At 59.5% G+C, this 115,343-nt stretch carries 85 protein-coding genes, 2 tRNA genes and 1 pseudogene; 57 read left to right on the top strand and 31 right to left on the bottom strand.

What is annotated here, in order from left to right:
• Window positions 1-372 precede the first annotated feature (372 nt).
• The 11 genes from IG168_RS02270 (at window position 373) to IG168_RS02220 (ending at window position 29,771) form a co-directional block, all read left to right on the top strand.
• Window positions 373-891 (top strand): hypothetical protein, encoded by a 519-nt coding sequence (locus IG168_RS02270; RefSeq protein WP_193161525.1) that lies wholly within the window; start codon window positions 373-375, stop codon window positions 889-891.
• A gap of 2 nt (window positions 892-893) precedes the next feature.
• Window positions 894-2,927 (top strand): tetratricopeptide repeat protein, encoded by a 2,034-nt coding sequence (locus IG168_RS02265; protein ID WP_193161524.1) that lies wholly within the window; start codon window positions 894-896, stop codon window positions 2,925-2,927.
• Window positions 2,924-6,070, top strand: coding sequence for a tetratricopeptide repeat protein (locus IG168_RS02260; RefSeq protein WP_404931982.1), 3,147 nt, complete (start codon window positions 2,924-2,926; stop codon window positions 6,068-6,070). Before IG168_RS02265 ends, IG168_RS02260 begins: the two co-directional genes overlap by 4 nt.
• 31 nt (window positions 6,071-6,101) lie before the next feature.
• Window positions 6,102-6,698: a tetratricopeptide repeat protein gene (locus tag IG168_RS02255; protein ID WP_193161523.1), complete on the top strand. Its 597-nt coding sequence runs from the start codon at window positions 6,102-6,104 to the stop codon at window positions 6,696-6,698.
• The gene (locus IG168_RS02250; RefSeq protein WP_193161522.1) at window positions 6,695-7,036 is read left to right on the top strand and encodes a hypothetical protein; all 342 of its coding nucleotides are present in this window, start codon (window positions 6,695-6,697) and stop codon (window positions 7,034-7,036) included. The genes IG168_RS02255 and IG168_RS02250 overlap by 4 nt, the downstream gene beginning before the upstream one ends.
• Before the next feature lie 82 nt (window positions 7,037-7,118).
• The gene (locus IG168_RS02245) at window positions 7,119-7,919 is read left to right on the top strand and encodes a MotA/TolQ/ExbB proton channel family protein (protein WP_193161521.1); all 801 of its coding nucleotides are present in this window, start codon (window positions 7,119-7,121) and stop codon (window positions 7,917-7,919) included.
• On the top strand, window positions 7,919-8,521 hold the full coding sequence (locus IG168_RS02240; RefSeq protein ID WP_193161520.1) for an ExbD/TolR family protein: 603 nt from the start codon (window positions 7,919-7,921) through the stop codon (window positions 8,519-8,521). Before IG168_RS02245 ends, IG168_RS02240 begins: the two co-directional genes overlap by 1 nt.
• Window positions 8,518-9,057, top strand: a complete 540-nt coding sequence (locus IG168_RS02235; protein WP_319024642.1) for an ExbD/TolR family protein — start codon at window positions 8,518-8,520, stop codon at window positions 9,055-9,057. Before IG168_RS02240 ends, IG168_RS02235 begins: the two co-directional genes overlap by 4 nt.
• Before the next feature lie 9 nt (window positions 9,058-9,066).
• Window positions 9,067-10,443: an AgmX/PglI C-terminal domain-containing protein gene (locus tag IG168_RS02230; protein ID WP_193161519.1), complete on the top strand. Its 1,377-nt coding sequence runs from the start codon at window positions 9,067-9,069 to the stop codon at window positions 10,441-10,443.
• A gap of 573 nt (window positions 10,444-11,016) precedes the next feature.
• Complete coding sequence (locus tag IG168_RS02225; RefSeq protein WP_193161518.1) at window positions 11,017-24,576, top strand: isopeptide-forming domain-containing fimbrial protein; 13,560 nt, start codon at window positions 11,017-11,019, stop codon at window positions 24,574-24,576.
• The gene (locus IG168_RS02220; RefSeq protein ID WP_193161517.1) at window positions 24,576-29,771 is read left to right on the top strand and encodes an OmpA family protein; all 5,196 of its coding nucleotides are present in this window, start codon (window positions 24,576-24,578) and stop codon (window positions 29,769-29,771) included. Before IG168_RS02225 ends, IG168_RS02220 begins: the two co-directional genes overlap by 1 nt.
• 130 nt (window positions 29,772-29,901) lie before the next feature.
• Here IG168_RS02220 and IG168_RS20795 read toward each other — a convergent pair whose 3' ends face one another.
• From IG168_RS20795 to IG168_RS02205, 4 genes and pseudogenes are all read right to left on the bottom strand, one after another.
• The gene (locus IG168_RS20795) at window positions 29,902-30,453 is read right to left on the bottom strand and encodes a universal stress protein (RefSeq protein ID WP_319024641.1); all 552 of its coding nucleotides are present in this window, start codon (window positions 30,451-30,453) and stop codon (window positions 29,902-29,904) included.
• A 37-nt stretch (window positions 30,454-30,490) separates the two neighbouring features.
• Window positions 30,491-30,760 (bottom strand): annotated as a pseudogene (locus IG168_RS20950) (universal stress protein); the annotation flags it as partial.
• A gap of 255 nt (window positions 30,761-31,015) precedes the next feature.
• Window positions 31,016-32,173, bottom strand: coding sequence for a PepSY-associated TM helix domain-containing protein (locus IG168_RS02210; protein ID WP_193161515.1), 1,158 nt, complete (start codon window positions 32,171-32,173; stop codon window positions 31,016-31,018).
• A gap of 3 nt (window positions 32,174-32,176) precedes the next feature.
• Window positions 32,177-34,273: a TonB-dependent receptor gene (locus IG168_RS02205; protein WP_193161514.1), complete on the bottom strand. Its 2,097-nt coding sequence runs from the start codon at window positions 34,271-34,273 to the stop codon at window positions 32,177-32,179.
• Between the two features lie 395 nt (window positions 34,274-34,668).
• Here IG168_RS02205 and IG168_RS02200 point away from each other — a divergent pair.
• Window positions 34,669-34,745 (top strand) — tRNA-Met (locus tag IG168_RS02200).
• Window positions 34,746-34,991: 246 nt separating this feature from the next.
• On the opposite strand, the gene IG168_RS02195 is transcribed toward IG168_RS02200, so the two are convergent.
• Both IG168_RS02195 and IG168_RS02190 read right to left on the bottom strand, forming a co-directional pair.
• Window positions 34,992-35,837 (bottom strand): zinc-binding alcohol dehydrogenase family protein, encoded by an 846-nt coding sequence (locus tag IG168_RS02195; RefSeq protein ID WP_319024640.1) that lies wholly within the window; start codon window positions 35,835-35,837, stop codon window positions 34,992-34,994.
• A gap of 196 nt (window positions 35,838-36,033) precedes the next feature.
• Window positions 36,034-36,393 carry a VOC family protein gene (locus IG168_RS02190; protein ID WP_193161513.1) on the bottom strand — a complete coding sequence of 120 codons (360 nt, stop codon included), beginning with the start codon at window positions 36,391-36,393 and terminating at the stop codon, window positions 36,034-36,036.
• Window positions 36,394-37,025: 632 nt separating this feature from the next.
• On the opposite strand from IG168_RS02190, the gene IG168_RS02185 reads away from it, so the two are divergent.
• The 14 genes from IG168_RS02185 (at window position 37,026) to IG168_RS02120 (ending at window position 53,691) form a co-directional block, all read left to right on the top strand.
• A tRNA-Met gene (locus tag IG168_RS02185) sits at window positions 37,026-37,102 on the top strand.
• A 207-nt stretch (window positions 37,103-37,309) separates the two neighbouring features.
• Window positions 37,310-37,774, top strand: coding sequence for a ribosome maturation factor RimP (gene rimP, locus IG168_RS02180; protein ID WP_193161512.1), 465 nt, complete (start codon window positions 37,310-37,312; stop codon window positions 37,772-37,774).
• Window positions 37,775-37,817: 43 nt separating this feature from the next.
• Complete coding sequence (gene nusA / locus IG168_RS02175) at window positions 37,818-39,323, top strand: transcription termination factor NusA (RefSeq protein WP_193161511.1); 1,506 nt, start codon at window positions 37,818-37,820, stop codon at window positions 39,321-39,323.
• Window positions 39,324-39,490: 167 nt separating this feature from the next.
• On the top strand, window positions 39,491-42,235 hold the full coding sequence (gene infB / locus IG168_RS02170) for a translation initiation factor IF-2 (protein ID WP_193161510.1): 2,745 nt from the start codon (window positions 39,491-39,493) through the stop codon (window positions 42,233-42,235).
• A 77-nt stretch (window positions 42,236-42,312) separates the two neighbouring features.
• Window positions 42,313-42,714, top strand: coding sequence for a 30S ribosome-binding factor RbfA (rbfA, locus tag IG168_RS02165; protein WP_193161509.1), 402 nt, complete (start codon window positions 42,313-42,315; stop codon window positions 42,712-42,714).
• Between the two features lie 2 nt (window positions 42,715-42,716).
• The gene (gene truB / locus IG168_RS02160; protein ID WP_193161508.1) at window positions 42,717-43,658 is read left to right on the top strand and encodes a tRNA pseudouridine(55) synthase TruB; all 942 of its coding nucleotides are present in this window, start codon (window positions 42,717-42,719) and stop codon (window positions 43,656-43,658) included.
• 95 nt (window positions 43,659-43,753) lie between these two features.
• Window positions 43,754-44,023 (top strand): 30S ribosomal protein S15, encoded by a 270-nt coding sequence (rpsO, locus tag IG168_RS02155; RefSeq protein WP_193161507.1) that lies wholly within the window; start codon window positions 43,754-43,756, stop codon window positions 44,021-44,023.
• Window positions 44,024-44,290: 267 nt separating this feature from the next.
• The gene (gene pnp / locus IG168_RS02150; RefSeq protein WP_193161506.1) at window positions 44,291-46,408 is read left to right on the top strand and encodes a polyribonucleotide nucleotidyltransferase; all 2,118 of its coding nucleotides are present in this window, start codon (window positions 44,291-44,293) and stop codon (window positions 46,406-46,408) included.
• Window positions 46,409-46,979: 571 nt separating this feature from the next.
• A complete protein-coding gene (locus IG168_RS02145) occupies window positions 46,980-49,946 on the top strand; it encodes a carboxypeptidase regulatory-like domain-containing protein (protein ID WP_193161505.1) in 2,967 nt (988 codons plus the stop codon).
• A 161-nt stretch (window positions 49,947-50,107) separates the two neighbouring features.
• The gene (locus IG168_RS02140; protein ID WP_193161504.1) at window positions 50,108-50,752 is read left to right on the top strand and encodes a hypothetical protein; all 645 of its coding nucleotides are present in this window, start codon (window positions 50,108-50,110) and stop codon (window positions 50,750-50,752) included.
• Window positions 50,745-51,161, top strand: coding sequence for a GFA family protein (locus IG168_RS02135; protein ID WP_193161503.1), 417 nt, complete (start codon window positions 50,745-50,747; stop codon window positions 51,159-51,161). The genes IG168_RS02140 and IG168_RS02135 overlap by 8 nt, the downstream gene beginning before the upstream one ends.
• Complete coding sequence (locus tag IG168_RS02130; RefSeq protein WP_193161502.1) at window positions 51,162-52,034, top strand: D-hexose-6-phosphate mutarotase; 873 nt, start codon at window positions 51,162-51,164, stop codon at window positions 52,032-52,034.
• Window positions 52,035-52,066: 32 nt separating this feature from the next.
• On the top strand, window positions 52,067-53,035 hold the full coding sequence (gene zntB / locus IG168_RS02125; RefSeq protein WP_193161501.1) for a zinc transporter ZntB: 969 nt from the start codon (window positions 52,067-52,069) through the stop codon (window positions 53,033-53,035).
• 191 nt (window positions 53,036-53,226) lie between these two features.
• Window positions 53,227-53,691: a DUF3291 domain-containing protein gene (locus IG168_RS02120; protein ID WP_193161500.1), complete on the top strand. Its 465-nt coding sequence runs from the start codon at window positions 53,227-53,229 to the stop codon at window positions 53,689-53,691.
• A 9-nt stretch (window positions 53,692-53,700) separates the two neighbouring features.
• Here the strand turns inward: IG168_RS02120 and IG168_RS02115 are convergent, their stop codons facing one another.
• The 10 genes from IG168_RS02115 to dksA form a co-directional block, all read right to left on the bottom strand.
• Entirely contained in the window at window positions 53,701-54,498 is a 798-nt protein-coding gene (locus IG168_RS02115) for an acyl-CoA thioesterase (RefSeq protein WP_193161499.1), read from the bottom strand.
• A gap of 48 nt (window positions 54,499-54,546) precedes the next feature.
• The gene (gene panB / locus IG168_RS02110; RefSeq protein WP_193161498.1) at window positions 54,547-55,359 is read right to left on the bottom strand and encodes a 3-methyl-2-oxobutanoate hydroxymethyltransferase; all 813 of its coding nucleotides are present in this window, start codon (window positions 55,357-55,359) and stop codon (window positions 54,547-54,549) included.
• A gap of 4 nt (window positions 55,360-55,363) precedes the next feature.
• Window positions 55,364-56,050, bottom strand: a complete 687-nt coding sequence (locus IG168_RS02105; protein WP_193161497.1) for a deoxynucleoside kinase — start codon at window positions 56,048-56,050, stop codon at window positions 55,364-55,366.
• A 61-nt stretch (window positions 56,051-56,111) separates the two neighbouring features.
• The gene (gene folK, locus IG168_RS02100) at window positions 56,112-56,588 is read right to left on the bottom strand and encodes a 2-amino-4-hydroxy-6-hydroxymethyldihydropteridine diphosphokinase (protein WP_193161496.1); all 477 of its coding nucleotides are present in this window, start codon (window positions 56,586-56,588) and stop codon (window positions 56,112-56,114) included.
• A complete protein-coding gene (pcnB, locus tag IG168_RS02095; protein ID WP_193161495.1) occupies window positions 56,589-57,938 on the bottom strand; it encodes a polynucleotide adenylyltransferase PcnB in 1,350 nt (449 codons plus the stop codon).
• Window positions 57,939-58,833: 895 nt separating this feature from the next.
• Window positions 58,834-60,222: a sigma-54-dependent transcriptional regulator gene (locus tag IG168_RS02090; protein ID WP_193161494.1), complete on the bottom strand. Its 1,389-nt coding sequence runs from the start codon at window positions 60,220-60,222 to the stop codon at window positions 58,834-58,836.
• Between the two features lie 130 nt (window positions 60,223-60,352).
• On the bottom strand, window positions 60,353-63,313 hold the full coding sequence (locus IG168_RS02085) for an ATP-binding protein (protein WP_193161493.1): 2,961 nt from the start codon (window positions 63,311-63,313) through the stop codon (window positions 60,353-60,355).
• Window positions 63,303-63,479, bottom strand: a complete 177-nt coding sequence (locus tag IG168_RS02080; RefSeq protein WP_193161492.1) for a hypothetical protein — start codon at window positions 63,477-63,479, stop codon at window positions 63,303-63,305. Before IG168_RS02080 ends, IG168_RS02085 begins: the two co-directional genes overlap by 11 nt.
• Window positions 63,480-63,641: 162 nt before the next feature.
• Window positions 63,642-64,526 carry a tRNA glutamyl-Q(34) synthetase GluQRS gene (gene gluQRS, locus IG168_RS02075; protein ID WP_193161491.1) on the bottom strand — a complete coding sequence of 295 codons (885 nt, stop codon included), beginning with the start codon at window positions 64,524-64,526 and terminating at the stop codon, window positions 63,642-63,644.
• An 83-nt stretch (window positions 64,527-64,609) separates the two neighbouring features.
• Window positions 64,610-65,047 (bottom strand): RNA polymerase-binding protein DksA, encoded by a 438-nt coding sequence (gene dksA / locus IG168_RS02070; protein ID WP_193161490.1) that lies wholly within the window; start codon window positions 65,045-65,047, stop codon window positions 64,610-64,612.
• Between the two features lie 274 nt (window positions 65,048-65,321).
• Here dksA and sfsA point away from each other — a divergent pair, with 274 nt between their 5' ends.
• Window positions 65,322-66,023: a DNA/RNA nuclease SfsA gene (sfsA, locus tag IG168_RS02065; RefSeq protein WP_193161489.1), complete on the top strand. Its 702-nt coding sequence runs from the start codon at window positions 65,322-65,324 to the stop codon at window positions 66,021-66,023.
• A 25-nt stretch (window positions 66,024-66,048) separates the two neighbouring features.
• On the opposite strand, the gene IG168_RS02060 is transcribed toward sfsA, so the two are convergent.
• The 4 genes from IG168_RS02060 to IG168_RS02045 all read right to left on the bottom strand — a co-directional run bounded on the left by IG168_RS02060 (window position 66,049) and on the right by IG168_RS02045 (window position 69,031).
• Window positions 66,049-66,393 (bottom strand): Rieske (2Fe-2S) protein, encoded by a 345-nt coding sequence (locus IG168_RS02060; protein WP_193161488.1) that lies wholly within the window; start codon window positions 66,391-66,393, stop codon window positions 66,049-66,051.
• 17 nt (window positions 66,394-66,410) lie between these two features.
• A complete protein-coding gene (locus IG168_RS02055) occupies window positions 66,411-67,469 on the bottom strand; it encodes a S1C family serine protease (RefSeq protein WP_193161487.1) in 1,059 nt (352 codons plus the stop codon).
• Window positions 67,470-67,747: 278 nt separating this feature from the next.
• Complete coding sequence (gene htpX / locus IG168_RS02050) at window positions 67,748-68,629, bottom strand: protease HtpX (protein WP_193161486.1); 882 nt, start codon at window positions 68,627-68,629, stop codon at window positions 67,748-67,750.
• Window positions 68,630-68,746: 117 nt separating this feature from the next.
• Window positions 68,747-69,031, bottom strand: a complete 285-nt coding sequence (locus IG168_RS02045) for a TfoX/Sxy family protein (RefSeq protein ID WP_193161485.1) — start codon at window positions 69,029-69,031, stop codon at window positions 68,747-68,749.
• A gap of 280 nt (window positions 69,032-69,311) precedes the next feature.
• Between IG168_RS02045 and IG168_RS02040 the strand changes: the two genes are divergently transcribed.
• The 3 genes from IG168_RS02040 to IG168_RS02030 are packed head-to-tail and all read left to right on the top strand — an operon-like array spanning window position 69,312 to window position 71,376.
• Window positions 69,312-70,022, top strand: coding sequence for a M15 family metallopeptidase (locus IG168_RS02040; RefSeq protein WP_226876442.1), 711 nt, complete (start codon window positions 69,312-69,314; stop codon window positions 70,020-70,022).
• On the top strand, window positions 70,023-70,835 hold the full coding sequence (gene cysE, locus IG168_RS02035; RefSeq protein WP_226876441.1) for a serine O-acetyltransferase: 813 nt from the start codon (window positions 70,023-70,025) through the stop codon (window positions 70,833-70,835).
• A 31-nt stretch (window positions 70,836-70,866) separates the two neighbouring features.
• A complete protein-coding gene (locus IG168_RS02030) occupies window positions 70,867-71,376 on the top strand; it encodes a hypothetical protein (RefSeq protein WP_193161484.1) in 510 nt (169 codons plus the stop codon).
• A gap of 90 nt (window positions 71,377-71,466) precedes the next feature.
• On the opposite strand, the gene IG168_RS02025 is transcribed toward IG168_RS02030, so the two are convergent.
• Complete coding sequence (locus tag IG168_RS02025) at window positions 71,467-74,313, bottom strand: TonB-dependent receptor (RefSeq protein ID WP_193161483.1); 2,847 nt, start codon at window positions 74,311-74,313, stop codon at window positions 71,467-71,469.
• 346 nt (window positions 74,314-74,659) lie between these two features.
• Here IG168_RS02025 and IG168_RS02020 point away from each other — a divergent pair, with 346 nt between their 5' ends.
• The gene (locus IG168_RS02020) at window positions 74,660-75,226 is read left to right on the top strand and encodes an RNA polymerase sigma factor (RefSeq protein ID WP_193161482.1); all 567 of its coding nucleotides are present in this window, start codon (window positions 74,660-74,662) and stop codon (window positions 75,224-75,226) included.
• A complete protein-coding gene (locus IG168_RS02015; RefSeq protein WP_193161481.1) occupies window positions 75,223-76,200 on the top strand; it encodes a FecR family protein in 978 nt (325 codons plus the stop codon). The genes IG168_RS02020 and IG168_RS02015 overlap by 4 nt, the downstream gene beginning before the upstream one ends.
• A gap of 275 nt (window positions 76,201-76,475) precedes the next feature.
• On the opposite strand, the gene IG168_RS02010 is transcribed toward IG168_RS02015, so the two are convergent.
• Window positions 76,476-79,085, bottom strand: coding sequence for a TonB-dependent receptor (locus IG168_RS02010; RefSeq protein ID WP_193161480.1), 2,610 nt, complete (start codon window positions 79,083-79,085; stop codon window positions 76,476-76,478).
• A 423-nt stretch (window positions 79,086-79,508) separates the two neighbouring features.
• Entirely contained in the window at window positions 79,509-80,045 is a 537-nt protein-coding gene (gene ppa / locus IG168_RS02005) for an inorganic diphosphatase (RefSeq protein WP_193161479.1), read from the bottom strand.
• 202 nt (window positions 80,046-80,247) lie between these two features.
• On the opposite strand from ppa, the gene IG168_RS02000 reads away from it, so the two are divergent.
• From IG168_RS02000 to msrA, 4 genes are read left to right on the top strand one after another with little or no spacing between them, the layout of a single operon-like run.
• Window positions 80,248-81,621, top strand: coding sequence for a glutamine synthetase family protein (locus IG168_RS02000; RefSeq protein WP_193161478.1), 1,374 nt, complete (start codon window positions 80,248-80,250; stop codon window positions 81,619-81,621).
• Between the two features lie 13 nt (window positions 81,622-81,634).
• A complete protein-coding gene (locus IG168_RS01995; protein WP_193161477.1) occupies window positions 81,635-83,023 on the top strand; it encodes an aldehyde dehydrogenase family protein in 1,389 nt (462 codons plus the stop codon).
• On the top strand, window positions 83,020-84,189 hold the full coding sequence (locus IG168_RS01990; protein WP_193161476.1) for an iron-containing alcohol dehydrogenase: 1,170 nt from the start codon (window positions 83,020-83,022) through the stop codon (window positions 84,187-84,189). The genes IG168_RS01995 and IG168_RS01990 overlap by 4 nt, the downstream gene beginning before the upstream one ends.
• A gap of 38 nt (window positions 84,190-84,227) precedes the next feature.
• Complete coding sequence (gene msrA, locus IG168_RS01985) at window positions 84,228-84,824, top strand: peptide-methionine (S)-S-oxide reductase MsrA (protein ID WP_193161475.1); 597 nt, start codon at window positions 84,228-84,230, stop codon at window positions 84,822-84,824.
• Between the two features lie 100 nt (window positions 84,825-84,924).
• Here the strand turns inward: msrA and IG168_RS01980 are convergent, their stop codons facing one another.
• Window positions 84,925-85,434, bottom strand: coding sequence for a nuclear transport factor 2 family protein (locus IG168_RS01980; protein ID WP_193161474.1), 510 nt, complete (start codon window positions 85,432-85,434; stop codon window positions 84,925-84,927).
• A gap of 373 nt (window positions 85,435-85,807) precedes the next feature.
• On the opposite strand from IG168_RS01980, the gene IG168_RS01975 reads away from it, so the two are divergent.
• A complete protein-coding gene (locus tag IG168_RS01975) occupies window positions 85,808-86,464 on the top strand; it encodes a peroxiredoxin (RefSeq protein ID WP_193161473.1) in 657 nt (218 codons plus the stop codon).
• A 208-nt stretch (window positions 86,465-86,672) separates the two neighbouring features.
• On the opposite strand, the gene IG168_RS01970 is transcribed toward IG168_RS01975, so the two are convergent.
• Entirely contained in the window at window positions 86,673-88,148 is a 1,476-nt protein-coding gene (locus tag IG168_RS01970; protein ID WP_193161472.1) for a M20 family peptidase, read from the bottom strand.
• A 461-nt stretch (window positions 88,149-88,609) separates the two neighbouring features.
• Here IG168_RS01970 and IG168_RS01965 point away from each other — a divergent pair, with 461 nt between their 5' ends.
• Entirely contained in the window at window positions 88,610-89,623 is a 1,014-nt protein-coding gene (locus IG168_RS01965; protein WP_193161471.1) for an LLM class flavin-dependent oxidoreductase, read from the top strand.
• Here IG168_RS01965 and IG168_RS01960 read toward each other — a convergent pair.
• On the bottom strand, window positions 89,609-90,793 hold the full coding sequence (locus IG168_RS01960) for a helix-turn-helix domain-containing protein (protein WP_193161470.1): 1,185 nt from the start codon (window positions 90,791-90,793) through the stop codon (window positions 89,609-89,611). The genes IG168_RS01965 and IG168_RS01960 overlap by 15 nt on opposite strands.
• A 396-nt stretch (window positions 90,794-91,189) precedes the next feature.
• Here IG168_RS01960 and IG168_RS01955 point away from each other — a divergent pair, with 396 nt between their 5' ends.
• On the top strand, window positions 91,190-91,828 hold the full coding sequence (locus IG168_RS01955) for an RpiB/LacA/LacB family sugar-phosphate isomerase (RefSeq protein WP_193161469.1): 639 nt from the start codon (window positions 91,190-91,192) through the stop codon (window positions 91,826-91,828).
• Window positions 91,829-91,982: 154 nt separating this feature from the next.
• On the opposite strand, the gene IG168_RS01950 is transcribed toward IG168_RS01955, so the two are convergent.
• Window positions 91,983-93,245: a 6-phosphofructokinase gene (locus IG168_RS01950; protein WP_193161468.1), complete on the bottom strand. Its 1,263-nt coding sequence runs from the start codon at window positions 93,243-93,245 to the stop codon at window positions 91,983-91,985.
• A gap of 294 nt (window positions 93,246-93,539) precedes the next feature.
• Here IG168_RS01950 and mpl point away from each other — a divergent pair, with 294 nt between their 5' ends.
• The 4 genes from mpl (at window position 93,540) to IG168_RS01930 (ending at window position 98,568) form a co-directional block, all read left to right on the top strand.
• Window positions 93,540-94,928, top strand: a complete 1,389-nt coding sequence (mpl, locus tag IG168_RS01945) for a UDP-N-acetylmuramate:L-alanyl-gamma-D-glutamyl-meso-diaminopimelate ligase (RefSeq protein ID WP_193161467.1) — start codon at window positions 93,540-93,542, stop codon at window positions 94,926-94,928.
• A 20-nt stretch (window positions 94,929-94,948) separates the two neighbouring features.
• The gene (locus IG168_RS01940) at window positions 94,949-95,569 is read left to right on the top strand and encodes a flavin prenyltransferase UbiX (RefSeq protein WP_193161466.1); all 621 of its coding nucleotides are present in this window, start codon (window positions 94,949-94,951) and stop codon (window positions 95,567-95,569) included.
• Window positions 95,570-95,581: 12 nt separating this feature from the next.
• Window positions 95,582-95,857, top strand: coding sequence for a SelT/SelW/SelH family protein (locus IG168_RS01935; RefSeq protein WP_193161465.1), 276 nt, complete (start codon window positions 95,582-95,584; stop codon window positions 95,855-95,857).
• Between the two features lie 104 nt (window positions 95,858-95,961).
• The gene (locus IG168_RS01930) at window positions 95,962-98,568 is read left to right on the top strand and encodes an efflux RND transporter permease subunit (protein WP_193161464.1); all 2,607 of its coding nucleotides are present in this window, start codon (window positions 95,962-95,964) and stop codon (window positions 98,566-98,568) included.
• A 102-nt stretch (window positions 98,569-98,670) separates the two neighbouring features.
• Here the strand turns inward: IG168_RS01930 and IG168_RS01925 are convergent, their stop codons facing one another.
• From IG168_RS01925 to ypfJ, 4 genes are all read right to left on the bottom strand, one after another.
• Window positions 98,671-99,432, bottom strand: a complete 762-nt coding sequence (locus IG168_RS01925) for a molybdopterin-binding protein (protein ID WP_193161463.1) — start codon at window positions 99,430-99,432, stop codon at window positions 98,671-98,673.
• A complete protein-coding gene (locus IG168_RS01920; protein ID WP_193161462.1) occupies window positions 99,419-100,267 on the bottom strand; it encodes a cytochrome b/b6 domain-containing protein in 849 nt (282 codons plus the stop codon). Before IG168_RS01920 ends, IG168_RS01925 begins: the two co-directional genes overlap by 14 nt.
• Before the next feature lie 63 nt (window positions 100,268-100,330).
• Window positions 100,331-100,612 (bottom strand): peptidylprolyl isomerase, encoded by a 282-nt coding sequence (locus IG168_RS01915; RefSeq protein ID WP_193161461.1) that lies wholly within the window; start codon window positions 100,610-100,612, stop codon window positions 100,331-100,333.
• A gap of 70 nt (window positions 100,613-100,682) precedes the next feature.
• Window positions 100,683-101,591, bottom strand: coding sequence for a KPN_02809 family neutral zinc metallopeptidase (gene ypfJ, locus IG168_RS01910; RefSeq protein ID WP_193161460.1), 909 nt, complete (start codon window positions 101,589-101,591; stop codon window positions 100,683-100,685).
• 123 nt (window positions 101,592-101,714) lie between these two features.
• Here ypfJ and IG168_RS01905 point away from each other — a divergent pair, with 123 nt between their 5' ends.
• The 14 genes from IG168_RS01905 to IG168_RS01840 all read left to right on the top strand — a co-directional run bounded on the left by IG168_RS01905 (window position 101,715) and on the right by IG168_RS01840 (window position 115,339).
• Window positions 101,715-102,290: an LON peptidase substrate-binding domain-containing protein gene (locus IG168_RS01905; RefSeq protein WP_193161459.1), complete on the top strand. Its 576-nt coding sequence runs from the start codon at window positions 101,715-101,717 to the stop codon at window positions 102,288-102,290.
• A 79-nt stretch (window positions 102,291-102,369) separates the two neighbouring features.
• Window positions 102,370-103,668: a glutamate-5-semialdehyde dehydrogenase gene (locus tag IG168_RS01900; protein ID WP_193161458.1), complete on the top strand. Its 1,299-nt coding sequence runs from the start codon at window positions 102,370-102,372 to the stop codon at window positions 103,666-103,668.
• Between the two features lie 29 nt (window positions 103,669-103,697).
• The gene (gene nadD, locus IG168_RS01895) at window positions 103,698-104,381 is read left to right on the top strand and encodes a nicotinate-nucleotide adenylyltransferase (protein WP_193161457.1); all 684 of its coding nucleotides are present in this window, start codon (window positions 103,698-103,700) and stop codon (window positions 104,379-104,381) included.
• A 13-nt stretch (window positions 104,382-104,394) separates the two neighbouring features.
• Window positions 104,395-104,757 carry a ribosome silencing factor gene (gene rsfS, locus IG168_RS01890; protein WP_193161456.1) on the top strand — a complete coding sequence of 121 codons (363 nt, stop codon included), beginning with the start codon at window positions 104,395-104,397 and terminating at the stop codon, window positions 104,755-104,757.
• A gap of 20 nt (window positions 104,758-104,777) precedes the next feature.
• Entirely contained in the window at window positions 104,778-105,254 is a 477-nt protein-coding gene (gene rlmH, locus IG168_RS01885; RefSeq protein WP_193161455.1) for a 23S rRNA (pseudouridine(1915)-N(3))-methyltransferase RlmH, read from the top strand.
• Window positions 105,255-105,414: 160 nt separating this feature from the next.
• Window positions 105,415-107,295, top strand: coding sequence for a penicillin-binding protein 2 (gene mrdA / locus IG168_RS01880; RefSeq protein WP_193161454.1), 1,881 nt, complete (start codon window positions 105,415-105,417; stop codon window positions 107,293-107,295).
• Window positions 107,288-108,433, top strand: coding sequence for a rod shape-determining protein RodA (rodA, locus tag IG168_RS01875; protein WP_319024638.1), 1,146 nt, complete (start codon window positions 107,288-107,290; stop codon window positions 108,431-108,433). Before mrdA ends, rodA begins: the two co-directional genes overlap by 8 nt.
• 92 nt (window positions 108,434-108,525) lie before the next feature.
• On the top strand, window positions 108,526-109,485 hold the full coding sequence (gene mltB, locus IG168_RS01870) for a lytic murein transglycosylase B (protein ID WP_226876440.1): 960 nt from the start codon (window positions 108,526-108,528) through the stop codon (window positions 109,483-109,485).
• A gap of 158 nt (window positions 109,486-109,643) precedes the next feature.
• Window positions 109,644-110,501, top strand: coding sequence for a septal ring lytic transglycosylase RlpA family protein (locus tag IG168_RS01865; RefSeq protein WP_193161452.1), 858 nt, complete (start codon window positions 109,644-109,646; stop codon window positions 110,499-110,501).
• Between the two features lie 54 nt (window positions 110,502-110,555).
• A complete protein-coding gene (locus tag IG168_RS01860) occupies window positions 110,556-111,704 on the top strand; it encodes a D-alanyl-D-alanine carboxypeptidase family protein (protein WP_193161451.1) in 1,149 nt (382 codons plus the stop codon).
• 190 nt (window positions 111,705-111,894) lie between these two features.
• A complete protein-coding gene (locus IG168_RS01855) occupies window positions 111,895-112,176 on the top strand; it encodes an HP0495 family protein (protein WP_193161450.1) in 282 nt (93 codons plus the stop codon).
• Window positions 112,176-112,892 (top strand): lipoyl(octanoyl) transferase LipB, encoded by a 717-nt coding sequence (lipB, locus tag IG168_RS01850; protein ID WP_193161449.1) that lies wholly within the window; start codon window positions 112,176-112,178, stop codon window positions 112,890-112,892. The genes IG168_RS01855 and lipB overlap by 1 nt, the downstream gene beginning before the upstream one ends.
• On the top strand, window positions 112,885-113,883 hold the full coding sequence (lipA, locus tag IG168_RS01845) for a lipoyl synthase (protein ID WP_193161448.1): 999 nt from the start codon (window positions 112,885-112,887) through the stop codon (window positions 113,881-113,883). The genes lipB and lipA overlap by 8 nt, the downstream gene beginning before the upstream one ends.
• A gap of 193 nt (window positions 113,884-114,076) precedes the next feature.
• On the top strand, window positions 114,077-115,339 hold the full coding sequence (locus IG168_RS01840) for a sugar MFS transporter (protein ID WP_193161447.1): 1,263 nt from the start codon (window positions 114,077-114,079) through the stop codon (window positions 115,337-115,339).
• Window positions 115,340-115,343 lie beyond the last annotated feature (4 nt).

The raw sequence follows: 115,343 nt of genomic DNA, 5'->3' as shown, positions 1-115,343 counted from the left end.
TTTAAGCCGGAAAAGCATTACACCGTTCTCAAGATAGAGGCTTATGCGCGAACCGTGCACCGCGCACAATTTTCCTGGGCTTCTTCTGTGAATTGCGTACGCGTTCACTTTTTCCTGTGGTCGTGTATGCCATCTCGCGACAGTTTGCTTCCTGGTTCATGCTCAGATTCGGAAATAACACTGCTATTTGAGAATAAATCGATCGTACCGGATTGCGTCAGATTTGATCTGCCTCACATTTGAGTGTGCCCGGATTGCAATACAATCCCGCTGACCAAATGCCCCCTGTTTGCATTCATTTTTCAGGCGACCGACCTGTGGTTGCAGTTTTCACGGCGCTCATTGTTAGAGGTAGGGTCAGAGGTAGTTAACATGTTCAGAATTCTACAAATAACAATATTCATGCTGCTGTCGTCAGTCGTTTTTGCGCAATCCGCGCAGAATGTCAGTCGCGACCAGATCCGTGGACTTGACGAGCAGATTCAGGATGTCAAAAAAGATGTGATCGGGCTGACCTCCGAACTGGATCAGTTGGAGGAAAAATTACTCTTTCCTTCGAATACGCAGGTTTCTTTTTTTGTTTCCCTTGCGGACGCGAGTGCGTTCAATCTGGAATCCGTTGAGGTGAAGCTGGACAACAAGGTGGTTGCGCACCACTTGTATACTTTTCGGGAAATTGAGGCCCTGCAGAAAGGCGGTGTACAGAAAATCTTTACCGGCAACCTGCAAGCCGGCAGTCACCCGCTACAGGTGAGTTTTATCGGTAAGTCAGAGTCAGGGAGCGAGCGCCGAGCCAATGCCAGCTATCAGGTAGACAAGGCGGTGGGCCCCAAGTTTGTCGAGATAAAGATTGCCGGTGCTGAGTCCGCGATTAATTTCAAGGACTGGTAACTATGCGTTTCAGACAGGTTTCTGCTCTGTTCGGCGCTGCCCCATCATCGCTGCGGGTGCTGGCTGCGGTATTGGGCCTGCTTCCCGGTGCACTGATGGCGACAGCGCCCGCGGAGCATACCCTTCCCTCGGAGCACAACCTGAAGGACCTGTTTTATGGCGAAGCCATGTTTCAGGCCTACCAGCACAATTATTTCGATGCGATTGTCGAGCTGGATACCGAGCTGGAGCAGTATCACCATCTGGATGAGCCAGAGCGGGATCCGTTTACAGCCCACCTGGGACAGGCTGAATTTGGTGTAGGCGATCTCGAACTTTCCTATCGCATGCACCGCGAGGCGGGCCGCGCGATTGAAGCCGTACTCAAGGGCGATGTCCCCCAGCCCGTGCGCAATGAAGCCGCCTATCGACTGGCCAAGATTCAGTACCACAAGCAGCAGCCTCGCAATGCCCTGCACGCGCTGGAAATGATCCACGGCCGCGTGCCAGAACGGGTCAGGCCGCAGGAGCAGTTTCTGCGGGCTCAGGTGTACATGGAGCTGGGTCGCTTTGCCGAGGCTGTGGCGATTCTCGATGACCTGAAGGGCGACAAGTCCCTCGACGGCTTTGTCGAGTACAACCTCGGTATAGCACTGTTGAAGTCCGGTGAAGAAGAGCGCGGTGTTGTGGAGTTGACGGCGTTGGGCAAGCGCAGCAGTTCCGATGCAGCGCAGCAGGCGCTGTACGACAAGACCAACCTGCTGCTGGGCTATTACCTGATGGATGCGGGTCAGCTGGAGCTCGCGCGCCCTTACTTCGACCGGGTGCACCTGGAAGGCCCTTTTTCCAATCGTGCCCTGCTGGGTGCCGGTTGGGTGGAGGCCCGCGCGGGCCGCTACGATCGCGCACTGGTGCCCTGGAAAATGTTGCAGGCGCGGCAGGGCACCAACGAGGCCGTTCAGGAGGCGATGCTGGCAGTGCCCTATGCCTACGGCAAACTGGATGTCCACAGTACTGCGGCGATTAACTACGGTCGTGCACTGGATGCCTTCGGTCGTGAAATCGACACACTGAATAGCTCGATCAAGAGTATCCGCGAAGGTAAATTCCTCGAGGCTCTGCGCCGCAAAGAAGCCGATCAGGTACAAAACTGGGTGGTGGCGCTGCGCCAGCTGCCGGGCGCCCCGGAAACCCATTACCTGCTGGATCTGATGGCTTCGAATGATTACCAGGAATTCCTGCGCAACTATCACGATCTGAATGATCTCTACGAGCGCAATGAAAGTTGGCTGGATAGTCTCAAGTCCTATGAAAACCTGATCGATCTGCGCCGGGCCTATTACGAACCGCTGTTGCCGGATCTCGATCACAAATTCCGTCAGCTGGATGCACGTATAAAAGTGCGTATCGAACAGCGCGACAAATTTGCTGCGCGTATCGACCAGATGCTGGTCAGCAGGCGGCCGGAGTATCTCGCCAAGGCGGAAGAGCAGCGGGCGCTGTTGAGTCTGAAGCAGATGCATGCCCAGTTGACGCCAGCGAGTAGCGATTCAACCCGTCAGCGCATTGCACGGCTGGCAGGCGTGCTGAATTGGCGGCTGGCGACCGAATACGACCAGCGCCTGACCGATGCCTACAAACACCTGCAGGAACTGAACAAGGAAATCGAAGCACTGCAAGCGGTGTATCAATCCTATGTGCGCAGCCGTCAGGCGGCTACCCAGAGTTACGTGGGTTACAACGAAACGATCCACCGCCTGCGGGCACAGTTGCAGAATACTCAGGGTCGACTGAAGACCCTGATGGCGCGCCAGGGCAATATGCTGGAAACCCTGGCGGTCAATGAACTGGATCGACGCCGCGCGCAGCTGGAGAGTTACCAGATCAAGGCCCGTTTTGCGCTGGCTGATAGCTATGACCGTGCCAATGAGCTGCAGGAACAGCGCGAAGACCAGCGCAAGATTGAAAAACATAAGGCGTCTGAAGGCGAGCCGTTGCCACAGGATAATCCGCCGGAACTGGAAGCACCGGATAGCCAAGAGGGGGGCGAGCAGTGAAGCCCTTGACGAGAAACGTACTGGCCAATGCGATTCGGGTACGTCGTTGCACGACCGCAGTATCCGTAATGCTGCTTCTCAACGGTTGCGCAGGCATGAGCGAGCGCGGCACCATCGGCAGCCTGAAGCACGTCGATATCGATATCAAAGAGCAGCATATTGACGGTAGCCTCGAGAAAGCGCTGGCCAGTTATCAGAAATACCTGCAGGAAACACCGGAAACCGCGCTGACGCCGGAGGCGATCCGCCGTATTGCCGATTTGAAGATCAAGCAGGCACACAGGGCGGAAGACGCGGCGATTGATGGTGCGGTTGCCGCGACACACAGCGATGCCGTGGTTTCCATCGATGCGGACAGTACGCAGCAGCAGGCCAGTAATAGACGACTTGATGCACCGGCGGAAATCAATGCGCCGGTTGCTGCTGCGCCTACAGCGGCGGGCCCTGCTTCAAGTGACACCCGGCGGGCTGAATCCGATCAGGCATTTGAAGCCCGCGCCAGCGCGGGCATTGATGTTCCGACCAGCGATGCGCCGGTTGCGGTTCCGGGCGACAACCCGGATGCGATGCTGGCCGCGAACGCAGGCGAGGCTATCAAGCTATACCGCAAACTGCTGGTGAAATACCCGCTGTACGATCGCAATGACCAGGTCATGTACCAGCTCTCCCGTGCATACGAGGAAATCGGGGAAATTGACAAGGCGGTAGACGTATTGCGCCAGCTGGTCGCCAAATACCCGAATTCCCGCCATATCGATGAGTCCTACTTCCGCCTGGGCGAATACTATTTCACCCGCAAGAAGTATCTGGACGCAGAGGAAGCGTACGGCAAGGTTATTGAAATCGGTGTCGCTTCCAGCTTCTACGAGCTGGCCCTGTACAAGCGCGGTTGGTCCCTGTTCAAACAGGATATGTACGAGATGGCGCTGGACGACTTTATCGCCATGCTCGATTACAAGGTTTCCCAAGGCTACGATTTTGAGCAGCACGCCAACGAAGTCGAGCGCAAGCACATCGAAGATACCTTCCGGGTTGTCAGCCTGAGCTTCTCCTATCTCGGTGGGGCGGACTCTATTGTCGATTATTTCTCTCGCAAGGGCGCTCGGGAATTTGAATCCCTGGTCTACAGCCACCTTGGTGAATACTATCTCGACAAGCGTCGCTATCAGGACGCGGCGAATTCCTACAACACTTTTGTAGAGCGCAATCCTCTACACAAAGTATCGGCGAAGTTTTCCATCCGCGTCATTGATATCTACCAGAAGGGCGGCTTCCCGAAACTCGTATTGGAATCCAAGAAAACGTTTGCGACTACCTATGCACTAGATGCGCAGTACTGGAACGTTTTCGACATCAATGAATACGGCGATGTCGTCGAGTTTCTGCAGAGCAACCTGATCGATCTGGCCAGTCACTACCATGCGGCCTACCAGAACAAGAAGCTCAAAGACAAGAAAGCGGAGCATTATCGCGAAGCCATTCACTGGTATCGCAAGTATCTGAAGTCGTTCAGTGATAAGCCGCGCGCGCCGGAAATCAACTACCAGCTTGCTGGCCTGATGCTGGAAAATCGCAGTTTCCACGATGCTGCCGTGGAATACGAGCGCACGGCCTACAAGTACCCAGCACACGAGAATTCCAGCGCGGCAGGTTATGCCGCTGTTTACGCCTATCGCGAACATCTGGATACCGTGCTTAAAGACGCATTGGCAGATAAGCGCACACCGGCCATGCGGGAAGTCATTCGTTCGTCCCTGCAATTTGCGGATACTTTCCCGGCACATGAAAAGGCGGCCCAGGTGATGGTTGGTGCGGTAGATGACTTGTACAAGTTGCGCGATTACCCACAGACGATCCACAACGGCAGGCTGCTGCTGGAGAAATTCCCGAAAGCCGATAGCGATATCCGGCGATCGGCATGGCTGCTGGTGGCCCACGCGTCATTTGATACGGAAGCCTTTGTTGATGCCGAGGACGGTTATGGCAAGGCATTGGCATTGACAGCGCCCGACGCCAAGGATCGTGCCGGACTTGTGGACAACCTTGCTGCGGCGATCTACCAGCAGGGCGACCTTGCGCGCAAACAGGGCGATCAGGCTACTGCTGCCAAGCATTTCCTGCGCATTCGCCAAGCGGCCCCGGGCGCTTCAATTCTGGCGACGGCAGAATACGACGCGGCAGCATCACTGATTGCCTTAAAAGACTGGGGGCAGGCAGCGTCAGTGCTTAAGTCTTTCCGCCAACACTTCCCCAAACACAAGCTGATAAAGGACGTCACCAAGAAACTGGCAGTGGTTTACCAGGAGAGCGGCGAGCTGTTGTTGGCTGCGGCCGAATTTGAGCGCATTGAGCGGGAATCGGAAGATGACGACGTTCGGCGAGAGGCCCTTACCCAGGCTGCGGATCTCTACAGTGCGGCGAAAAGTAGCGATAAGGCCCTGGTGGTGTTACGCCGCTACGTCAAGCTGTTCCCGACACCGATGGAGCCGGCACTGGAAACGCGTCAGAAAATCGCCGATCTCTATAAAGCGACCGGCCAGCACAAGCAATATATGGATGAATTGCGGCAAATGGTGCGAACCGAATCCCGTGGTGGTAGTGAGCGCAATGACCGCACCCGCTACCTGGCGGGCAATGCGGCGTTGGCGTTGGCGAAGCCTGGCTTTGACGCCTTTACCGAGGTGCAGCTGGTCGCACCGATCAAGCAGAATCTGGATAAGAAGCGTGTGCGCATGAAGGCGGCGATTAAGGCCTACAGTGACCTGATTGATTACCAGGTGGCAGATGTGACTGCCGCGGCGACCTACTACCTGGCGGAAATCTACCTGCACTTCAGTCGTTCCCTGAAAACGTCGGAGAGGCCCACTAACCTGACGCCGCTTGAATTGGAAGAATACGAGCTGGCGCTCGAAGATCAGATCTACCCGTTCGAGGAAAAGGCGATATCTGTGCACGAGAAGAATATGGAATTGCTCGGTATGGGCATCTACAACGCCTGGGTGGCCAAGAGTATCGACCAGCTGGCGGGCCTGGTTCCGGCCAGATACGCACGGGCTGAAGATGCCGGCAATTACGTAGAGACCATTGTGCCCCGGGCACCGGAAATGGCCGATGCCGAGGTCCCTGACCCCAGCGGAACCTGAGGCAATAGCGGATTTAACGAGCGGATTTGCAATGCGAAAACCAATAAACCGGGTGCTGCTGGGCGTACTTGCTGCGGTCGCGGTCACATTGTTGGCATCCTGTGCCTCTACACCTTCTCGGGGAGGGAAGGTCACCGATTTTTCTTCGGTGCGGGTATCCGGCAGCGTCAATCGTGACTTTGAACAATCATTGGAATATCTGCGCGGAGAAAAATACCCCGAAGCGATTGAATTGTTGCAGTCCGTGATTGACCGGGAGCATCGCCTTCCTGCTCCGTACATCAATCTGGGCATCGCTTACTACAAAACCGGGGATGAAAAGAATGCGGAAGAAACTTTTCTGCAGGCGCTCAAAGTGGATGCAGAAAATCCGGTAGCCACCAATGAGCTGGCGGTCCTGTATCGCAAGCAGGGGCGTTTCGCGGAAGCGCGCAAGTTGTATACCTCATCCCTAGCAGAACACCCGGATTATCTGCCGATGATCAAAAATCTTGGCATATTGTGTGATCTCTATCTGCAAGATGTATCGTGTGCTCTGGCACAATTTCAGCAGTACCTGAAACTCGAACCCGAAGATAAGGATGTCGCCATCTGGGTGGCAGACCTGAAAAGGAGAGCCGGCAAATGAATCGAAGCCAAAATCTGCTTTCGGTCGTGATCGTCCTGGCAGTATCTAGCCTGAGCAATGTATCCGTGGCTCAGAGTGAATCGGCGGAAGAGTCCGCGAAGCCGGCCAAGGCAGCTGAAAAGAAGGTAGACAACAAGGTCAAAGAGCTGTCGGGAATCTCGATTATCGGTAACAAAGAGGCACCGAAGTCTCTGTACATTGTTCCCTGGAAAAGTTCCGAAGTCGGTGTCGAGAGTGACCTGGTGTCCAGCCTGATGGACGACAAGCTGAAACCGCTTGATAAAGAGGTTTTCATGCGGGAGCTGGAATTTTACCAATTGAGTCTTACCGACGAGTAATGCATTTTGCCGCCCAAGATCCGTGGCCGGAAATTTTTAACAAACAGCGAACTACACGCAGTATTTTTAAAGAGGGTTTGTGATGGACTTTTTCAATAGCGTAATCGCGTTCTTCCAGACAGGTGGTACATTCATGTACCCCATTCTGCTGGTTGCCGCGCTGGGGATTGCGATAGCCGTCGAACGCTATATTCGCCTGATTTATGAGCGTCACACCAATCGCGCCATGTGGGACAAGTTGCAACCGGTTCTGAATTCCGGCGACTTCGATCGCGCGCGTAACCTTGTCAAGCAGGATAACTCCGGCGTGAGCAAAGTCCTGGCGATGGGGCTTGCCCGTCAGGGCGCTGTACGCCGCCGCGAGGACATCGAAATCGCGATGGAAGAGAGCATGATGGAGATCATTCCGCAGCTCGAAAAGCGCACTCCCTATATTGCGCTGCTATCCAACATTGCCACCCTGCTCGGCCTGCTGGGTACCATTATGGGCCTGATCGAGGCTTTCACCGCGGTTGCCAACGCCAACCCGGCAGAAAAGGCCGACTTGCTCTCCGCCAGTATCTCAGTGGCGATGAACACCACAGCCTTCGGCCTGATGACCGGTATCCCACTGCTGCTGGTGCATGCATGGCTGAACTCCCTGACTGGTGAAATCGTGGATAGCCTGGAAATGGTTTCAGTCAAGGCTCTGAACCTGATTTCCATGTCCACGCGCCGCCGTCGTGACGTCAATGCAGAAGATGGTGTGTCCGAGTCCCGCGTGGCGGAGCCGGCCGTGGAAAGCAGTTCGAATGCCGCGACGGCAACCGAGGAAACTGAAGAGTCGACGCCCGAAGTTGCAGAAGAATCTGCCGACGAAGAACCGCAACTGGAAAAAGTGTAATGAGAAGTCGGCGTCACGCTAGAAGCAAAGAAGCTCCGGAGCTGGACATTACCGCCTTCCTGAACTTGATGGTGGTGCTGGTGCCTTTCCTGCTGGTGTCCGCCGTGTTTTCACGGGTCACTATCCTGGAGCTCAACATGCCCAGCGGGGCAGGGGGAGGCGCGCCCGATGATCCAGCGGTCACCGTAGAAGTGGTGGTACGTAAGGATGCCCTGGAGGTTAGTGACGGAGAGAAGGTGATTGCGCGCTTCCCCAACCTGAATGGCGGGGAAGAGGGTAGTGATGGTTCGCCGCAGGCTGACGCTGCAGGAGAGCTTGGCGCGGCGGGCACGGAACAAGCCTCCACTGAAATGTTGCCGACCAATGAAGTATATGACCTCAAAAAGCTCAGTAACTTCCTGTTGAAGATTAAGGGCGGTTATCCGGATAAAACGGACACCATCCTGCTAATGGAGCCAAATATCGCCTACGAACACCTGGTCGGCGTAATGGATGCAGTGCGTTCCGTCGATGTTCGCGAGGAGGGTAGTGATCCCGAAGATCCGGATGCCGTGGAGCATGTAGTGCTGTTCCCGGATATTTCCATAGGAGATGCGCCGTGAAGAGAGAAAGCCGACGCATGAAGCGCATGGCGCGTCGCCATGGCAAGAAAACGCCGGGTATGAACCTGACATCGCTCATGGACGTATTCACCATCCTGGTTTTCTTCCTGTTGACCAATACCTCCAGCAATGAAGCGCTGGAGCCGCCGAAAGTGATCACGCTGCCGGATTCCGTGGTGGAAACGAAGCCCCGGGAAACCGTAACGCTGATGGTGACAGACAAGGAGATCCTGGTGGAGTCCAAATCTGTCGTTGCTACTGCCGATGTTATTGACAGTGAAGAAATAGTAATCGAAGCCATCAAGGAAGCGATGATCGCTCAGATGGACAAGGCCATCAGTGTGGCTCGGGCCGATCACGATGCCACTGCGGAGGGGGAGACCGAGGAGGATCCCCAGGAAGAGCCGCCGGAAGTCAATATTCTGGCTGACAGAACCATACCGTTCAGTCTGCTCAAGAAGGTGATGTCCAGCTGTACCGATGCCGGTTATACGAAAGTATCCCTGGCGGTCATTCAGAAAGCAGCGCAAGGTTAGTAGAAGTTAGTGAGTAATTTACTTCAACAAAGGCAGGCGGTGAGTGGCGAGCTGGATCAGGTTCGCCACCGCATCCGTGTGCTGGAGAGTGAGCACCAGCTGATTGACGAGAAGTTGGCTGCGTTGCGAGAGGATGAATCCAAGCACCGACTCCTGGACGAGATCTCCGAGCGTCTCAACAAACTGGAAGAAGTCGGTGCCGGTGAACTCTTCTGGGCAGACGAATACCGGGAAGATGCCGCGCAGGTGGTCATCCGCCGTATCCAGCGGACGGTCAGCGTCTACAACGCCAATCTCGACCTTTTGCAGGAGCGCCGTCGGCGTGTGCTCGAAAAAATCGAGGACTGCAGGGATGAGATCCTTGACCTGGATGAGCGAGCCGAGCAGATCCGCCGGGAGGCGGAAGAATCGCAGTTTGAATTCGAAGTCACCCGTGATATCGAACCGCAGGATTATCGCCGCTCTGTTATGCCTTGGCATAAGCAGGGCGACGACGAACGACGGTTCCGGCGCTGTATTCTTGCTTCGCTACTGATTGCGTTCCTGCTCGGCTATCTCGTGCCGCTTTGGACCCTGCCGCAGAAGGATGAAGACAAGGTTGTGGAAATCCCCGAGCGCCTGGCCAAGCTGGTCATCGAGAAGAAGACCAAACCCAAGCCGCCACCGGAGCCGGAAAAGGTCCAGCCAAAGAAAGACGAGAAGAAGCCAGAACCTAAGCAGAAAGTGGCCAAGGAAGAACCGAAGCCATCCAAGTCTGAAAAGAAAGAGGCGCGCAAGAAAGCTGAGCGGGCCGGGGTTCTCGCCTTCAAGGATAACTTCCAGGACCTGATCGAGGATGACCTCGATAATCGCCTCGGAGAGCGCTCGCAACTGAGTACCGCGGGTAAGAAAGAAAACCGCAGCCAGCGTTCGCTGATTACCGCGGCGGCAAAAGCCGGCAGTGGCGGCATCAATACCGCAGAGCTCAGCCGCAATGTCGGTGGTGCAGGTTCGTCCCTGGCCGGTGTCGCTTTCTCGCGAGTCGAGAGCTCGATTGGCACCGAGGGCGATTTCGCCGGTGAGGATCGGCCGCTCAGCGATGGCGCAGGCCCTTCTCGTACGGACGAAGAGATCCAGATCGTCTTCGACCGATACAAGGCGACGCTTTACCGCATCTACAACCGCGAGCTGCGTGAGAACCCGGCCTTGCAGGGCAAGATGGTGCTGAAGATCACTATCGAGCCGGACGGTTCGGTTTCCATGGCGAAAGTAGAGTCGAGCGATATGGATTCGCCGACATTGAATGCCAAGATTGTCGCGAGGGTGAAGCGGTTTAACTTTGGTCCGAAGGCCGGTGTGCCGACGATCACGATCCTCTACCCGATCGACTTCCTGCCCGCAGGTTAAGGAATGTCCGGCATGCCTTCGCCGCTTTGGTGGAGGCAGCCGGTTGGTCCGGACAGGATGTTGCGAATGCCGAAAGTCCGCATTCATTGCCGGGAAATTGCTGTCTTGCGCAGTCTTTTTTTTGCAGTGGTGGATTCAGGCTTCGCAGCAGCTGTCAAGTCAGCTTGAGAAATTTTTTCTGCAGCTGGTGATTACTTAGACAAAGCCAGTTCGTTACTTAAGATTTCACCTCAACTTCCCCTGAGAACCACTTGGCAAACTTGAAAAAAGTTCCCTGCCAAACTGGTAATTTTGACCTGCTTCACGGCCTGTTTTCTCCATCCCGAATAAAGTCCGCCCACCGGGCAGTGTCTGCCCGCCGGCGCGGTGCCGGGCGGAACTTCAACTGAGAGCAGTGGCTGATAAGTGACGATGATTGCGGATGTAACTGGGCGAAAATCAATACAGACTACGCTTGTTGGCTTTGTTCTTGCCTGCAGGGGCGGGTTGCTGGCTGCAGTGGGGAGATTGCTGGCAGCTGCACTGCTGTTAGTGGTATCTGGTGGAGCTTGGGCAGCTTACGGTGATATCTGTGTGGCTGGTGAGCAAAATCCGCCCACCAACCTGGTGACTGTACAGAATGGCTACTGCGAGTTCTGTGGTTACGGCTTTGTGGAGGTTCAGATCACCAACCCGTACCGGAGGGGTACCAATTCTTCCGATGGTGATCAGGAATACGAGACTCAGGTGGTTACGATAGCTGGTGACCAGAGAACCCAAAGCCGTCGCAACCCGGACTACGGCTCGCAAAACCCTGCCCTGGATTTCGCAAATAATGGCCTCACCATTTCCCTGACTGACGGACTTGAGCGCTATACCGGTGTTACGCCTACACTTCCGCTGGGTGGCAACGTTAGTGGCACCAGCACAATTACTGTCAGCAATATGTCGGACCTGGCCCCAGGCCAGACAGTTACGGTGCGTATCCCGATACACCGCAGCCCGACCAATAGCCCGGAATCCCTTTTCAATACCAATCCCCAGGCCACGGCGACCATCAACTACAGCATGGCTGATAGCTGTAGCGATAACCCCGGCCAGCGTGAAAATTTCCGCAACGACAATTGGTATGACCCCTGTGGTGGAAATCGCTGCTCTGGATCGGAGGATCCCAATGGTTATCCCACCGATTTCTGGCGGGACTACAGTCGCCCCGCGAACCAGAACTCCGCCAATATCGACGTCCGCCAGCCGGGTATCGCGCTAAACAAGCAGGGCTGGAACTACGACAGCGGCCAGCGCGAGGGCACCCGCAGCGACCAGGTATTTGGTCACAATGACGATGACATCGTCTGGCGTATCAACATCCGAAACACCGGTAACGCCCCTCTGCAGGATCTGCGTATCGATGACGTGCTGAGCCGCGCTGATGTGATGGATGAGAATTATGTTTGCCCCACTGCGGCGGCTGCCGATGCGGTTGCGGCCAATAATGGCGCGCTGCCTGTAGGATCGAGCTGTGTCGCCACCGATGCCACTACCGGCACGGTCCTGGCTAACTGGGATGTGGATGCGCCCTTTGGCGATAACGCCAATGTCGGCAACCCCTACGCCACAACCATGAACAACGCCCTTGCGGGCAGCGCCACTGATGCAATTGACATTAGCCAGGGCGGCGATATCAATCTTTATGTCGTCGGCAAGATCCATAGCAACGGCTCATGTGCTAGTGGACGATTGACCAACAGCTTCGAGGATGTGCAATTCGGCTGTGCGGTGCAGACACCGCCCGGTGGTATCGATTCTAACCAGTCGGAAACCGCACAACTGGATACCTATTACGGTCTGGGCAGCGGCAACAACGCCCTGCGCGTGGAGCGGCAACTGACCGGTGTCACCGGCACCGGCCCGGTGGGGATGCGCGGCCTGATGACCATCACACTGCGCAATGAAGGCCGAGGCACCGTCTGGTTCGACCCCTCCATGGCCTGGCATTTGCGCGATGTGCTGCCGGATGAATACGTGGTGGATCCCAGCTTTGAGCCGACCATCGAAAGCGCCTATTCCCTGTACGGTGCATACCCCGGTCGGGTGGATCAACTGGAGTGGGTCAATGTCCAGGGCACCATTCCGGGGAGCACCAGCGACACCACCAGTTACCTCAATAACTCCAAGCCGCAATTCAAGCTGACCAGTAGTACTTCGGATACCGATGCCGATCAGGCAGAGGAAAGCACCGGCCTGATGCGCCATGGCGATGTGGTCGTTATCCGCTTCGCGGTGGTGATGAAAGATGCAGACTATTTCGACCGCGCCGCTGACCTGGACGTACAGCAGGAAGATCCGAGCACGAGCCTGTACCAGCGGCCCGGAGAGCTTACCGACCCGAATCTGAACGGCTTCTCCAGCCTCGACAATACCCTGGAAGTGCAGGTCAAGACGCTCTGTGACGTTCAGGGCGTACTGCAATCCACCATGACTGGCAATGGCCAGAATAATACCTTTGCAGCCAGCGATACCGGCACACCGGTGGAGTTCGCGCCGGAAGAGCTGGATGTCAGTATCGACCAGCCCACCTTCATTCTCACTGACGACCGCAGTCAGACGACACCCCTATCGGTCACGCTGACCAATAGAGGGGGTGATGAAGCGCGGGATTTCCGTGTTTTCATCAGCTTTGGGGCCACTATCAATGTGGTCAATGACGTGCCCCCGGCGGGTTTCAGCTGTGCGGTGGTTCCGATTACGCAGACAAGTGTGGACGGCAATGGTCGCCCTATGGGTCAGCCCGATCCATATAAGGTGTGGGCAGTAAACCCGGCGCCGGATCAAGTCAATAAAATGCATATGCTGCTGCCTACTGACGGCACGGTGTACCAGTGCGAGCCGAATGGAGCATCCCTCAACGCGGCGCTCGCTGCAGGGGCGAGTGCTACTTTCGATTTCGAGGTCAACAAGACCACCAGCCCGGCAGGTATTGCTGCCGATGACCTGACTTTCCGCGCCGATGTGGTAGGGGAAATTTTCACGCTCAGTGATTTCACCATCGCGGCGACTCAAGTGAGCGCTAATACGGTCGGCGTGAACCAGGTCACCAACGGTGGTAACCGCAGCATTTCTGCAATTACCGTCAATAATCCCACGGCGATCACCAATGGCAATCCGCTGTGGTTCCCGGCTCCGGGCAGCGCAGGCAATATCCGCAGTGATGGCGAGGTGGATCGCGGTAATCTCTACTCGCTGGATGCGCACTGGTCGCGGGGTATCGGCTTTAACCTGAAGAAAGATCAGGTGATCGCCGGTGACACCGATACCGGCAATTTTGGTGGACAGCCGGACCTGGGGTACTGTAACGAAAATACCGGTGACGTCAGCCGAGCGCCCGCAAATACCTTCCCCGGCCAGACCAAGTCTGCCGAGTACGTACAGATCGGTGAAGAGTGTACCGTGCGTATCCAGACCGGTGGCTGGTTTGGTTTCGATTCCCGCGGCTTCAACTTTATCGGTGTGCGCGATATCCAGGTGCTGGATCAGATCCCGAACGGGCAGAGCTATATCTCAAGCACCGCGCCCCTGGTCACGCCGCAAATTGCCGGCGCCACTCAAACACCAAACGATCCTGCCACTTCACCCCTGAATGAGTTCAGCCCGTTTGGCTGGCGCTTCTCGGGTAACCAGGCCTCTGGTTACGGTGGCGCGCCAAATGAAGGTACTTATATTGTCGATACTGACCAGTGGTTCACCATTAACAGCACCAGCCGCCTGCTCAATAAGACCCAGAATGACCGGGCAGCACCCAACGTCCAGGCTAGTGACAGTGCCAATATATTGGACTCATCGTTTAAAGGTATTTTCTTTAATAACAACACTGGTGTCTGGGAAACTTATGAATTCGGTAGCTATGGTGGTGGCGAAACCACCGGCTACCCGAAGGAGCCTATCCGGCGCGTCGATGTAGTCGTTACCGAGCCCCGGATTGATGTAGTGAAGGAAATCTGTGAATCCACCGATTTTAACGCCAGTACGGGAACCTGTGGCGCCGGTTGGACTGCAGATTACAACGGCGCTGTTACCACCAGCGATTACATCTATCGCCTGACAATCAATGGTGAAGACCTGGCAGGCGGGCACCCACGTGCGCCAGTCTATGACCTGACTGTGGAAGACACGCTGCCGGACTTACTGCGCATCGTTGATCTGGATAGCGACGGTATTGACAACGATGGCGATGGTGTCGTGGACGAGGCGGGCGGTGAAGGTGTCATCGTCGGTAATGTCATGAACGATGGCAACGGCACCACCATCACCTTCTCCCACACTCAGGGCGTGGACGGTACCGGTCTGCGCCGGCTGGAGCCGGGTGCCAGCGTGCATCTGTATTATCGCGTGGACCCGGACGATCGCATTGCTCCGTCTGAAACCCTCACCAATACCGTAGCCGTGACCTACTACGACTCGCTGGAAGGCAGTGGCAATGATCACGGAAACCAGACCGTTGTCACGCCCGGCAGCGGCGAGCTAGGCGGCGCGCGCACCTATCCTGCACCCGGTGATACGGGCACTGAAGCCAAAGCCTCGCTGACGTTCACTGAACCGACCACCGAGCCGAAGACCATTACCGCTCTCTCTGAAACGCCACTGACGGGCAGTGGTACCCAGCAGGTCAAAATCGGCGAGGAAATTGAATACACGCTCACCGCCGAGCTCCCGGTCGCCCAGTTGCGCAACCTCACTGTCACCGATGAATTGCCGCCGGGTCTGGTGTGCGCGGAGGCCCCCACCATTGACCTGAGCAACGACGCCCCGTGGAGCGCCGCTGGTTTCAAACGCCCTGATCTCTCCGATGTGGGCGATATAACACCCTCTTGTACCGACAATCAGGTGCAGTGGACCTTTGGTAATGTGGTCCTGACGAGCCCGTCGTCTGATCGGGATCCGAATCGTTTCACTTTCCAGCTCACCTTTATCGCCAGGGTGCAGAACAGTGCCGACAATAATGACGGCACTTCCCTGATCAATGGTAAGCCGGCTACTAACGCCACGCTGGAATGGCGTGACGAAAGCAATACCGATCACAGCCTTGATTACGGTCAGGTAGCCGCACAGGTTACCGAACCAAATATCGTCCTGACCAAGTCGTTCGCCGTCACCAGTAGTGATGCGGACGATATTCTTACTGTTACCGTAACGGCGGAAAACACCGGCACTGCTAACGCCTACAACCTGCAGGTGCTGGACGACCTCAGCGGCAAGAAACTGACCTTCCTGCAGGCCTCGGGCGTGGCGGGGACGGACCCGCCCGATAATGTTGATACGACAACAGGTGGTGCCAATGCGCCGATATTCAGCTGGAACCGTGCCAACGCCGATTACACCATAGCGCCGGGTGAAACCAAGTCCTTTACCTTCCAGGTGCAGGTGGACCAGGATGTAGAGCCCCAGGAAATCCTCGACAACACCATTCAGGCACGATGGCAGTCACTGCCGGGGCAGGACGTAGCGCTTAATGGTGGTGGCCAAATAGGTTTGGATGGCGCCATCGACGGCATGCGTATCGGCGTACTGCCGAATGCCGGCGATGCAATCAACGACTACGAAAGCAATGCTGTGGCCCAGACCGAAGTGCCGCCGCTGCAGTTCAGTAAAACCGACCTGGATCCGTCCGTGGTCCCGACCATCGGTGCGCACAAGCAGTTCCAGCTGGAGATACAACTACCGGAAGGTGTGACTAACGACGTCGTCGCCACCGACCAGCTGGGCAGCCCGGAAGGCTATGTGCTGTCCAACAATACCGACTACGACATCACCTATGAGTTTGTCGGTATCAGCCAGATCAACGGCAAGGCGCCGTCTGAAGCGGCCTTCAACAGTTTCCCTGCGGATAACACCGCTGGCACTGCCACCTGGAATATCGGCACTGTCGCCACCGAAAGCGAAGACGACACCGCCGGCAGCGCCATCAGCCCGGTGATCCGTATCACCTACTACGCGCGGGTGCATAATGACAGCGCGACCGATGCCGGGGATTCGCGCCAGAACGGCGCCGCGCTCGCCTACACCAACGGCGAAAGCGGCGCGACTGAAAACCTGAGCGACAACACCGCCGCAGTTACCGTGGTGGAACCCCAGTTGACGATCGACAAGACCGTCACCAACGCCACCAATCCGGGCAACCTGCCGGTGGGCGGCGACGTGCTCGAGTACACTGTGACGGTTCAGCACGCCGGCGGCTCCAGCGCCGATGCCTTTGACCTGAATTTGGTGGATACACTGCCCAGTGAGCTGCAATTCGACAGCAGCTTTACGCCGACCGCGAAAGTTGGTGGAGTCGATATCGGCGGTTTTGTCGCCACACCTGCCGGTGCGCCGACTGGGCCGCTGGTCTGGGGTCGTGACAACGGCGACAACAGCCTCGACTTGAAGCAAGGCGAAACGCTGGTGCTGGTTTATCACGCCAAAGTCACCGGCGTGTTCGGCCAGCCGATCAGCAACAGCGTGGTACTTGGGTGGACCTCTCTGGACGACAGCAGCCCCAGCGATACGACCTATGAGCGCGATGACTCCGATTGTGTCAACGGTGTGGCAAGCGGCTTTAACGACTACTGTGCCGGGCCTGTAGAAATCTCTATCAACACCGTCGACAACACCGGGATCATCAAGACAGTAGTCGCGGATACCGATACAGATACGCCGGTTGGTCAGCTGCGCGTGGGCGACACCGTCACCTACCGCCTGGAACTGAACCTGCAATCCGGTACCACTCCGGCTGTAACCATCACCGACCAGCTGCCCGGCGGCATGGTTTTCGATTCCGTGGTCAGCATCAACGGCGACACCACCGCGCCCTACAGCGACAGCGCGAACGGCTTTACCTATACGGCCAACAGCGTACCGGCGGTGGATGCGACCGGTGCAGTGGTCTGGGACCTCGGCGACATCACCAGTGAATTCGGCAACACCAATGCGTTTGTGATCGAGTACACGGCGAAAGCCGCGGCAGATGCCGGTATCTCGCCCACAACGGCGACGCTGACCAATACCGCGCAGTTGAATTACACCGGTGCGGCGTCGGTCCGTCAGGACGATGCAGACATCACTGTGCTGCAACCGGAAATTGACGGCCTCACCAAGACCGATGCCACCTGGCCGGCGTCACATACTGACGTGGATCCGGCCAACGACATTATGCATTTCACGCTGCACGCCTGTAACAGCGGTCTGGCTCCGGCCTACGACCTGTCTGTTACCGACACCCTGGCCACGCAGATGGATGAAACTTCCATCGGCAACGTGCAGGTCAGTGTCGATGGCATCGGCGTTTTGACCGAGGGCAGCGACTATACCTACACCGCGCCGACAGCGCGCGGCGGCGACATGGTGTTTGCCATCAGCTCGGGCATTCCCGCGGGAGCCTGTTTCGATATCACCTACGAAATCGGTTTCCACACGGATATCGGCGGTGGTGAAAGCTGGGTGAATACCTTCAGCGTTGACGACTACTGGTCTCTACCCGCGGAATCCGGGCAGCAGTACAGTCCGGTAGCACTGCCCAGCCCCTACCCGATGGGCACGGCCGCCACCAGTGTGACTGCACCGCAGAAAACGCTGTTGTCCGGATCGACAGCTGCGGTCGGCGACGAAGTCACCTATCGGATTCAGGTCCCGGGCAGCGCGACCACTTCGGCAATTTACGATGTGGCGGTAGAGGATGTGCTCGACCCCAGTCTCGAGCTGATCGATGTACAGGAAACCAGTGGTAACGGGCTGGCCGTCACAGACAACAGCAGCGGTAACGACCTGAGCTTCGCCGTCGACCTGATTCCTGCTGGCCAGGTGGCGATTTTCGAAGTGCGTGCAAGGGTTGCGAACAATGCCAGCGCGCAGGCCGGACACAACTTCGACAATATGGCGAGCTATACCTATGCCGCCACTGTGGGTGGTGCGACGGAAAGCGGCGGTACGGCAACCGCGCCGACGCTGACAGTGGTCGAGCCGGAACTCGGCCTGGTGAAAAGTGTTGCCAACCAGACCAGCCCCGGAAATGCGCCGGATGCCGGCGATGTCCTGCGCTTTACGCTCGATCTTACCGCGGCGGGTAATCCGGAAAACTCGGATGCCTTTGACCTGAGTGTCGTCGAGCAAATGACCGCGGGTCTTGAGTTTGTGCCGGGCAGTGCCACTTTTGGCGGTGCTGCGCTGGGCGATCCCGCGATCAGCGGAGACGGCGTTACCACTCCCCAACAACTGAGCTGGATTCGGGCCAACAGCGATCTCGACATTCCCGCAGGTAACGCCCGTCAGCTGGTGTTTGATGTGGTGGTTCTCGACAGTGCGCTGGCCGCCAGCGACCTGTCGTCCACCAGCCATATCGAGTGGACCAGCCTCGACGAAGACAACAGCAGTATTTACGAACGCAATGGCAGCGCGACGCCAGCCCTGAATGATTACTTCATTGACGGTACGGTGGCGCAACTAACAGCGGCCAATGATAGTGCGCTCACCAAAATACGCCTGGACGATTCCTATGGCAGCGGTGATGCCCAAGTCCGTGTCGGTGACTTTGTCGAATACGAACTGCGCCTGTCCCTGCCCGAGGGCAGCCTGCCCAATGCGACTCTGGTGGACACCCTGCCACAGGGCATGGTGTTTGATCGCACCCTGTCCATCAACACAGACAACAGTGCCCCCTTTACCGCCAGTGCACCGTTCAGCCATGACGATGTGCCGGATCCGGTACAGGCCGGCGATCCCGCCAGCGGATCCACCACGCTGACCTGGAACCTGGTTAACCTGGTCAATGCCGGTGACAACAACACAGCCAACGACGAGTTTGTCATTCGCTACCGCGCTCGTGTGCTGAACCAGGACTCACATCCGTGGCCGGCCAATAACACACCGCTGACCAACAATGCCGACTTCAGTTTCGATGCGGCGACCGGAGCGGAAAGCCGCAACGATGGCGAAACCCTGGATCTGCTGCAGCCGGAACTGGCACTGGCAATCACTTCCAACCCGGCGACTGGCAGTACCCTGAGTCCCGGCGACAGCATCGATTACACCGTCACCATTACCAACAATGGATCGGCGCCGGCCTATGACCCGGTTTTCCGTGACACCATTCCGGCAGGATTGCGCCAGTCCGGTGTCAGCGTGCAGTCGACCAGTGTGAACGGTGTTGCGGTGGCCAACCTGGCGCCGGCATTCGATAGCACCACGGGCGATGCCGTGTGGAATTTCAACGCCGGCAGCACCTACGCGATCAATCCAGGCCAGAGTCTGGTCATGACCTATCGGGTACTCGCGGACAGTAACCTTGGCTCCGGTCTCAACCTGCAAAACGCCGCATTCGTCGAGGTGTATTACTCATTCGACGACAACCAGCTGCCGACCCTCGGCGACGCCACTGCGACGGTGGATATGCGCGAGGATTACGGCCCTACAGCGCCGCAGAGTGTGCAGTTCAATACGCCCAACGCGTCGCCGCTATATATCGAAAACACGCAGACTACAGCCTCGATTGGCGAGCCTTTCCGCTACCGTGTGACCATTCCGGAATCACCGCAGACAACGGCACTGCACGATGTGCGGGTGCTGATGAATCTCGGCAGCTCCGCAGCGGATCTGGTATTTGTCGAAGCGGCCAAGGTCTCCGGCAGCCAGGCATTCACCCCGGTGAATACCGGATCCGGAACTGACCTGGTCATAGAGGACACGGCCAACGGCATCGATGTACCCGCCGGCGAACAGGTGGTAATCGACGTGACCGTTCGTCTGCGCGATACCAATCCGCCGAATGTGGATGGCCTCACTTTTACCAACAGCGCCAGCTACAGCTACAACTACAGCAACGACGATGCGGCAGCGGGGCAGGGGGCAGGCGCCGGCAATACCACTGCGGACATGACGGTGGTCGAGCCAACCGCACTGATCATGGACAAGCGCGGCCCCGCCAGCGTGCAGTCGGGGGTGCCCGGTCGCTTTACCCTGGATGTGCACAACACCGGCACCGGCCCGGCGTGGGATCTTAATATCACCGATATACTGCCGAACCCGGATCCGGGCGGCATGTGTGAGACACCGCCGCAGAACTTCTCCGCACAAATTGCTGATGGTTCCGGCAATACCGTCAGCACGCTGACCGCCGGTACTGACTTCAACACGGTGTTTGATGCGGACAACTGTACGTTGACCGTCACCACCAGCGGTGCGGCTGCAGCCGTGCCTGCGGATCACCGTCTGTTATTCAGCTACGATACCTACCTCGATGCAGACACGGTCGATGGCACTACCCTGACCAACGTCGCCGGTGTCGAGCTCTGGCACAGCTGGGACAGCACCCTGCCGGACGCGCGTCAGTACACCCGTGCCGCGCCCACCGACGGAACGCCATCCGTAGACGATCACGAGGATGCCTTCACTATTACCGCCGCGGTACCGAGCGTGTCTTTCCGCAAGGTGGTGGAAAATGTCACCAGCGGCCAGAGCCCGGCGAGTGTCGCGAAGCCAGGCGATCGCCTGCGCTACACGCTGACACTGACCAACCTTAGTGCAATCGATGTCGACGGTATCGATCTCACCGATGAACTCGGCCGCCTGAACAGCCTGCCGCTGTACCAGGCGGGCACGCTCGCGGTGATCGACGCCGCCGGTGGCGACAGCAGCAATACCGATGCGGCGGGCGGCGCACAGGGCAGCGGCCTGCTGGATATCCGCAACCTGTCGCTCGCCGGCAACGGTAGTCTCAATATTGTCTATGAAGTGACGCTGGCGGCTGTGATCGACAGCGGCACCGCGGTATTAAACCAGGCCCAGGTGCAGTTGCCCGGCCAGTTGTTGCAGGACAGTGACGACCCGAATATCAATGGTGCCGACGACCCCAACACCGCCGGCGATGAAGATCCCACCCAGGTAGTGATCGATTCGGCGCCGCAGCTGGTTGTGGAGAAAACCTCGCAGGACATGACCGGCGATGCAGACCTGCTGATGGTCGGTGACACGCTGCGCTACACACTGCAGGTCGAAAACACCGGTGATGAAAACATTGTGGATGCCGTCCTGCGCGATCAGGTACCGGCGAATACCACTTATGTTGCCAATTCCACCACGCTGAACGGCGCCGCTGTGGCCGATGTTGGCGGCAGTACGGCACTGGCGTCAGGCATGGCGATCAATTCGCCCGGGGAAGCGCAAGGGTTTGTCGGCGCGGCCGTGGCCGATGCGGCACCGGTGGTGATTACCTTTGATGTGACCATCAATGATGTCAACGACGGCACCATCATTTCCAACCAGGGCTTCGTCAACGGCGATGGCGCTGGTAGTGGAGCACTCGACGAGCAGCCGTCCGACGATCCGACGACCGATACCCCCGACGATCCGACCATCGACATTGTCGGCGACGTACCATTGTTGATCGTACAGAAGACCGTGGCTATCGCCGTCGATAACCTGTCAGCGGGTATCGTCGATCCGGGCGATGTCCTGCGCTACACGATTACCGTTGCCAATATGGGCGGCGTGGACGCGACAGACGCAGTGCTGACGGACCAGGTCCCTGCCAATACCACTTATGTTGCCGGCTCCACTACGCTGAACGGCTTTGCCGTGGCCGACAATGGCGGCGGCAGCTCGCGTCTGGATGCCGGTTTGCCGATCTCGTCCGACGATTTGACGCCGCCGCTGCCCGGAGCGGGCGAGGGCGTGGTTACTTCTGCGCGTACCGCAACCGTCACTTTCGATGTCAGCGTCAACGCGGCAACTGCCACCGGCACGGTGATCAGTAACCAGGGCAGTGTCTCAACGGTGGAATTACCACTGACGCTGACTGATGCCGACGGCAATCCCAGCAATGGCGCGCAACCGACGGATATTGTCGTCGGCGACGCACAGCAGCTGTCGATTACCAAGGAAGTCGCGGTCGTCGGTGGCGGCGCGGCCCTGCCGGGTGCCACGCTGGAATACCTGGTAACCGTCACCAATATCGGCGGCGTACCTGCCGGCTACGTGGCGATTACAGACGACCTGCTGGTGGCCGGTGACGGGGTGCTCACCTATGTAGCGGATTCCGCGCGTCTTAATGGACAGGCAGACGGTATTACCGTGAACGGATCGGTGATCAATGCTGATTTCGCCGGCACCTTCGGTGAATTGCAGCCCAGTGACACCGCGACCCTGCGTTTCCAGGCCAAGCTGGGTACGAACCTGGCGATCGGTTACCGGGTGCTGAATACCGCTGAAACCACCTGGAATGATCCGGCCTCCAGTGCACAGGCCAGTGTTGCCATCGACGTGGGCGGTACACCGGGCATTGCCAACCTGAGCGGTTACCTTTGGCACGATGTGAATTTCAACGACCAACTGGATCCGGAAGAGCGCCTGCTGCAGAACTGGACCGTGGAGTTGTATTTCAACAATACGCTGCTGGAAACCGCGCAGAGCGATGAAAAAGGGTTCTTCCAGTTCGACGGTCTGGTGCCCAACGCAGTCGGTGGGGCGAGTTATGAGTTGAAGTACACGGCCCCGAATGCCAGTGACAGCACCGCGTCCCTGGGTAATGCCAGCTCCGACTTTACCAACGGACCTCAGCAGATCAGCGAAATCTACGTGGGTTCCGGTTCCAACCCGCAGAACCTGAACCTGCCGCTGATGCCGAATGGCGTGGTCTACGATTCGGTGCTGCGCCAGCCGATTTCCGGCGCGGTTGTCACTATGTTGCGCGCCTCCAGTGGGCAGGTGTTGCCGGACCGCTGCTTCGATGACGAGAAGCAGCAAAATCAGGTGACCCAGGCCGGCGGTTACTACAAGTTCGACATCAACTTTAGCGACGCGGCCTGTCCGGCCAACGCGGACTACCTGATTCAGGTACAGGTGCCCGGTGAGGATTATCTCTCCGGCGAGTCGCAGATCATCCCGCCGCAAACCAATGTGGAAACCGCCGGTTTCGACGTGGGTGCCTGTCTCGGCAGCAATGCGGACAAGGTTCCGGGCACAGCGAATCACTGTGAAGTTCAGTCGTCCGAGTTCGCGCCGCCTATCGACGTGGATGCCCGCAGTGAAGCGACGGATTACTACCTGCGCCTGACCCTGGACGACAACCGGATTCCCGGCGAGAGCCAGTTGTTCAACAACCACATCGCGCTGGATCCGCAGCTCGACGGCGCCCTGTCGATTACCAAAACAGCCTCACTGCTGAATGTGACCCGCAGCCAGCTGGTGCCCTACACCATTACGTTCGGCAACACGCTGCCGGTACCGCTGACAGATCTGCGCCTGGTGGACTTCTTCCCGGCCGGCTTCAAATATGTCGCTGGTTCCGCTCGGGTAGATGGCAAAGCCATTGAACCGGAAGTGAATGGCCTGCAGCTGGTTTGGCCGAACCTGCGCGCGGAACCTGACCAGACACGCACAGTGAAGCTGCTGCTGGTCGTCGGTTCCGGTGTGGGTGAAGGCAAGTACATCAACCGCGCGCGGCTGTTCAACCAGCTGTCGGGACAGGTGGCATCGGGCGAGGCATCGGCGACAGTGCGCGTCGTGCCCGATCCGACCTTCGACTGTACTGACGTGATCGGCAAGGTTTACGACGACAAGAACATGAACGGCTACCAGGATGCGGGCGAGGGCGGCGTGCCGGGTGCACGTGTGGTGACGGCCACCGGTCTCCACGCAACCACCGATGCCCACGGCCGTTACCACATTACCTGTGCGGTGGTGCCGAACCAGGACCGCGGCTCCAACTTCGTGTTGAAGCTAGACGACCGCAGCCTGCCGAGTGGCTACCGCCTGACCACGGAAAACCCGCGGGTACAGCGCGCCACCCGAGGCAAGATGATCAAGTTCAACTTCGGCACCAGCCTGCACCGTGTTGTGCGCCTGGATCTAGCCGAGGCGGTCTTCGAGCCGGGCACCACGGAACTGCGTCCGCAGTGGAACTCGCGCACCGATCTGCTGCTGGAGAAACTGCAGGAAGCGCCTTCGGTCCTGCGTCTGTCCTACCTGGCGGAGAATGAGGATCCTGACCTGGTGGATCGGCGCCTGCAGGCCATGAAAGTGCGCATCGCCGACGAGTGGGCGCGCAATTACGGCGACTACGAACTGACGATTGAAACCGAAGTGTTCTGGCGGCGCGGCGCGCCGCCGAGCAAGGGAGGATTGGAGTGATGTCCTCTGATAAAAACGACAAGCGCGGTGTGCAAAGCGGTATGAAAAAAGCGGTGTTCCATCCTGTTGCAGCAGCCATCGGCCGCGAACGCTATTTCGCCGCGGCGATGGCCGCACTGCTGGCGCTGCCTGCGGTGGCACAGGAAAAAGAACAGAGCCCGGGCGGGGATGCCGCCTGGTGGCAGGTGTGGAAGCAGATCCCTGGACTGTCGCCGGCCATTGAAGAGCCGGAAACTGAAATCATCGAAAACCCGGTTGGCCACAACACCGAAACCATGATTCTTGGCCAGCCGCGCAAGCAGTGGGTACAGGATGCGAGTCTGTTTACCGAAGCGCTGGCACCGGTGGCGGAAGAGAATGCGATTGATCCGCTGGAATACGAGGCTGTCGACGACCCGGTGGCGCCGGAGGATCTCGAAGCACTGAAAGTGAAACTGGCCGAGCTCGCCGATAAACACAACCTGAAACTGGACTTCATTGGCCACACGGACGCCGATCCCTTGAGTGAACAGGCGCTGGCGGCATATCAGGACAAGCAGGAGTTTACCCGCGCAAGGGCCAAGTACGTTGCGGATTACTTTCAGTTGGCGCTGGACCTGCCCAAGGACGCGATTACTTTTGAAGGCCGCGGTGACGAAGAGCCGGTTGCGGACAATGTCACCAGCAGTGGCCGCGCGCTGAACCGCCGTGTTCAGGTAAAGCTCAGTTACGACGAGCTGGATGAGGACGCGCAGGCGGAAATGCAGCGCGCCCAGGCGCTGCAGCTGAATCGCGTCAAAGTCTGTCGCCAGGAAACCGTCTGTCGCCTGCACTACAAGGCTGGCAGTGAACAGCGGGCGCGCCTCAAGAACCTGGTGACACCTCTGCGCCTGCAACCGGGGCAGGCGGACCTGCCCGAAGCCTTTGTTCGCCGTATACGTGAAGTGCGCGCGAACCTGGCGGACAAGGAAAATCTGGTGATCCACTTTGTCGGTCACACTGACGGCTCACCGCTGCCCGAAGGGCCGGCCAACCTCTACAGCGACCAGATGGCACTGTCCCGCGCCGAGGCGCGGCGCGTGGCGCTGGCAGTGCGCGATGCACTGAATTTGCCGGATGCAATGGTGAGCAGCAGCGGCAAAGGGGATACCCAGCCACTGGTGCCCAACGACACGCCCAAAGGGCGCGCGCTGAACCGGCGCGTCGAAGTGGAATTCTGGTACGACGACCCGATGGAGACTGCCGGCGACGGTGTGCAGGCATGTCCGGAAGCGGCTGGTGCGGAGACGATTACTGTCGCCTATGAATCGCCCACCGGGGCTCTGCAGCCAATCCGCTTTGTCGACGGAAATCCGGCCATCCCCGATTCTGAACTGAGCCATATCCGCAAAGTGATGGCAGAAGTGGCGGGCAAGGCCAATGTGCGCCTGAGCTTTGTCGGCTACAGCGATAACGAGCGCATGGAGCGCCGCGAGGCGATGGTCTACGGCGACGATGTCGGCCTGTCGCGCGCCCGCGCGCGCCGCACCATGGCGGCCGTGCAGCAGCAACTGAACCTTAGTGATGAGCAGGTGGAGTTTGAGGGGCGTGGCTACGTGCAGTCCGACGATGTAGTTGCCAATGGCTTCGTCACTATGGACGGCGCCCGTGTGGAAGTGCAGGTGCTGTACGACGAGCTGGCAGTGCTCGCCGATCAGGACCGGTTGGAAATCGAGCGTATTAACCGCGAGGCGCTGGCCCACAACCCGTATGCACTGAACCTGATGCGTATTACCGTGGATGGCAACCCGGAATACGATCCCTACAAGAACTCCGCCGACCTGCAGCGCTGTACCGATGTCGCGCTGGAAAATGCGCATATCCAGTTCCGCTTCGACAATAAAAAAATGTCGCCGCGGCTGAATGTGAGTGCCTGGCCGAATACCATCCGCTACGCCGACGATCCCGAAACGGAAATCGCCGACAGCCGGGTACAGTTCCAGAGCTACACCAATTACCCGAGCTTTATCGATCGCGCGGAAGTGCGCCTGTTCGAAGAGGATCAGTCGGTGCGCGACAAGCCGCTGGCAGTGGTGGCGCTGGATGAAAACGGGCGCGGCGACTGGCAGGCAGACTTTGACGAATTCCAGGCGCCGCTGAAAAAACTCCAGTACCTGTTGCGGGTATACGACGACAATGGACGCTACGATGAAACCCGGCCGCAGACGCTGTGGCTGGTGGATCACGTGGATGCTCCGACGGAAGACAGCAACCCGGAGAAAGAGTTGCTGGTGGGTTACGGTGAAAACCGCCTCACTCGCCAGACGATTCCGTTGAACGGCAATACAGTGCTCGTAAACGGCGCGCAGATCCCGCCTCAGCACACCGTATGGCTGGCCGGCAATCCGGTACCGGTCAACGATCAGGGGGAATTTGTCGCCGAGCAGATTTTCACTCGCGGCCTGCATACGGTGGAAGTGGCGGTACTGGATCCGGAAGGAAACGGTGAACTCTTTCTGCGCGACCTGAAGTTTGCCAAAGATGACTGGTTTACCGTCGGGATTGCGGATCTGACCGTCGGCCTGGACGATACCAATGGTCCCGCGGCACTGGTCACCGGTGACCAGACCCACTACGACAACTCTGTCAGTTACGATGGTCGCCTGGCGTTCTACACCAACGGCAGTTTCGGTGATGGCTGGCACCTGTCGGCGAGTGCGGATACCGAAGAGGGACCGGTGGATGAACTCTTCTCCAACTTTATGGAGAAGACCCCGGACGCGCTGTTCCGTCGCCTGGACAGCGATCTCTACTACCCGACCTTCGGCGACGATTCCACGGTGGTCGAGGATGCGCCGACCTCCGGCAAGTTCTACGTGAAGCTGTCCAAGTTTGATGACTACGGTATGTGGGGCAACTTCAAAGCGGCCTACACCGATAACGAACTCGCCCATATCGACCGCGCCCTCTACGGGGCTAACGGCCACTATGAAAGCGACGATGTCACCAGCTTCGGTGAGAAACGCTTCCAGATCGATGGTTTCAGTGCGGAACCCGGCACCATCGCCGGGCGTGATGAATTCCGCGGAACCGGCGGTTCCCTGTATTTCCTGCGCCACCAGGACATCCTGACCGGTTCCGAGCGGCTGCGTGTCGAGGTGCGGGACAAGGACTCCGGCATCGTGCTCGCGGTGAAAAACCTGACCCCGGTCATCGATTACGATGTGGATTACATTCAGGGGCGCGTGCTGCTGAACAAACCGCTCTCCGCCATCGCCAACGATAACCTGCTGATTCAGGACGGCTCCTACAACGGCAATCCCCAGTACCTGGTGTCTCGCTACGAGTACACGCCGGGCTTTGAGCAAATGGACACACTGGCCGTGGGCGGCCGCGCGCACTACTGGCTGGGCGACTACGTCAAACTCGGTATTAGTGGCACCCAGCAGGATGAAGAGGACAACGAGACATCCCTGCACGGCGTAGACCTGACTCTGCGCAAGAGTGCCGGCAGCTGGCTGAAAATCGAAGCGGCTGACAGCCAGGGCGGCAACCTGGACAGCACCTCTTCGTACGATGGCGGCTTCAGCTTTAACAGTGACAATCCGGTCGACCCTAATGCCAAGGCCGGTGCCTCACGGCTGGAGGGCAGTCTGCAACTGAGCGATTTCATCGAGGACTCACGCGGTTCCGGTACCTTCTATCACCAGGAGCGCGAAGCCGGCTTTTCCGCCCCCGGTCAGCTGGTTTATGGGGATACCACCCAGTACGGCGGCAGCATCAATGTGCCCATCGGTACCCGTGCTGATATCGATCTGAAAGCCGACAGCAAGGAACAGGAACTCGGCCTGCAGACAACCGCAGTGGACCTGGCTGTCGGTTATCAGCTCAACGACCGCTGGAGAGTCACCACCGGCGCACGCGCCGACAGTCGCGAAGATTTCTCACCGGTAGTACCGGCCACGCAGACCCAGGGCGATCGCACCGACATGGCCGTACAGGCAGCGTACGATTCCGGTGCCGACTGGAGTGCATTTGGCTACGTGCAAGGTACCCTCGAGGCGACCGGTACCCGCGAGGAAAACAATCGTGTTGGTTTCGGTGGCGCCTACCGGGTGAGCGAGCGCCTGTCCCTCGACAGTGAACTTTCCGGTGGAGATACCGGTACGGCGGCGCGGCTGGGTACCGATTACCTGGTGACCGACCGCACCAACCTCTACCTGAATTACACCCTCGATAATGAGCGCACCGACACCGGCGTCCGTGCGCGCAAAGGCAGTATGAGTACCGGCTTCCGCAGCCGCTACTCCGATAGCCTGAGCGTGTACGGTGAAGAGCAATATAGCCACGGCGATGTCGCCACCGGCCTGACTCACGCGCTGGGGATGGATCTGGCACCGAATGATCGTTGGACATACGGCACGACGGTAGAAGCGGGCAAGCTGGAAGATCCGCGCACCGGTGCAAAGACAGATCGGCGCGCGGTGGGCCTGAATATGGGCTACAGCGCTGACGAGGTCCGCCTCTCCTCCGCGGTTGAATATCGCACGGACAATATGGAGACGGCAGTCGACCCAAATACCGTGACGGAAAATGAACGCCAGACCTGGCTGCTGAAAAATACTGCCAGCTACCAGATCAACCCGGATTGGCGCCTGGTCGGAAAACTCAATTATTCCGACAGCAAGAGTTCCCAGGGCGAGTTTTACGACGGCAAGTTTACCGAGGCGGTGATGGGCTATGGCTATCGCCCGGTGAATAACGACCGCTGGAATACCCTGCTGAAGTACACCTACTTTTATAATGTCCCGACCCGGGATCAGGTGACGGTGCAAAATACAGCGGCAGAATTTATCCAGAAGAGCCATATCGTATCGGTAGATACCAGCTACGACCTCACGCGTCGCTGGACCCTGGGCGCCAAGTACGCGTATCGCCTCGGCCAATTAAGCCAGGATCGCCAGGATCCGGAGTTCTTCGACAGCCGTGCGAGCCTCTACGTAGTGCGCGCCGACTGGCATTTCGTCAATCGCTGGGACCTGATGGTGGAAGGGCGCATGCTGGACCTGCCCGATGCGCAGGACCGTCGCAGCGGTGCGCTGCTGGGCCTCTACCGGCATATGGGCAAGCACCTGAAAGTTGGGGTCGGTTACAACTTTACCGATTTCTCTGACGATCTGACGCAACTGGATTACGACAGCCAGGGTGTATTCCTGAACGTGATCGGCAAGCTGTAAGTCGAGTCCGGACCGCCGCCAGAGGGGCGCGCGGTCCGGTACAGAGGTAAGGTAGCTAGAGGATCAGATGCCCCGCGGATTTGCTGACGGCACGGTGGTGAGCGAATCCCTCGTCTGGGCATCGATCGGATCAGGGCACGATCAACACATCGGTATTGGACTTGGAAAGTATCCGCTCCGCGGTATTGCCTAGCAGCAAACCGGTAGCACCCTTTCGCACACCGCGTCCAACCAGCATCAGGCGGGCTTTGTTGCGGTCGACGATTCGATTGACTTCGCGTGCCGGCTTACCATAGACCAAGTGCAACTCGCTGCAGATGGCGCCGCTGTCACCGATTAGCACCTCCAGATATTCTCGCAGCGCACGCTTTTGTTCATCGGAGGTGTCCTGTCTCGATGTAATCCCCAGCTCATCGAGAAAAGTGGTGCCGGGCAGGCAGGCAACCGCCTCCAGTTCTGCATCCAGTAACTTTGCCAGCCGGTCGCCGACATAAAGTACCCGCAGGTTGAGTTCTTTGTGCAGCAGGTTGTCCACTGAAGGATCCAGTGCTGTCACGAGGCGTTCGCGCTTTACCCATGGGGTGGCTACTGCGAGCCACAGTGGCGTTGGCGAGCGCTCGATCAGCTGCCAGTCGATGGAGCCGAAACCACCGCGCCCGAATTGCTTCTGGGCCGTTTTCACCACATTCCTGAACCACTCTCTCGATTGTCCAGTTGGCAATACTGTAGTGCCAGACGGCTTCGGTTACTGTGTTCGCGGGCAGCCGATGCTGTTTGCACAGCGCCTCTAGCCATTGTTCGCGCCCGCTTATCATCGTTTTCACCAGATCGTCAGGCGTATCGTGAACACCGGGCAGAGTAACCTGGGGCTCGTAGGCAAAGCTGACCAGGTGCAGATGTGCGCCGGTTGCCGTAGCCAGCTCCAATGCGCGCTGCAGGGCAATTTGTTCGTGTTTGGGCTTGTCGAGAATCACGAGGATATTTTTCACGGGGTCATCCTTACACTCGCCTGTTCCTTGATTATGTTAACGCTACTGGGATACGCCAAATTTATCCAGCTCAGTGATCTGGTGTGATCACTTTTGCGAACGAGTAAGTGTAGAGGCTGTAAGTGCAGGTCACTGGATGCAGGGGGGCGGATAAGCGCATAGTGCCCGGTGAAATCTGCCTGAGGCGGGTGATAGCGTCACAGTGGATTGCCGACGGGGACAAACACGTGCTTCCTCACACTGTGCTCCGTGCGATCAGCTCGATACGATGGTGGTCGCGCCGGCACGCTCTGTTCGCTGTGGTGTCCTTGCCAGCTGACGTTTCTTCCACCACAGGTAACTGCCGGTAGCGAACAGCAGCCCCGGTATCAGTCCGGTGATCAGGATCAGCCAGCGTCCGGTTATGCCCAGGGCGTCGCCGTTATGCAGGGGAAATTGCCAACGCAGGATCTTGTTACCAAGCGGAATCTCGGTGACGTTTTGTGTCAGCAGGATTTCCCCGGAATACTGATCCAGACGCACAAAACTGGCGCCGTAATTGGTCCAGGCCTCCCCTGCAGCGCGAAAAGTAATGCCGTAGCTGTCGGCGGCGTTTGTGGGCAGGTAAATACGTTTTAACGCGCCTCCGGGAAAGACCGTCTGCCCAAAGGTCACCGCCTGATCGGGCGAGATTCTTTTTCCGTGGTCTGCGTGAGAGCCCGGCAGGGCTGCCAGCGGTGCAGTTGTAAGGAATGTGCCTACGATGGCGCGCACTTGCTGGGGAAATACCAGGGTGACGCCGGAGATACTGGACATCAGCAGCAGCGGCAGAAAATAAATCCCGAAAACCTTGTGCACATCGAAATAAAATCGAAAGCGATTGCCGCTGCGGGAAATCGTAAATGCGCGCCGCCAGCGTTTTTTGCGACTTCTGCTGTTTTTCGGCCACCAGAGTAGGGCACCGGTGATGCAAAAGAGCATCAGCAGTAGTCCCATCAAGCCCACCAGGGTTTTGCCGGTATTGCCCGCCAGCAGCGTGTAGTGCAGGCGGTAGATCCAGGTCATGGCGTAGCCGGTTGTGCCCCAGCCGCGCACCGCCAGTACTTCCGCATCGGTCGGGGAGACGCTGACTTCGATGGGGCCTGGCGCACTTTCGGGTTTGGGAAAGCGCACCACAAAGGGACTGCCGGGCTGGCGTGGTGTCATCAGTCGGGTGGGCTCCGGGTTACCCGGCACCGCTGCCTGCGCCGCGGCAAAGATTTCCGAGTAGGTGGCCGGGCGTTCGGAAGGGTTGAAGGTGACAGTTTCCGGCGCGAGCTTTTCATCCAGCGCATGATCGAACACCAGCAGGCTGCCGGTGATTCCGATCAGCGAAAGTAGCAGGCCTAGAGTTAGGCCCGCGTACTTGTGCAGGATGAAAAGACTGCGTCGCACGGATTAGAAAACCTTCGAGTAAGACAGGTTCACGTTGCGGCCCAATCCCTTGAAGTTGCGGGTGTCGTTGCCCGCAGTCTGGGAATAGTAAGTGAAGTAGTCCTCGTTGGTCAGGTTCTGGAGTCCCAGTGCGAATTCGCCGCCGAGGGCCTTCAGTTGTGCACTGGCGTCGATGATGGTGTAACCGTCGAATTCCGTGGTCACTTCGCCGGCGCTGTTCACAAAATCGCGGTCCAGTAACCAGTTCGCCTGCAAACGAGTGCTGAACGCATCGGTCCAGTTGCGCGCCCAGCTCAGGTTGAAGCGGTTTGGGGCAATGTTGCGGCCATCCAGATCGGTATCCACCTTGCCGTCGGCGTCGGAATCGTAGCGACCCTTGGTATAGGCGTAGCGGACTTCCAGGGTGTCGCTGTCGGTGGCAAACCACTGCCCGCGCAGTTCTACACCGTCAATTTCGGTCTGCTCGCGCTTGACGCTGTAAATACCGTCACTGCCCAGCGCCAGGCGCTGACCGAAATCGGAATCTGAGGTGTAGTAGGCCAGCTGGGCGGCAAATTTTTCCGCGCTGTACTCGACGCCGAGTTCCTCGTTCTGGGTCAGAATGGGTTTCAGATCGAGGAAGCTTTCCACATCCTGATCCGGCTGGTTGATGCCACGCAGTACCCGGCCGACGTCGGGCATGGAGAAGCCTTCGGAGTAGTTGGCATAGACCCGCCAGGCGTCATTGACGGTATAGGTCGCGCCGATATTGCCGAGCGTCTCGTTGAACTCCGGATTGCCGCCTTTGACGAACTGGCCACCGTTGTAGGAGTAGAGGGTGGTGAAATCGTCGACTTTGAGTTCGGAAATTTCGTGGCGTACGCCTGCAGTGATCGTGAGGCGATCGATACCGGTGAACTCCGCCTGCGCGTAGGGGGCGATGTTCTTGTACTGCGTGGGCGGTACCCAGGCGCGGCCGGTGAGGATCAGCTGCTGCCAGGTTTCATCCTCCAGCAGGTCGACACCATAGGCGAGGCTGATCGGCATGCCGGCGATCTGATCCTTGATCAGTGTCAGTTTCATGCCGCGTTTTTCCGAGTTGTTCTGTGACTGGTCGAACACCACTTCCCCGTAGGCCGGATCCTGGAAGGTGCCGCTCGGCGTGCCGCCGTAGGTGCCGGCGAAATCCTGGGAAAATACCTGTGCACGCAGTTTCTGCCCGAGGATTTCCTCGTTGGTGTACTGCAGGTTGATGGTGGTAACTTCATTGGAAGGGGATTTGCCCGGTACATCCGCCTCGACGGCAGTGGTGGGAATGCCTGCATCGATATCACCGTCGACACTCAGCCAGTTGTTGTTGCCCTCGATCAGGTAGTGATTGACGGTCAGCTGCAGTCGCTGGTTGTCCCAGCTGTAGCCGGTCTTGACGAAGGCGTTGACGGCGTCGCTGTCCATGGTGTCGCCCTGGGTGTTGTCGAAACCGACGATGTCACCACTGGCGTCGTAGTTGATACCGTTGTTGCGGTAGCTCACGCTCGCCAGTACATCCACGGCGTCCACTTTGCCGGAGATGCTGTAGCTGCCGCCATAGCCGACGGTATCACCGAACTCGTTCGGTTGCAGGTCGGATTCCACACGCAGGCTCTGCTGGAATTCTTCACTGGGGGTGCGGGTCACCAGATTGATGATACCGCCGGATGCGCCCATGCCGTGGATAGCATTGGCTCCGTGAATCACTTCCACTCGCTCCAGCATCAGCGGGTCGATGGTGTGGCCGTCGCGGCCGCCGTTGCGCAGCGGGTTGGACTGCGGCACGCCGTCGATCAGGTACAGCGGCTTGCGGCCACGCAGGCTCTCACCGGAACTGGTCATCTTCTGGCGGCTGGGCGAGAAGCTCGGGATCAGGTTGCCGAGAATGGTGGAGAGGTCACTGGTGGCAGCCATCTGTTGCGCGAGTTCCGCTTCATCAATCAAAGTCACGGTATTGGGGATACTGCTCAGCGGCTTTTCGGTACGGCTGGCGGTTACGACAACTTCCTCGTCAATGCGCTGATCGGCGGCCACGACGGCAGAGGAAACGAGAGACATGGCCAGCGCCAGGGTGGTTTTTGTATAGCGCATGCTGCAACTCCTGATACGTTTATTCTGTGCGGGACAGGAATCCGGGACGGTGCCGGACATGGGGGTGCTTTCGTATGGCTGGCGATACTAAGGTAAATGAGAATCTATATCAATTGCATTTATTGTCTTTTGGTGGTTATTTGCGCTAGGTGAGGTCGTCGTTGCGTATGTAGTGGCGTGTATCGAGGTGGGAAACCAAAAAAGGGAGTTTTATCCCTTCCATCCATAATGCTCAGCGAGGTGCCGGAGGGTTAGCTCGGGACAATGTGAAAATAAATGCCAAACGTGACTTGACTCGCTGAGGCAGCATCTCTAAAGTGCGCAGCCTCTTGAGCGGTCGGGGCAACCCACCGCAGGGAAGCGAAGAGCAACCAGGCTTCGTTTCTCAGAGTTGTTGCGGGGTGGAGCAGCCTGGTAGCTCGTCGGGCTCATAACCCGAAGGTCGTAGGTTCAAATCCTGCCCCCGCTACCAAATTCTTCCGTCATTGGTTTAGAGGTCGATGCCCGACGAGTGGGCTCCCTCTTTATCACTGGCCGGCACAGCCGGGCGAAGGTCGTAGGTTCAAATCCTGCCCCCTGCTGCCAATTTCTTCCGTCAGTGGTTTTCTGTAAAACGCCCGACGAAGTCGGACTCGCTCTCTACCCCTGGCCGGCATAGCCGGGCGAAGATCGCAGATTCAAATACTGCTCCCGCGACCAAATTCTTCTGCCAATTTTTTTATCCCCAGCCGGACAATACGATTTTGCCGACGGTATGGCCGCTCTCGATCTGTCGGTGCGCCTCGCGCAGGTTGGCGGCATTGATCGGTTCCATTACCTGGTTGACGGTGGTTTTCAGTTCGCCGCGATCTATCAGTGCACTGATTTCGTTGAGTGCCTGCTGTTGCCGGATCATGTCCGCGGTCTGGTAGAGGGGGCGCGTGAACATAAATTCCCATGCGAAAGTCGCGCTCTTGGGCTTCAGTAGGTTGAGCGGCAGTGGTTCGCGGTTGTCGACGATACTGCAGATTTTTCCCTGTGGGGCGATAGCGGCGGCCATGGCGGGCCAGTGCTGGTCGGTGTCGTTCAGACAGAGGATATAGTCGACCGTGTCGAAACTGTGCTCGCGCAGTTCCCGGTCCAGGGGGTAGCGGTGGTTGACCACATGATGCGCGCCCAGTTGCTTGATCCAGACGCTGGATTTGGTCCGCGACGCGGAGGCGATGACTTTGAGGTCGGCCAGCCTGCGCGCCAGTTGGATAGCAATGGAGCCCACGCCGCCGGCGCCACCGATGATTAACAGTGTCTTGCCGGCGTCGGCACCGTTGCGGGAGATTTCCAGGCGGTCGAAGAGCGCCTCCCAGGCCGTGAGCCCGGTCAGTGGGAGCGCGGCGGCGGACGTGAAATCGAGACTGGTCGGCATCTGGCCGACAATGCGCTCGTCTACCAGTTGAGACTCACAGTAACTGCCGGGCCGGGATATGTCGCCGGCATAATAGACGCGGTCGCCGACTTGAAAGTGTTCGACGCTGTCGCCGATGGCAATGACTTCACTGGCCGCATCCCAGCCGAGAATCCGCGGCACGGATTCCGCCTGGGTGTCACCGCCCTTGGGGGCGCGTCCACCGGGTTGACGGAAATGGCTCTTACCGCAACCAGCAGGTCCCTGCCATGCGGTTGCGGTTGGTCGACATAAACGTCGATCAGTGACTTTTTATCATCGATGGGAAGGTTTTTATACAGTCCGATTGCCTTCACGCGTGCCTCCATGGCTGGCGAGTTCAGTGTTGCGGATTGGGGAACAGCAGCTCCACTTTCAGTTGATCCGGCCCTGCGACAAATACCTGACGAGCTCCGGTGGCCGGTACGCTGGTTTCGCGAAAGTCTGCACCGCGCTGTTCAAGCCTAGAGGTTAGCGCCTGGTAGTCGGCTCCTTCCAGTGCCACGTGATCGAAGCTGCCGTCGGCGTTGACCTGGTCCACTTCGATGATGTGGATCAGCGGCTGGCCATTACTGTAAAGCCAGGCGCCGGGGCTGCGGAAGGGCGGACGATCACCCAGCTCCAGGCCGATGACGTCGGTCCAGAAGGCGGTCATTGCTGTGAGGTTCGTGGTGCGAACCAGCACGTGATTGATGTGCATCGAAGGCTCCTGCGGTAGTCGATTCGTGACAAGAATACTCCCCGCGCCAGGGCGGGTCACTGCGCTGTGGTGCTGAAGTTTCGGTGGTGGTTGGGTGTGCGGTATCGCGGTGGGTATCAGTCCGGCCAGCAGAACCGGCTGGCGACGCATAAGGTCAGGAGGTCTCCACCAAGAGGCGATGTGTGAGAGGCGCCACGGCGGGCAATGCTTGAAGGGGTAGGTGTCGCTGGGCTGGTGAGGCTGGTGAAAGGGCGCGTTTATTGCCGTCTCCGGGGCACCCCAGATGAATCCTGCTATTGGTTTTATTGATAATGAGTGCCAATTGCCCTCAATGGTCCTAATGGCGTTTATGCCGGCGCGGGAGAAGGAGTGGCCCATTTGTGGGGGCGCGGCTGCTCGCCCGGGGAAAGGCGGGGGAGGCTACGCGCCACACGCAATTAAAATGTTGCAGTGAGTGTCGCCGGGCTGCTCTATACTGTGAAGCGCAGCGCCCGGGGGTGGCGCGAAAATATATGCCAAGTGTGACTTGACTCACCGGGGCCGCGCCCCTAGAATGCGCAGCCTCTTGAGCGGTTGGGGTAACCCACTGCAGAGAAGCAGAGAGCACCAGGCTCTGTTTCTTGGAGAGTTGTTGCGGGGTGGAGCAGCCTGGTAGCTCGTCGGGCTCATAACCCGAAGGTCGTAGGTTCAAATCCTGCCCCCGCTACCAAATTTTGCATCTGCACATACTGGCTGTGTGGATGTGCGGTCAAAGCCCCGTCAGGGGCTTTTTCGTATCTGCGCAAAACGTGTGGATATCTGTTCGAAGTGGGCCGCAGGCCCATTTTTTGTTTATGTAGGTTGCGATTGTCGCGCGACCTGTAAGGCAGGCTCAGGCAATGCCGACCGGCCCGGTGCCGGTTAAAGTGGAGATTCAATGGCGAGTAAGCGCGAACAGCTAGAAGAGCTTCTGGCCCCGGTGGTAGCGTCGCTGGGCTGTGAACTGTGGGGTATCGATTACCAGACCCATGGCCGCAATGCGCTGCTGCGTATCTTTATCGATTCCGAAGACGGAATTACCGTGGAAGACTGTGAGAAAGTCAGTCGCCAGGCCAGTGCTGTGCTGGATGTGGAAGACCCCATCAGCAGCAAGTACACCCTGGAAGTTTCCTCTCCGGGGCTCGATCGCCCACTGTATAAACTCGACCAATACGCGCGTTTTGCCGGTGCCCAGATCGAGGTACGCCTGCGCATGCCGCTGGACGGCCAGCGCAAGTGGCGTGGCCTGCTGGCCGGTGTCGAGGGCGATGAGGTGATTCTGCGAGTCGACAGTGAAAATGAATATCTATTGCCGATCGACAGTATCGAAAAGGCAAATGTAATTCCCCAATTTACCAAGTGAATTTGCAGGAGCCTGCACGCAGGCTATTTAGAGGCGCAGTTGCATGAATAAAGAGATCTTGCTGGTAGCCGAGGCGGTATCCAACGAGAAGGGCGTTGACCAGGATATTATTTTCCAGGCAATCGAGGCGGCTCTGGCAACCGCTACTAAGAAGCGCTACGACGAGGATTCCACCATCCAGGTGATCATTGATCGCAGAAATGGTGACTACGAAACTTTCCGCAGCTGGGAAGTGGTTGACGATGACACCCTGGCAGAGCTGGGTACCCAGTTCACCCTGGAAGAGGCACACGAGAAAGATCCCGAGCTGAAGGCCGGTGACGTTTACCGCGAGCAGGTGGAAAACGTGGAGTTCGGTCGTATCGCTGCGCAGACCGCCAAACAGGTGATTGTGCAGAAGGTTCGCGAAGCCGAACGCGCCAAGGTTGTTGAAGAATATCGCGACCGCGTCGGTGACCTGGTCAGCGGGACCGTTAAAAAAGTGACGCGCGATTTCATCGCTGTGGACCTGGGTAATAATGCCGAAGCGCGCCTGCCCCGCGACCAGCTGGTAGGCCGCGAGATTTTCCGTCTGGGCGACCGCGTGCGCGCCATCCTGCTGGAGATCCAGCCGGAAGCCCGCGGCCCGCAGCTGATGCTGAGCCGCTCCTGCCCGGAAATGCTGATCGAGCTGTTCCGCATTGAAGTGCCGGAAATTGCCGAGCAGGTGATTGAAATCAAGGGCGCTGCCCGAGATCCGGGCCTGCGCGCCAAAATCGCCGTCAACACCAATGACGGCCGGATCGACCCGGTCGGTGCCTGTGTCGGTATGCGCGGTGCGCGTGTACAGGCGGTATCCAATGAACTGTCCGGCGAGCGCGTGGATATCGTGCTGTGGGACGACAACCCGGCTCAGTTTGTCATCAATGCCATGGCGCCGGCGGAAATCGAATCCATCGTGGTCGACGAAGATGCCGGTTCCATGGATGTGGCAGTGGCGGAAGAGAACCTGGCCATGGCCATCGGCCGCAGCGGTCAGAACGTGCGTCTCGCATCCGAACTGACCCAGTGGCAGATCAATGTGATGAGCATTGATGAGTGGAACAGCAAGCAGGAAGCCGAATCCAGCACCATCATGGAGACATTCATGGCGCGCCTGGATATCGATGAAGATGTCGCCGGCGTGCTGGTGGAAGAAGGTTTCACCACCCTCGAGGAAGTGGCCTATGTGCCGATCGAGGAAATGCTGGGCATCGAAGGCTTCGACGAAGAGATCGCCGAGGAGCTGCGCGCCCGTGCCAAGGATGCCTTGTTGACTCAGGCGCTGGCTTCCGAAGAGCAGCTGGACGCCTCCGAGCCGCAGGAAGACCTGCTCACGATGGACGGTATGGACCGCCACCTGGCCTATTTGCTGGCCAGCCGCGGCATCGCCACCATGGAAGACTTGGCCGAACAGGCCGTTGATGATCTGCTCGATCTCGAGGGTGTGGATCAGGAGCGCGCCGCCGCGCTGATTATGAAGGCGCGCGAACCCTGGTTCGCCGACGACAGTGGCGAGCAGGCTCAGTAAACCGATCCGCGCGGGCTGGGCTTTAGTGTCCGGCCCCGCAGTTTGACAGCGCATTTTGCAGGCCGCGGCGCGAAAATTTCGCAGCCCGGCTATACCGGTGCGGCCGGACGGGCAATCGCACCAAAGATAACGATTAGCTCCACCGACCAAGACTTTTAGGAGAGAGAATGGCCGAAGTAACAGTTAGCGAACTCGCCAAATCGGTTGGTGCCACCGAAGATCGTCTGCTCAAGCAGATGAAAGAAGCGGGTTTGCCTCACACCTCTGCGGATGCGGTGGTGTCGGATGAGGAAAAACAGGTCCTGCTCAACTTCCTGAAAAGCAGTCACGGGGAGCAGGGCGCGAGCCCGCGCAAGATTACTCTGAAGCGCAAGACCACCACCACGCTGAAAACCGGCTCTGGCACCGGCCGTAAAACCGTGAACGTGGAAGTGCGCAAGAAGCGCACTTATGTGAAGCGCCCGCAGGAAGAGCTCGAGACCGAAGCCGCGCAACAGGAATCCCAGGCCGAGCTGGACAAGGCACTGGCCGAGCAGGCCGCGCTGGAACAGGCCCGTGCCGAGCAGGCGGAAGCGGAACGCGTGCGCGCTGAAGCGGAAGCCAAAGCGGCGCAGGAAGCTGCCGAGGCCGAGAAAGCCGCTGCAGCGGCGGAGAAGCCTGCTGAGGAAGCGGTGCCCGAAGCTGCACCTGCTGCGGAAGAGGCCGCTGCGGAGCCGGCGCCGGCGCCTGTACGTTCCAGCTATGTTGATGACGTCGAGGCGATGCGTATCGCTGCTATGGAGCGTCGCAAACAGCAGGCCGCTCAGGAAGCCCAGGAGCTGGAAGAGAAGAAGGCTCGCGTTGAAGCGGAGCGCCAGCGCGTCGAGCAGGAAAAGACTGAACAGGCCAAGGCGGAAACCGTCAAGCCCTCCCTGCGCCGCAAGCTGGAAACAACCACTACCGTGGCTCCGGAAAAAGACGAAGATGAGCCGCGCAAGCGCCGCGGTCGCCGCGGCGCCAAGGCTGGCCCGAAAAAGTCCAGCAAGACTGCGCTCTACGAGCAGGCTCTGGAAGCATTCGAAAGCGACGAAGCGGAAAAACGCAGCACGCGCTCCCTGTCGCGACCGACCCTCAAGGTCAAACCCACACACGGGTTCAAGAAGCCCACAGGAAAGCAGGTGTACGAAGTTCAGATAGGTGAAACTATTACCGTCGGCGAGCTGGCCAAGCAGATGAACGTCAAGGCCGGCGAACTGATCAAGCGCCTGATGAAAATGGGCGAGATGGTCACCATCAACCAGAGCCTCGATCGTGAGACAGCACAGCTGATCGTCGAGGAGATGGGCCACGCCGTGGTGTTCCGCTCCGAGACCGAGCTGGAAGACACCCTGGTTGCCCAGGCGCAGGAAGTCGAAGGTGAAGAGGCGCCGCGCGCGCCGGTTGTCACCGTGATGGGTCACGTCGACCACGGCAAGACCTCGCTGCTCGACTATATCCGCAAAACCAAAGTGGCCTCCGGCGAAGCCGGTGGTATTACCCAGCACATCGGTGCCTACCGGGTGAAAACCAGCCAGGGCGAGATTGCCTTCCTGGATACCCCGGGACACGCGGCCTTTACTGCCATGCGTGCTCGCGGCGCCCAGGCCACCGACGTGGTGATTCTGGTGGTGGCCGCAGACGACGGCGTGATGCCGCAGACCGAAGAAGCAGTTGCGCACGCCAAGGCGGCAGGCGTACCGCTGGTTGTCGCCATCAACAAGTGCGACAAGGAAGGGGCGGATCCGGATCGGGTCAAGAACGAGCTGGCAGCCAAAGACGTCATCCCGGAAGACTGGGGCGGCGACACCCAGTTTATCGAGGTATCTGCACATACCGGTCAGGGTATCGACGAGCTGCTGGAAGCCGTATCCCTGCAGGCCGAGATGCTGGAATTGAAAGCCAAGGTCGGAGTTCCGGCCACTGGTGTGGTGATCGAATCGCGCCTGGAAAAGGGCCGCGGTGTAGTCGCTACCCTGCTGGTACAAAACGGCGAGCTGAAACGCGGTGATATCGTGCTGGCTGGCCAGAGCTACGGCCGTGTACGCGCCATGACCAACGAACTGGGCAAAAGCGTGAAAGAGGCCGGACCGTCCACGCCGGTGGAGCTGCTGGGTCTGGATACCACGCCCAATGCCGGTGATGAGTTCCTGGTAGTGGCCGATGAACGTAAAGCCCGTGAAGTGGCCGAGCAGCGCGCGGACAAAGAGCGCCGTGAACGCATGCAGCGCCAGCAGGCGGCCAAGCTGGAAAACATGTTTGCGGACATGGAAGCCGGCGAGAGGAAGGTCCTGCCGGTGGTCATCAAGGCCGACGTGCGCGGTTCCCTGGAAGCCATCCTGTCCGCGCTGGCAGAGATCGGCAACGAGGAAGTGTCTGTCAATGTTGTGTCCAGTGGTGTCGGCGGTATCGCCGAGAACGATATCAACCTGGCGCTGACATCCGGTGCCATCGTGATCGGTTTCAATACCCGTGCCGATGTTGCCGCGCGCAAGCTGGCCGAAACCGAGAGTGTCGAGATCCGCTACTACAGCGTGATCTACAACCTGCTGGACGAAGTGAAGCAGGCGCTGTCGGGCATGCTCGAGCCGGAGCTGCGCGAAGATATCATCGGTATCGCCGAAGTGCGGGATGTGTTCCGCTCACCGAAGTTCGGCGCCATCGCCGGCTGTATGGTCACCGAGGGCATCGTACACCGTAACAAGCCGATTCGCGTCCTGCGCGACAACGTGGTGATCTACCAGGGCGAACTGGAATCCCTGCGCCGCTTCAAAGACGATGTGCAGGAAGTGCGCAACGGTATGGAGTGTGGTATCGGTGTGAAGGACTACAACGACGTGAAGCCCGGTGACCAGATCGAGGTTTACGATATCGTTAAGGTAGCCCGCGAACTCTAAACTCAAGGCAACCCTCGCCGTCGCGACCATGTCGCGGCGGCGGGCCTCCGCCAATCGCCATTCGGAATAGGTAACAGATGGCAAGAGAATTCTACCGCGCCGACCGGGTCGCTGATGCGATGCGTCGCGAGCTGGCCCAGCTAATTCAGCAGGAAGTGCGCGATCCACGTCTGGGGATGGTCAATATCAATGACGTGGAAGTCACCCGCGATCTGACCTCGGCCAAGGTGTTCGTCACCCTGGTGGGCGAAGATGATCCGGCGGCGATCAAGGCTTCGATGGACGTGCTCAACAAGGCGGCGGGCTTCCTGCGCAGCCAGCTGGCACGTGAAATCCAAATGCGCAGTGTGCCGCGCCTGCAATTCCGCTATGACGAGACATCGGTCCGTGGCCAGAAACTCTCGGCCCTGATCGACAAGGCTGTCAAATCTGACCAGTCCCACCACGCAAGCGACGACGGCGACGACGACAAAGAGTAACCATGGGCCGCAGACCTAAATGGGGCCGGCCGGTCAGTGGGGTCTTGTTGCTGAACAAGCCCGCTGGTATCACCGCCAACGACGCCCTGCAAAAAGCCAAACGACTGTTCTTCGCCAACCGCGCCGGCCACACCGGTGCGCTGGATCCGCTTGCGACCGGTGTACTGCCGATCTGTTTCGGCGAAGCGACGAAGTTTTCCCAGTATCTGTTGGATGCAGACAAGCGCTATCGCAGTACTTTCTGCTTTGGTATGACCACCGCCAGCGGCGATGCCGACGGCGATGTGCTGGAAACCAGGGACGCCTCTAGCCTTACCGAGCGGGCAGTGCGCGATGCGATGGCGCAGTTCCGCGGTACCATCCAACAGGTGCCATCCATGTACTCGGCGCTGAAACACAAGGGTCAGCCACTGTACAAGCTGGCGCGGCAGGGTCTGGAGGTGGAGCGCGAGGCGCGCACCGTGGAGATCTTCGAGTTTGAGCTGCTGAGCTTTACCGCCGGTGCGCAACCGCGCGCGGAAGTGGAAGTTCACTGCTCGAAGGGAACCTATATACGCAGTCTGGCGGAGGATCTGGGGCAGGCACTGGGCGTGGGCGCCTATGTCGACCAGCTGCATCGCAGTGCCGCGGGCCCCTTCGTGGAAGAAGATGCCATTACCCTGGAAGAACTCGCTGAGGAACGGGGGGAAGATCGCGCCGAAGTGCTGGATCACCACCTGTTGCCTGTGGATGCTCCCGCCTCCGGACTGCCGAAACTGATACTGCCGGATGACTCTGGTTACTATGTGCGTCAGGGGCAGCCGGTTATGGATTTGCAGGTCTACCGTATCGGTGCAGAAGGTGATATGGTGCGCCTCTTCCTGGAAAATGGTGATTTTCTGGGCGTAGGAGAGATTACCGACGACGGGTGCGTGGCACCGCGGCGCCTGGTAAGCAGCGGCTGACTATAGAGGTCGGAAGCTGCAAAGTGACTAGCTGGTCTGTAAATATGCACGGGCCAGCCGAATCTTCAAAGCATATTACGACGAGGTAATTCGTTATGGCACTGACTGCAACTGAAAAAGCAGCCATCCTGAAAGAGCACGGCCAATCTGAAGGCGATACCGGTTCTCCGGAAGTCCAGGTAGCCCTGCTGACTGCCAACATTAACAAGCTGCAGGGTCACTTCTCTGCACACAAGCAGGATCACCACTCCCGTCGTGGCCTGATCCGCATGGTAAACCAGCGCCGTAAGCTGCTGGACTACCTCAAGCGCAAGGATCTGAACCGTTACGCACAGCTGATCGCCAAGCTCGGCCTGCGTCGCTAAGACCCTGGAATGCCCGCCTCTGGCGGGCATTCTTTTACCTGCTTCTTGAAAAGTGGTGCATCGTCGCTTTTCAAAAGATTGCGTCAAATCCGGCAGAGAAGTTAAGTGTCGTCATTTGGCGCTCGCACCGGCCGCCGGCCGGTGGTGGTGCGCTCCCGCACCACTCTGCAAGTCAATCCTCTGTATTTCGTAGGAACCCGCTTGCAGCGAAACCTGTAGGGGTCGTTGGAATGGGCCAGCGACCGGTAAGGAAATAGGAAAATACTAGTGAATCCAGTAAGCAAAACATTCCAGTACGGCAATCAGCAAGTCACCATCGAGACCGGCCGCATTGCGCGCCAGGCTACCGGTGCAGCGCTGGTAACCATGGGCGAAACCGTGGTGCTGTGTACCGTTGTTGGTGCCAAAGAAGCCAAGCCTGATCAGGGCTTCTTTCCGCTGTCCGTGCATTACCAGGAAAAGGCCTATGCGGCCGGCAAAATTCCCGGTGGCTTCTTCAAGCGTGAAGGCCGCCCGTCCGAGAAAGAAACTCTCACCTCCCGCCTGATCGACCGCCCGATCCGTCCGCTTTTCCCGAAGGGCTTCATGAACGAAGTTCAGGTGATGATCACCGTTCTGTCCGCCGAGAAAGATGTAGATCCGGATATCGCCGGCATGATCGGCACCTCCGCGGCACTGTCCGTATCCGGCATTCCGTTTGGTGGCCCGATTGGCGCTGCGCGCGTGGGCTACACCCAGGAAGACGGCTACCTGCTGAACCCGACCTACAGCGCGCTGAAGAACTCCGAGCTGGACATGGTCGTTGCCGGTACCAAAGACGCGGTGCTGATGGTGGAATCCGAAGCGAAAGAACTACCGGAAGACATCATGCTGGGTGCGGTACTGTTCGCCCACCAGGAAATGCAGGCCGTTGTTAAAGTCTGTGAAGAGCTGAAAGCCGAAGCTGGCAAGCCCATCTGGGACTGGCAGCCGGAAGCGGTCAACGAAGAGCTGAAATCTGCGCTGGAAAGCCAGTTCGGTGCCAAAGTGGCTGAGGCCTACAAAATCACAAACAAGCAGGCGCGCACCACCCGTCTGGGCGAGCTGCGCAACGAAGCCGCTGAAGCCCTGGCTACCGAAGAACTGGACGAAGGTACCGTCAAGAGCTACTTCGGCAAGCTGGAGAAGAAGATCGTGCGCGGCGCCGTGGTTCGCGGTGAGCCCCGTATCGACGGTCGCGACACCAAGACCGTGCGCCCGATCAGCGTAGAAGTCGGCGTGCTGCCGAAAGGTCACGGCTCCGCCCTGTTCACCCGCGGTGAAACCCAGGCGCTGGTTGTTTCCACCCTCGGCGCGACCCGCGATGCGCAGATCATCGATGCCCTCGAAGGCGAGCGCAAAGACTACTTCATGCTGCACTACAACTTCCCTCCCTACTCTGTAGGCGAAGCGGGTCGTGTAGGCGCTACCGGTCGTCGCGAAATCGGCCACGGCCGCCTGGCGCGCCGCGGTATCGCCGCAGTACTGCCGGATCCGGAGAGCTTCCCGTACACCCTGCGTGTGGTTTCCGAAATTACCGAATCCAACGGTTCCAGCTCCATGGCCTCTGTCTGTGGTTCCAGCCTGGCGCTGATGGACGCCGGTGTGCCGCTGAAGGCGCCGGTTGCCGGTATCGCCATGGGTCTGGTGAAGGAAGACGAAGGCTACGCGGTTCTGACCGATATCCTCGGTGATGAAGACCACCTCGGCGACATGGACTTCAAAGTAGCCGGTACCGCCTCTGGTGTGACCGCGCTGCAGATGGATATCAAGATCGAAGGTATTACCGAAGAGATCATGGAAACCGCCCTGGAGCAGGCGCTGCACGCACGTCTGCACATCCTGGCGGAAATGAACAAGGTCATCGGTGCTTCCCGTGAAACCGTCAACGAAAACGCACCGCGTTACGCGACCCTGAAGATCCATCCGGACAAGATCCGCGACGTGATCGGTAAGGGCGGCGCTACCATCCGCTCCATCACCGAAGATACTGGTGCGTCCATCGATATCGAGGACGACGGCACTGTGAAAGTGTTCGGTGAAGACGGCGAGAGCCTGGAAGCGGCGGTAACCCGCATCGAGGAAATCACCGCGGAAGCCGAGATCGGCGCTATCTACGAAGGCACCGTGGTGCGCATCGTGGACTTCGGGGCGTTCGTGAACTTCCTGCCGGGTAAGGACGGCCTGGTGCACATTTCCCAGATTGCCGAAGAGCGCGTCAACGCGGTCACCGACTACCTGAGCGAAGGCCAGAAGGTATTCGTGAAAGTTCTGGACGTGGACCAGCGCGGCCGTATCAAGCTCTCCATCAAGGAAGCGAAAGCGGACCAGGCAGAGCAGTCTGACGAGGCATCCGGCGAGGGCTGAGTCCCAATTCGCTGATTTGTCTTGCGGCGCTAAGCGCCAGAAAAACCCCGGCTAATCCCCGGGGTTTTTTTGTCCCACCAAAATAGGGCGCGCTGCGCAATCGCGTTGCGCACTGCCTTCCAGGCGTTGCTGTCATCGCTCAGACGATCATGTTGCCGTTGAATTGTGCGCTGGTAATTATTCCTTTATTCCACGCTCTTATTTTTAAGTTATCTTTGCTTGTTGAATATGGCGCCAATAGTTCCTGGAATTTTATGTCATACGTGACTTTTTTACATTTGATGCATTTTTTTTTGAAGTTTTTATGATTTGGGTATCGCGATTCAGGAATTTTTTAAGCAAAATGCAAACACGGAATAAGATATTCCTCGAGCGTTGTCTTCGGAAGATAAAGTATTTTGTCTGGGTGCTTCCGAGCCACAGAAAGGGGTAGTGGCTCCCGGGGGTATGGCGTGTCTGGCACGCCGCATATTGACGAAAAGCCATCGAAGCACGCGGCAGGGCAGAGAACCAGAGGGCGGAGCTGTATGCGCCCGAAAGATAAATATAAAACCGTCTGGGAGACTTTCTCATGTTTAAGAAGAAAAAGCTGAGTAGTTCAGTCGAGGGGCAAAGAGGTACCGCCACCTTTGGGCGCGTCGCGGCTGTGGCAGCCGGCGCTTTGTTTTCGGCATCCGTTCTGGCGCAGCAGGTCGGTGGTATTACCGGTCATGTTTCTCTGGATAAAGGAGTGGAAGCCGAGGGTATTACCGTAAAGGCCACCAGTAACGTCATGCCCCGCGGGCGTACCGTGGTAACCAATGACGACGGCGATTTCAAGCTGCCGATGCTGATTCCCGGTGTCTATACCCTGACATTCACCGCCGAGGATGGCACTGTCCGCCAGGTAAAAACCGAAGTTCTTCTCGACCAGATGACCAAGGTCGACGTCAACCTGACCCCGCAAGTCGCCGATGGGTTGGAAGAAGTCACGGTTACCGGTGAAGCCGTCACCGTCGGTGGCAATGCTTCCCTGTCCGATGCGATCGGTGCCGATGTCATCAAGGGCCTGCCTGTGGGTCAAGATCTGAGAGACCTCATCAAGCTTGCGCCAGGTGTCCAATACACCGAAAACTCAGTGCGGGGCCCCAGCGCTGGTGGTAGTGGTCAGGACAACGTCTACAAGTTCGACGGGGTCAACGTAACATTGCCGATGTTTGGCACCCTGTCCGCGGAGCCGTCCAGTCAGGACGTGGAGCAGATTTCCGTAGAGCGTGGCGGTGCGCGCGCTGTCGGCTTCAACCGCTCCGGCGGGATCACGGTTAACACCAAGAACAAATCCGGTACCAACGAATACAAAGGTAGTGTGGAATACAAGTTCCAGACTGCCGATATGCGTGAAGCTACTGACGCGGGTACCAAATCCGAAACCGACCACAGCTGGATGACCGCCAATGTTGGTGGTCCGATCATCGAGGACCAGTTGTTCTTCTATGGATCCTACTACGGTCCCCGCGAAAGCCGTGACAACAAGGAAACCGCTTACGGGCCGACCAAGGACTACTCGAGTGAGCGTGACGAATACTATGGCAAGCTCACTTATGCCCCGATCGATAACGTACTGCTGAATGCTTCGTACCGCACGTCAGATCGTGTTAATCAGGGAGCCTCAATCGGATTCTACGAAGATGATTCCGTATCTGTCGGCGAGGAGTCAGGACAAGACATTCTGACTCTCGATGGTAGCTGGATTGTCAACGACGCCACTACCGTAAGCTTCCAGTACAGCGACTATGCACTGGAGACCGCCGGTGTCCCGGACACCATGCTGGGAGTACAGCCTGCTTACGGCCAGTCCCTGGATATCGCTAACTTGGATCAGATGGGTTACTTCAGCGTGCCTAGCTTGCGAGCGGATGATCCCGCATGGAACGACTTCGTGGCACCGCTGATCGACCAGTACGGCTACGGTAATCCAGACGGCGGAGGTGCCGTTGGTGGTTATTACCAGTCCAATCTCCAAAACTTTTACCGCAAAAATTTCGAAATGGCTCTGGATCATTCCCTTGAGCTGGGCGCTACATCGCATGAGATTCATGTGGGATACCAATGGTCCGAGGGGCAGGAAGAGTTGGCCAGACTGTCTAACGGCTGGGGTTCAATCCAAGTGATCGACGGCGCTGCCGATGCGGACGCGCCAGACAATGCCTATTTCCAGGGATACACTGAGCAGATGAGCCTGGTACAGGCCGATGGTACTCGGGTGCCGTCGATTAATTCCTTTACCGAGTCGCAGAACTTTGAGATCAACGACTCCATCTCCTGGGGTGATTTCATTTTCGACATCGGCTTCCTGATCAGCCAGGACACCTTGTACGGTCAGGGGCTGCGCGAGGCCAACACCCTGTCGGGCTATGAAGAGGCGCCGGGACACAAGTACGAGATGTACAAGGTCGACTGGAAGGACATGATTCAGCCGCGCCTCGGCGTGACCTGGGCCTACAACGGCGAAGACACAGTCTTTGCCAGCTTCGCCCAGTACAATCCGTCCGCGAGCTCCCTGGCCCGTGCTGCCTCCTGGGATCGCAACAGCCAGGCGACACTTGATGTCTACTGGGACGAAAATGGTAACTACATCAGCTCTTCACCGCGCTCCGGCTCTTCCGGTAAGCTGTTTGCCGACAATCTGGATCCGCGTCGTGTCGATGAGTTGACCGTTGGTACCACCAAGGATTTCGACAACGGCATCAGCCTGCGCTCACATATCCGTTACCGTGAGAGTTCCCACTTCTGGGAAGACGTGTGGAATGGTGCGCGCACTTACGGCTGTTACGGCGAGAACGATGCCTACTGCGTGCCCGACGATATCGCCGCCAAGGGTCTCTATATCGATAACCTGGACGAAATGCGTGATCAAATCGGCAGTGGCTCTTCTTTTGTCATTGCCGAAGTCGATGAGGGTTACACCAAGTACCTCGAGTTCAGTCTGGAAGCTTCCTGGATGGGCGAGCGCACATACCTGAACGCCTCCTACACCCGCAGCCGCTATACCGGTAATGTCGACCAGGACAACACCACGGCCAATAACGACCAGAACATTTTCATCGGTTCTTCGAACCTGATGGATGGCCGGGGACGCATGGTCTGGGATAACAAAGATGGCACCCTGTCCGGTGACAAGCCGCATCTGCTGAAACTGTTCGGCCAGTACACCCTGGACTGGAATGCCAATGTCGGTGCTTACTTCGTTTATCAGTCCGGTCAGCCTTGGGAGGCTTGGGACGGCTCCCTTTACGGTTACTCTAGCGGCACCATTCGGTATGCGGAAAAGGCCGGCAGCCGCCGCAGCGATAGCCATTGGCAGATGGATCTAAACTACACGCAAAACTTCAATGTCTATGCGGATTACATGTTGAAGTTCCGCGCAGATGTATTCAACGTGTTTAATAATCAGACGGGCTATAGCATTGACCCTTACGTTGACTCTGCCACATTTGGTGAGCCGACCCGCTACTACGCTCCACGCCGTCTGCAGCTGTCCGTAGGTATGGATTTCTGATCCTTTCCGGATTGCCCGGATAACGGGTTCTCGCTAAAGTAAGACGCATTGCCCCGGCTTCGCCGGGGCTTTTTTTTGTGCAGCGCTCTCTGCGGTGGTAGTAAGCATTCTTCACCCTTGTCCGGTAGAATCCCGTAAAAATAATTGACGGGAGAAGGACGTTGGTCAATTTCTGGCTTGCTGAAGTCCTGCTGGCACTGTCCGCCTTTCTGGTCGCCAGTCAATACTGGTACATCGCGCGGGATCGCTGCCAGTCACCGGCGTTGTTGATCGTTGCCGGTATGGTGTTTCTCGCCTTTGCCGCCCTGGCAGGTGCGTACCGCTACGGCGTCGATCCGCATACCACCGATCTGCACCGGATACTGTCCCGCCTGTCGGGCTATGTGACTTTCCTGTCTGTGGGGATTGCCCTGCTCTGGGCGCGATTGCGCTTGCCGATGGGCTATGCCAGTCGTGCTCCTGCCTACGTTACCCTGGTGCTGATTATCGGTATTGCCCTCGGCGCCGACGAGCAGTTTGCCACTGCGGGTGCCGGCCGCCTGTTGTCGACGCTGGGCCTGCTCCTGTGGCTGGGTGTGGCGCTGGCCGAATTGATCGCCGGCCGGTATTTGTCGCGCAAAATGGCCGTCGCGCTGGCAGTCGGGGCTGCGCTGGTTGTATTTGCAGGCCTCGTCGTCGGTAGCAGCGCAACTCGCAGTTTTGGCCTGGCGAGGATGAACTGGTTTCACCTGATGCTGGCACTGGGCAGCCTGCTGCTGCTGTGCGGCCGGCCCCTGTTTGCCGAGGGAGAAAAGATCGATGAATGAAGAACCGCTGAGCGTGCAGGGTGGTTGCCATTGCGGCGCCGTCCGCTTCCGGGCGCGCATAGAGGTCCCCGCGCAGGGCCCCCTGGTCGCCCATGCCTGTAATTGCTCAATGTGCCGGGCGGTGGGCTTTCAGCACCTGATTGTGCCTGCGGCCGACTTTGAACTGCTCGCCGGAGAGGGCGACCTGAGTTGCTACACCTTCAATACCGGTGTGGCCAAGCATTACTTCTGCCGCCACTGCGGGGTCAAATCGTTTTATGTACCGCGTTCGAATCCGGACGGGTACAGTATCAATCTACGCTGTCTCGATGAAATTCCGGCAGGTGTGGTGGTGGAGCCTTTCGATGGCCAGAACTGGGAGCAGAACGCCGGGGCACTCGCCCATTTGAGCAAAAAGGAGAACCGGTGAATGAGCGACTTACTTCTTGCGGAAATGATCCAGCACACCGATAGCGGTGCACTCTACGATAAGCCCGGGCTGCCCCTGCTGCTGGTGGAAACGCCGCTATGCAGGGCGGTGATTGCGGAGCAGGGCGCGCAGCTGCTGGAATTCCAGGCCGCCGATCGGGAGCCGCTGCTGTGGCTGAGCCCAGCGGCACATTTTATTCCCGGTCAGGCCGTACGCGGGGGAATCCCGTTGTGTTTGCCCTGGTTTGGCATCAACCGTCGCGATCCGGGTAAGCCCAAACACGGTCTGGCACGCACTCAACCCTGGCGCCTGCAGCACGCGCGTGCGCTGCCCGGTGGCGAGGTGGAACTGCACTTTGCTTTCAGCCACAGCGGCGATGCGCTGTTCGCGGCGGCGTTCGACTGTGCCGTGACCATGCGCCTCGGTACCGAGCTGCAATTGCAACTGCACCTGAAAAACGGTGGTGACGCCGCGACAGAATACAGTTGGGCCTGGCATACCTATTTCCCGGTCGAAGATATTGAGGAAATCGAGGTACACGGCCTCGAGGCCACTGAGTATCTCGACAATACCCGTGGACTGGCCCGCGCAACACAGCGGGGACCGCTGACTTTTCCCGGAGAGGTTGACCGCGTCTACGAAAATGCGCCGGCACACCAGCGCATTGCCACGTCGCACCCGATTGGCACGAGCAGCGAAAATTGTCATACCGTGATTGCCTGGAATCCGGGCCCGGAACTCGCCGCAAGCCTCGCCGATGTCGGCGAGCACTATCGCGGTTTTGTCTGTGTCGAACACGGTAACGCCTTCGCCAACAGCTGGCAGTTGGCACCGGGAGAATCCGCCCGGGCGATGCTGATTCTGCAACGCTGAAATCTGCCGCCTGGCGGTGGTATGGAGAAACCATGGAAGCGGGACTGATACACGCCTATCTGCTCGACGGTCGCGGTGGTGGCGGCGACCTGAGCTGGGGCGAGGTATTGAGCTGGCAGCCGCAGCAGGGCCTGTTATGGCTGCATTTCGATTACAGTGAAGCCGCCGTGCAACACTGGTTGCGAGAGGAGAGCGGGCTGGAGCCCCTGGTGGTCGAGGCGCTGCTCACCGAGGAAACGCGGCCGCGAACCACCGCGATTGGCGACGGCCTGCTACTGGCGCTGCGGGGAGTCAATCTCAACCCGGAGTCGAGCCCGGAAGACATGGTCTCGATTCGCCTGTGGGTCGAGGAAAACCGTATTGTCAGCACTCGCCGCCGGCGCCTGCTGTCGGTCAGCGACCTGCGCGAGCGTTTGCAGGCGGGTCGGGGCCCGGATAGCGCTGCCGCTCTGGTAGTGGCGCTTACGGACCTGCTGGTGTGGCGTATGAGCGACACCGTCGAAGCGCTAGAAGACAAGGCCGACGAGCTGGAAGGCCGCGTGCTGAGCGCGAGCAGCGCCGCCATGCGTTCTGAGCTGGCGCAGTTGCGCAAGCAGACCATCACCCTGCGCCGCTACCTGTCGCCGGAGCGCGAGGCTCTGGCACGTATGCTGGTGGAGAAGGTAACCTGGTTTGACGACCAGAGCCGTATTCAGCTGCGCGAAGTCAGCGACCGCCTGCTCCGCCATATCGAGGACATCGACGCGGTGCGAGAGCGCGCTGCTGTCACTCAGGAAGAGCTGTTGAGCCGCAATTCGGAACAGCTCAATAACCGTATGTACGTCCTGTCGGTGGTTGCGGCGATCTTTCTGCCCCTCGGCTTCCTCACTGGTCTCCTGGGGGTGAATGTGGGCGGCATTCCCGGTGCGGAATACCCATCGGCGTTTTTGATTTTCTCCGGTTTACTGGTACTGGCGGTAATACTGCAAATCGTGGTTTTCCGCTGGAAAAAATGGCTTTAACAGGCTGTTGAAACAGTATTTTTTCAGCAGCCTGATAACCCGGCCATGGAAGGCCGGGCCGCAAATCGAGCACGTAAGTGCTTGATTTTTTGTGGAGGGTTTGCGGACATGCGCCGCAAACCCGGGTTGAAAAAAGCCACGGGTGGCCTTATTCAACAACCTGTTAAGTATCTGCATGGAGGGACAGGGAGATGTCCGAGCAATTTCACCTCGCCCAGATCAATATCGCGCGAGCACAGGCTCCGCTGGATCACCCGGTCATGAAAGGCTTTGTCGACCAGCTCGACGCAATCAATGCGCTGGCGGATCGAAGTCCCGGATTCGTGTGGCGGTTGCAGACGGAAGAGGGCGATGCGACCGCCATCAACGTCTTTGGCGATGAGCTGATTATCGTCAATATGTCCGTGTGGACGTCGTTAGCGGCACTCAAAGGTTATGTCTATAGCGGTGAGCACCTGGAGGTGCTGAAGCAGAAGAAAAGCTGGTTTGAAAAACTATCCGGCCCGAGCCTCGCCCTGTGGTGGATACCTGCAGGTAAACAGCCGACGGTTGATGACGGCAAGGCGGCGCTGGCGCAGCTGGATTTGAAGGGGCCCACGGCCCAATCTTTCACATTCGCGCGACCATTTGCTGCGCCGCAACCGTCTTTTTCCTGAGCGCGTCGATCAACCAAATACGGTTACTGTCTGCCGGGAAAATGCGACCAGTTTGCCCTCGGCGCTCCAGAGTTTTGCCTGAATCACGCCGTAACCATCCGCGGCCTGTTCGACATCGGCCAGGTATTGCCACCACTCTCCGCCGGTTTGTGCCGGCAGCGGTTCAACAAATTCGATGGTCCATGTCAGAGAGCTGGCGGGTGCCGGTTGTTTCAGCATGGGCAGCAGAGCGGGAGGCCAGGCATCGATCAGCGCCAGCAGGTGAGTAATGGATACCGCGGAGCGGGTTTCTTCGTCGGTACGAAAGCGCACCCAGCCACCCAGGCGGTTGTTGCTGCTGCCGCTGAACGGCAGGTCGCCGGCGGAAATACGGAAGTCAAAATGCTGGGTGAACTCTGGAATGATCCCGGGCGCATCCGGCAGTGTCGGGCATTCATCCGGTGCGCGCATTGCGGGCGCGCGATCACCGGTGACATGGATACTTGACTCGCGGCGGCGGCCGAAACTGGCGAGGGCAGCCAGTACCACGTTCCCGTCCTGCACCATACGCCCTTCGACCTGGGTGACAGAGCGGCCGGAGCGTAGCGGATTGGCGTTTACTTCGATATCACCGCTTGCGACTGGCGCCACAAAGGAAAAGGTGAGTGAGCGCAGACTGGCTTCGGCATCCACGCAGCCGGACATCTTTTCATACAGCATGGCCGCTACCAGGCCGCCGAATGTCGCGCGTCCCTGGGCCCAGCCTTCGGGAATCCCTTGTACCGGCGAGGGACTCTGCCAGTTTTCCCGCAATTGATCGAATTGCATGCGTCGTTTTCCTACCGCAGTGAATCTTCCGGCATTTCGCCGGGAATATTATTGAAAAGTATGGGCGTCGTCGGGGAAGGTGCCGTTCTTGACGTCTTCGGCGTACTTGCGCAGGGCGCCGGGAATATCACCGGCTTCAATCAGGAAGTTTTTCGAAAACTTGGGTGGCTGTTCGGTAAGCCCAAGAATGTCGTTAATTACCAGAACCTGCGCGTCGGTATCGCGGCCGGCGCCGATGCCGATGGTGGGCATGGATACGGCATCGGTGATGCGCTTGGCCAGATGCGCCGGTACACATTCGAGTACCAGCAGGTCGGCGCCGGCTTCGTCCAGTGTCGCGGCATCATCGAAGATCTCGCCGGCCTGATCCTGATCGCGGCCCTGTACACGGTAGCCGCCGAGCTTGTGTACCGACTGGGGAGTGAGTCCCAGATGCGCGCACACGGGAATACCCCGGTCGGTAAGCATCCTGACCGTTTCCCCCAGCCAGGCGCCGCCCTCGATCTTCACCATATGGGCGCCGGCCTGCATGATGCGGGTGGCGTTGGTGAGCGCCTGCTCCGGCGTGGCGTAGGTCATAAAGGGCATGTCGCCCATGATCAGTGATTTCTTGTTACCTCGGGCGACCGCTTCCACGTGGTAAATCATCTGTTCCATGGTCACCGGAATGGTGCTGTCATAGCCCAGCACTGTCATGCCGAGGGAGTCGCCGATCAGTACGGCTTCCACGCCGGTCTTCTCAGCCATGGCCGCCATAGGAGCGTCGTAGAGTGCGACGGTAATGAACTTTTCGCCGTCCGCTTTCATTTTGCGCAGCGTCTGGATCGTGACGGGCTTTTCCAGTGCGGTGGGTGCGTACATAACTTCAGTTCCCCGGATTGTAGTAGTGGCGGCCGCTGCTTATCGTGAGCATGTATTCCACCAGCTGGCGGTAGTCTTCAGGACGATTGACGATATCGATGTCTTCGCTATTGACGATCAGCAGGGGGGCGCCGTCGTAGTAGTGGAAGAAGTTGGTATAGGCCTCGTTGAGTGTCGCCAGGTAATCATTGCTGATCGAGCGCTCGGCGGCGATGCCGCGAGTACGAATACGCTCCTGCAACACTGCGAGCGGCGCCTGCAGATAAATAACCAAATCGGGTTTGGGGGCCTGCAGTGTCATGTGCTGGTAGACCTGCTGGTAGAGTGCCAGCTCGTCGCTATCGAGGGTGACTTCGGCAAACAGCTGGTCTTTGTCGATCAGAAAATCCGACACACGCACCGGTTTGAACAGGTCGTCCTGGCGCAGGGCCTGGATCTGTTGGGAGCGCTGCAGCAGGAAATGCAGCTGGGTCGGCAGGGCGGCACTTTTGGGATCCCGGTAAAAGCGCTCAAGGAAGGGGTTGTCTTCCGGAAGTTCGAGCAGCGTATCGTAATTGAATGTGGCTGCGAGCTTCTTCGCCAGGGTAGTTTTACCCACGCCGATATTGCCTTCTACGGCAATAAAGCGCGGTAGGGTCTTGTCCGTGAGGTCCGGTTCGTAAGTCTGGGTTTCGCCGGCTTCTTTTGCCACAGTTTACTCCTTTATCGTGCTTTCCTTAGCCGCTGCCGTATCTGCGCAAGAATGGGCGGCTTCAGGTTTTCTCCAGGCGGTTGGGCGGACACTGTCGGATAAGGTCTTCCAGCGTATCCCCGTTGGGAAGTCGCAAGTGGGGCTCCAGTTCCGCCAGGGGGATCAGTACGAAATTGCGCTCTGCGATACGGGGGTGAGGCACCTGCAGACGCGGTTCGTCGATCCGCCGCGAGTCGAGCAGTAGTATATCCAAATCGAGGGTGCGGGCACCCCAGCGAATGTGTCGTTCGCGTCCATGTGCGGCCTCGATGGCCTGCAGTTTATCCAGCAGTTCGAGCGGCGCCAGCCCGGTCTCCAGTTCGGCGACGGCATTGATGTAATCTGGCTGCTCGCCGGGGCCGACAGGCGCACTGCGGTAAAAACTGGAATGCCGCAACAGCCGGGTCTGCGGCATTGCGCCCATGGCATCCAGGGCACTGCACAGCTGCTGTTGTGGTTCGGCCAGATTACTGCCGAGGCCGATAAAAGCGCGCATCATCTATTCGGTCCGTGGCTTGCGTCGCCGCCCGCCGCGGGAGCCCCTTCCGCGGCGACGGCCGCCGCCATCGCGCTGCAGGCTGCGCACCATCTCCTGGCGCTGTTCCTGGTCCGCTTGTTGAAAGTCTGTCCACCACTGGCCGAGACCCGGTTCGATTTCACCGGACTCTTCGCGTAACAACAGAAAATCGTAGGCGGCGCGGAAGCGCGGGTGCTCGCTGAGGCGCTGGGCACGCTCGCCGTTGCGGCGCGGCAGGCGCAGCTGCATGTCCCAGATTTCCCGCATCGGAATGGAGAAACGCTTGGGGATGGCCGTGTGCGCCAGCTGCGAGCTAGTGATTTTCTGTGCGGCCTGGGCCATCGCTGGTAGTGGTGGGGTGCCTTTACTGATCAGGCGCTGTTGTTCCCGATTGACCGCCGGCCACAGCAGTGCGGCGTAAAGAAACGCCGGGGTAACACGCATGTCGGCGCGGATGCGTTCATCGGTATTGCGCAGGGCCTTGCGGGTGAGTTCCAGTGCGGCGGGGTCGTCCAGCAACGCGGCGTTGTCGGGAAACAGGTGTTGCCACAGATGGTATTCGCGCATCAACTCGAATGTGCGTTCACCCTGTCCACTCATCAGCAATTTCAGTACTTCGTCGAAAAGGCGTGCCGGTGCAATATTGCGCAGCAGTGGCGCCAGTTCTTCGAGGGGAGCGGCAGTTTTTTCCTCGATTTGAAAATCCAGTTTGGCTGCAAAGCGCACCGCCCGCAGCATGCGTACCGGATCTTCCTTATAGCGGGTCGACGGGTCACCGATCATGCGGATCAGGCGCTGCTCGATATCGCGCACACCGCCGGTGTAGTCGTGGATTTCAAAACCATTGGTGGTGTAGTAGAGGGCGTTGACGGTGAAGTCGCGGCGTACCGCATCGCTTTCGAGATCGCCGTAGACATTGTCGCGCAGCAGCATGCCGTGCTCGGATTGCTGCGCCTCGTGTTCCTCGCCGTCACTGTGGTGACCGCGGAAGGTGGTGACCTCGATGATTTCGCGGCCGATGCGGGCGTGCAGGATACGGAAGCGGCGCCCGACGATACGCGAGCCGCGGAAGAGCGCTTTGGCTTCTTCCGGTGTCGCGTCCGTGGCGACATCAAAATCCTTGGGGTGGCCGCCCAGCATCAGGTCGCGGACGCCTCCGCCGACGATATAGGCCTGGAAGCCGGCGTCCTGCAGACGTTTCATCACGGTGAGCGCGGCACGGCTGATATCCCGGCGCGATAGATTGTGGTCACTGCGGGCGACGACGCGCGGTCCGGCGGGTTCCTCTGGCTTGCGCCAGCGCTTAATACTGTTGATCAGGGAATTGAGCATACGGCTGTCTGTTTTGACTGCTGCCAACGTGTTGTGGCTGAAAGGCCCGGCCGCTCCTTGTGCGGATGTGGCGAAGCTAATGGAGGCGGATTCTACCACAGGCACGGGCAAGCGCCCGCAACCGGGGAACTTTGCCAGCAATGACAGTCAAAGTCGGTAAGAAAAGAAAGGGGATTGGGAATTATTGTTATTAGGATGAAGGCAGCGGCTTCCTTGCGCTATCAATTTGCTGTCTAGCAAACACCCTCTCCCAGGTACAATCAGTCAGTTTGTAACGCGCTTGTCGTTATTTTTGTTGTCTTCTGCTTTATTTTTATTATTTATTGTTATTGTTCTGCTTATTTTTATTTTTCTTTCGGTTTTGGTCCCTGTTTGCTTTTATTGTCGACCGCCCCGTTATTGTTATTGTGTTTCGCCCGCTTATTGTCAGTTGTTATTAGGGCTTAAACAGTCATTTATTTTTATTCTTGGCTGTTCTTCTTGTTTGTACTACATACAAAGCATTTACTGTGCCAACTTTAAAAAAGCGTTATAAATCAATAACTTAAAAATTTATCGATGTCTGAGGCGCCAGCTGTGAGGGCTTTGGCGTTACGGATGGCGCGGCAGTTGTTACTCACGGTGAGACCGGGGTAACACTTTCCTTTGTTACCTAAAGTGGGAACATTCCCTAAAGAAGACGATGGTGCCCGAACACCGGTTCGTGGCGTCGGTAGTGGCTATTGCGAGGTATCTGGTGCAGGAATCGGAGACTGGAAACAAGTCTGTTTCAGCGCAGCGATGAAAACCGGGAAATAGTTGCTGGGATTCGTGAGGTTCGTGTGGGATGGGGACCGGGTGACCGACGTGGTCACCCGGCGTGTGCCAGGTTGCGGTTTGCCGGGCGACCGGGCGATCAGGCCTCGGCTGCGGCGCGCCGGCTTTTCTTGCGGGGGATACCCAGTTTCTGGCGGCGCTCCCACAGGCACTTGCGGCTTACGCCCAGTTTCTTGGCCAGTTCGGTCTCGCTCATGGTCTCCTGGTGCTCGATGACGAAGCGAGCGAAGTAGTCTTCCAGAGAGAGGTCCTCGCGCGGATCTGTGTGTAGGCTGCGCGGACGGCGCTCCGGATCCGCCTCCTCGACCGGCACCAGGTCCAGGTCAATATCCAGGGTGCGGTGGTTGATTTCGGTGCAGTGATCGTCGGTGAGGATGACGGCGCGCTGGATCGCATTCTCCAGCTCGCGCACATTACCCGGCCATGTGTAGGTGGTGACGGCCTGGATTGCCTCCGGCGACAGCTTGAGCGTGGGGCGCTCTACACGGGCACAGAACTTTTCCAGCAGGTTTTCGGCGATTGCGAGCACATCTTTGCCGCGTTCCCGTAGTGGTGCCAGCGTCATCTGCACCACATTGATCCGGTAATAAAGGTCCTCGCGGAATTTGCGTTCGGCAGCGAGCTGGCGCAGGTTGCGGTGGGTGGCCGCCACTAGCCGCACGTCCACCTTGCGGGATTCCACCGCACCGATCGGGCGCACTTCACCTTCCTGCAGTACGCGCAGCAGGCGCGCCTGGGCCTCGAGGGGCAGTTCACCAATTTCGTCAAGGAACAGCGTGCCACCATCGGCGGCAGCAACCAGGCCTTCGCGGGCCGTCTGGGCACCGGTAAAAGCCCCTTTTTCGTGACCGAAAAGTTCTGCTTCAATCAAGGTTTCCGGGATGGCCGCGCAGTTGACCGAGATCAGCGGCTTGCCGGCGCGGCGGCTCTCCTCGTGGATGGCACGTGCCACCAGCTCCTTACCGGTACCGGTTTCACCATGGACCAGAACGGTTGCATCGGTGGGCGCCACCTTGTGAATACGGCTGTACAGATCGCGCATGACCGGGCTGTCACCGATCATGCCGGCAATGGCGCGGCCGGGGCCCTTGTTGGCCGGCGCCTGGGCGCGGCTCTGCTCGGCTTTGCCGATCACGCGGCGCACGGTCGCAATCATTTCATCGTGATCGAAGGGTTTGGCGATATAGTCGGCTGCGCCCATACGCATCGAATCCACGGCGGAACGCAAACTAGCGTAACTGGTCATGATCAGCACGGGTACGTCGCCGGCCAGCTTCAGCAGGTCGGTACCCGGCGCGCCGGGCAGGCGCAGGTCGGATATGATCAGGTCCACATCGCTGAAGCGGTACTTGGTGGTCGCCTCGCGCACTGAGCCGGCTTCGCTGACCCGGTAGCGGTGGCGCTCCAGCAGCTTGCGCAGCGCCGTGCGAATGATGGCTTCATCTTCGACGATCAGGATGTGGCTCATTTGTTACGCCTGGTTACAAAACGTTCAGTGAATGCGTAGTTTTACTTGCTGAGCGTTTCGATGCAACTCAAACAAGCCAATTTGTATAAAGTTTGCACAGTCTTTGCGTGAAATTAGCCCGTGGTGACAATTATCTTGCCAGTGGCAGCTGAACGATGAATTTTGCTCCACGGCCGGTTTCCGGGTGTGCCGGGCTGATCAGCTCGAGCTGGCCCTCGTGCTCTTCCACGATGCTGTACACCATCGCCAGCCCCAGGCCGGTGCCCTGACCGGGTTCTTTGGTGGTGAAAAAGGGTTCCAGGATACGTTCGCGGTGCTCCGGGGAGATTCCCGGCCCATCGTCAGTGACCGAGACACAGGCGCTGCCGTGGGCCACGTAACCATCGATCTGGATGTGACCGCCATCGGGGCTGGCATCACGGGCATTGCTGAGCAGGTTGATGAACACCTGGATCAGCCGCTGGTTATCCCCCGGCGCGATCAGGTCCTCCGGCACCGAATTGGCAAAGGTGACCTGGGTCTTGTCGCGCTGCAGAGACAGCAGCTGGACCGCTTCCTGCACACAGGCGTAGAGATCGACCGGTGCGCGCTGGGTATCCTGGCTACCGCTGTGGGAAAAATTCACCAGCGAGTGAACGATGCGGCTGATGCGCTGGGTCTGGCTGAGAATCTGGTCGGCGGTATCGTGTACCTCGGGGCTGTCAGATTCGAATTGCAGGTTCTGCGCGAGGCAGGCGATGCCGGTGACCGGGTTGCCCACTTCGTGCGCCACACCGGCGGCCAGGCGTCCGACCGAGGCAAGCCTTTCGCTGTGCATCAGCTCCTGCTCCAGGATCTGCGTCTCAGTAATGTCCTCGATCAGCAGCATCTGGCCATCGCCGCGCTGGGTACGCGCGCCCGTAGCGCGGTTGCTCTTCAGGCGCGTCTTGTGCAGGTTGAGCCAGTGGCTGTTGCCGTCGAGACTGACCTGTTGCTTGAAGCGGCTGGCGTCGGCAGACGCGGCGAACTCGCTCAGCAGTGTTCTCCAGGGCTCGATCAGGTAATCCAGCTTAGAGCCGAGTACCTCGCTGGCGGCAATACCGGTGACGTCCTGCATGGCGTAATTCCACAGCAGGATCTCGCCATCGCGGCCGAGTGAGCAGGCCGCCAGTGGCAATTCTTCCAGCATCTGCCGGTGGTAGAGACGCAGGTTATTCAGTTCCGCCGCGAGCCCGGTGAGCTGGTTCTTGTAGCGGCTCAAGCGCGATTCGATCAGGTGGATATCCTTGTTGGCCGGCTGGTCGCTGTTCTTGAACGGGAAGTGCCGGTCGATGATCTGCCCCGCCAGTACCCGGCCCAGCAGCCCCGACAGGTTGGCCTCCAGTTTGTTGCGCAGCCGGCGCAGGGCATAGGGGCGGCGCTCGTCGTCGGGTAGGTTGAGTTGGCGCAGGGCGCGATTCACTTCCTGGTTGGCGGTGGCAGCGCCGAGACTTTCAGAAAGACGCTCGCGGAAGTCCGTCGCTGTCTGCACGTCCAATTCCAGGCGCAGCGCCTGGCTCAGGGTTTCGTCACTGCACAGGTCCGCCGCGTACTGCTCCAGGCTGCTGGGACGGGTCAGCAGCGATCCCGCCACAAACAGCAGGATGTTGGTGCCGAGGGACAGGGTCGTTACCTTGGTCCAGATGGACATGCCCAGCGGGATCACCAGATCGGTACCCGGCACTGTGACGCCACTCAACCCCACGACCGACGGAATCAGCAGGCCGCCGGCCCAGATAAACATGCCGGCCAGCAAGCCGGCAATAAATCCGCGGCGGTTGCCGCGGGGCCAGTGGATGACGGCAAAGATACCGGGTAGAAACTGCAGGGAGGCAATGAACGCCAGTAGCGCCAGATCGGACAGGCCCAGGCGGTTATTCAGCAACAGGTAAAAGGCAAAACCCGCCAGGAACAGGGCGGCGACCAGCGCTCGCCGCAGCCACACCAGCTGGCGGTACATATTGTCTTCCGAGTGCCAGCGGGTACCCGGTAGCAGCCAGTGGTTCATGACCATCCTAGACAGGGCCAGGGTAATCATCACCAGTGCACCGGTGGCGGCAGAGAGGCCGCCGATAAATGCCAGAATGGTCAGCGGCGCCGAGCCGCTGGCGCGCGGCACGGCCAGGGAGAAATACTGCACCGGTTCGGTGACGTCGAGGGCGAAGCCCGCCCACATGATCGGGAAGATCGGTAGGGCCATCAGCAACAGAAACAGCGGGAAGCCCCAGCTGGCATAGCGCAGTGTCTGGGTTGCGGGGCGCTCGGCGATGCTCAGGTAAAAAATGTGGGGCATGGCAACGGCGGTTGCAATAAACACCAGCAGTAGCGTGTGCGAGGAGCCCTGCTTGATGGGGGTGTAGAGCAGCTGCTGCATGTCACTGTTCTGTGCCAGCCACTGGTCCAGCCCGGCCAGATTGCCGAATACGCCGTAGACCGCGTAGAGCCCGACTGCCAGCAGGGCGACTAATTTGACCACCGATTCCAGCGCCATGGCACTGGCGAGTCCGGCGCGGCGCTCGCCGCTAGCGCCGTACATGCTGGTAAACACGGCGAGCAATACGCAGTAGAAAAAGGCAATCAGGTTTTTGCTGGTAACGCCGCTGTCCGGCAGCGCCAGTGCGGCGACACTGTCGCGGGACAGCAGGGCAAGGGTCTCTGCCACCGCCTGGATCTGCAGGGCGATCAGCGGCAACAGGGCCAGCAGCATGAACAGGGTCGCGAGGGTGCCGGCCTCGCGACTGTGGTAGCGGAATACCAGCAGATCGGCGGGCGAAGTCAGCTGGTAGCGCTGCGCCAGCCGCGACAGCGGCTCCAGCGCCACCGGCGCAAACAGGAACATGGCGCCGGTACCCAGGTAATAGGCGAGCACGCCGTAACCGTATTGCCAGGCCAGGTCGACAATGCCGTAAAAAGTCCAGGCGGACAGGGACACGCCGAGCGACAGCACATAAATCAGCGGGTGGCGCACCCAGCGCGATGGCAGCCAGCCCTTGGACGTGGCGAAGGCGACAAAGAACAGTGCCGCGATGTAAGCGACACCGATCAGCGCGATGTGGGCGATCTCAAAGCTCATCGGACTTACGCCTCAGCTGCACGATGATCGCCAGCAGGATCAGCACGAACCAGAGGATAAACGGCCGGTACCAGGCACCGGATGGATTGATCATCCAGGTGAAGATCGTCGGTGAGAAAACATACCCCACTAGTGCCAGCAGGATTAATAAGGTGCGGTTGCTCATAAATTAAATGCTGGAGCCCGGAATAGTGGCTGAGTTTGACGGGGCTGCCCGTGGCCGCGATCAGCAGTGCACAGTTCGGTGTTTCCGTGCGCTGTCACAGGCGGCGCTGACACCGTAATTGCTAGCGCCGAATTGGCGGAAAAGAGTAATTGTCGCACAGCTTCAGTGCAATTGCCGGTCGCGCCGGTCAACCTGCTGGCGTTGCCAGCGGGCTGCCGCCCACTTGAGGATATGTTCCGGGGCTTCCCTCTCCAGCCCGGCTGGCGGACGGAAGCCGAGAAAAGCCAGCGCCGTGCAGAGGTTTTCTCCGGCGCGATGGTCGTCGATGGCCGGGGCGTGGTTCTGCTTGCTCAGTTTCTGGCGGCCATCCGGGCCCATCACCAGCGGCAGGTGGCCGAATTGCGGTGGCACTGCGCCGAGCGTGCGGAAAAGGAACTGCTGGGCGCCGGTAGTATCGAGCAGGTCGGCGCCGCGCACGATATGGGTGATGCCCTGATCGATGTCGTCCACAACGACGGCCAGTTGGTAGGCGTACAATCCATCGCGGCGCTTGAGTATCGTGTCCTCACCAATTTGCTGGTGCTGTTCACCGCGCCAGAGATCAATGAAGGATTCGGCGACACCGGCGCACTTCAGGCGCCAGGCGGCATTGGCGCGACCGTTGTCTGTTCCTGGTGTACCCCCGCGACAGTTGAGATTATCGTGCCCTCCGGCGGCGCGGATTTGCGCGCGGGTGCAATAACACGCGTAGAGCAGGCCGCGTTCCGTCAGCTTGGCGAGGGTGTCTTCGTAGAGGGCGTGGCGGCGGCTCTGCCATTCGAGAGCACCGTGCCAGTGGAGCCCGTGGGTCTCCAGCGTGTGGAGAATGCGATCGGCGGCGCCGGGTTCTTCCCGCGGCGGATCCAGGTCTTCCATCCGCACCAGCCACTGTCCACCGTGGGCGGTCGCATCGAGGTAGCTGCCCAGGGCGCAGGCCAGCGAGCCGAAATGTAACGGGCCGGTAGGGGAGGGCGCAAAGCGGCCAATGTAGGGAATGGCGTTGTTCAAGGTCGTGTGGGGTGATTGCGTTGGTCACCCGATGAAAGACGGGCGATCACGAGGATCGCCACTACTGAGAGTCGCTGGCGCAATCAGCCGGAAATCTGCTTTTCCTTGATCTCTGCCAGGGTTTTGCAGTCCACACACAGGGTGGCCGTGGGGCGTGCTTCCAGACGACGGATGCCGATCTCAACACCACAGGCTTCACAGAAGCCGTAATCGTCCTGCTCGATCAGTTCGATAGTCGCGTCGATCTTCTTGATCAGCTTGCGCTCGCGATCGCGGGTGCGCAGTTCCAGGCTGAACTCCTCTTCCTGGCTGGCGCGATCGGCCGGATCCGGGAAGTTGGCTGCCTCATCCTTCATGTGGGAAACGGTGCGGTCCACTTCCGCCATCAGCTCGGCCTTCCAGGCCAACAGCAAGTTGCGGAAATGCTCCTGCTGCTTCTCATTCATGTACTCTTCGCCCTTCTTCTCCTTGTAGGGCTCAAAGCCGTGCAGAGAATCGGTGCTCGCAGCAGTTTTGGGCATAGTCGTTGCCTCTCTATCTTTACTGGCCCCCAGTAATGGGGACGATACCACCAAATTCAATCTAGCCTAGTCCGGAATATTCCGGAGTGATGCATTTTTGACCCGTTTACTGGGCTTGCGATGACAGGCTATTCCTTTCTCGGCGCCCCAACCCCGAATAATATTCGAGGGCCCTGACGACCGAGGGCGAAGAAGCTACCAAATCTCTCCGGTTCGCGCCACAAAATGTTGTCTGGTATTTTGTGGCGTTTAAATAGTCAGTAATGGTCGTCACGTGAAGCTTACCCCACCACTGGAGCAGGCAGTTTTGCTGCGGCGCTACAAGCGCTTCCTCGCCGATATCGAGTCCCCGTCCGGGGAAACTTTCACCATCCACTGCCCCAACACCGGTTCGATGAAAAACTGTTGGGCGGAGAATACCCCTTGCTGGTATTCGGATTCTGGCAATCCGAAGCGCAAGTACCGCCACACGCTCGAAGTCACCACGACACCGGAGGGCGCACTGGCCGGCGTCAACACCGGGCGCGCCAATGTACTGGTCGAAGAGGCCGTCAATAACGGCGTGGTGGCAGAGTTACAGGGATACGAGCAGTTGCGCCGGGAAGTGCGCTACGGCGAAGAGAACAGCCGCATCGACCTGCTGCTTTCAGGGACTGCCGGCGACTGCTATGTGGAGGTCAAAAACGTGACCCTGGCCGAAGGCGATCGCGGATTTTTCCCCGACGCCGTCAGCAGTCGCGGTGCCAAACATTTGCGCGAACTGCAGAAGCTGGCCGAGAGCGGTGTGCGCGCGGTGCTGTTTTACTGTGTGCAGCACACCGGAATAGCGTCCGTGGAAGCGGCGCGGGAAATCGACCCGGCCTATGCGGAGGCTCTGGATGCGGCGATCGCGGCGGGGGTGGAAGTACTTGCTTACCGCGCGCGCATCAGTCCTGGGGAAATTGTACTGGCCGAGACCATACCGTTTTGGGAATAGGCACAGCTGCCGGTCGTGGATTGATTCAGTCCGCCAACAATACGTAAAGCCCTTCCGGCGAGTGTTCCACCGGTACCGGTGTCAGAGCATCGCCGGCGCAGGGGCCGGCGATGCATTCGCCGGATTCGATCAGAAATAGTGCACCGTGGGAAGCGCACTGGATCAGTGCGCCATCGGGGTCGAGAAACTGGTTTTCCTGCCAGTCCAGATTGATTCCGCGGTGCGGGCAGATGTTCTTATAGGCGTATACCTCGCCGTCCTTCATCACGGCAAAGACATTGTCGACACCCTCAGGTGAATCCCCCAGGGAAAAACCCTTGGACTGGCCTTCGGTAAGTTCGTCGTAGCGGCAAAGGAAATATTTCTGCACGTTCAATCTGTTCGTCGTTATTCGGGAGCGGCGAGTGTAATGGAAGTCTGGTAATTTTTCCCGTCGCGCTGGTAACTCAGGCTCACCTGATCGCCGGCGCGGTGGTTTTCCAGCGCGTTCATCAGGTCGTCGTAGTTGTGAACCGGCTGGCGATCGACTGAAGTGATCACATCGCCCAGTTGCCAGCCGCCCCGCGTGCGGTAGATGCCGCGCAAGCCGGCTTGATCTGCGGGCATTCCCGGCGCGGTACGCAGTACTGCCACCCCTTCGAAGCCGTACTGGCTGGCCCATTGGTCGGGCGCCGACTCGATTCCAAGCACCGGGCGTACCAGGCGGCCGTTGGCGATCAGTTCCGGGACAATCTTCTTCACCGTATCTACCGGAATCGCGAAGCCGATGCCGACGCTGGCTCCACTGGGGCTGTAAATGGCGGTATTGACGCCGATCAGCCGGCCACTGCTGTCGAGCAGCGGACCGCCGGAGTTGCCCGGATTTATTGCCGCGTCGGTCTGGATCACGTTGCGAATGGTGCGGTTGTTGGCCGCCTGGATCTCGCGGCCCAGTGCGCTGACTACCCCGGTGGTCAGCGTGGTGTCCAGGCCGAATGGGTTGCCGATGGCGAGCACCTTGCGGCCCACGGCCAGATTGCCGGAATTGCCCGGCAGTAGCGGGGTCAACCGCTCCGAGGGAGCATCAATTTTGAGCACGGCCAGGTCTTTTTCCGGTGCGGATCCCACCAGTTCGGCGGACCACTCACTGCGGTCCTGCAAGGTGATGGTGACTCTGCGCGCGCCCTCGATGACGTGGTAGTTGGTCACCACGTGTCCCTGTCGGTCCCACACAAAACCGCTGCCAGTCCCTTTCGGTTCCGTGTGCATACGCAGGGTCCAGCGGTCACGTACCAGCGCTTCATTGGTCACGTAAACCACCGAGGGACTGGCGAAGTTGAACACCTGCATGGTGTTCTTTTCGTCGTCGGTAGAAAAGACGGGCGGCGGGCTGGCGGGCTGGGCGAGTGCGGTGAAAGACAGTAGCAATAGCGGCGCGGCCACTAGCAGGGTTTTCAGCTTGTTCATGGTCGGCAGTCGGTAGAGAGTGTTCAGTAGCGGTTAACTTGTCTGCAGGAAATATTAACCCGGTGAAGTGGCCGGGTTAATCCTCTAAATGGACAGCGCTGGGGGATTAGAGCCCGAGTCAGTACCGGGGTTCCCCGGTATGGACGGGGGAGCCCTGCAGGCACTGCACAGTATTGTTGCCTGAGGGCTCTTAAATCGGCGGCAGGCTCTTGCCGCTGAGCGCTCCCTATATCGCTGAGGGCTCCTATCGCTGAGGGCTCCCTATCGCCGAGGGCTCCCTATCGAGGGCTCTGCAGCGCCAGGATGCGGTCCTCCAGAGGCGGGTGGGTGGCCATGAGCGCGCCCATGTTGCCGAAGATACCAAAGGCTTTCATATTACTCGGCAGCGGCTGTTCGCGGCCGGCTTCGGATTCTGCCTTGATACGCATCAGCGCCGCGGCCATGGATTCGCGGCTGGCCAGGCTGGCGCCGGCCGCGTCGGCGCGGTATTCCCGCCGGCGACTGAACCAGGCCACGATCATCATCGCGAAGACGCCAAACACGATATCCATGATGATCGATGTGACGAAATAGCCGATACCGAGGCCCTGTTCGTTGCGCAGCAATACGCGGTCGACGAAAAAGCCCACCAGGCGGGCGAAGAACATCACAAAGGTATTCACGACGCCTTGAATCAATGCCAGGGTCACCATGTCCCCGTTGGCGACGTGGCCGATTTCGTGGCCGATCACCGCGCGCGCTTCGTCGCGGTTGAAGCGCTGCAGAAGGCCGGCACTCACCGAAACCAGGGCGTTATTGCGATTCCAGCCGGTCGCGAAGGCATTGGCCTGCGGCATCGGGAAGATACCTACGTCCGGCATGCCGATACCGGCCTTTTTGGACAGTTCGCGCACGGTTTCCACCAGCCACTGTTCGTCGTCGGAACGCGGCTGCTGGATGATCTGGGTGCGGGTGCTCATGCGCGCGATGGTTTTCGACATCAGCAGCGAAATCAGCGAGCCGCCGATACCGAAAATGGCACACATCAGCAGCAGGCCGGACATGTTCAGATTGACGCCGTTGGCGTCGAGGATGCCCTGGATTCCCAGCAGATTGAAAATGATGCCAACCAGGACCATAACGGCCAGGTTGGTCAGTAGAAACAGACCAATGCGCAACATCGGTATACTCCAAACAAGATCCCTAGATGGAAGTGTAGATAGGGACGTCGTGCCCGCTTTCAAGAGGAGGCGAGCGGAATCGGGGCGGGGTATTTCTGACTGGCTGTTCCTGACTGGCTATTCCTGTTGCTGCGTCGACAGCAGTCGATCGGCCTCCGTGGCCAGGCGCTCCTTCAGGTCCGGATCCAGGTCGTTCCAGTGCACGTCGAGCAGGGCGCCCTGCAGGGCGTAGAGCAACACGCGGGAGGCGTTGATGCCGCGGCTGCGAATGCTGGTGAAGGCTTCAACAGGGCCGATGCGGCGCAGGTCTTCGCAGGAGCGAATGCCGATGGAGTGGAGAATATTGACGGAGGCGAGGCCCAGGTTTTTCAGCTTTAACAGCTCTGATTGACTCGGGTGCATGCGGATTATCCCTATCAAGTTGTACGTCCATATCGGCGCGACCAGATCCCTTGGTCGAGCCAATGAACATAGCATAGAACCATAAAAGGCCAAATACTCATTAGCATTGGTGCTAAGCGGTATTGGCGCTGTATCAGGTTTTTATTCGGACGGAATTGCCAAATGGATCGGTCGGCACCGGGTTTTGTTAAAGTAGTGCCACGAAAGTCCTTTCACTTTAGTTCGCTTTGAATAATTTGCCGGTCTGTCGTACCAGGATTGGCAATCATGGGAGTACACGATGTTGAGTGCGCCGTTGCAGCGCATGCTGTTCGGGCTCGGCGATGAGCATGTCATTCTCGAGCCGCAGTCCGGCCAGTTGCTGCACCCCGAAGCTCTGGTCGCTTTCGAGCGGCTGCGTGCAGACGCCCGCGCTGCCGGTTTTGATCCGCTGGTGGTCTCCGGCTTCCGCGATTTCGAACGGCAGCGGGTCATCTGGAACCGCAAGGCCGCCGGTCTGCGCCCGGTACTCGACAGCGAGGGCCGCGAGCTGGATGTGGCGCAGCTGTCGCCGGAGCAGACCGCTTTCGCTATATTGCGCTGGTCGGCGCTGCCGGGAGGCTCCCGCCACCACTGGGGCACAGATTTCGATGTGGTTGATGCCGGGGCCATGCCGCGGGATTACCAGCCGCAGCTGACACCGCAGGAAGTGGCAGACACGGGCATTTTCGGACCCTTCCACTGCTGGCTGGATGAACGCATCGCCGCCGGGGAGAGCTATGGTCTCTTTCGCCCCTACGCCGAGGACCGCGGCGGCGTGGCGCCGGAGCGCTGGCACTTGAGCTATGCGCCGCGCGCATGGGAGTTACAGCAGCTGCTGACGCCGGAGCGACTCTGTGAACAGCTGCAGAGCTGTGAGCTGGAATTGTGCGACACTGTGTGCGCGCGGATCGACGAGATTTATGCCCGATTCGTGCAGGTGCCGGATCACTGCTATCCAAACGTGAATTGAATGACCGAGGAATTGACCATCGACGGCGAAACGGAACAGCGGGATATCTGGAGCGCGATGCGGGCCGAGGCCAGCGCCGCCGCCGCGGGAGAGCCGGTGCTGGCCAGTTATTTCCACAGCACCATACTGCGGCACAAGTCCCTCGACAGCGCGCTGGCCTACCAGCTGGCATCGGTGCTCGATCACACCGCGCTGACGGCCACTGCGCTGCAGGAAGTGATTGCGGAGGCCATGCGCGCCGATCCGAATATCTCCCGCTGCATGCGCGCGGATATCAGTGCCTGGTACGAGCGCGACCCTGCCTGCGACCAGTACCTGACCCCGTTCCTCTATTTCAAGGGGTTTCACGCGCTGCAATCGCACCGGGTGGCGCACTGGCTGTGGTCGCAGGGGCGCCGCACCCTCGCGCTCTATTTCCAGAGCCGCGTGTCCGAGCAATTTGCCGTGGACATTCATCCGGCCGCGCGCTTCGGTTGCGGTATCATGATCGATCACGCGACCGGCCTTGTCGTGGGGGAAACCAGTGTGGTGGAGGACGATGTCTCTTTCCTGCACTCGGTGACGCTCGGCGGCAGCGGCAGTGGCACCGGCCACCGCCATCCGAAGATCGGCCGTGGTGTGATGGTCGGTGCCGGCGCCAAAGTGTTGGGGCCGGTCAGTATCGGCACCGGGGTCAAAATCGCTGCCGGCAGTCTGGTGCTGAGCGATGTACCGCCGCATGCGACAGTCGCCGGTGTGCCGGCGCGTATCGTCGGCAAGAGCGCGGCGGCCCCGGCCTATACCATGGACCAGACACTGGATTCAGAAGAATAAGACAATAGAGTCAAAACAATTGAGGCGAGCCATGTCCGAACCCACATTCAGTCTGATTTTTCGTGGCGATCTGGTACCCGGTTACACCGCTGCCGACGTCAAGGCGAATCTGGCGCGCCTGTTCAAGGCGGGACCGGAAACCATCGAAAAACTGTTCAGTGGCCGTCCACTGGCCATCAAGAAAGGATTGCAGAAGTCGCAGGCTGAACAGCTGCAGGCCACGCTGGCAAAAATGGGGGCCCAGTCCGCCCTGAAAGCCGAAGGTGAAGTAGCACCACCACCGCCTGCGCCGCCGGCACCGGAACCCGCTACGGAAAGCGCACCGTCGCAGGCGGAAACGGCCGCCGCTACCGCTGACTGGAGCCTGGCACCGATGGAAGGCAACCTGGTCAAAGAGCATGAGCGCGAGAAAAAGGACACCGTACAGGTGGCGGTGGATCATCTCAGCCTGAAACCCGCTCAGGGCAATCTGGTGGACGACCGTGAGCGTGCGGCGAAAGCGCCGGTATCGGTGACTGTGCCGGACTGGCAGCTCGATTGACGGACCTCAAAGGCAACACGGATTGGATCACAGGTTCTTTTATTCCCGCCGGGCGAACGACCTGTTCGCCCCATTGCCTCCCGCCACCCTTCAATACTCGAGGCGCAGTCCCAGCAGGAAACGCCGTCCGTTTTCGTAAAAGCCCTGTGGGATTCCGCTGGCGCTGCGGATGTAGATCACCTCATCGGTCAGGTTGATGGCCTCTGCTGACAGGGTCAGATAGCTGGTCAGCGGCCACTGCACGCTGGCGTCCCACTGGCGATAGGCTGCGGTCTCGCTCTGGGAGCCGGCCACGATCTCACCGTAGGAGCGCGAGCGGTAATTGTAGGAAAGTCGGCTACTGAAGGCCTGCTGCTCGTAATACACACTGGCATTGAACTGGCTGCGGGAGTTACCCGGCAGTTCCAGTGACTGGCTGCCGTCCGGCGTGGGCACGCTGGCATCGGTATAGGTGTAATTGCCGATTACACCGAAGCCGTTGGCAAAATCCTGCTGCCACTGGAGTTCCAGCCCGGCAATATCCGCTCCGGGGCCGTTCTGTGGCCGGGTGATGTAAACCGGATTGCCGTCGATCATTTCTGTCTCTACATGGGGGTAGATAAAGGTGGAGATGTCCTTGTAAAACACCGCCGCCGACAGCAGCGAGGCAGCGGCAAAATACCACTCAATTCCCAGATCCAGCTGGTCGGCGCGATACGGATCCAGGTACGGGTTGCCCGCCGAACCGGAGCCGCTGGTGGGATCGATAATGATACTCGGGCTCAGGTCCTTGAAATTCGGTCGCGCCATGACTTGTGCCAGGGCACCGCGGACGATCACATCCGGGGTCGCACGATAATCGACATTAATGCTCGGCAGGTAGTCGCGATAGCGGTTGCGCACGTGTTGCAGTTCGCCGTCGCGGTACGCGCTGGCTACCTGGCGGGTGGCGACGGCGCGCACACCGGCGTTGCCGGACCAGGAGCCCCGGGCGAAATCGAGACCAATGTACTCGGCCAGGCTGTGCTCGGTGATACGGAAGTAGGCCGACGGATCATAGTGGTAAGTCATTGCACCCGCGTCGTAGAGCGGCTGAATTACCGAGCGCAGCAATTGTGGATCGGTGAGCGCATAGCGGGTCAGCGTGCCGGCGGCCGCGCTCTGCTGGCTGAGTTCGGGGCTCCATTCGCGGCTGACACTGTCCAGGCCAACTTGCTGCAGGGTTGCCCAGGCGCGGCTGCCGGAGTCGATACTGCCCACGGTCAGGTTGTTTTCCACACCGTGATCGCGGTATTTCACCCCGAACCTGATGCGCTGCAGCCAGTCGTCCCCGAGCACACGCGTGAAATCCAGCTGGCCGTAATCTTCGCGGTTTTCCATCGCGCGAATCCAGTCGCGGGACACCGGCGAAAATTGATCGAGATCCCCGGGGTGCAGCGGATCGATATCCAGGTAATCGGTTTCAATGGCGTTGCGGTCGAGGCGAAACGCCACCCGGCTATTGCCGGTAAACCGGTAGAGGCGATCGTGATCAGTGCCACCGCGGGCGTGGGTATTGCCGAATTGCAGGTGACCCTGCCATCGATCATTGCGGTAGTGGATGTCGACATCATTCACCGAAGTGTCGATATAGGCCTCGCGCTGGATCGCATCCAGCAGGGCACCGGTGCTGTCCGCGCCCATAAGTGTGCCGCCGGCCAGCATCAGGTTGCCGTCGTCACTATCGATAAATTGCGGATCCTCCACTTCGGCTGGCGGTGTCAGGCTCAGTTTGTAACCGCCGGGCGAGAAGAGGAAATTGTGATTGGTGTTGTCGATGTCCAGTTGCGATCGCACCAGGTTCAGCACTGTATCCCAGTGTTCATCGGGGCCCCACTGCAGTGTCACATTGCCGGTGGTGTGTGTGCGTTGCTGTTGCAACATCGCGGTACCGCCGCCCCAGATGGCGTAGACGCTGTCGGTGCTGCGCCCTTTGGTATCGGTAATGCGATAGAGGTTGTTGTCGGAAAAGGTCTCCAGGCCGTCGCGGCGAGCACTGCGATTCTGCCAGTTGATGGAGGTCAGCAGGCCCAGTGTCTGTGCACTGTTTTTCCAGCTACCCAGGAATGACGCCTGCGGATCCCACTGATCCGCCAGTTCGCTGTACTGTCGCTCCAGGGACAGGTGGGTCTCCAGTGGTGCCATGTCCAGGGGCTTGCGGGTGCGTACAATCACCGTGCCGCCGATACTGCCTTCATCCAGGTCTGCGCGCGGCGTCTTGTGCACTTCGAGCGACTGCACCAGCTGCGAAGCCAGGGTGGAATAATTGAAGCCGCGACTCAGGTTGTCGTTCGCCCACCAGTAGGCTGAGGCCACGTGCTGGCCGTTTAGCAGTGTGCGATTGATGTCCTTGTCGGTTCCGCGGATGTTGACATCGCGACCCTCGCCCCACAGCCGGTCTACCGAGACACCGGCGATACGCTGCAGCGAGTCTGCCACGTTCTGGTCGGGAAACTTACCGATATCCTCCGACGTAATCACATCCACCAGGTTATCGCTCTGCCGCTTGATGGAGAGGCTCCGGCGGAGGGTGCTGCGCACGCCGGTGACATAAGTCTCCTCCAGCGTGGAATAAGTGGTATCCCCGGGAATTTCTGTCGGTGCGGTTGCAGCCTTATCGGGTTCTGCGGTGCGGAGAACCAGCGTATCGTTGCCGTCGAAGCGGTAACTCAGATGACTTCGGCTGAGCAACAGGCGCAGGGCCTCCTCGAGTGTGAACGTGCCGTTTACCGCTGCGCTGTTCACCTGCGGTAACAGCTGGCTGCGGTAGAAAATTTGCACACCGGATTGATCGGCAAACCGGGTCAGGGCGCGGTCAAGGGGTTGGGCGTCAATTGCAAAGGTGATGGGAGCGTGCAGAATAGCGCTGGACTCGATATCGGGCGCTCCATCCGCGAGGACCGCGTGAGATGCGGGCATCGCTGTGCCCAAAATTGCCAGCAGCAACGGGCGCAGAGCGTATTGCCCTGGGCGGAATCGGGCACTGCCGGAAGACCTGGCCCGGCGGAAAGTTGCGAGCGTATTCATCATTATTATCGTTCAGGATTGCCGGGCCCGATCGGCTGCGGCCGATAGCCGATATAGCCGAGGAAGACTCCTTTGTAACGGCAAAATACTCGATTTGAGCGCAGAGCGGCAAGCGCAGGGTGCCAACAAAAGAAACCGGGAAAAATATTAAAAAAGTTGTCGGGGATACGCCGCGACCGGCGTTTACTGTAGTTATGGGAAAAACATCTTTTGTGGACCGGTTTCAACGGGTGGTCGGATGGCTGTATCCAAGGCACCACTGCGCCTAGTCAGTGCCTCGCCTGCCGGTGAGCCTGCCGACAGGGCCCTCGTGGAGAAACTGTACCAGAGCCACCGCGGGGCCCTGTGCAATTATGTCGCGCGCATGCTGCCGGGCGGGCAGCAAGATGTGGAAGTCATTCTGCAGGAAACTTACATCCGCCTGCTGCGACTGGATAACCTGCAGCACCTGCGGGACAATCCTCGTGCCTATATCTTTACCGTGGCCACTAACTTGGTGCGCGACAGCCTGCGCCGCTATATGCGGCGCCGTGGCGATGCCCACGAACGCTTTGACGAGGGGGAACACGAAAGCCGCGAGCCATCGCCCCAGGGCAGTGTCGAGTGGCAGCAGAGCCTGCAGCAGCTGAAGCGGGCCCTGCTTCAGTTAAAACCGCTGACCCGCAAAATATTCCTGTTGAGCCGCTTCGAGGAGATGACCTACCCGGAAGTGGCCGCAGCCCTGTCTATCAGTACCCGCAGTGTCGAACGCCATATGAGCACTGCCCTCAAGCACCTGCAGAGTGAGCTGAACGATATCCTATGAATGCTGAAGTAGTTGACGAAGCTATCAGGATGGCGGCTGCCGACTGGCTCGCGCGCTGCGACAGCGGCGCCATGAGCGCCGCCGAACAGCGCGAGCTCGATCACTGGCTGGAGGCCGATGCGCGGCATCGACTTGCGTTTGCCCAGTGTCGACAGCTCGGCCTCATGACCAATCTGCTGCGCGACGACCCGGAACTGAACGCCGATCTGCCGCCGGTGCGCAAAGTGGTGCGTAGGGGCAGTTACTGGCGATGGTTTGGTGCCGCAGCTGCGATGTTGATGATCGCGCTGGCGACCGTACTGGTGCGCCAGCACTACGCCATCGATTACTATCAGACGAACATCGGCGCCCAGCGCGTGGTGCACCTGGATGACGGTTCCACGCTGATGCTCAACACGGACAGCCGAGTGGGGGTGCGCTATTCCCGCGACCAGCGGGATCTGTATCTGGAGCGCGGTGAGGCCTTCTTTATGGTGGCCAAAAATCGCCAGCGCCCGTTCGTTGTGCATGTGCGCGGCAGTGAAGTACGTGCGGTGGGTACCGCCTTCAATGTGGCACTGCGGGCGGGCGACGTGCGCGTGGCGGTGACCCAGGGTATTGTCGAGGTCAAAGCCGAAGACGCGGCCGGCGATCACCGCCAATTGGCGAGGATGCTGCCGGGGCAGGGTATTGATTTCGCGGCGGCGAACCCGCAGCAGAACAGCGGCATTGCGCCGGTCAACCTGGAAAGGGTCACCGCCTGGCAGACCAGCCGCATCTATTTCGACAACGACCGCCTCGAAGATGCCATTGCCGAGTACAACCGCTATACCACCCGCAAGGTGGTACTGGTGGGCGACGCGCTTGCCGACGAGCGCATCAGCGGAGTCTTCAATATCGGTGATCCCGAGGCGCTGGTGTTTGCGCTGAAGCAGGGTTTCGATGCGCGGGTAACCGAAAACGACCAGCGCATACTGGTGCTCGGGCCGCGGTAACAACTTCCCTTCACAACACTCGAGCGCTGATTTCAGCGCAGTGCCCTGTAGTTGCAAACTTGGCGGCGCCGGTACCGGTAGCCGCTTGTTCAACAGCCTGATCGGTCTGTTGGTCAGCCGCAGGCGCCTTTCTCAAGTGCCTCCCGGCCCCGGCGCCTTCGCATTACGTTTCGGATTTTCGTCAATCTTTATCCGTGAGCCGTTGCCGTGGCGTTGGCAATAAAAAAGGGCGCCCGATGGGCGCCCGAAGTTGGGGTGACAATCGATGCGAATTGTCAGAAGGAAACGCGTGCACCCAGGCTGTAGCGCGGGCCATTTTCGTAGAAGCCGACCGGAATACCGTCTGCGGTGCGCATATAGATAATCTCGTTGGTGAGATTCACCGCGGTCAGGAAAACATCCATATTGTCGGTAACTGTCCAATTGGCGGTGGCGTCCCACTGGTCGTACTCGTCGGTGACCAGCTGCGATCCGGAGGTGAGGCCGCCGTAGGATTCGGAGCGCATGTTGTAGGAGAGCCGTACGCTCATGAACTCGTTTTCGTAGTAGGCGGAGGCATTGAACTGGTCGCGGGAGTTACCCGGCAGTTCCAGTCTGGTGCCGTCGCTATTGGCCGGCACTTTCGCGTCGGTCCAGGTGTAGTTGGCCAGCGCACCGAAGCCGTTGCTGAAATCGTGCTGCAGCTGGATTTCGACCCCTTGAATATCTGCACCGTTATCGGCGTTGTAGGGGCGGGTGACGTTGATGTTCTGGCCATCGATATTTTCCACCTGGGTGTCCTGGAACACGAAGGTGCTGAGGCTCTTGTTGAAGTAGGTGGCGGCCAGAAGGCTGGCGTCGCTGAAATACCATTCCGCGCCGAATTCGAACTGGTCCGCCAACATCGGATCCAGTTTCGGATTGCCGGCGGTGGCGGTGCCGCTGGTGGCGTTGATGACGATGTTCGAGCTCAGGTTCTGGAAGGTCGGGCGGGCCATGGCGCGGGACGCGGCTGCGCGCAGGATGACATCCTCGGACAGATCATAGGTGGCGTTCACACTGGGCAGCGCCTCGCGGTAACTGCGACCGACGGAACCGCGCGCGCCGTCCATATAGGCGTTGGAGGTCTGGTCGGTATCCACCAGGCGCACGCCGAAGTTGCCATGTAGTTGCCCGCTTTCGAATTCACCCTGCACATAGCCGGCGGTGATGTCTTCGTTGATTTTATAGTAGGCCCGCTGATCTTCGGCGTAGGTCATGACCCCGTTGTCCAGGATGCTGTTCACCTTCTGCTGTGCCAGGCCGATATCCAGAAAGGCGTACTGGGTCAGGGAGCCGGCGGTGGCACCCTCGCCGTGTAAGCTCGGGCTGGCGCCCCTGGAGACGTCGGCCAGGGTGATGGCGTTCAGTGCCGCTACCTGTTCGGCGATGGCTGGATTGTTGACGTCTACGGAGCCGTTCTGGCGGTTGTTCTCGATGGTGTGGTCGCGCATCTTCAGGCCGGTTTTGATCGCGGTGATAAAGCCCAGGTCAACATCGAAACTGGCATCCGCCTGGAAATAGGTTTCGTCGTCATTCATGACGCGCACCCAGTCGCGCAGGTTGGCAGCATTCAAGTGAACGGCAGTGCCATCTAGCGGATCGACGCCGGGAAAGCCGAACTCGTTGGTGTTGGGGCCGAAATTCAGTTTCTCTGCGGCGTAGCCCTCGAACCAGTAGTTGCGGTCGTGGTTGCTGCCGCCCTCGGCGCTGGTGGTGCCCGCCTGCAGGTGCAGCTGCCAGCTGTCGCCCTCGTAGTCGCCGGAAAGGTCGAGCACCTCGGATTCGATGTAGGCGTCGCGTACGATGGGTTCATCGGCCACGCCGATGGTGCCGTCATTTTCGATAGTGCCGCCGACCAGTGCCTGGTTGCCGTCGCTGGTGGGGATGAACACCGGATTGGTGACTACATCGCCCGCCGGAATCTTGTAGCCGCCGGCCACGAACAGATAGTTCTGGTTGCTGTTGTCCATATTCATGTCGGACGCAACATAGTTCAGCGCGGTATCCCAGCGGTCATTGGGGCGGAATTGCAGAGTTACATTGGTGGTCTGGCGCTCGCGGTCCTGCTGGAAAATCGCTGAGCCGCCGCCCCAGGGAACGTAGACATTGTCGGTGGTGTTGCCGTTCTGGTCGGTGACGGAATACAGGTCGTTGGTGGGGAACACCTCCAGGCCGTCGCGGCGCACGGTGCGCTGCTGGCTGTTGAAAGAAGCCAGCACGCCGAAGGTTTCCGCATCGTTTTTCCAGCTCACCAGGCCGGATACCTGCGGATCCCATTCGCCTGGCAGATCGCTGTAAACGTTCTCGGCGGACAGGTTCACGGTCATCGGATCCAGGTCCATCGGCTTGCGGGTGATGACGTTCACCATGCCGCCTATGCTGCCCTCGTCGTGGCGCGCTTCCGGGCTTTTGTACACTTCCAGAGAGGACACCAGTTCGGAGGCAAGAATGGAATAGTTGAAGCCGCGGCTGGGATTGTCGTTGGCCCACCAGTAGGCGGAGGCCACATTCTGTCCGTTCATCAGTGTGCGGTTCAGGGTGCTGTCAGTACCGCGGACAAAAATATCACGGCCTTCGCCCCAGATTCGGTCGACGGAAATTCCGGGAATACGCTGCAGGGAATCGGCAACATTTTTATCCGGAAACTTGCCGATATCCTCGGAACTAATGGCGTCGACAATTGACGTGGCATCGCGCTTTACATCCAGCGCCTGCTGCAGGCTGCCGCGAATACCGGTAACCGAGACTTCTTCCAGTGAGTTGCCGCCGGTTTCCTGTGCCTGTATGCCAGCAGATAGCAGTGCGACGGCGCTGGCTAACAGCGTTTTGTGAAACAGGTGGATGGGCGTGCGCGAACTGTGCATCGGGTTTCTCCAGTCTATTGTTATTGGATTTGGCGAATCTTGATTGATCATGTCGCAGGTACACGTACCTACATTGGGAGTAAACGCCAGCGGTCTGGATAACCCGACAGAAATGCCGAATTTTTGTGGGGGCATCGAGGGGCGAACCTGCTTTTTGCCCGCATCGATAATTTTTAAGTTACTGCGTCTTTGTTCCTGTGGCGGCGCCGTTGCCGGAAGCCGTTTGTCCTGCATCCTGTTCGACTATCCAATCTCAAGCAGCCCCCGGCATCGGCGCCTGCGTATTGAGCTTTATCTTTCTCAAGACTTTGCGAGATGTGCGTGCGACGGCGCCTATCGACCTCTAGTCTGCCGAGCCAGATTTCGAACCGGCATAAAAAAACCGGCCAGAGGCCGGTTTTTTCAGCAGAGGTCTGAGAAAACTCAGCCTTCTTCCTTCAGGTAACGCTCGCGGGAAGCCATCACTTCTTTGCGCGCGGCTTCGGCATCGGCCCAGCCGTCTACCTTCACCCACTTGTCGGCTTCCAGCGCCTTGTAGTTCTCGAAGTAGTGCTCGATCTGCTTGATCAGCAGTTCCGGCAGGTCGCCGATTTCCTGAACGTGGTCGTACAACTTGGTCAGCTTGGTGTGGGGTACCGCCAGCAGTTTGGCGTCTACGCCGGACTCATCGGTCATGTTCAGTACGCCGATGACGCGGGAGCGGATTACGGAACCGACCATAACCGGGTAGGGGGCCACGACCAGCACGTCCAGGGGGTCGCCGTCTTCGGACAGGGTCTGCGGCACGTAACCGTAGTTGGCCGGGTAGAACATCGGGGTGGCTACGAAACGGTCTACGAATACCGCGTCCGCGTCCTTGTCCACTTCGTACTTGATCGGGTCGTGGTTGGCGGGGATCTCGATGATGACGTTGATATCGTTGGGCAGGTCTTTACCTGCGGAAACCTTGTCGAAGCTCATTGCTGTTCCTGACTAAAAAGTGGACGAAAAATTGGGAGCGCGGATTATAAACCCTGCGCCCGGCGGCGGAAAGCGGTGGAATCCGGCGTCCCAGGCGGGTTTCTGCTGCAAATCGGCCGGGGGCCCGGCCGCCAGTCGCCCGTGGCGGGTCTATCCTGTATCTCATCGCCATCACTTCGCCATAACAACAATGAGGCAAGCCATGTTGAATCCACGGGATGTCCGGACCCCCGAGGATGCCCGCAGCATCGTCGAGGAGCGTAACCTCAGTCACGTCAAAGTGGGCCTGTTCGACAACGACGGCGTTATGCGTGGCAAGTATATGAGCCGCGACAAGTTCTTCTCTGCCCTGGAACACGGTTTCTCTTTCTGCGATGTGGTGCTGGGGTGGGATGTAAAGGACCAGCTCTACGACAACGCCCAGTACACCGGCTGGCACACCGGTTACCCGGATGCGCCAGTGCGGATACTGCCGGCGAGCTGCCGGGCGGTGCCCTTCGAGGACGGCATGTTGCTGTTCCTGGCGGAATTCGATCAGCAGGCTGAAACGGTCTGCCCGCGCGCGACCTTACGCCGCGTGATCGAGCGCTGTCGCGAGGCTGGATTCGACCCGCAGGCGGCACTGGAGTACGAGTTTTTCCTGTTCGACGAAACCCCGGATAGCGCCCGCGATAAGGGCTTCCGCAACCTGAAGCCCTTTACCCCGGACTGGTTCGGTTATTCGGTGATCCGCAATTCGGTGCACGCCGAGCTGTATCGGCAAATCCTAGACCTGGGCGAGCAGATGGACTTTCCCATCGAGGGGCTGCACACGGAAACCGGCCCCGGTGTGCTGGAGGCAGCGATTACCGTCGACGGAGCCGAAGCGGCGGCGGACAAGGCGGCCCTGTTCAAGACCTTTATCAAGGTGCTGGCCCAGCGCAACGGCCTGATGGCTACCTTCATGGCTAAATGGTCCGGGGATTACCCCGGGCAGAGCGGCCATATCCACCTGTCCCTGCGGAATCGCGACGGCGGCACATCTGCCTTTTACGATCCCAGGGAGCCGCGCAACATGAGTGCGGTACAGCGCCACTTCCTGGCCGGCCAGCAGCGGTTGATGCCGGAACTTCTCAGCATGATGGCCCCCACGGTGAACAGCTACCGGCGCCTGGTGCCGGGTTTCTGGGCGCCCACCGATGCCACCTGGGGGGTAGAAAACCGCACTGCGGCGCTGCGGGTGATTCCCGGCAGCGACAAGTCCCAGCGCACCGAGTACCGCCTCGGCGCCGCGGACGCCAATCCATACCTAGCGCTGGCGGCGGCGCTCGGCTCCGGGCTCTACGGCGTGTTGCACCAGTGGGAGCCGGGGGAGCCGGTGGCGGGCAACGCCTACGCACTGGAACAGCCGGCGGAGCTGGCGCTGCCGCGCACCCTGTGGGAGTCGGCGCAGCGACTAAAGAGCTCGGAAGCAGCGCGGGAGCTGTTCGGCAGCAGTTTCGTCGAGCATTTTGCGGCCAGTCGCGAGTGGGAGGAGCGGGAGTACCGCCGTCACGTCAGCGACTGGGAACTGGACCGCTACTTCGAAATCATCTGAGCACCTTAATACCATGAGCACACTGCAATGCATTTCTCCGGTCGACAACTCGATCTATGTGGAGCGACCGCTTGCCACTGACGATGAAATTCGCACGACACTCGATACGGCCAGCGGCGCCCAGCTCGCCTGGAAGCGGACTCCGTTGGCGGAGCGAGTCGCGATCGTGCATCAGGCGGTGACGGCCTTTACTGACCGCCAGGCGCAACTCGGTGAGGAGCTCTGCTGGATGATGGGCCGCCCGATCCGCTTTGCTGCGGGGGAAGTTCTCGGTTTTGCCGAGCGCGCCAACACCATGGCGGATATTGCCGAGGAGGCACTGGCCGATATCCGGCTACCGGAAAAGAAAGGATTTACGCGCTTTATCCGTCGCGAGCCACTCGGTGTGGCACTGGTAATCGCACCGTGGAATTACCCCTACCTCACCGCCGTCAATGCGGTGGTGCCGGCGTTGCTCGCCGGCAATGCGGTGATACTGAAACACTCCGCGCAGACACCGCTGTGCGCCGAGCGCATGGTGGAAGCCTTTGCCGCGGCGGGCCTGCCTCAGGGCGTTTTCCGTTATCTGCATCTGAGTCACGGCGACACCGAGCGCCTGGTGCGCGCGGCGGAAATTGACCATATAGCCTTTACCGGATCGGTCCCCGGCGGCGCGATGGTAGAGCGCGCTGCGGCGGGACGCTTTGCCACTGTCGGGCTGGAATTGGGCGGGAAAGATCCCGCCTATGTGCGCGCCGATGCCGACCTGGATCTCGCAGTGGACAGTGTCATCGACGGAGCTTTCTTCAATTCCGGCCAGTCCTGCTGCGGTATCGAAAGAGCCTATGTGCACGAAAGCCTGTTCGACGAATTTGTCAGTCGCGCGGCGGAACTGGTGCGACAGTATCGACTCGGTCGCCCCGACAATCCGGATACCACGCTCGGCCCGCTGGTGCGCGCTGAAGCGGCGGACTTCGTGCGCACCCAGATCGACGAAGCCGTTGCCGCCGGTGCGACGGCGCATATTGATCCACGGAATTTTCCGCTGGACCAGCGCGGCACGCCCTACATGGCGCCGCAACTGCTCACTGGTGTCAGTAGCGAAATGCGCGTGATGCACGAGGAATCCTTTGGCCCGGTACTCGGCGTGCAGAAAGTGCGCGACGACGGTGAAGCCCTGGGGCTGATGAACGACAGTGACTTCGGCCTGACCGCCGCTATTTACAGCCGCGATGAACAGGCGTCGCTGACACTGGGTGAACGTCTGGAAGCCGGTACCGTGTTTTTGAACCGCTGCGATTACCTGGATCCGGAACTGGCCTGGACCGGCGTCAAGAAGTCCGGGCGCGGTTGCACCCTCTCCCGGGTTGGCTTTGAGCAGCTCACCCGCCCCAAATCCTTTCACTTCAAACTTCAACCATGAACACTCAATACTTTCACACCAACTGGAATTACCCCACCGCCATGCGCGTGGGTCCGGGGCGCGTCAGCGAACTGGCTGGCGCCTGCGCGGAGCTCGGTATTCGCGCGCCGCTGCTGGTCACCGATCCCGGTCTCGCCGAACTGCCGATGCTGCAGCAAGTACTACTGGACTGTGGCGAAAGCGATCTGAAAATCGATGTGTTCTCCGAGATCAAGGGCAACCCCACTGGCGACAACGTAAGCGCCGGTGTCGAAGCACTGCGCGCCGGCTGGCACGACGGCGTTATTGCATTCGGAGGCGGGTCGGCGATGGATGCCGGCAAGGCGATTGCATTGATGGCGGGGCAGCGGCGGCCACTGTGGGACTTTGAAGACGAGGGCGATAACTTTTTACGCGTCGATGTAGATGGCATGGTGCCGGTGGTCGCCGTGCCAACAACGGCCGGTACCGGTTCAGAGGTGGGGCGCTCTTCGGTAATCACCGATACCGGCGCGCAGGTCAAGCGCATCATATTCCACCCGCGAATGCTGCCATCGATCGTGATTCTCGATGCAGAGCTAACACTGGGATTGCCGGCCACAATCACCGCGGCCACCGGTATGGATGCGCTGTCCCACAATATCGAGGCCTATTGCTCACCGGGCTTCCACCCGATGGCCGAGGGCATTGCTCTGGAGGGCATTCGACTGGTGCGGGAATTCCTCCCGCGCGCGGTGGCAGATGGCAGCGATCTGGACGCGCGGCAACAGATGCTGGTTGCATCGAGTATGGGGGCCACGGCCTTCCAGCGGGGCCTGGGCGCCATGCACGCGCTGGCGCATCCGCTGGGGGCGCTTTACGACGCGCACCACGGCCTGCTGAACGCCGTGCTGATGCCCTATGTATTGCAGGCCAACCGCGACGCCGTCGCCGAACCCATGACGCGACTGGCGCGTTATCTGGGGCTGCCACACGAAGGTGTCGACGGAGTACTCGACTGGGTGCTGGAATTGCGCACGGAAATCGGTATCCCCCACAGTCTCGAAGAGATCGGTATCGACAACCGTCAGATGAAAAAAGTCGGACAGATGGCCGCGGCGGATCCGTCGGCGGGCGGAAATCCGCGCAAACTGGATGCGAAGCAGTACAGCGAGCTGTTTGAGCGGGCCCTGCGCGGTGTGGTCTGACGTCAAAAACACTGGTTCAACAGAGAGGAGTATTCATCATGCGCTGGCTGACCATTGTCTTTCTGGCCCTTGTTTCCGCTGTGGCGCTGGCCGCGGATGAGACCAAGAATATACGCACTGCAGTATTTGCCGGTGGTTGCTTCTGGTGCATGGAAGGTCCGTTCGACCGTGTCGACGGTGTGGTGGCTACCACCTCCGGTTACAGCGGCGGCCATGTGAAAAATCCCACTTATGAGCAGGTATCGGCAGGTGGCACCGGTCACGCCGAAGTGGTGCAGGTTACTTATGACGCCGACAAAGTCAGCTACGCGGAGCTGTTGCAGGTATTCTGGCGCAATGTGGATCCACTGGATTCCGGCGGTCAGTTCTGCGACCGGGGCGACCAGTATCGCAGTGAAATCTTTTATGCCACACCCGAGGAGAAGGCAGAAGCTGAGGCAAGCAAGGCACAGGTGGCGGCCAATCTGGGTAAGCGTGTTGTGACCAGGATCGCGCCGGCCAGTACCTTTTATCCGGCGGAGGACTATCACCAGAATTTCTACCAGCGCAATCCACTCCGCTACAAGTACTATCGCTATCGCTGTGGGCGGGATGAGCGCCTGCAAGAGCTCTGGGGTAGCGCGCCCTCCCACTGAGATCGACCACAAATTGACAGGAAATTAGTGCGATTGCCGATTTAATCGTATTGGACTTGAATGACAGTTGGTCAAAATCAGTAAATTTTAAAGCTTTCTATTATTCTTTATCTGCCTGGTGTTCTTTGATGATTTTTGTAATTTGCTTGGCCACGTCGTTAGGGACTGGAAAATGTAAGTTGTATTGGGCGATCTTCCACTGCCCATCTTCCTTCACCAGAACGCCACTGCCACGGCACTCCCCATATGACTCATTGTCCAGGAGCTCATCGAACCAGGCGACATCGCCGTGAATCACAATCGTGCGATCCCTCGGTACATAGGTCCAGCCTTTGCCTTTGCTGAAATAGGGTTTCACAAACTTTTTGAATTCATCGACCGTCCAGCGCTCTTTTGCATCTGTGCCGATGAAAACACCGCCTTTGCTAAACAAGCTAAAGTAACCATCAAAGTCGGCTCTCGATGCTGCTTTATGGAACTTATCCAGTTGCGCGGCCACGGCCGCTTCTTCGGACCTGGAGTCCGCGGCGGACCATGCCGACCCTGCCAGCATTACGAGCAACAATGACAATATCCAACCTTTTGTCCAAAAAATATCCCGAATAGCCATAAGAAAAAACCACCTGATTCCAATTATCGAGTTCTTAGCTCCGTTTCCGTGTATCCCGGTACAGTGCGTCATTTGAAGACAGAATAACACTGCTCCGATTAATGGTATGCCTTATCTTTCTCGCGCTATCGACAGTCAAAAGGGAGGTGGCTGCTTTTGGTGCGATACCTGCCAGTGTGCGGGATGATGGTGTCTACTTTGCTGGAGTCAAAATATGCACCTTAGCCGGCGTGCTTTTCGACACGATAGCACTGCGTGGTAAAAAATTGACTTTTGACTTAACAGAAATATGCTCGTTACTCCTGTGGGTAAGAAGTAGCAAGGAATCAATGGCTAGATAGCTATTTCGCATATCAACTGAGGATCAGTATTCATGTCTATTCGCATCAACGATGTCGCTCCAGATTTCACCGCAGACTCAACAGAAGGAAAGATTAATTTTCATGAATGGATCGGCGACAGCTATGCCATCCTGTTTTCGCACCCGAAGGATTTCACGCCAGTTTGCACGACGGAGTTTGGTGCAGTTGCTCAGCTAGCTCCGGAATTTACCAAGCGCAATACCAAGGTGATGGGAGTTTCTGTTGACAGTGTTGAAGATCACAAGAAATGGAAGCGCGACATTGAGGCATTTTCCGGTGCCCCCGCTAACTTCCCGATTATCGACGACGCCTCCCTGGAAGTATCCAAACTCTACGATATGCTGCCTGCCGATGCCTATTTACCCGATGGCCGGACTCCAGCGGATAGTGCCACTGTACGGACGGTGTTTATTATCGGTCCAGATAAGAAGATCCGTCTCACCATGTCTTATCCGATGTCCGTAGGCCGAAACTTTGCCGAGATTTTGCGTGCGCTGGATGCTGTGCAGGCGACTGACAACACACCGATAGCAACGCCGGCAAACTGGGTGCAGGGTCAGGACGTGATTGTGGCGCTGAGCTTGAACGATGAACAGGCGAAGGAAAAATTCGGAGCGATTGATATCAAGCTGCCTTACCTGCGCTTCACGAAGTCACCAGCGAAGTAAAAAAGTCAGCCGGTTTGCACTCGCTCTTAACATCTTCGGAATGAATGGATTCCATGAAGCCTTGAGCCGAATGAAGAGCATCCAATTCGGCTCTGTCGAATAGTGCCAGGAGGGGCTCAGAACCAGTCCCGCGCGGGTGGCTGCCCGCAGCAGCGGACGGGCGAAGGCCGGTCCAAAGACGCTTCCCCGGTTGCGATGGGCCGCATCGCTATTCGCCACTGCCATTTTTGATCAGCTGGCGATAGAAACTGGTCGCATGCACCATGTTCTCAATGCTGATTCGCTCGTTGGTGCCGTGGAAGCCGTGGGTATCTTCACTGGTGACTATCATCGGGTTGAAGCGATAGCTGTTGTCCGCCACCGTCTCATAGCGGTGGCTGTCAGTGGCGGCGACGGTGAGGCCTGGGGCAACGATGACCGGGCCATAGACGGCGCGTGTCGCGGCGGCGAGGGCTTTGAAGCCTTCAGCTTCGGCGCTCGATACGCGCGAAGCCGCGTCGCCCTGGCGCACCAGCAGGTCGACGCGGTCGTCGTCGATGGTTTTTTTCAGATATTCAGCCACTCCTTCGATAGTATCGCGCGGGTGCACGCGCAGATTGATCGTCGCCACCGCTTCAATGGGTAGCACGTTCTCCTTGACGCTGGCGTGGAGCATTGTGGGCGCGATGGTGGTGTGCAGCATGGCGGCAGTGCTGGCGCTGCTATTCAGGGCTTTTTCGATCAGGCCGCCGAACAGCCAGCGATTGGCGAACAGCATGCGTTTACCAAACGGCATATGCGGGGCTATCGCATCGAACATTTCGCCGCTGACGCCCTCGAGGCCGCCCGGAATGGGCGACTGCTGCAGCTTGACCAGGGCTTCGGCGAGGATATCCACAGCGGTCTGACGCGGCGGCATCGACGAGTGTCCGCCCTTGCCGTGGGCAATCAGATCCACAGTCATATAGCCTTTTTCGGCCACGTTGATACTGGCCACCGCATTGTCGATACCGGGGATAAAACCGCGCAGCAGGAAGGAGCCCTCGTCCAGGGTCCAGGCCGGCTGTACGACGTCCTGTTCCAGTTTTTCCACCACCGCGGCGGTGCCGTGGTTGCCGCCGACTTCCTCGTCGTTGGTGAGGCTGAGATAGACATTGCGCTCGGGCTGGAAGCCCTCCGCCAGCAATTGTGTGGCGGCTTCCATCAAGGCAATCACTGCACTTTTATCGTCCAGGGCGCCGCGACCCCAGATATGGGTTTTGTCGATGGCGCCGGCGTAGGGGGGGTGCTGCCATTGGTCTTCGGTACCGGGAATCACCGGCACCACGTCGTAGTGGGCTGACAGTAATATTGGCTGCAGGTCGTCGCGCTTGCCGGGCCAGGTAAACAGTAGGCTGTATTTGTGTGCGGGATCAGTGCCCAGGCGCTGGGGTGCCATGGCTGCATGCACTTCCGGGTAGGTGTCGGCGAGCCAGGCGATAAACGCCTCGAACTGTTCCTGGGTGTCTTTCTGCTCCAGCTGGGCTGACACCGTCTGGAAGCGGATGGCGGCGGAAAGGTGCTCGGCTATTTGCCCCGCATCGACATCGGCGACCTGAGTTTTTTCCGCGGTGGGCGCTGGCGCGGTGTAACGTACAGTGCGAACGAGGACGACGGCGGCGAGTAACAGCAGTACTGCGCCCAGCCCGATCAGGATTTTTTTCATGTTTATCTCTCTTATCAACGCTTGCGGAGTTTGTGCGCCGCGGGCGCGCCTGTCCAGATGCCGCCCTCGCTCTGCCGGCCACCATGGCAGCGAGAGCTTGAGGTCAGGAAATGGGGTGACTTCATAGGGGGCTCCAGACGGACTGTTATTCTCGGAGTTCCGGCCTCGCGCGGCGCCGCGGGAGTGGTTATAGCGCGGGCCCGTCGTGGCTGCCTCCGGATTTGCAAATTCGGATTCGGGCGCAGTAGCGGGAATTGCGAATTTACAAATCCGAACAAAAAAATCTTTTTATATCAGTGGCTTGTCGAACTGCTTGCGGCAAAGCTCGGCACTGGCGAGTAGCTGTCGCCGAGGAGAAATAAGGGTAAGTTTTGCAGGATTCGGCTATCGTCGGGTGAGCTGAAAAGGCTATCCTGCCGTCTGCACTGGCCCGTTTGATTGTTTTCGTCCAAGGAGTTGTTGTGCGCGCTTATTCCCTGCTCGACCTTTCCCCCATCACCATCGACAGCGACGCCCGCGGCGCTCTGCTGAATTCCAGGGATCTGGCGCGGCACGCGGAACAGTTGGGTTACAAACGATTCTGGATGGCGGAGCACCACAATATGACCGGTATCGCCAGTGCGGCGACGGCGGTGGCGCTGGGCTTTGTGGCCGAGGGCACGCAACGTATTCGCGTCGCTGCCGGTGGCGTGATGCTGCCCAACCACTCGCCGCTGGTGGTGGCCGAGCAGTTCGGCACCCTGGCGGCGCTCTATCCGGACCGGGTGGATCTGGGACTGGGGCGCGCGCCGGGGACAGACGGCAATACCATGATGGCCCTGCGCCGCGATCACTCTGCCGATGCCGCCGAGCGTTTTCCCCAGGACGTGCAGGAGTTACTGCATTATTTTGAACCGGAAAAACCGGGGCAGCGCGTCCGCGCGGTACCCGGTGTCGGGTCGCGGGTGCCGGTGTGGTTGCTGGGTTCGAGTCTTTTCAGCGCACAGCTGGCGGGCGCAATGGGGTTGCCGTTTGCCTTCGCCTCGCACTTCGCGCCGGCCATGCTCGATCGGGCGCTACAGGTTTACCGGGAGCGTTTTACCCCCTCCCAATATCTCGATGCGCCCTATGCCGCGGCGGGTATCAATGTCTTTGCCGCCGAGTCGGACGAGAGGGGGCGCTACCTGATGACTTCTCTCGAGCAGCAGTTTGTCGCCCTGCGCCGGGGCACTCCCGGGCCCCTGAAACCGCCGGTGGAGAACCCGGATGCGATTGCATCGCCGGTAGAGCGGGCGCAGATTGAACAGGCTCTGTCAGCCAGCGCCGCAGGTTCCCGGGAAACGGTCGCCAATTATATCGATCGATTCCTCGAGCGTACCCAGGTGGACGAGCTGATTGTGGCAGGGACGATATTCGACCACCGCGCGCGCCTGGAATCCTTCCGTATCGCTGCAGACATCCTGCGCGAGCGGGTAGGGGAATCAGCTGACGGCTGATCCTTCAACTTGCCGCTGTTGCCGCTGTTGCCGATATTGGCGCGGGGTCTGCTGCAGGCGTTTCTTGAAATGGGCGAAGAAGGTGGAGTTCGAATTGAATCCCGCCTGCAGGCCGATATCGGTGACCGACAGGTGACGCAGCGACGGATCTGCCAGCAATTGCGCGGCTTCGTCGACCCGGTGCTGGTTGATGAATTCGTAAAACGATTGGCGGGCGCAGCTGTTGATTGTCTCCGAGAGGTGGTGCGCCGGAACCTTCAACGTGCGCGCCAGATCGGCAATCTTGAGGCCCGCTTCCAGATGGGGTTTGTCGGTCCCCATTACCCGCCGCAATTCAGACCAGATGGTTGCAGCGCGCGCTTCAGTCAGGCTGCTCGTCTGGTATTTTTTGTCCGCTTTCCCATCCGCCGCGGGCGCGGCAATTTCCCCGGTATCCGCCAACTGGATCCTGCGCTGCTGTAGCCCGAACCAGCCCAGTAACAGGCTCAATAACAGCGGTGCCATGGCCTGGAGCTGTCCCGGCGTCAGCGTTGGCTCGACCACGGTCATGCCGTGAACTTCTATCGCAATGCCGCTGATGGTGGCAATCAGGTAGACGTAGATCAACAGGGTGAGCCAGCGCAGGTTCACTTCTTCGATGGCCGAGTAGGCCTCCTTGATGCGCTGCAGGTGCGGGCGCAGCAGGTGCAGTGCAGCGCCGCCGTAGCAGAGCAGGGAAATAAATGCGGCCAGCCGGTGCACGAAGCGCGCGCGGTAGATGGGGTCGCAATCAGTGCCGCCGAAGCAGGGCAGATTCAGTTGGTCGTCAGGTGTCAGCGGCATTTGCAGGTACCACAGCAGCGCCATCGCCGGCGCGGGCAACAGATGCCACCGATCTGTGCGTCGCCATCGCCAATGCGGCTGTGTGAGGCTCCGGGTGTAGAAATACAGCAGCGGGCCCTGCAACAGCTGCAGGGAAAAGATCAGGTGGTATGCCCACAGTTGGCTGAGATGTTCGGCGATGGGAATCTGCGCAGCGGAAATAACGCAGCTGACGGTCAGCAGCAGGCCCAGGTTCTGGTTGGCGACGCGGTTGCTCCAGGGCGCCATCCACAGCAGTAGCGACAGGGGCAGGCCGGTAGCGACGCTGAAGAGGATGATCAGGCTGGAGAGGTGGAGTGTGAACTGCATGGAAACCGCCGATGTTGTCCGCCTGATATTAATCGAAAGTCGCGGGATGAAAAACCGCGGGCTTGCGGTGGCAACGTGATGCACGGGCTGCTCTTTAATTATTACTGGATCGAGGAATTGGTCTTCCGCCGTTTGAAAGTTGCATCCATGCCTTCCATTTTGTCGATCAAAAAGTGATCACGGTGTGTGAATTTTAAAAGTTTCTTTGCTGGATTTGGCTGTTTTTCGCTTTTTTTGCCTGACCAATTTTGATCTTTGGTCAGGTCTCAATTATCGTCATCCGGGTGATTTATTTTTTCCGATCTCTATGGTCGGAGGTTTTCTGCATGGGGATCGAAGCGAGGTATTGCTCCCGCAGCTGGATAAGAGAACGGATACAAAAAGGAGACCGAGCGAATGAAAATTGCATTGATGAACGAGTTCAGCCAGGCCGCGAAGAACGCCGTCGTTCTGAAAGAACTGGAAGCGGTTGCGGGCGAGCTTGGACACACCGTGTACAACACGGGTATGTGTGACGATAACGATCACTACCTGACCTATATCCACCTCGGCATCATGGGCAGCCTGCTGCTGAACTCGAAAGCGGTGGATTTTGTGGTCAGTGGCTGTGGCACGGGGCAGGGTGCGCTGATGTCCCTCAATGCCTATCCGGGTGTGACCTGCGGCTACTGCATCGATCCCGCGGATGCCTTCCTGTTTGCCCAGATCAACAACGGTAATGCACTGTCCATTCCCTTCGCCAAGGGATTTGGCTGGGGGGCGGAACTCAATATCCGCTACATGTTTGAAAAGGCCTTTACCGGCGTCAAGGGCCAGGGCTATCCGCCGGAGCGCAAGGAGTCCCAGGTGCGTAATGCCGGCATTCTCGATCACATCAAGGAGGCGACCTCCAAACGCTACCTGGAGGGCCTCAAGGCCATCGATCCGGAATTGGTCAAAACCGCGGTGACCGGGGAGCGCTTCCAGGCGTGCTTTTTTGAAAACTGCCAGGATCAGGAATTGGCCGATTTTGTGCGCGGCGTACTCGATTTCTAGATGGGCGGAAATGCTCCGGCCGGCGGGACAACGCGGTGTGCCCAGATCCGAGCGCGCAAGTTGCACGCAAGTCCATTCCGATAGGGGCCCTAACAAAAAAGCCCCCGCTTCTATGAGAGGCGGGGGCTTTTTTATAGATGGAGGCCGGTCGCGGTTAAACCTCGAAACCTTCCTTGAGCTTCTTCTCCACCAGCACCTTTTTCAGCTTCGCGTGCTGCGGTACGCCGTTCTTGTAGGGCGGGTAATCCTCGCCCTGAATCAGCGGCAGCAGGTAGTCGCGGCCGGCCTGGGTAATGCCGAAGCCGTCTTCGCTGATATATTCCTGCGGCATCATCTTTTCCACATTGGCCACTTCGCTGAGCGGCGCTTCACCGACGGACCAGCTGTATTCGGGACCGGAATCGCGCACGATGATGGGCATGATCGCGTTCTTGCCGGACACGGCCATTTCCACCGCGGCGCGGCCGACCGCATAGGCCTGGGCCACGTCGGTGGCGGAGGCGATATGGCGGGCGGCACGCTGCAGGTAATCCGCCAGCGCCCAGTGGTATTTCAGCCCGAGTTCGCTTTTGACCATATTGGCCAGGGTCGGCGCCACGCCGCCCAGCTGCTTGTGGCCGAAGGCATCGACGCTGCCGGCGTCGGCGAGGAAGGTGCCGTCTGCATACTGCGTGCCCTCGGAGGCAACGATTACGCAGTAGCCTTTTTCATCCACGGTCTTCTGCACCTTGGCGAGAAACTTCTCCTTGTCGAATGCCACTTCCGGAAACAGGATGATGTGCGGTGCATCGCCGTCCTCTTCCTGCGCCAGGGCGCCGGCGGCGGCGATCCAGCCAGCGTGGCGACCCATCACCTCGAGAATGAATACCTTGGTGGAAGTGGCGCACATGGAGGCGACGTCCAGCGCCGCTTCCTTGGTGGATACGGCCACGTATTTGGCCACGGAACCGAAGCCGGGGCAGTTGTCGGTCAGCGGCAGGTCGTTATCGACGGTCTTGGGAATGTGGATGGCCTGGATCGGGTAGCCCATCGTCTCGGACAGCTGGGAGACCTTCAGGCAGGTATCGGCGGAGTCGCCGCCGCCATTATAGAAGAAGTAGCCAATATCGTGGGCCTTGAACACCTCGATCAGGCGCTCGTACTCAGCGCGGTTCTGTTCCAGACTCTTGAGCTTGTAGCGACAGGAACCGAAGGCGCCGGAAGGGGTGTAGCGTAGCGCGGCGATGGTCTCCGCACTTTCCTCGCTCACATCGATCAGTTCCTCGTGCAGGGCCCCGAGGATGCCGTTCTGCCCGGCGTAAACGGTGCCGATCTTGTCGTGGTGCTCGCGGGCGGTTTCGATTACCCCGCAGGCGGAAGCATTGATCACCGCGGTCACGCCGCCGGATTGGGCGTAAAAGGCATTCTTCTTTGACATGGTCTTCCTATTCGTCATCTTCTAATGCGTCTGCGGGAATTTCACCCTGCAAAAATCGTGACGCCCCGCATGCCGGCGTGCGGGAAGGCACGCCAGAAGGCGGGGCGCTCTCGGGACCGATGACCCTTTAGTCTAGGGTTCTAGCCCCCCACGGGGGTGGAGGTCGGCCAATTTGGGGGCGGAGTCTAATAGAATTGCGTAGTAATTGCACAGATTCTGGGGGAATTGGCAATTACTGGGGTTGAATGCCGTGATAAGCTTGCGCCGCAATTACTGGGAGTACACTTTTTCGCCATGCATATCCATATTCTAGGTATCTGCGGGACCTTTATGGGCAGTCTCGCGCAGCTGGCAGTGGCCGAGGGCCATCAGGTGACAGGCAGCGATGCCAATGTCTATCCGCCGATGAGTACCCAGTTGCAGCAGGCGGGTATCCAGTTGACCGAGGGCTACGACCCGGCCCAGCTGGAGCCCGCTCCAGACCTGGTGATCATCGGCAACGCGCTGTCCCGCGGAAACCCGGCGGTGGAAGCGGTGCTGGAAAAGGGCCTGCCGTATACTTCCGGCGCCCAGTGGCTGTGTGACCACTTCCTCGGCGGCCGCTGGGTGCTCGCCGTTTCCGGAACCCACGGCAAGACCACGACGTCGAGCATGCTGGCGTGGATTCTTGAGCAGGCGGGTATGAAGCCGGGCTTCCTGATCGGCGGGGTGCCGAGCAATTTCGGCGTATCCGCCCGCCTCGGCGAGACGCCTTTCTTCGTTGTCGAGGCCGACGAGTACGACACTGCCTTCTTCGACAAGCGCTCCAAGTTTGTGCACTACCGCCCGCGCACACTGATTATCAACAACCTGGAATTTGACCACGCGGACATCTTCGATGACCTGAAGGCGATCCAGCGGCAGTTCCACCATCTGGTGCGCACTGTGCCGGGCAATGGCCTGATTGTGGCTGCGGCCGACGATTCGGTCGAGGAAGTGCTGGATCAGGGTTGCTGGACCGAGGTGCAGCGCTTCGCCATCGATGGCGAGGACGCGGTGCGCCTGGGGGACTGGTGTGCGGTGGATATCGCCGCGGACGGCAGCCGGTTTGCGGTGAACTTCCGCGATGCCGAGGTGGCCCGCGTGGCCTGGGATCTGACCGGCATGCACAATGTACGCAATGGCCTCGCCGCGATGGCGGCAGCACGTCATGTGGGCGTGGACCCGCAGCTGTCGGCCCAGGCCCTGGGTAGCTTCGAAGGGGTCAAGCGGCGCATGGAGTGTCTGGGTGATGTGGCCGGCATCCGCGTGTACGACGATTTTGCTCACCACCCCACCGCCATCGAATCGACTCTCAACGGCCTGCGCGCGAAAGTCGGTGATGATAAAATCATCGCCCTGATTGAACCTCGCTCCAATACCATGCGTATGGGTATTCATCAGGAGACACTGGCGCGGGCCTGTGCCGGAGCGGATCTGGTGCTCTGGTATGAGCCGGAGGGCATGGGCTGGTCCCTGGGTGATGTAGTTCACCATTCCACTGTGCCGGCAAAGATTTTCGACAATATCGCTGCAGGTGTAGAATCCGCGGTCAATTTGGCCGAGACCGGAACTCACATCGTAGTCATGAGTAACGGCGGCTTCGGCGGCATTCACCAGCGCTTATTAGCCGCGCTGGAAGCAAAGTACGGCCGCACTTCATAACCGACCATACGGAATCTGCTTTGGGCCAATCCGCGTTTAGTAAAACCGTCACGCTCGCCATTACCGGCGCGTCCGGCGCACAGTACGGCCTGCGCCTGCTGCAGTGCCTGCTCGCAGCCGATGTCCGCGTGTGGCTGCTGATGTCCGACGCCGCGCGGGTGGTTATCGATACCGAGACTGATTGCCGGCTGCCGGAGGGAGACCACCGGGAGCTGCAGGCTTTCCTGGTCGACCACTTCGGCGCGGCGGAAGGGCAGCTGCAGCTGTTCAGCAAGACGGACTGGTTCTCGCCGGTGGCTTCCGGCACCGGGGCGCCGGCGAGTATGGTGATCTGCCCGGCCAGCGGCGGCACCCTGTCGGCCATTGCCTGCGGGGCCTCGAATAACCTGATCGAGCGCGCTGCGGATGTCGCGCTGAAAGAGCGCCGCCAGCTGATTCTGGTACCGCGTGAAGCGCCGTATTCCGAGATCCACCTGGAAAACATGCTCAAGCTGACCCGCATGGGCGCGATGATCCTGCCCGCCAGCCCGGGGTTTTACCAGAAGCCGCAGACGGTGGAAGATCTGGTGGATTTCGTGGTGGCGCGGCTACTCGACCAGTTGGGGATAGAGCAGAAGCTACTGCCTCGCTGGGGAGACTGACCGGGGACCTGTATGAAACCGAGCGTGACCATTCACTACTGCGTGCAGTGCAACTGGATGTTGCGGGCAACCTGGATGGCCCAGGAGCTGCTGTACACTTTTGCCGAGGACCTGGGCCAGGTGGCCTTGCAGCCCGGCAGTGGCGGAGTGTTTGAAATCCATTGCGGTGACCAGTTGGTCTGGGAGCGAAAGCGCGATGGCGGATTCCCCGGACCGAAGGAACTAACACAGCGCGTGCGCGATCTGTTGTTTCCAGACCGCGACCTAGGTCACCTCGATAGGCCCTGAGATTTTTATAAAGGGGCGACATAAAAGTCGACCTGAAATGGCCCGGGCGAACAGTGGATTCGCCCATCGATGGCCACCTGATTATTTAACGCAAGCGAATTTATATGCTGTCAGTTTTAAAGACCTGGTATGAAAAGCTGGTAATCCAGCGGCCGAAAACCGTGCTGCTCTTCGTGCTGTTGCTGACCCTGGGCGCGGCGCTGGGGCTGCCGCGCTTCAAGATCGATGCGTCGGCGGACTCGCTGACGCTGGAAGCGGACAAGTCCCTCGATTACTACCGCAAGATCGCCGAGCGCTACGCCACCGGTGATTTCCTGGTGGTGACTTACCGCTACAAGAAAGGTGACCTGTTCGACGCCGCCTCCCTGGAGACGCTGCGCCACCTGCGCGATGAGCTGGCGCAGGTACAGGATGTCGACAGCGTGCAGACGATCCTCGACGTACCGCTGCTGTACAGCCCGAAACTGTCGATCACCGATATTGCCGACGGCATTCGCACCCTTTCCGCGCAGGGCACTGACAAGACACTGGCGCGGCAGGAATTTCTGTCGAGCCCGATTTACCGCGACATGATCCTGAGTCCGGACGGCGAAACCACGGCGCTGTTAGTGAACCTGAAGTTCGACAGCCGCGGCAATGAACTGGTGCGCGAGCGCGATGCGCTGCTGCGCAAGCGCCAGCAGGGCCCGCTTACCGTGGAGGAGAAAGCGCGGCTGGAGACGGTGAGCCAGGCCTATCTGCAGCACCGCACCGAGCAGGAAAAACTGTCCCGCGAGCGCGTGGAGAAAGTGCGCGCGATTCTCGCCAGCTATAAAGGTGAGGCAGAACTGTTCCTCGGCGGCGTGTCGATGGTGACTACCGATATGGTCTCCTTTATCAAGAGTGACCTGGTGGTGTTCGGCCTGGGTATTCTGGTATTTATCATCGTCACCCTGCTGGTCATTTTCCGTCAGGTGCGCTGGGTGGTGTTGCCGCTGCTGACCTGTGTCACCACGGCGGTGATCATGCTGGGCCTGCTGAGCTGGCTCGACTGGCGCCTGACGGTGATCTCGGCCAACTTCGTCGCGCTGTTGTTGATCATCACTCTCGCCATCACCATCCACCTGGCGGTGCGCTACCGCGAGCTGGTGGGCGAGCACCCGGATTGGGAGCGCGGCCAGCTGGTGCTGGATGCGATGCGCTTTATGGCCAAGCCGTGCCTGTACACGGCGCTGACTACCATCGTCGCTTTTGCATCTCTGGTGGTGAGTGGTATCCGCCCGGTAATCGATTTCGGCTGGATGATGACCATCGGCGTGACCCTGGCGCTGGTCCTTTCGTTCGTAATGATCCCGGCCATGCTGATGCTGCTGCCGCGCCGCGGTGCTGACGGCATGGGCGCGGACAAGTCTCACGCGTTCACGCTGCTGTTTTCCCGCTTTACGGAGCGTCGCCGCGCCCTGGTAATCGGCGTGTCGGTACTGGCGGCGGTGGCCAGTGTGGTGGGTATTTCCAAGCTGAAGGTGGAAAACCGCTTTATCGATTACTTCGACAGCTCTACCGAAATCTACCAGGGTATGCTGGTGATCGATCAGCGCCTGGGTGGCACCGTGAGCCTGGATATCATCCTCGACAAGCCCGAAGAACCGGCGGCTGTGGCCGATGGTGAGGACGATCCCTTTGCCGTGGATACCGGCGATGAGGCCGCGGCTGACGAGGATCCCTTCGCCGCGGACGATCCTTTCGGCGGTAGTGACAGCGACACGGCAGATACCAGTTACTGGTTTACCGTAGCGGGCCTCGCCAAGATCGAGCAGCTGCACGATTTCCTCGAGGCACAGCCGGAGATCGGCAAGGTGCAGTCGCTGGCCACCCTGTACAAGGTGGCGAAGGACCTGAACAACGGGCCGCTGAACGACTTTGAGCTGGCGGTGGCGCGCACCAGCCTGCCGGACGAGATCACATCGGTACTGGTTAACCCCTACCTGTCGGTCGAGCACAGTCAGGCGCGTATCACATTGCGGGTGAAGGAAACGGACCCGAACCTGCGCCGCGAGGAGCTGATCGAGCGGATTTACAATTACGCCGAAAAGGATATGGGCATTGCCCCGGAGAATATCCACCTGACCGGCCTGCTGGTGCTCTACAACAACATGCTGCAGAGCCTGTTCAAGTCGCAGATCCTGACCCTGGGCGCGGTGTTCGTGGGCATCCTGCTGATGTTCCTGGTACTGTTCCGCTCGCTGTCGCTGGCACTGATCGCGCTGATACCCAATATGCTGGCTGCCTGCGTGGTACTCGGTGGCATGGGGCTGGCGGGAATTCCGCTGGATATGATGACGATCACCATCGCGGCGATCACCGTGGGCATTGGCGTGGATCACGCGATCCACTACCTGTACCGCTTCCGCGACGAGTTCGCCAAAGATGGCGACTATGTGGCGACCATGCACCGCAGTCACGCGACCATTGGCCGCGCCATGTTCTACACGGCGATCACCATCATTGCCGGTTTCTCGATCCTGGCGCTGTCCAAGTTCGTGCCGTCCATTTATTTCGGCCTGCTGACGGCGCTGGCGATGTCCGCGGCCTTGGTGGGCTCGCTGACCCTGTTGCCGCTGCTGTTACTGCTGTTCAAGCCGCTGAAGGCACCGGAGGCAGCAGAGGCGCCGGGAAAGCCGGTAGAGGTTGAGGAGGGCTACGCCAGCTCCTCCAGCGGGGTCAGCGGTTAATCCCGAGCCTTAGTCGGACCGAAAAAAGCCGGGAGCGAGGAGCGTCCCGGTTTTTTTTGTTTTTGCCCCCGCTCTTTCATTTTCCGGGAAGTCGCTGCCGGTTCAGATACCCGCATACCAGGCGTAGCCCCGGTCTTCCCAGTAGCCGCCCCGGCCTCCTCCGATATGCGCGAAGCTGTTTACCAGCTCGATTGCCATAATGTATTTCGCCATCTTGTATCCCAGCTGCCGTTCCACCCGCAGCCGCAACGGTGCGCCGTTGGCAATGGGCAGTGGGGCGCCGTTCAGTTCGTAGGCCAGCAGCGTCTGCGGATGGCGGGCCTCCTCCAGATCGATGCTCTCGTAGTAGGGCTCCTGTGACCGGCCCCACAGGTCGGCGCAGCGAAAGACCACGTAGTTGGCATCGCCCATGGGCTGCACCAGATCCAGCAGTGCCGCGAGTCGCGCGCCGGTCCACTGGCCGATGGCGCTCCAGCCCTCGACGCAGTCGTGGCGGGTGATCTGCGTGCGTGCCGGCAGCGCGCGGATATCGGCGAGTGTCAGTCGCTGGGGTGCTTGAACCCTGCCGCCCACTTCCAGCCGGTAATCGGCAAATTGATTGGCCGCCAGTTGACGGTAGGCGGAATTCTGCGGATCCGTCTCGCCGTTGGGGCGGAATACCGGCGAGATATCCGCTGTGGTGTACTCGCGGGCCAGGGCCGATCCGGTCAGGGCCCGCTGCAGCTTTTCGTTCAGCGGTTCTGCGGTATTCAGCAGCCGTACAAACCGGTCCGAGCGCGACAGTCGGTCGCAGCCACTGAGCAGCGCGCCGCCGCCGAGGGCCAGCATCATTTTCAGGGCGTGACGCCGTTTATTGTTCGCCATGGCTATTTTCTCGCGAGTTGCCGGGAACGTCGGCCCGATAGTCGTAGCGGCCGGTGATCATCGAGCGCAGGTTGTTCCAGGGGCCGGTGACGATCACCTCGAAAAGGTGAATGGCGACAAACAGGACAAACCCCATGGCGGCGATAAAGTGCAGGCTGCGCGCGGATTGCCTGCCTCCAAACAGTTGCAGCAAGGGTTCCAGCACCGTGTCCATGCGCGGCGACATACACAGACCCGTCAGTACGATCAGTGTGCCGAGGCCAAAAATCACGCCGAGGTAAGCCAGCTTCTGCAGAACGTTGTAGCGGGTGGCGGCTTCACCGGTGGGGTGGCGCAGCAGCAGGTGATCCCACAGTGAGCGGCCGATACCCCGCCAGTCAGCGCGATTCGGCCACAGTTCGCGCAGGTGGCCGCTGGCAGCGGACCAGGTGAGGTAGAGCAGGGCATTGATGACCAGTATCCAGGCGAAGAAAAAGTGCCACTGGCGGCCCATAGCCAGCCAGCGCGGCCCCGGTATTGTCAGCCAGGCGGGGAAGGCGCGCATTTCCGGGTTGTCGGCGTCCCCGGAGGTGCCGAGAAAACCCGCGGTATCGAATTGGCGGCCGAGTAGTTCCGTGCGCCCCGCGGGGCCGTCTTCAGTCCGCGCGGCACCGATATACAGCCAGGGGGCGTCGAAATCCGAGGCCGATCCCCAGTAGAGCGCGGCGTGGGCATTGAATATCTGCAGGCCGCTCAGCAGCATGATGAATAGGCACACGACATTGATCCAGTGTGCGATGCGCACTGGCAGGCGGTGGCGGTAGCTGCTGAGGTGGGGAAGGCTGTCCTTTGCCAACGGGGATGTCCCGGTTTCGAGGCACCGGCGCGATCTACCGACCGCGCGGCACCAGTCTGGAGATCAGTCGCTGCGGCTGGTCACTTCGACGAGGTGGTAGCCAAACTGTGTCTTGATCGGGCCCAGCACCTTGTTCAGGTCTCCGGTAAACACGGCCTGGTCGAATTCCGGCACCATCTGCCCCTTGCTGAATTCACCCAGGTCGCCGCCGGAGCGGCCGGACGGGCACTGGGAGTGCTCCTGGGCCAGTGCGCCGAAGTCGGCACCGCTTTCCAGCTGTTTCTTCAGTTCCAGGCATTTTTCTTCGCTGTCGACCAGGATGTGGCGCGCTTTGGCTTTGGGCATGGGATCTTCTCCTTGAAGGTTTGTGCGTGCAGCTTAGTGCGTGCTGCGTTCGTTGGCCAATGGCCGCCGCTCACTGGCCGGCGAGGGCGGCGAAGGTGTTGCACTGTTTCACGTCGCCGCTCTTGAAGCCACGGGAAAACCAGTAGGCCCGCTGCTTGGCGCTGCCGTGGGTAAAGGCGTCCGGTGACACCGCGCGGCCGGAGCGCCTCTGCAGGCGGTCGTCACCCACGGCCGCGGCGGCCGCCAGCCCCTCTTCCAGGTCGCCGGGTTCAAGCATGTTAGCGTCGCGATGGGCATAAAAAGCCCAGACCCCGGCGAAGCAGTCGGCCTGGAGTTCCAGCATTACCGACAGGCGGTTGGCGGTGGCCTTATCGGATTGCATGCGCGCTTCCTGCACCTTCTGCGAAGTGCCGAGCAGGTTCTGCACATGGTGGCCGACCTCGTGGGCGATGACGTAGGCGAACGCGAAGTCGCCGGGCGCGCCCAGTTGCTTCAGGTCGCCGAGAAAGTTCAGGTCGAGATACACCTTGGCGTCGCCGGGGCAGTAAAACGGGCCGACCGCGGCGGTGTTGAGACCGCACGCGGAGCGAATGGCATCGTTGTAGAGCACCAGCTTGGGCGGTACGTACTGGGAGCCGGCGGTCTTGAAAAGCTCGCCCCAGGTGTCCTCGGTGCTCGCCAGCACCACCGAAACGAAGTCCGCCACCTCGTCGCCGGGTTTGGCGGCTGTTCCGGGCTGGCCGGGTTGCCCGGTACTGACCGACGGCGCCTGCTGCGGCGTGCCGCGAAAGAGCTGACCGTCACTGAAGAAAAAATAGAAAACGGCAATGGCGGCGAGAATCATCCATCCCTTTTTAGTGCGCAGGAGGAAGGGCGCCAGCGCGAGCAGGTTGCCCAGGCCGCCCATACCGCCGCCGCCCGGCGACTGGCCGCGGCGATCTTCGACATTGCTACTTCTGCGACCTTGGCGCCAACGCATGGGGAGTCTCCACAACTTTGTCTTCATCATTCTAGCTCACTTGGCACAAAATTCTTTTTTTGCCGTTGGAGCCGCCGGCACAGATGTTATCTTTGTGGGACGGATTCATACAGAGAAAAGGCATTGCCGCAGATTCCCCTTTTTCCACTGAGCGTGGCGCTGTTCCCCGGCGTCACACTGCCGTTGCGCATCTTCGAGCAGCGCTACCTGCGCCTGGTGAGTGAAACCCTGAAGGCCGGCAGCGGTTTTGGCGTGGTGCTGATCCGCAGTGGTGGAGAGGTGGGGCACGCGTCGGTGTGGCCACTGGGTGTCTATGTCGAAATCGTCGATTGGAGCCAGGGCGAAGAGGGGCTGCTGCACGTACAGGTGATGGGCGAGCGGCGGTTCCGTATCCTGGACACCCATCGCGACGAGGATGGCCTGTTGCTCGGCGAGGTAGCGTGGTTGCCGGATCCGCCGCGACAGCCGGTGCCGGCGGAGTGCGACGGACTGCTGGCGGTGCTGGACGAGCTCAAGCAGCACGCCTCCATGCTGACGCTCAAGTTCGCGCCGGTGGACACTGCCGACGCGCTGTCCTGGCAGCTGGCCCAGCTGCTGCCGCTCGACGACAAGGTGCGCATAGAACTGCTGGGTACCGAGGACCCGCTGGAGCGGCTGGCGAGTATCGCCGCCAATCTGGACCGCTGGGCGCACGAATAAATTCACCGAATGGCGCGGCGAAATGGCGCTGCGCCGGGATCAGGTTATACTGCGCGGCCGATTTGATCAGCAGCACAGCATGGAGAGCCCCGTGAGCAGCGTCAGCGATACCGCCGAGCCGCAATCCACCCGCGCCAGAATCGAAGAGATGGGCCGCGCCGCACGCGCCGCCGCCCGCTGTATGGCGCGCGCCGATACCGCCACCAAGAACAGCGCCCTGCAGGCCATTGCTGCGCAGCTGGACACGCAGCGCGAACACGTTGCCGAGGCGAATGCGCGGGACATGCAGGCCGGGCGCGACGATGGCCTGGATGACGCGCTGCTGGATCGCCTCGAACTCACCGATGCGCGCATCGACGCGATGATCGAAGGTCTGCAGCAGATTGCCGAGCTACCGGATCCGGTGGGTGAGATCGAGGACTTGAAATACCGTCCCAGCGGCATACAGGTCGGCAAGATGCGCGTGCCGCTGGGGGTGGTGGGCATCATCTATGAGTCCCGCCCGAATGTGACTATCGATGCGGCCAGCCTGTGCCTGAAATCCGGCAACGCTACCATCCTGCGCGGTGGCAGCGAGGCGCTGCATTCGAATGGCGCTATCGCGGCCTGCATCGCCGCCGGCCTGAAAGAGGCCGGTCTGCCGGAAACCGCGGTGCAGGTGGTGGACACCACCGACCGGGAAGCCGTCGGTGCAATGATCAGCATGCCGGAATACGTGGACGTGATCGTGCCCCGCGGCGGCACCGGGCTGATTGAGCGGGTCAGCCGCGACGCGCGGGTGCCGGTGATCAAGCATCTGCACGGCGTCTGTCACGTCTATCTGGATGATCGCGCGGATCTCGACAAGGCCTTCCGCATCGCCCTGAACGCTAAGACCCACCGCTATGGCGTGTGCAATGCGATGGAGTCGCTGCTGGTGTCCGAGGACATTGCGCAGGAGATTCTGCCGCGCCTGGCCGCGGCCTACCGGGAGGCGGGCGTAGAGCTGCGCGGTTGCGCCCGCACCTGCGAGATTCTCGGCGACTGCAAGGCGGCGCAGGAATCGGACTGGAGCGAGGAATACCTGGCCCCGGTGCTGTCGATCCGCGTTGTAGCAGACATCGATGGGGCGATGGACCATATCGCTCGCTACGGTTCGGGTCACACCGAAGCGATTGTGACCGAGGATTACAGCCGCGCGCGGCGCTTCCTGTCCGAAGTAGATGCCAGTTCGGTGATGGTCAATGCGTCCACGCGTTTTGCCGACGGTTTCGAATACGGACTGGGGGCGGAAATCGGTATCAGTACCGATAAAATCCACGCCCGCGGCCCGGTGGGGCTGGAGGGACTGACCTCGCAGAAGTGGATCGTGCTGGGCGACGGGCATATTCGCCAGTAGGCGCACTGCCAGCGGACCCGATTTCAGCCATGAGCGACAAACTGCACACCATAGCCCTGTTCGGCGGCACCTTCGACCCGGTGCACTTCGGTCACCTGCGGATGGCCCTGGAGCTGCGCCAGGCGTTCGGTTTCGACGAAATGCGGCTGGTGCCCAGTCACCAGCCGCGGCATCGGCAGGCTCCCGGCGTATCATCGGAGCACCGCCGCCAGATGCTGGCGTTGGCCATACAGGATTGCGAAGAGCTGCAGCTGGATGAGCGCGAACTCAAGCGGGCCGGCCCCACCTATACGGTGGATACGCTGGAGGAGTTGCGCGCTGAACTGGGAGACGAAGTCTCCCTCAGTTTCTGCATGGGACTCGATTCGCTGCTGACCCTGCCGGGCTGGCACCGCTGGGAACAGCTGTTGCAGCTGGCGCACCTGGTGGTGGTGGCGCGACCTGGCTGGCAGTTGCCGGCGGGGGATTCTGGCGGAGCCGAGGCCGAGGTGGCGGAACTAATGACACGGTGTGCCGGCGAGGCCGCAGATCTGCGTCGTGAATCCCGCGGCCGGCTGGTGGTGCGGGAGCAGACGCTGCTGCCGATTTCCGCCACGCACATCCGCCAGCTGATCGCACGGGGGGAGTCCCCGCGCTATCTGTTGCCGGCAGCTGTGCTGCAATACATTGAAGACAACAATCTCTATCGAGCGACCGCTGACGGCGGACAGTAAGTAAAAAGGTGTTATGACGACTATTAAAGAAACCGCTGTGGCGGCACTGGAGGATCTCAAGGGCAAGGACATCGTCTCCCTGGATGTATCTGAACTTTCCGATGTGATGGACACGCTGGTGATCTGCACCGGTACATCCAGCCGACAGGTGAAATCCCTTGCCGACAACGTCGTGGAAGAGGGCAAGAAGGCCGGTGTGCGACCGATTGGCGTCGAGGGCATGGATCAGGGCGAGTGGGTGCTGGTGGACTACGGTGACCTGGTGGTGCACGTCATGCAGGCGGACGTTCGCGGCTTTTACGACCTGGAAAAACTCTGGTCCATGACACCGAATACCCGCGACGGTGGTGATGGCAGCGACCCGCACCAGGGTTGATACGGGGTGCAGGTTGGCCAATGAAAATTCGAATACTGGCCGCCGGCGGCAGGATGCCGGGCTGGGTACAGGAAGGCTACGCCGAGTACGCCAAGCGACTGCCGCGGGAGATCGCCCTGGAAATGGTGGAGATCCCCCTCGGCCAGCGCGGGCAGAAGGGCTCCCCGGCGCTGGTGGAGAAAGCGCGCCAGAAAGAGGGCGAGGCCATGCTGGCCGCCCTGGGACCGCGGGACCATGTGGTCGCACTTGATGTGCTGGGCAAGCCCTGGAGCACCGAACAGTTGTCACAGCATCTGCAGGACTGGCAGCTGCTGGGCGAGAACGTCGCCCTGCTGATTGGCGGGCCCGACGGGCTGGCGCCGGACTGCCTGACCCGGGCGCGGCAGCGCTGGTCGCTGTCGCCGCTGACACTGCCGCATCCACTGGTTCGAGTGGTGCTTGCGGAACAGCTGTATCGGGCCTGGACACTGCTCGCCGGCCACCCCTATCACAAATGAGCTGAAAATCTCCCCGAGGTAGAACTTCGCGCTAAAGCGTCGGTCAGACCCGCCGAGTGTCCGCATTGCCAACCGGCACACGCAAAGGTCCCCGCGATGGCGCGATTTTGTGTACACTTCGTAGTCAATTTTTGCGCCATCTCCACGATCGATTGAATCAATGCCCTACGACCTGCATCTCAAGGACCCTTTGACCGAGCAGCGGCTGTTTCGCAACCGCATGCTGGTGGCGCTCGTGGGGGTCGCCGTGTTGTTGGGGGTGCTGGTTGCGCGCTTCTACAACCTGCAGGTGGTGAATTACAACAGCTACGCCACCCAGTCCGACCAGAACCGCATCCAGGTGCGCCCGGTACCGCCGACCCGCGGCCTGATCTACGACCGCAACGGTACCTTGCTGGCAGACAACCGTCCCAGCTACACCCTCGCCGTTGTCCGTGAACGGGTCAAGGATATGGATGCCACACTGGAGTTCCTCGGCCGCCTGGTGCAGCTCGACGACAGCGATGTGGAAAAATTCAGGAGGCGCCTGCAACACCGCCGCCCATTCGAGCCGGTGCCATTGCGCTTCCGCCTCAGCGAGGAGGAGATCGCGCGGGTCAGTGTGAACGAATTCCGCCTGCCCGGGGTGTCGGTCGAAGCAGAACTGGTGCGTTACTATCCTCTGGGAGACCTGTTCGCCCACAGTGTCGGCTATGTGGGGCGGATCAACGACCGCGAACTGCAACGCTTTACCGCCGAGGATGTGCGGCGTTACCGGGGCACAGAGAGTATCGGCAAGGTCGGACTTGAGCGCTCCTATGAAGACATGCTACTGGGCGAAGTGGGCTACGAAAATGTGGAAACCAATGCCCGCGGCCGTGTGCTGCGGGTACTCGAGCGGCACAACCCCAAGCCCGGCGCCGATCTCACCCTGAGCCTGGATGCGCAGCTGCAGAAAACGGCTTCCGACGCCCTTGGCGATCGCCGCGGCGCCGTGGTGGCCATTGACGTGAAAACCGGCGGCGTACTCGCCTTTGTCAGTAAGCCCTCTTTCGATCCCAACCTGTTTGTTACCGGGATCAGTTTTAACGACTATCGCGCGCTCAGCGATTCCCTCGACGTGCCGCTGTTCAACCGCGCCCTGCAGGGACAGTATCCGCCCGGCTCTACACTGAAGCCGATGATGGGTCTCGGCGGTCTCGCCGAGGGTGTCATCACCCCGGAATCTACGGTCAACGACCCGGGCTTCTTCATGTTGCCCAATGACACCCGCCGCTACCGCGACTGGAAGCGCTGGGGGCACGGAAAGCACGTGGACCTGAATCAGGCGATCACTGAGAGCTGCGACGTCTATTTCTACGATATGGCCTCCCGCTGGAATATCGACGCGATGCACGATATCGCCACCCGCTTCGGTCTAGGTGCCAAGACCGGCATCGACCTGCCTGCGGAGCGCCCGGGACTGTTTCCGTCGCGGGAGTGGAAACGCGGTGCCCGCGGACTGCCCTGGTTTCCCGGCGATAGCCTGAACGCGGTGCTCGGGCAGGGCTTCGTGCTGGCCACGCCGCTGCAGCTGGCGGTCATGACGGCGACGATGGCCAACCGCGGCACCCACTACAAACCGCAGGTGGTGAAGGCCATCAATGGCGTGGAGCTGCCGCCCCAGGTACTGCACCATGTGGAGGCCAAGCCCGCGAACTGGGACGCCATCTTCAAGGGCATGGAATCCGTGATCAATCGGGGCACTGGCCGCAAAGTGGGCGAAGGACTGGATTTTCAGGTGGCGGGCAAATCAGGAACGGCGCAGGTGGTCGGTATCGCCCAGGGCGAGCGCTACGACTCCGAAGCGCTGAAGGAGCGCCACCGGGACCACGCGCTGTTTGTCGCCTTTGCCCCTGCAGATAATCCGCAGATCGCGGTATCCGTACTGGTGGAAAATGGCGAGCACGGCGGTAGCGTGGCGGGACCCGTGGCGCGCGAAGTTTTCCTCGACTGGATGTCGCGCAAGCACAGCGAAACGGCGCAGGGTAAAGTCAAAAAGGAGGGCGCTGAACGTGGCTAGCCGCGATTACATGCACCGCTTGCCGGATTCCCATTTCAGCCTGAGTCGGCCGGCGAGCCTTTCGCGGCGCCTGCATATCGATGTGCCGCTGCTGATCCTGTTACTGATACTCGCCGGTGTCGGACTGGTGGTGCTCTACAGCGCCGCAGGCGCCGATGTGCACTATGTGCGCCGCCAGTCGGTGTTCCTGGTGCTGGCATTCGGGGTCATGTTCGTGGCTGCGCAGATACCACTCGATTTCTACCGGCGGTGGTCGCCTTGGCTGTATGTGGGCGGCTGCTGCCTGCTGGTGGCCGTCCTGTTTGCCGGCGTGGGGGCAAAAGGGGCGCAGCGCTGGCTGGCTGTCGGCGGTTTCCGCTTCCAGCCGTCCGAGGCACTGAAACTGGCAGTGCCGATGTCGGTGGCGGCCTTCCTGCACGGGCGCAATCTGCCACCTTCCATCTTTACGGTGATCGGTGCCCTGGCCATTGTCTGTGTGCCGGCGGCCCTGATCGTGCGCCAGCCGGATCTCGGCACCGCCATCCTGATTGCCGCTTCCGGACTCTTCGCGCTCTATCTGGCCGGGCTAAGCTGGAAATTGATCGGTGGCGCTCTGCTGGCGCTGGGCGTATCCGCGTGGCCGATCTGGGAGTGGGGCCTGCGCGATTACCAGCGACAGCGCATCCTGACCCTGGTCAACCCGGATGCGGATCGCCTGGGCGCCGGCTGGAATATCTTCCAGTCCAAGGCGGCCATTGGTTCCGGCGGCTTGCTCGGTAAGGGCTATATGCAGGGTACCCAGTCACAGCTGGACTTTTTGCCGGAGAGCCACACGGATTTTATTATCGCGGTGCTGTCAGAGGAGTGGGGCATGCGCGGTGCCATGTTGTTGCTCATACTGTATGTGCTGATCATCGCGCGGGGCATCTATATTAGTTTTACGGCCCAAACCGTTTTTGGTCGACTACTGGCGGGGAGTATTACGCTGACTTTTTTTGTCTATGTATTCGTGAACATAGGCATGGTTAGCGGATTGCTCCCGGTAGTCGGTGTACCTTTGCCACTGGTGAGCTACGGGGGAACCTCAGCCATTACGTTGATGGCAGGGTTTGGGATTCTCATGGCCATTGGAACAGAGCGGCGAAGGGTGACCTTCTAGCGGAATTTACGACAATAAGAACTGGGAAGTAGAGAAGGAATATGCGAACAGGAGCGGTTGTTTTGAAGTGGACCACAGGATTATTGGCAGGGATGGGTATTATGCTCGCTGCCTGCGCGCAGGAGGCGGGGCATGAAGACAATGTCAATGCCCAGGCGTTTGTGGACTACATGGTGGCCGAGCACAATTTTGACCGCGACCAGCTCATGATGCTGATGCGCGAAGCCAAGCGCAAAGACTCCATTCTCAAGGCCATCAAACGCCCGGCGGAAAAGGCCAAGCCCTGGTACGAATACCGCAAGATTTTCCTGACGCCGCAGAGTATCGCCGGCGGTGTCGATTTCTGGGACAAGAATGCCAAGGCGCTGTCCGACGCCGAAAAGAAATACGGTGTGCCGGCCGAGATGATCGTCGCCATCATCGGCATCGAGACCCGCTACGGTGGCAATATGGGCGGCTACCGCGTGCTGGACGCCCTGGCCACGCTGGCATTTGACTACCCCCGCCGCGCCAAATTCTTTACCAAGGAACTGGAAAACTACCTGATTCTGACCCGCGACCAGGACATCGACCCCACCACACTGAAAGGTTCCTATGCCGGAGCCATGGGGTACGGGCAGTTTATGCCTTCGAGTTATCGCGCCTATGCGGTGGATTTCAATGGAGACGGCCATGTGGACATCTGGACCGATACCGAGGACGCCATCGGCAGTGTTGCCAACTATTTTGCCAAGCATGGCTGGCTGCCCCTGGAGCCGGTAGTCGTGCTGACCAACCCGCGCCCTAATGCGGATATGACCGTGGTTAACGATTCCCTGGATCTCAAGTGGACCGTGGGCGAACTGGCGGAAAAGGGATTTCCGACTACCGCGCAGGTAGCGCCGGATATGCCCGCCAATGTCTTTTCACTGGAAACAGAGCAGGGCAAGCAATACTGGATTGGGCTGAATAACTTTTGGGTCATTACGCGTTACAATCGCAGCCGGCTCTACGCCATGGCGGCCTACGACCTGGCCCAGGAAATCGTCAAGGCGCGCGGCGGCCGCTCGTAAGCGACGGGTTTTTATAGATAAAAATACTAGGGTTCGCTTTTTTGCGGAACCTTTAGTCTGATCGCTAATCGAACAATTTCAATTAAAGAACTTCGTTTTTCAGATAATAACGGCTAGTGGGGACGTGGCATTATTGCGCCGCGCGCCGGGGGGGAATCATGTTTCAGTGCGCTGCGCGCCGTGCGGTTGCGTTGACCGCAATATTATTGGCGGCCTGTAGTACCCAGTCGCAAAAGCCGGCCGAGCGACCGGTCAAGGACAGCGGTCCGGCAGTGCCGGTGGATATGCTGGCCACGCCGGAGCCGACACCGGTGCGCGAACCGGTGGGCATTGCGGGTAACAAGACTCCCTACAAGGTCAATGGTGTGACGTATCACGTGCGCACCGGCGCCAAAGGTTACAGGGAGCGCGGCCGCGCCTCCTGGTACGGCACCAAGTTCCACGGCCAGCACACAGCCAACGGCGAGGTTTACAATATGTATGCCATGTCAGCGGCCCACAAAACCCTGCCGCTGCCGAGTTACGCAAAAGTGACAAATCTGGATAATGGCCGCAGTGTGATTGTGCGGGTCAATGATCGCGGTCCCTTTGTGCCCGGGCGCATCATCGACCTGAGTTACACCGCGGCGCAGAAGCTTGGCTATATCGACAAAGGAACAGCGCGGGTCGAAGTGGTGGCTCTGGATCCGGATACGCTGCCGTCAGCGGGAGAAACACTCGCGGTGGAAAAGGACGTAGCGGCTCGGGAAGCGCTGGCACAGGATGCGAGTTTCAAGTTGCCCCACAATACCTATCTGCAGGTGGGTGCCTACAGTAGCGCGAGCAAGGCCAATGAGGTGCGCGGGCAGGTATCGGCGGTGGTCGACTATCCTGTATCCGTCAGTCCGGTCGATCGCGGTGGCAAAAAGCTCTATCGCGTTCGTATCGGGCCGCTCGCGCAGCAGCGCGCTCTGGTAGCGGCGCGTGAATTAGTACAGGAAAATCACCTGGGTCAGCCCCAGGTCGTTTACGACTAAAAAGATTCTGCTTTCAGGATATCAACGAACGCGAGGAATAAGAGACACATACCCATGATCAAACGCCTTACAGCCTGTTTTCTCCTGTTGCTCAGTGCCGGATTGGCCCACGCCGAAAAACCGCTGATCCCGTCGCCACCACAGCTGGCCGCAACCGCTTATATCCTTATGGATGCCCACACCGGCCAGGTACTGGTAGAGCACAATGCGGACAAGAAAATCCCGCCGGCCAGCCTGACCAAGATCATGACCAGCTATATCGTCGCTGAAGAGCTGAAAAAGGGCGCGATCAAAGAAACGGACCTGGTGCCGATTTCCAAGAAGGCCTGGCAGAAGGGCGGCTCCAAAATGTTCGTGAAAGTGGGCGACAAGGTGCCGGTCATCGACCTGCTGCGCGGTATGGTGGTGCAGTCCGGCAATGACGCCAGCATTGCCCTGGCGGAATACATCTCCGGTAGCGAGGAAGTATTTGCCGAGGTAATGAACCAGCAGGCCGAGCGTCTGGGGATGAAGAATTCCCATTTCGTCAATGCCACCGGTTGGCCGGCGGAAGGGCACGAGACTACGGCACGGGATTTGGCGATCCTGTCCCGCGCGCTGATCCGCGACCATCCCGAGCACTACAACATCTACTCCGAGAAGTATTTCAGCTACGCCGGTATCAACCAGCCCAACCGCAATCGCCTGCTGTGGCGCGACCCGTCCGTTGACGGCATCAAGACCGGCCACACTGAAGAGGCGGGTTACTGCCTGGTGGCTTCTGCGGTGAAACGCGGCATGCGCCTGATCTCGGTGGTGGCCGGTACCGACAGCGACGAGAAGCGCGCGTCAGAATCCCAGAAGCTGCTTTCCTACGGTTTCCGCTATTTCCAGACCCACAAGGTATACGGCAGCAATGACATCCTGCAGACCGAGCGCGTCTGGGGTGGCAAGGCGCCGGAAGTGGGCATCGCGGTGGCCAAAGACGTTTACGTGACCATTCCCCGCGGTGGCGAAGACAGCATCAAGGCGGACCTGATTATCGACGGTGAGCTGGAAGCTCCGTTGAAAAAAGGACAGCCGGTGGGCAAGGTCGTTGTGACCCTGGATGGCGAAACAGTCGCGGATGTAAAGGCCGTGGTTGCCGAAGATGTGGAAAGAGCCGGTTTCTTCAAGCGCATGTGGGATGCCGTCAAGCGCTTTGTGATGGGCTTCTTCAGCTAGGCCAAAGCTGCAAGTTACGCATGTTGAAGGGCGATCTGGAGAGATCGCCCTTTTTCGTGGCCAGAGCATCGATGCCGCTGGCCAGCCCACCCCGGCTTCCCTGTCCACTATTCACTCACCGCTGTATAATCGCCGCCCGGCCGCATTCCGGTTTATTCACTGTCATCTCTGTGCGGCCCTGGAGAGCGGTATGAGCCAAGATCCGAACCAACAGCCCCCGAAAATCGAGTTCCCCTGCGAAGACTATATGGTCAAGGTTGTGCGGGAGACCGACGACGAAGTCCACGAATTCGTGCTCGAAGTGATGCGCCGCCACGCACCGGAGCTCGACGAGGAGCGCATTTCTTTGCGCGAGAGTCGCAACGGCAAATTTACGTCGATGACTTTCTTTATTGTCGCCACCGGCGAACCGCAGTTGCAGGCGCTGTTCGACGAGCTGAAAGCCCATCCGGCCGTACACATGGTGCTCTGATGACCCTGGTATGCAATTTAGGGCGCCGGGACTACGAGTCCGTCTGGCGCGCCATGTCCCATTACACCGACACCCGTGACGGCGACAACGCCGACCAGATCTGGTGCGTTGAGCATGAGCCGGTCTTTACCCAGGGACAGGCGGGCAAGGCCGAGCACCTGCTGAACACCGGCGACATTCCGGTCGTACAGGTGGATCGCGGCGGCCAGGTGACCTACCACGGCCCCGGCCAGCTGGTGGTCTACCCGCTGCTGGACCTGAAACGCGCCAAAGTCGGTGTGCGTGACCTGGTAACGGCGCTGGAAAGCGCCACGGTGGCGATGCTGGCGGAATACGGCCTGGCAGCCGCGCCACGTGCCGATGCCCCGGGAGTGTATTTGACCGAGGGGCCGCGGGCCGGCAACAAGATCGCCTCTATTGGCCTGCGTGTGCGTCGCGGCTGCAGCTTCCACGGTATCGCCATCAATATCGACATGGACCTGGCGCCGTTCCTGCGCATCAATCCGTGCGGCTACGCGGGCATGCAGATGGTGCAGATGGCGGAGCTGATGCAGCCGGTGCCCGGCTGGAATCAGGTGGCAGAAATTTTCGTGCGGGAGTTACTCCGCACACTGTCCCTGGCGGAGGCCGACTGGCAGCCGGTGGACGAATCCATTTTCAAGCGCGCAAGCGCCCCCGAGCAGGGGACAGAGGAGCAGGAAACGAGCAATGGCTGACAATCCCAAACAGGACAAGCCCGATCTGGTACCGGTAAAACGCACCCGCCGCCTGCAGCAGGGTGAAAAACTGCGCGACGGCGAGAAGGTCGAACGTATCCCGGTGAAGGTCATCGCCAGCGATCAGGTGTTGCGCAAACCGGACTGGATTCGCGTGAAAGTGCCCGCTTCCAAGGAGGTCGACCGCATCAAGAGCATCCTGCGTTCGCAGAAACTGGCCACTGTGTGCGAGGAGGCCAGCTGTCCGAACCTGGGTGAGTGCTTTAGCGGCGGTACCGCCACCTTCATGATCATGGGGGAAATCTGCACCCGTCGCTGTCCCTTCTGCGATGTGGGCCACGGCAAGCCCAATCCCCTGGATCCGCAAGAGCCGCAGCACCTGGCGGAAGCCATTGCCGCCATGGGCCTGCGCTATGTGGTGATCACCTCGGTGGACCGCGACGACCTGCGCGACGGCGGTGCCCAGCACTTTGCCGACTGTATCCGCATCGCCCGCGAACACTCGCCGAACCTGCAGGTGGAAATTCTCACCCCGGATTTCCGCGGCCGGATGGATGTGGCATTGGATATTCTCGAGGGCGAGGCCCCGGACGTGTTCAACCACAACCTGGAGACGGTGCCACGCCTGTACCGCGAATCTCGCCCGGGCGCCAACTACAAGTGGTCGCTGAAATTGCTGCAGGAGTACAAGAAGCGCCGTCCGGACGTGCTGACCAAATCCGGCCTTATGGTCGGCCTTGGCGAAGAGAAAGAGGAAATCTTCGCGGTACTGGACGACATGCGCGCACACGATATCGACATGCTCACCATCGGCCAGTATCTGCAGCCGAGCAAGGAACACCTGCCGGTACAACGCTATGTGCACCCGGATGAGTTCGAGGAGTACCGTCGCTATGCCGAGCAGATTGGCTTCAAGCACGCCGCCTGCGGTCCGCTGGTGCGCTCTTCCTACCACGCCGACAAGCAGGCGCACGGCGAAGTGGTCAGCTGAACCGCAACGTTTCCCCTCCCGTTTCCTGTGCCAGTTTTGCCCGGCACAAAGTGGGAAGCGGGTGCGGGAAAGTGGCAATCCCTCCGTTGCTGCCTCCGTGGTAGTCTCAAGCGCGATGTCGGGTGTGATTTCCCCGGGTCATCGAGCAACACGATGATGATGTAGCAACAATAACGAACAATTGAGGTGGCTTATGGCCGGGGTTCAAGCTCCCGCGGGCGATGTCCGCGTACCCGCCGGTGAAACGACTGGCGATTTCCGGTTTGCGCTGACGGCGCTGACCGTTCTCTTCTTCATGTGGGGCTTTCTGACCTGCCTCAACGACATCCTGATTCCGCACCTGAAGGCCGTTTTCGACCTGAATTACACCCAGGCGATGCTGATTCAGTTCTGCTTCTTCGGTGCCTATTTCACGGTTTCCCTGCCCGCCGGTGCGCTGGTCAAGCGTATCGGCTTCCAGCGCGGTATTGTTGGCGGACTGATGGTGGCCAGCCTTGGTTGCCTGCTGTTCTACCCCGCGGCGGGGAACCAGTCATACCCGCTGTTTCTCGGCGCGCTGTTTGTGTTGGCTTCCGGTATTACACTGCTGCAGGTATCCGCGAATCCCTATGTGACGGCATTGGGTGACCCGAATACCGCCTCGAGCCGACTGACCATGACTCAGGCTTTCAACTCCCTGGGAACCACGGTAGCGCCGTTGTTCGGCGGGGTACTGATTCTGTCGGCCGCGGCATCCGGTCTGGACGCGATGAGCCCGAAGGCAGAGGCGGAAGCCGTACAGTTGCCGTATCTGATTCTGGCAGGCGTCCTTGCGTTCCTGGCAGTAGTGTTTAGCCGGTTGGATTTGCCGGAGATCGACGGCCCCAAAGACGACGCCGTCGATACTGAGTCCACCAGTATCTGGTCCCATCGCCACCTGATCCTGGGGGCCGTTGGTATCTTTGTCTATGTGGGTGCGGAAGTGTCTATCGGCAGTTTCCTGGTCAACTTCTTTGGTCTGGAAAGCGTGGCCGGCCTGGAAGAAGCGAAAGCCGCTCACTACATCATGTATTACTGGGGCGGCGCCATGGTCGGCCGCTTTATCGGCGCGGTGGTGATGCGCTCGGTGTCCCCGGGCAAAGTGCTCGGCTTCAATGCCAGCGCCTCCATCCTGCTGGTACTGGTCGCCATTGTCGCTTCCGGACCGGTAGCCATGGCGGCCATCCTGTTGGTGGGCCTGTTCAACTCGATCATGTTCCCGACCATCTTCAGCCTGGCGCTGCAGGGGCTCGGTAAACAGGCGGGTCAGGCGTCGGGCATCTTGTGCCTCGCGATCGTCGGGGGTGCGCTGGTGCCGCTGTTGCAGGGTGTGGTGGCGGATACTGCCGGACTGCAGCTTTCCTTCCTGGTGCCGGTGGTGTGCTATGCCTTTATCATCTTCTACGGCCTGAAGGGCAGCCAGGTTAGCGCCGACTGATTTC

It is taken from the genome of Microbulbifer hainanensis (assembly GCF_014904735.1).
GTDB lineage: Bacteria > Pseudomonadota > Gammaproteobacteria > Pseudomonadales > Cellvibrionaceae > Microbulbifer > Microbulbifer hainanensis.
The sequence above is the reverse complement of the archived record's forward strand: the minus strand, read 5'-3'. Positions and strand labels throughout refer to the sequence as shown.

Excerpts from the sequence above, each read along its gene's own strand:
- IG168_RS01855 (WP_193161450.1), top strand. The coding sequence starts at position 111,895 with ATGAGCCAAGATCCGAACCAACAGCCCCCGAAAATCGAGTTCCCCTGC.
- IG168_RS02010 (WP_193161480.1), bottom strand. The coding sequence starts at position 79,085 with ATGCACAGTTCGCGCACGCCCATCCACCTGTTTCACAAAACGCTGTTA.
- IG168_RS01935 (WP_193161465.1), top strand. The coding sequence starts at position 95,582 with ATGAAACCGAGCGTGACCATTCACTACTGCGTGCAGTGCAACTGGATG.
- mpl (WP_193161467.1), top strand. The coding sequence starts at position 93,540 with ATGCATATCCATATTCTAGGTATCTGCGGGACCTTTATGGGCAGTCTC.
- truB (WP_193161508.1), top strand. The coding sequence starts at position 42,717 with ATGGGCCGCAGACCTAAATGGGGCCGGCCGGTCAGTGGGGTCTTGTTG.
- lipB (WP_193161449.1), top strand. The coding sequence starts at position 112,176 with ATGACCCTGGTATGCAATTTAGGGCGCCGGGACTACGAGTCCGTCTGG.
- infB (WP_193161510.1), top strand. The coding sequence starts at position 39,491 with ATGGCCGAAGTAACAGTTAGCGAACTCGCCAAATCGGTTGGTGCCACC.
- IG168_RS01865 (WP_193161452.1), top strand. The coding sequence starts at position 109,644 with ATGTTTCAGTGCGCTGCGCGCCGTGCGGTTGCGTTGACCGCAATATTA.
- IG168_RS02270 (WP_193161525.1), top strand. The coding sequence starts at position 373 with ATGTTCAGAATTCTACAAATAACAATATTCATGCTGCTGTCGTCAGTC.
- rsfS (WP_193161456.1), top strand. The coding sequence starts at position 104,395 with ATGACGACTATTAAAGAAACCGCTGTGGCGGCACTGGAGGATCTCAAG.
- IG168_RS02220 (WP_193161517.1), top strand. The coding sequence starts at position 24,576 with ATGTCCTCTGATAAAAACGACAAGCGCGGTGTGCAAAGCGGTATGAAA.
- mrdA (WP_193161454.1), top strand. The coding sequence starts at position 105,415 with ATGCCCTACGACCTGCATCTCAAGGACCCTTTGACCGAGCAGCGGCTG.
- msrA (WP_193161475.1), top strand. The coding sequence starts at position 84,228 with ATGCGCTGGCTGACCATTGTCTTTCTGGCCCTTGTTTCCGCTGTGGCG.
- IG168_RS01915 (WP_193161461.1), bottom strand. The coding sequence starts at position 100,612 with ATGCCCAAAGCCAAAGCGCGCCACATCCTGGTCGACAGCGAAGAAAAA.
- IG168_RS02085 (WP_193161493.1), bottom strand. The coding sequence starts at position 63,313 with ATGAGCTTTGAGATCGCCCACATCGCGCTGATCGGTGTCGCTTACATC.
- IG168_RS02030 (WP_193161484.1), top strand. The coding sequence starts at position 70,867 with ATGTCCGAACCCACATTCAGTCTGATTTTTCGTGGCGATCTGGTACCC.
- ppa (WP_193161479.1), bottom strand. The coding sequence starts at position 80,045 with ATGAGCTTCGACAAGGTTTCCGCAGGTAAAGACCTGCCCAACGATATC.
- IG168_RS02240 (WP_193161520.1), top strand. The coding sequence starts at position 7,919 with ATGAGAAGTCGGCGTCACGCTAGAAGCAAAGAAGCTCCGGAGCTGGAC.
- folK (WP_193161496.1), bottom strand. The coding sequence starts at position 56,588 with ATGATGCGCGCTTTTATCGGCCTCGGCAGTAATCTGGCCGAACCACAA.
- panB (WP_193161498.1), bottom strand. The coding sequence starts at position 55,359 with ATGTACGCACCCACCGCACTGGAAAAGCCCGTCACGATCCAGACGCTG.
- IG168_RS01950 (WP_193161468.1), bottom strand. The coding sequence starts at position 93,245 with ATGTCAAAGAAGAATGCCTTTTACGCCCAATCCGGCGGCGTGACCGCG.
- IG168_RS02015 (WP_193161481.1), top strand. The coding sequence starts at position 75,223 with ATGAATGCTGAAGTAGTTGACGAAGCTATCAGGATGGCGGCTGCCGAC.
- rimP (WP_193161512.1), top strand. The coding sequence starts at position 37,310 with ATGGCGAGTAAGCGCGAACAGCTAGAAGAGCTTCTGGCCCCGGTGGTA.
- IG168_RS01995 (WP_193161477.1), top strand. The coding sequence starts at position 81,635 with ATGAGCACACTGCAATGCATTTCTCCGGTCGACAACTCGATCTATGTG.
- IG168_RS02040 (WP_226876442.1), top strand. The coding sequence starts at position 69,312 with ATGTTGAGTGCGCCGTTGCAGCGCATGCTGTTCGGGCTCGGCGATGAG.
- IG168_RS02115 (WP_193161499.1), bottom strand. The coding sequence starts at position 54,498 with ATGCAATTCGATCAATTGCGGGAAAACTGGCAGAGTCCCTCGCCGGTA.
- IG168_RS01930 (WP_193161464.1), top strand. The coding sequence starts at position 95,962 with ATGCTGTCAGTTTTAAAGACCTGGTATGAAAAGCTGGTAATCCAGCGG.
- IG168_RS01955 (WP_193161469.1), top strand. The coding sequence starts at position 91,190 with ATGAAAATTGCATTGATGAACGAGTTCAGCCAGGCCGCGAAGAACGCC.
- IG168_RS01975 (WP_193161473.1), top strand. The coding sequence starts at position 85,808 with ATGTCTATTCGCATCAACGATGTCGCTCCAGATTTCACCGCAGACTCA.
- nadD (WP_193161457.1), top strand. The coding sequence starts at position 103,698 with ATGAGCGACAAACTGCACACCATAGCCCTGTTCGGCGGCACCTTCGAC.
- IG168_RS02135 (WP_193161503.1), top strand. The coding sequence starts at position 50,745 with ATGAATGAAGAACCGCTGAGCGTGCAGGGTGGTTGCCATTGCGGCGCC.
- IG168_RS02025 (WP_193161483.1), bottom strand. The coding sequence starts at position 74,313 with ATGCCCGCATCTCACGCGGTCCTCGCGGATGGAGCGCCCGATATCGAG.
- IG168_RS02130 (WP_193161502.1), top strand. The coding sequence starts at position 51,162 with ATGAGCGACTTACTTCTTGCGGAAATGATCCAGCACACCGATAGCGGT.
- rpsO (WP_193161507.1), top strand. The coding sequence starts at position 43,754 with ATGGCACTGACTGCAACTGAAAAAGCAGCCATCCTGAAAGAGCACGGC.
- IG168_RS02055 (WP_193161487.1), bottom strand. The coding sequence starts at position 67,469 with ATGAACAAGCTGAAAACCCTGCTAGTGGCCGCGCCGCTATTGCTACTG.
- IG168_RS02250 (WP_193161522.1), top strand. The coding sequence starts at position 6,695 with ATGAATCGAAGCCAAAATCTGCTTTCGGTCGTGATCGTCCTGGCAGTA.
- rbfA (WP_193161509.1), top strand. The coding sequence starts at position 42,313 with ATGGCAAGAGAATTCTACCGCGCCGACCGGGTCGCTGATGCGATGCGT.
- ypfJ (WP_193161460.1), bottom strand. The coding sequence starts at position 101,591 with ATGCGTTGGCGCCAAGGTCGCAGAAGTAGCAATGTCGAAGATCGCCGC.
- IG168_RS02190 (WP_193161513.1), bottom strand. The coding sequence starts at position 36,393 with ATGCACATCAATCACGTGCTGGTTCGCACCACGAACCTCACAGCAATG.
- IG168_RS01860 (WP_193161451.1), top strand. The coding sequence starts at position 110,556 with ATGATCAAACGCCTTACAGCCTGTTTTCTCCTGTTGCTCAGTGCCGGA.
- nusA (WP_193161511.1), top strand. The coding sequence starts at position 37,818 with ATGAATAAAGAGATCTTGCTGGTAGCCGAGGCGGTATCCAACGAGAAG.
- zntB (WP_193161501.1), top strand. The coding sequence starts at position 52,067 with ATGGAAGCGGGACTGATACACGCCTATCTGCTCGACGGTCGCGGTGGT.
- IG168_RS01970 (WP_193161472.1), bottom strand. The coding sequence starts at position 88,148 with ATGAAAAAAATCCTGATCGGGCTGGGCGCAGTACTGCTGTTACTCGCC.
- IG168_RS02120 (WP_193161500.1), top strand. The coding sequence starts at position 53,227 with ATGTCCGAGCAATTTCACCTCGCCCAGATCAATATCGCGCGAGCACAG.
- IG168_RS02255 (WP_193161523.1), top strand. The coding sequence starts at position 6,102 with ATGCGAAAACCAATAAACCGGGTGCTGCTGGGCGTACTTGCTGCGGTC.
- IG168_RS02145 (WP_193161505.1), top strand. The coding sequence starts at position 46,980 with ATGTTTAAGAAGAAAAAGCTGAGTAGTTCAGTCGAGGGGCAAAGAGGT.
- mltB (WP_226876440.1), top strand. The coding sequence starts at position 108,526 with ATGGGTATTATGCTCGCTGCCTGCGCGCAGGAGGCGGGGCATGAAGAC.
- lipA (WP_193161448.1), top strand. The coding sequence starts at position 112,885 with ATGGCTGACAATCCCAAACAGGACAAGCCCGATCTGGTACCGGTAAAA.
- IG168_RS01990 (WP_193161476.1), top strand. The coding sequence starts at position 83,020 with ATGAACACTCAATACTTTCACACCAACTGGAATTACCCCACCGCCATG.
- htpX (WP_193161486.1), bottom strand. The coding sequence starts at position 68,629 with ATGTTGCGCATTGGTCTGTTTCTACTGACCAACCTGGCCGTTATGGTC.
- cysE (WP_226876441.1), top strand. The coding sequence starts at position 70,023 with ATGACCGAGGAATTGACCATCGACGGCGAAACGGAACAGCGGGATATC.
- IG168_RS02265 (WP_193161524.1), top strand. The coding sequence starts at position 894 with ATGCGTTTCAGACAGGTTTCTGCTCTGTTCGGCGCTGCCCCATCATCG.
- IG168_RS02045 (WP_193161485.1), bottom strand. The coding sequence starts at position 69,031 with ATGCACCCGAGTCAATCAGAGCTGTTAAAGCTGAAAAACCTGGGCCTC.
- rlmH (WP_193161455.1), top strand. The coding sequence starts at position 104,778 with ATGAAAATTCGAATACTGGCCGCCGGCGGCAGGATGCCGGGCTGGGTA.
- IG168_RS02205 (WP_193161514.1), bottom strand. The coding sequence starts at position 34,273 with ATGCGCTATACAAAAACCACCCTGGCGCTGGCCATGTCTCTCGTTTCC.
- IG168_RS02000 (WP_193161478.1), top strand. The coding sequence starts at position 80,248 with ATGTTGAATCCACGGGATGTCCGGACCCCCGAGGATGCCCGCAGCATC.
- IG168_RS02080 (WP_193161492.1), bottom strand. The coding sequence starts at position 63,479 with ATGAGCAACCGCACCTTATTAATCCTGCTGGCACTAGTGGGGTATGTT.
- dksA (WP_193161490.1), bottom strand. The coding sequence starts at position 65,047 with ATGCCCAAAACTGCTGCGAGCACCGATTCTCTGCACGGCTTTGAGCCC.
- IG168_RS01925 (WP_193161463.1), bottom strand. The coding sequence starts at position 99,432 with ATGGCGAACAATAAACGGCGTCACGCCCTGAAAATGATGCTGGCCCTC.
- IG168_RS02020 (WP_193161482.1), top strand. The coding sequence starts at position 74,660 with ATGGCTGTATCCAAGGCACCACTGCGCCTAGTCAGTGCCTCGCCTGCC.
- IG168_RS01840 (WP_193161447.1), top strand. The coding sequence starts at position 114,077 with ATGGCCGGGGTTCAAGCTCCCGCGGGCGATGTCCGCGTACCCGCCGGT.
- pcnB (WP_193161495.1), bottom strand. The coding sequence starts at position 57,938 with ATGCTCAATTCCCTGATCAACAGTATTAAGCGCTGGCGCAAGCCAGAG.
- IG168_RS01960 (WP_193161470.1), bottom strand. The coding sequence starts at position 90,793 with ATGCAGTTCACACTCCACCTCTCCAGCCTGATCATCCTCTTCAGCGTC.
- IG168_RS01980 (WP_193161474.1), bottom strand. The coding sequence starts at position 85,434 with ATGGCTATTCGGGATATTTTTTGGACAAAAGGTTGGATATTGTCATTG.
- IG168_RS02090 (WP_193161494.1), bottom strand. The coding sequence starts at position 60,222 with ATGAGCCACATCCTGATCGTCGAAGATGAAGCCATCATTCGCACGGCG.
- IG168_RS01900 (WP_193161458.1), top strand. The coding sequence starts at position 102,370 with ATGGAGAGCCCCGTGAGCAGCGTCAGCGATACCGCCGAGCCGCAATCC.
- IG168_RS02245 (WP_193161521.1), top strand. The coding sequence starts at position 7,119 with ATGGACTTTTTCAATAGCGTAATCGCGTTCTTCCAGACAGGTGGTACA.